This window comes from Mycobacterium sp. NGS59 (assembly GCF_059812345.1).
Genome location: NZ_JCALCN010000012.1, coordinates 1 through 114,237, shown reverse-complemented (window position 1 = coordinate 114,237; position 114,237 = coordinate 1). Strand labels below are relative to the sequence as shown.

Below are 114,237 nucleotides of genomic sequence, written 5' to 3'. Positions count from 1 at the left end.
GCTTGGCGCGGGGTGACGAGGTTGGCGCTGCTGACGCTGCGGCACAACGGGCACCGTCCACAACTGATCCCTGGTACTCCGGGGCTCATCAAAACCCCGTCTGGGGTCCGAACGGGGACTGCAATTGGCGCCACGACTCTTTCAACCCCCGTTGCCAGACATGGTGTATCGGGTCCGGCGGCGGAGGACACGGCGGTGGTGGCGGGAGACGCTGGGACGGCGGTGACGGATCGATTCTCATCACCGCTCCCGAAGGACCCACCACCGGCGCGATTCGGCGAGCAAAATAACCTGTGCCGCAACCAAGTTCGAGTACCCTTTGGATCCGACCGCGCGCCGGACGCTGCGACGAGGCAGTCCCAAATACGGGCTCGCTGGCCGAAATACGGGGGCTCGGAAAACATCTCGTAGGCCCTTGGCGAAACACCATCGGAACGCGGACCGCTCCGACGCGCAGTTTCGGTACCTGATTGCATTCAGACCTCCTTCGCCGCGGGGGCCGCCTGCAGCGCCTGCTACCGTCTACCCGTATTAGGTATATGGAATCGACTCCGCTGTTGATTATCGAAAGGAAGTCATCCTGATGGTGCAACGATCGTTGACCGCCTCTGCAGCTGCTGTCATGGCGCTACTGACCTTGACCGCATGCGGCAGCTCCGGCAACCAGGCCGGATCCAGTGCCACGACGGCCGGATCGTCGAGTGTGTCGGGTTCGCCGGCGGGTTCGCAGGCGCATAACGATCAAGACGTCATGTTCGCCCAGCACATGATTCCCCACCATCAGCAAGCCATCCAGATGAGCGACGTCATTCTTGGAAAGCAGGGCATCGATCCTCGCGTGATCGACCTGGCCAACCAGATCAAGGCGGCGCAGGGACCGGAAATTCAACAGCTGCAGACGTGGCTCAACCAGTGGGGACAGCCGGCGACCCCGGGTGGCATGTCGCCCTCGTCGACGATGCCCGGCATGCCCGGGATGCCGAGTCAAAGCGGGATGCCCGGCATGCCGAGTCAAAGCGGGATGCCCGGCATGCCGAGCCACAGCGGCATGCCCGGCATGCCCGGGATGGGCGGAATGGACGGAATGATGTCCGAGCAAGACATGCAGGCTCTGCGAGACGCGCAAGGTGTCGACGCCAGCAAGTTGTTCCTTAACCAAATGATTCAGCATCATCAGGGCGCAATCAGCATGGCTCAGCACGAAATCCAGTCCGGTCAGTATTCTGCTGCTACTGCGATGGCGCAGTCGATCGTCAACACGCAGCAGAAGGAGATCACGACAATGCAGACGATTCTGGGCTCGCTGTAGCGAGCGTTGTTGTGATTGCGGCGTTCACCTCGTGGTGCCGGCTCAGGGATTCGGCAAGGGTCGTTTCCATCGGATCAGTTCGCACCGGACCGGCGAACGTCCGTTAGGCGATCTTGCAGCGGATTGCAGGAACTCCGGCTAACCCGTTGCCAGCTGCACCACTCTGCCGTTGCCGTTGTCGGCGACGAACACCTTCTTGTGGGAGGCGTCGACCGCCACGCCCACGGGATGGCCGCCGGTGAACGGCAGTGTCGTCGGGGTGCTCGATCCGGTATCCAGCTTGACGACCTTGCCCGTCTCGTGGTCGGTGACGTAGACGGCGCCGGCGGTGTCTACCGCGATACCCGAGGGCACGGCAAGTCCGGTGAAGGGCAATTCCGTCGGAGTGCTCGACCCGGAGTTGAGCTTCAGCACTCTGTCATTGTCCGAGTCGGTGACATAAACGGTGCCCGAGGGGTCTACGGCAACACCATCTGGATGGTTTAGGCCGGTGAACGGCAGGTCAGCCTGAGTGTTGGATTTGGCGTCCAGTTTCACCACCCGGTTGTTGCCGCGGTCTGCGACATAGATGTTGCCGGCGGCATCGACCCCCACGCCCTGCGGGTATGTGAGGCCGGTAAACGGCAGCACCGTCTGGGTATTGGATCCGGCCGCCAGCTTGACCACCCTGTTGTTGAAGTCGGCGACGTACACGGTGCCGTTGGCGTCTACCGCCAGCCCCTGCGGTTGGTAGAGGCCGGTGAATGGCAGCACGGTCGGGGTGGACGATCCTTCAGCCAATTTCACCACCCGCCCGTACATGCCTTGGCTGGTGACATACACGCTGCCGGTATTGTCCAGCGCCACCCCGCCTGGCGAGAGAGAAAAGCCGATCCCGGTGAACGGCAACACTGTCTGTCCGGGCGCCGATGCCGCTGGTTGCGGTTTCGGCCTGAGCAGATGTCCGGCGATGATGACGGCGACAAGCACCACTAGTGCGGCGGCGCCGATCAGGACCCGCATGCGTCTGCGTCGAGGCTTCGCCCGTGCCCCGGATGTCAAGGCCGGCTCCGGTGGGCCCGTAGGGCTGAGTAAGGGTGGGACATTGGGTCGGCCGCGCCAGCTGGCGGTGTCGGCCGGTGGCGGTGTCCACCCGCTCTGGGTAGCGGGCGAACTTGACATTGCTGACCACGGCCTGGCCTGGGTGACGGAGTCGGCGGTGGCTGGGCCGGTACCGCTCGACAGGATATTTCGCTCGCCGCGCTGCGCAATCGCGGCCGCCTGGTTCTGCTCGCCTGTGGTCAGTGCGTCGTGGGCAGCGGCGGCCAGTTCACCGGCGCTGCGAAAACGTTCCGCGGGGTTTTTGGCCATTCCTCTGGCGATCACGTGGTCGAGACCCGCCGGAACTAGGCCCGGCCGCAGTTGGCTGGGCCGCGGGGCGGGCTCCATCAGATGCGCGCTGATCACCCTCTCGATGCTGCTGCCGGGGTAAGGAGGTGACCCGGTCAAGCACTCGGCCAACACACAAGCCAGCGAATAGATGTCGGCCCGGAAGTCAACCTTGTCGCCGGCGAATCGCTCCGGAGCCATGTAGTTGTAGGTTCCCAGCGCCATCCCGGTGTGGGTCAGCCCCGGATCGGTTGCGGCACGGGCGATGCCGAAGTCGACCAAATAGGCGAAGTCGTCGACGCCGATGATGATGTTCTCCGGTTTGACGTCGCGGTGCGTGACCCTGCTGGCGTGTGCGGCGTCCAGCGCGGCGGCGACCTGTCGCACGATGGCCACCGCTCGGGCCGGTGTCAGCGGACCGTAGGCCGTCAACATGCGGCGCAAAGAGATACCGTCTATCAGCCGCATGTCCAGGTACAGGTGCCCGTCGATCTCGCCGTAATCGTGGATCGGCACCACATGCGGTTCGGTCAGCCGTCCTGCGGCGTCCGCCTCGCGCTGCATCCGCTCGCGAAACACCGGGTCGGCGGAGAATTGCTCTGAGATCAACTTCAGCGCCACCACCCGGTGTTTGCGGGTGTCCTCGGCCTCATAGACCTCGCCCATTCCGCCGCGGCCGAGTAGCCGTATCAGCCGATACGGCCCGACAAGCGAGCCTGTCCTCGGCCCGGGCTCACTGACGCCTGCCATCAAACTCCTTCATGTGATCAAGAGATAGCGTTCACCGCTGTTGCCAGCCGCGCCTGGAGCCCGCTCGGCGGTGTGATGGATCCATACTGCGCCAAGCCCTCTTGCCCCGGACCTATAATCGCCTGCATAAACGCCCTGACGGCTCTGCCCGTGGCGGACTCCGGATACTTCGAACAGACGATTTCATACGTTGGCTCTACGATCGGGTACGCGCCGGGCTGCGACGGCTTGGCGAACGATGACGTATCCAACACCAAATCATTGCCCTGACCCACGATTCTGGCTCCCGCGATCGTCTTGGCGACTGACTCGGGCGTGATCGATACGGGATCCGATCCTGCTGAGGTGATGATCTGGGCGATGTTCAGTTGTTTGCCCAGCGCGAATGACCAGGCAGTATAGGTGATCGATCCGTCGGTGGTCTGCAGGGCCGCCGTCACCCCATTGTCCCCGTCGGCGCCGGTACCGACGCCCGTTTCAAACGTCGCGCCGTCGCCTCTGCCCCAGGCGCCGTTGGAGGCGGCATTGAGGTATTGCTGGAAGTTGGCCGAGTTACCGGACTCGTCACTGCGGAAGATGACCCGGATGGGCGACGAGGGCAGGCTGGTGCCTGCATTGAGCGCCCTGATCGCCGGGTCATCCCACCTGTTGATGGTGCCGTTGAAGATCTTCGCCATCGTAGGCGCGTCCAGCTTCAGCGAACTCACGCCGCCGACGTGGTAAGTGATCGCGATCGGTTGAAACAGTGCCGGCAGCTGCCAGGCGGGGGACCCGCACCGTGCCGCCGCCTTGTTGGTTTCACCTTTGGCCGGGTCCAATGGTATGCCGGACCCGGCCAGATCCGTTTCGCCCTTGATGAACTGCGCGACGCCGGCGCCAGAGCCGTTCGCCTCGTAGTCCAGCGTGTAACCAGGGCACGCGTGGGCGAAGGCATTGACAAATTGTTGTATCGCGTTTGCTTGTGCGGTCGCGCCGCTGGCGTTGAGTTCCGCCTTCCCACCACAGTCGACTTTCGCCGATGGCCCTGACGAGGGAGCGGAGGTATTCGTGTTGCTGCCGCATCCCGACAACACCAGTGCACCAACCACCAGCAGGCCGATGGCGTCGGTTCGGGGGAATCTCACAGAACTCCTATGGACGGATGAAGGGATCAACACATCTACTTTGCCACCGTTTGCGAGCAACGCGGGCTTGGTCAACTTGAAGCCGCGGCGGCGGGCACCTACAACCTGCTCGTCGAGAGCCGGCGTCGTCCCGGCCGGTGCTTCCCACGCTCTCGATGCCGGCCCTGCTACCGGGTTGATGATCTATCTCGAGCCCACCAGCGGTTCCGGTCGCCGGCTGGCTACGCTGTTGGCTCCCGGTGCCCGTGGCGATGCGCGATCATGGTTGGCGGCCGCCAGGCGCGTTGCCAATCCGATTGAGCAACAGAACCTTTCCCCAGCGGCCAGCACGGTACTGGGACAACTATGGGGTACCGGTTCGGTATCATCGCATGCCGGCGCACCGCACTCCTGCCTTCGCGCGGCGATTGATCTTCTGCCCGACCTGCTGTGCGGGCCGTTACGACTCACCGAGGTGGCGCGTGCGGTGAACATATCGGCTGACCGGCTTGGCCGTCTGTTCGCCCGCGACGTCGGCCTGTCATTTCCTGCCTATGTGCGATGGGCGCGGCCCATCCGGACGATGGAGGTGGCCCGCAGCGGGGGCACCCTGACCACCGCGGCCCACGCCGCCGGATTCACTGACAGCTCACACGCCAACCGAGTGTTTCACGAGATGTTCGGCATCGCCCCGTCCGCCGCGTATAACGGCGTGCGCCTGCAGTGATCGAGACGCACTCGGTATGTACGTGGCCCAAACTGACGACCCCGCGCCGATGACCCTGATGCTCGCTGTCGCCGACTCAGCAGGACCTGAATCGACAGGCGATGGGCCCACCTGCGTCTGATGTTTCACAGATCAGTCAACGATGGTGGTCGTTGGCGGTGAGCAACCGCTGCGGGAGATCTCATCCGCTGTCGGCGTCACTGGCGCCGGCGGCGAGTCCCCCGTCATTGAATCACCCGGTGCTGATGTCCGAATCAGTCTGATCCGGACCCGGTGGGTCTCGCGAGTCACCGACGCGGGTGTCGTTATGCCGCAACGCATTCGCCGAGGTCGCAGGAGCACTTGGGCGGTCGGCGAGAATCGGCGCACATCACGCTCGCTGGCGTTGCGGGTGAGCCGGACCAACCGGATCATCGACAGCAGCTGCGCCAGATTAGACTGGGCGCAAGCGGTTTCTCGCTCAGCGCGGGTGCCCCGCAGCGACAAGCGGCGACGTGCCCCTGAACGAGAGTGGGAAATAGGTTGCCGACGCAAACCACCACGCCGGTCTCCCTTGGCGACCGGGTCATTCGTACACGTGTCCTTGGTCGGGGGCCCACGGTGGTCCTTGAAGCCGGCGGGGCAGGTGAAGCAACGACGGACGCGTTCGGGGGTTGGTTGGAACTGTGGGTTGCCTCCTTTGCCACCGTCTTGACCTACGACCGCGCTGGTAGTGGCGGCTCGGAAGGTCCGCCCCGACGCAGCGTTGCTGAAATGGCTGATGATCTCCATGGCGTAATCCAGCAATTACATTGCGCCACACCGGTGGTCGTGGTGGGGTGGTCGTCGGGCGGTTTGGTTGCTCAGATGTTCGCCTTACGCCATCCAGACGAAGTGGCCGGGTTGGTCTTGCTCGATCCCTCTGCGCCGGTCACTGAATCACGACTGATCGAGTTGCTGGGGATGGCCATGGCGGCCGGAGGGCTTTTCCTCGTGGGGACTGCCCAGCTGCTGAGGCTTCCCCGCACAAGCATGGGCCGACGTGTGGTGCGACATATGGCTCCCAACGATGTCACGAAGTCGAACTTGCGCTGGTTTTACCGCTATCTCGACAATCATCCTTGGGCGGGATTGCAGACGGCACGGCTTGTGCCGCGTCATGCTGGTTATCTGCGGGAAATGAAGCGAGCACTCGAACGTGTGCCGTTGCCGGACGTGCCGACGCGGATAATTGTGCCGCGGTCGCCGACCCGTCGGCGCGCTGCATACGCGAAAATGGACGCCGCCAATCGTGCTCTGGTCAAACGGTTTCCTCGAGGCGAACTAGTATTCGCCGACGGCACAAGCCACTCGTGGCTCCCAGTCGAACGCCCCGATGTCATTGTTAAGGCGATCCGTGACGTGTTGCGAGCCGGTTCACATTAGGGTCTGCCTGCGGGAAGCCGCGCGTCCCGCTTCTGCTGGCCAGGTTGTCGAGGTGCGGCAGCCGTGGATGCTGGACAATCGACTTCATCGGTAGCAGCTGACCACAGCGATGAGCGACAACATGTTCCGCACCGTCGAAGTGTGGCTGAGAAGCCGAGCTCAGGTCGACGAGAATCTGCACATGAACTGCCTCATGCTTGGCGAAGTGCGCGACGTCGAGCGGCTGACCATCGCCAACTGGGGGCGGCCCGTCTTGTTGCGTCGTGTCGCCACCCACTCCGTCCAAATCGCTGCAAGTTACCGGGGTGCTGGCTGAGACCGTTCCTTAGCATGCGCGATCAGTTATCGGTCCGCTCGGTGAGCCCACCCAGCTACGCCCAGAAATCGTTCATTGGTGCCGCATACATGTCATTGAACGTCAAAGGCGGCAATGGGACTCCCGCCGCCGGCCCCAACGCATACTCGATCGTCGACATCAGGCTGTACTGGTCGTAATTCGAGTAGGTGGTGAACTGACCGGACAGCATTCCGCCCGATGTGATGGCGCCCTGGTTGGGGATGACGATCATCGGGACGTGGTTGCCCTCGTTGCCGATGCCCAGTCCGATGTTGTTGTAGTCCTCGTCCCAGGTGATGATGATCGCGTCGCGCTGGCCGGCGGTGTTCCATGCCGTGGAGTTCTGGATCAGGGAGACCTGTTGTTGGAGGAACTGGTCGCCGGCGGCGACGTTGTACTGGTGGTTGGTGAGTTGGCTGCCGACGAAGTTGAGGACGCCCAGGGGCGAATCGACCGGGCCTTCCATGTCGTTGGCGTTGTTGGCGACGATCCAGCTGAACCGTGGGGTGGTGTTCGCGTTTTGGAGATCGATGCTCAACTGCGTCAGTGGGAGCAGGTGCTGTTGCTGGTAGGCGACGGTGTTGTTGTAGACGTAGCTGTACTGGGCAGCGGGTATCTGGAAGGTGCTGTAGTCACCCGAGGACACCAGCGCGCCCGGGTAGGGCATGCTCTGCGCGTAGTTGGCCCACGTAACACCGGCGCCGTCCATCTCTTGCATGAGGCTGGGTGCGTTGATGGAGGGTGGGTTGGGGTTGTAGGTGATGCCGAAGTCCGAGCCGCCCAGGATCCGGAAATAGGTGGGGGCGCTGGGGTGGCTGTTGGCGTAGAAGCTACCCGCCGACCCGTAGGTGCCTAGCAGGCTGTTGGTGTAGGGGGCGTTGACGCTGCCGACGATGTCGCTGAAGCCGTGGTTTTCCATGTAGATCAGGAACACATGGTCGAGTTGGCCGACGTTGGAGCTTGGCACGGTCAATGCTGCCGGGGTGAGGCCCGGAGCGCCGACGGTGAACGACAGGTTGTCGGCGTAGGCGTTGTTGTAGTGGTTCAGGACCGGGTTGCCGTCGTTGAACGTGGCGGTGACGACCGCGGAGGTGGTGCCCGCCGGGACCGTCCCAGAGACCGATCGAGGCTGTAATCCGGTGAGTCCCAGGCGATCGATGGCGCTGACCGTGGTGGTCGAGCCGGTGCCGAGGACTGCGCCACTCGAGTTCAGGAAGGTGACCTGCAGGGCGGTCGAGGATGGGTCGATGAGGGCACCGCCGAGCAGCCCGCTGAGTGTGTAGGGCGTCGTGCCGGTGTTGATCCTGGCAGCCGCGGCGCTGAGGTCGACGGTTTGTCTGATGCTGGTGGTGGCCACGGGTCCGCCGCCGGCGAAGTTGGCGCCCGCACCCGGAGGTGAGGTTTGCGGGTAGCTCAGGAAACCCGGCAGGTCCGGGAACGGGGCGGAAACTCCCAATACGTAGAGGGGTCGGAGCGTGCCGTAGGCGATGATGGTGGGGGTGCCGCTTACCGACCAGCCTGGGTAGGTTACCGAGCTGGTGCCCGACGGTGACGGGGTGGCGATTTCGAAGTTCCCGTTGACCAACAGGTTCGGGCTCATCGGCAACCCGGGAATCCCGTTGAGGCCCAGCAGTATTCCACCGGAACCGATGGTGCCGGGGCCGCCCAGCAAAGCGACAGTCGCCGCGTTGCCGCCGTTGCCGCCGTTGCCGCCGTCGCCGATCAGCCGGGCGCTGCCCCCGATTCCGCCGTTCCCGCCACCCAAACTCGGGCCACCTTCGGCGCCGGTCCCACCGGGACCGCCGTCACCGAGCAGCGCGCCGCCGACTCCGCCGTTGCCTCCGGTCCCGCCGATGCCGGAGGCGGAGAAGCCGCCGGTCCCACCGGCACCGCCGGTCCCCAGCAGGCCCGCGGTGCCGCCGAGGCCCCCCTGACCGCCAGGGATCTGCGTGAGGAGGGACGCTCCCGCCGCGCCGCCCGCACCGCCGGAACCGCCGGAACCGAGCAAGCCGGCGTTGCCTCCGCCTCCACCTTGACCCCCACCGCCGCTAGTGGCCACGGGCTGCAGCACCGACCCACCGGCCCCGCCGGAGCCGCCGGCACCGGCGAATTGTCCACCCGCGCCGCCATTTCCGCCGGGACCACCGACACCGGACAGGCTGGCACCGCCATCACCGCCGCCGCCGCCGGCACCGATCACCGAGCCGCCGAGAGTGCCGGCTCCGCCGCCGAACAGCGAACCGGCGATCCCGGACGGCCCGCCGGCTCCGCCCGCACCGCCGATGGCACCGGCTCCGCCGACCCCGCCGGTACCACCGCCGGCACCGACCAGCCCGCTCAACGCTCCACTGGCCCCGCCGGACCCGCCGGACCCGCCACGTACCCCGGGGATCGCCGAGTTGGCCATGCCGCCGGTGCCGCCGGCCCCGCCGCCGCCGAAGATCCCTCCGGTTCCGCCGGCTCCACCGCCGCCGCCGTTGCCGTCGGCGCCGACCGCACCGGCTCCGCCGCCGCCCGCGTTGCCGAAGAACAAGCCGCCGTTGCCGCCCTGGCCGCCGGACCGGCCCACACTGGTCGCGCCGAGCCCGCCGGCCCCACCGGTGCCGCCGCTGCCCAACAACGCGGCGGCGCCGCCCGGACCACCGGGTATGCCGTTGGCGCCGGATCCGCCGGCCCCGCCGTCACCGAGCAGCCATCCGCCGGGGGCGCCCGCAGCTCCTGTGCCGGCGCCGCCCGGGGCGCCGTTGCCGATCAGCGGCCGTCCGGTCAGCAACACGCTGGGCACGTTGATCACGTTGAGCGCCGCCGCCGGCAGCAACAGCCCGTTGTCGCCGGTAGCGCCGTTGGCACCCGCAGGAGTTCCGAGTCCGCCTACGCCACCCATTCCGCCGAGTCCGAGCAGCGTGGCCCTGCCGCCGGCGCCACCGGCACCACCGGCGAAGGCCGGGGCGCCCTGGGCGCCGGCCCCACCGGCTCCGCCGCTGCCCAACAGCAGGGCACCCGCGCCGCCGCTCCCGCCGGCCCCGCCGGCCCCGGCCAAGGCGAAGCCGCCGACGCCACCGGTGCCACCGAACCCGATCAGGCCCGCGTCGCCGCCGGCGCCGCCGTGGCCGCCGACCCCCGCGCCGGAGTTGCTGCCGCCGGCGCCACCGGCACCGCCCGATCCCAGCAACCAGCCGGCGTGCCCGCCGCTGCCGCCGGCCCCGCCATCTCCGGCGAAGCTGCTGCCGCCGGTTCCGCCGACGCCGCCGTTGCCGAACAGCGGACCGGCCGCACCGCCGGCACCACCGGTACCGCCACCCCCGGTGCCGCCCAGTCCGCCGGTGCCACCGCCGCCGCCTTCACCGAACAGCAGGCCGCCGACACCGCCGGCTCCGCCGGTACCCCCGGTGACCCCGGCCCCGCCGGCCCCACCGACCCCGCCGCCGGCGCCGACCAGGCCACTGAGCGGCCCTCCGGACCCGCCCGCACCGCCGACCCCGCCCGCCCCGGTCGCCGCGAAACCGCCCACACCGCCGGCACCGCCGCCGCCGAACAACCCGCCGGCCCCGCCGGCCCCGCCCGCTCCGGCGGTCCCGATGGCCGCGTAACCACCGGCTCCACCGACACCGCCGGTGCCCAACAGCCACCCACCGCGCCCGCCCGGACCGCCGGCCCCGCCGGTACCTCCGGCCCCGCCGGCACCCCCGGTACCGATCAGCCCCGCATCGCCGCCGGCGCCGCCGCCGTGACCGAAGGGAGGTCCCGCCGCACCCGATCCACCGGCGCCGCCGTCACCGATCAACCAACCGCCGGGCGCGCCGTTCGCCCCGGTCCCGGGAGCCCCGTTGGCGCCGTTGCCGATCAGCGGGCGCCCGGTCAACGCCGTGACCGGCACGTTCACCGTGTCCACCACTTCCAGCAGCGTCTGCTCCAACGTCTGCTCGAAGCCTTGCAGCGACAACACGTTGACGGCTTCAGCGGCCGCGTAGGTACCGGCGCCCGTTACCAATGCCTGCTGAAACTGCTTCTGGTACAACGCAATCTGAGTGCCCACCGACTGATACGACTGGGCGTAGCCGCCGAAAATCCGGGCAATCACCGCGGACACCTCATCGGCGGCAGCGGCCGCGATCTGCGTGGTCGACGGCGCCGCCGACGCCGTCGCTCGCCTTATCGCCTCGGCGATCCCGTTCAGATCCGCTGACGCCGCGGCCAAAGCCTCAGGTGCTGCGATAAGAAAGGTCGACATCTGCGGCTCCCATCAATCAACGGGACGACTCGAACGGGCTAACTCTATTCACACGGAATGAAGAAGTGAATAAGCACAGCGCTGTCGTGTCGCGTCCATTACAGCCCGCCGAATTTGCGTTGACACGTGGCGTTTTCCCGGTAGACCGGTCGAGCTCGTTTTAGGGTCCTGTGACCCGAGGTCGGGCTGGAAGGGGGCGACAAACCACCTGGCCCGAGCAAACGGCATTCTGCGGAGGCCATCGTGCAGCACGTTGCGCCGCGCGGATCAGTTGTCTGCTGAAGGCAAGACCAGTGAGGAAATCGCCACAGCGTTTGCAGTCGCAGCGGCCACGCTGTGCAACTCGGCGCCGCACCTACGGGCAGGGACATTGACGCCGCCAAAGAGCTGCGTGAGATTGGGGAGCAGAGCACGCGCTTGCAAGGCTGTCGGCCGAGGCCGAGCAGGAGAAGGGTTCACCGGGCGTGGCGGCGCGATGCGGTGCCCGAAACGCCTCAAACCCACCAGGGAATCGAGCACCACTACAGCACGGCCGTGACCATGGCATTGCTCACAGCTGCCCGAGCGCTGGACGGCGCTTGTGCGACTAAGCTTCAGATGTTGGTCAGGCCTCGCCCGGCACTCTTGAGCGCAGCGGCGAGATGACTCTGCGCAGGCGCGACAGTGATCGTTGTCGTGCTTGTCGCACTCGGCCGCGCACGCCTCACAAATCTCTGCGCACAACTGGCACAACTGAGCCGCCCAACGAGACCCGCGGGACACCAGCGTCACACACGCCCCGCATATCGCTGCCAGTCCAGGCATAAGCGGACGAAGTCGGCCATCTTCGTATCGTTGATGCAACAGTTCGCACATGTCGCTTGCCATGAGGAGGGGACCAGTGTGACCTGATTTTTGCCGGGGTGATGGGACCACCTGGATTGCCAGTGGGTACACCTGCGGGCTTTTCCACTGAGCCCCGAATCCGAAACAACGACCACCCTTGTGGACTCAAATCCGGGAACTCGTCTAACCGACTTTGGTCAGTGTAAATAATTGATGGTGGTCAACGATGTAGCAGTTCGGTGGGACGTGTGGGATGTCCACTTTACTGTAGGGAGTGAAGTGCACTTCCCCGTGGAGCGTAACAGGGTCCCACCACTGGACTATGCTCACCGGATGGTATCCGCCATCGAATAAAAAGTCGCCCATCACATATAAGGGACAATTCAGACCATCGGGGATAGTCCGCGAATTGACGTATTGGCCATCTATCAGTGGGGCGTCGAAACTCCCCCCTTGCGCGGTCGTCACGTGGGCGACACAGGACGGGCTGCAGGTCGTGCTGATAGTCCACGTCCCCTTACCGCCGTCGTCGTCGGCGTAGAGATAGACGCCGTCCATCGCTGGAGGTTCCGTCTTCGCCTGCGGTGCGGCTGCGCCGAGACCCACTCCGAACAGCAGCACAACAGCTGCGGCGGAGGCCTTCATTCTCATGCGTATTTCCGTTCTCTTGTTTTGCGGCTGACAATGGCTAGGTTCATGTCCCTGCTGGTCATCAGTGGTGACCCCCACTCGGCCACCAGTGGGACTTCTGACCACGTGCGCCTGCCGCGGGTCACACCGGATGAGCACATGCTGTCGAATTGCGTACAACGTCAAATCGAGGAGACGGTGAATTTGAGCAAGCTTCTGAATAATGGCGCCGTCCCGAGTAGGTTATCACGATAATGTAAGAGAGCAACCATATTTCGAGGTGCCGATTTCATGAGTGGATTTGTGAACAACGGTTTGTCCGGCACACCTAATATTTAGAACTCGTACACCGGCAATTAACTGTCAGGGGAGGCACTTACAGCGTCACGGCCTTTCCAGGTGTGTCAGGTCGAGTAAGCGGTGTAGTTGAGCATGGTCATCATGCCGGCTTCTAGGTGATAGCCATGATGACAGTGGATCATCCAGGTGCCTGGGTTATCGGCAATCAGCACAGCGTTGAGTTTCTGGTGGGGCAACACGATGACGGTGTCTTTGCGGGCGCCCAGCTGGCCGTCGGGTTTGATCACCTGGAAAGTGTGGCCGTGCAGGTGCATGGGGTGGTACATCATCGTCGAGTTGGTGAAGGCCAGGGTAGCTCGCTGGCCCTGTTTGACGGTCACCGGCGTGCTGTCCGGGTAAGGCTTCCCGTTGATCGCCCAGTCGTACTTCGCCATGGAGCCGGTGAGTTCTAGGGCCAGGTTCGCATCCGATTGCACTGACCCCAAGCTGGCGGGCGGTGGGGCGGTGAACGTGTCGACGGTACCGATTCGGCCATTGAGCTCGGGCGGCCGGAAGTTGACATCTGGTGGGCTGCCGTCCGCGGTCTTCAGCAGCGCGCGCCCGGGTGTCGCCGGTTTGCCTTCAGGCATTGCTACCAGCGGGAAGACCCCGTCGCCGGCGGTGACGACGACGTCATAGCGTTCCGCCATACCAACCAGCAAAGCGTCGGTATCGGTTGGCGCAACCGGGAAACCATCGGTGTGGGTGACCGTCATGACGTGGCCTGCCAAAGCCACGCGGAAGGCGGTGTCGGCGCCGGCGTTGATGATGCGGATGCGAATGCGCTGGCCCGGCTTAGCGTCAAAGGTGGTTGCCGCTGCCGCAACCCGTCCGTTGACCAGATAGAAGGGGTAATCGATGTCGCCGGAATCACCACCAAGTAATGCACTGCTACCCACGGCGGACATTCCGGGCATCTGCTGCTGGCTGGGCCCGTGGGCCGGCATCTGGGAGCCCTTGAGCTCATCGAAAATCTGTTGAGGATTTTTCCCGACGCCGTCGGTCCAGTCGTCGAGGACCACGATCCATTCGGCGTCGTAGCGGCCGGGGTCCGCGGGGTCGTCGATGATCACCGGCAGGTAGAGCCCGTAGTCGGTCTGCATTCCGACGTGTGGGTGGGCCCAGTAGGTGCCGGGGTGCGGTGAGGAGAACCGGTAGGTGAAGTCACTGTTGGCGCCGATATTGGGGGTGGAAGGGAAGACACCGTCCATGTCGTTACGCAGCGCGATGCCGTGCCAGTGCACCGAAGTGGCGTCGCCGAGCCGGTTTCTGACCGTGACGGCCAGTTCGTCGCCGACGTTGGCGCGGATCAGCGGGCCGGGCAAGGCGTCGCCATAGGCCAGTGTTCTCGCGACCGGACCGCCGAGGTCTAGGGACGCCGGTTGGGCGGTAAGGGTGGCGGTGACGGTCCGTCCCGTGTGTGGTCGGGCTTTTTCCGCGGCGTCAATGGCCTGCTGCAGGTTGGGTGCACGATCGCTTCGCCCGCATGACCCGAGCGCAAGCCCGGCCGCGCCGGCGATTGAAGCGGTGACGAACGTGCGCCGATTGAGTGAGATGTGATTCCGCACTGCCTGCACTACCATCCTTCGTCAGTCGGTTGCCGCGGGCGCTGCCGCGGGTTAATTCGTGGCTACTGACCCCGCGGTGTGGCGAGGCGTCGTGCTCTCAGGATCGTCCCCGCTGAACTTCAGGGGATTGCCCAGCGCCGGTTGATCCGGTGGGGCAGTGTTGAGTAGCGCGCGGCTGCAGGTGCTGGTGGCGGTCAAGGACGCGCAGAGCCAAAGCCGCGAAGACACCGATGATGAACAGCCCGGCCCATACCAATTCGTCGGCTCCGGCCTGCCGCGCTGCGCCCATTGCCCAACCGGTAGCCAGGTTGCCGGCGAGGATTCCCACTCCGACGATCGTGTTGTAAAAGCCGTAATGCGTAGCCACGAGCCGGCCTCCGGCCAGAGCCATGACAGTGTCCATTTCGAACGGGAAGACCGCGGCCGAGCCGACGGCCAGCATGGCGGCTGTCGCCAGCAGCGCGGCGGCAGCCGCGACGATCCCGAGTCGAGAGCCGTCGGGGACGGCTATCAGCGGCAAGAACGAGGCCGCCAGGACACCCAACCCGATGGCCAGGCTGCGCCCCGGGCCCCACCGCGCGGCGAACCAACGGGTGATGCGCAGCTGTCCGGCGACCGCCACCAGACCTGAAACAACGAAGATCGCCGCCACCAGTAGCGTTTGGTAGCGCTTGGTCAACTGCGCCGCCTGCAGCGGCAGGGCGAGGTAGACCTGGAAGGACAACACGTAGGAGCCGATCATCGCCGCCGCGAACAGCAGGAAGGAACGGTTCCCGAGGACCACTCGCCAGTCATCGAGTATCGATGTTTTCTCCGGCGCCGGATCGGCGCTGTGCTGCGGCAGCGCCAGCAACTGCGCGACCGTCAGTACCGCAAAGACCACCGCCGCGCCTGCTGCGGTGATGCGGAAGTCGATGGCTACCAGCATGACTCCGACCAGCGGGCCCAGCAGAATCCCAGCCTGATAGAAGATGTTGAACACCGCGAATGCTTCCACACGGCGCTCACGTGAATCGGCGGCCAGGTACGCGCGCACCGCGGGGTTGAACAACGCTCCGGCGAAGCCGGTGGCAGCGGAGGCGATCAACACGACCGGTAATGAGTGAGCGAAGATCAGCAACGCGAAGCCGCCCGTTCGAAGCAGGCAGCCGGCCACGATCAACGGTTTGTAGCCGATCCGGTCTGCCAGCGTGCCGCCGACAATGAACATGCCCTGTTGGGAGAAGTTGCGGACACCCAAAACCAGCCCAACAGCCCACCCCGCCAGCCCGAGTGGGCCGGCGAGGTAGGCAGCCAGGTACGGCATCAACATGTAGAAACCGAGGTTGATGCCGAACTGGTTGATCATCAGCATCCGGCTGGGCCGGTCGAAGCTGCGAAATTGCGTCAGCAATTCCATTACTGCATCGCTCCGGTGGGATCCACGACGGTGGCGCACCGGGTCCAGGACTGCACGACCAGCTCGTCGGGGTGGGCGATGACGGCTGGCCCTTCGGGGGGAAGGTGGTCGAGCAGGCCGTGCTCGCGGCAGTAGTCGTCGTTGTAGATGGTGTCGAAATAGCGTTGCGGACCGTCGGGAAAGACCGCGGCGATGGTGGTCCCGGCGGGCATGGTCCGCGCGGCCCACCCGGCCACCAGGCCGACGGCACCCACGCTCCAGCCGCCGCTGGCGTGGTGGGTGGCCGCCAGCGCGCGCGCGGCCCAGACCGCCTCGGCGGGTGCCACCCAGTGCACCTCGTCAAACGCCGCATAGTCGACGTTGCGAGGGTAGATGCTCGATCCCAGACCGCGCATCAACCGGGTGGCCGCGGGTTGACCGAAGATCGTCGAGCCCACGGTGTCCACCCCGATCACCTTCAGATCCGAGTTCGCCTCGCGCAGCACCCGTGCCACTCCCGCCGAGTGCCCGCCGGTGCCCACCGAGCACACCAACACATCGATGCGACCAAGCTGGTCGAGCAGCTCCAGGGCCAGCGGACGGTAGGCGTCCACGTTCTCGGGGTTGTTGTACTGGTTGGGGCACCACGCGTCGGGGTCAGCGGCCAGCAGCTGTGCAATGCGGTCCTTGCGGGCCTGTTGCCATCCGCCGACCGGGTGGGGCTCGGTGACCAGGTCGACCTCGGCGCCGTAGGCGCGCAACATGTTCTGCACGATGGGCTCCATGCCTGGGTCGGTGACCACCGTGACCGGGTGCCGGTACACCATGCCGGCCAGCGCCAGCCCCAGGCCCAGGGATCCGCTGGTGGATTCCACGATGCGGGCCCCCGGACGCAGTTCACCGCGGGCCCGGGCGCGTTCAACCATGTGCACTGCGGGCCGGTCCTTCATGCTGCCGCCGGGATTGAAGCCTTCCAATTTGGCCCAGAAGCCGCGGTCTGCGGCAGTTAGCGGTTCTGAGATCAGCAGTACCGGGGTGTTGCCCACCAGCCCGGCCGGCTGACGGTGGCTTCCCGGCACGGGCGGGCATTGTGCGGGGCTGAGAGGCCGGTCCACCAACGTCAGCGACCGGGAACTGCAGGGCAGACGGGATTCCAGAGAGTTCGAGGAACGAGCAGAGTTGTTGTTCATGCGATCGTCGCTTTCTAGCAAGAGGCCGCTGGCGCAGCCAGTGACAAGGGAAGCGGCCACCGGCCGTCGTGACAGTGCACAGACGACCTGGCGCTACCCAGTCAGCGACGAGAAGAGCACAACCGCGTCAGAAGTTCTTGACCGGTCAAAATGCGAGCGATACCACGCGGCGGACCACGACCGCCCAAGATCACGTGCCGCCCGAACAACCCCACCGCGCCGATCACCGCTACCACCACGCTCAGAGCAGCCACGGTGGTGACCGGCGCGTTAGGCAGCACGGCGGACATGAACGCCTCGTGATGGACAACCGATGGAGTTCCGATGTGCGCGTGATTGCTGCTGATTGTGAATTCGCTACCCAGCGAACTCACCAGAACATGAGCGGGATGGGGTGCAGCAGGCTCATGCCGCACCTCGGCGTGTCCGAGAAGAAGGATCCACACCGCGACCGCGGCAACTGCAGCAGCCAATGCCGCGGTGAATTGCCACCACGGCCGCGGGCATGCGTTTGATCCGCTCACAGTACTTACAGCGTACCAACGGGATCGGGGTTGCGTCGACGACAGGCGGCCATGCTGGGACATCACGTCCGCCCCCACCGTTTCGTACCCCATACCCCCTGAGGGTACAGGTGAGTGGGGTGGGCGGCAAGGGGCGACAAGGTCACAAAAAGGTTGTCGAACATCGTCTGGCGCATCGACAGGCCCAGGTGTATTACTAATGATTATCATTGTCATTAACGTGCGGGGCGGTGCCCTCAGCAGTTAGAGGAGCGATGCCGATGGCGCTGCAGTTGCCGCTACAGTCAGTGATCACGGCCGTCGGCGCTGGCAGGGAGCCCACCCCGGTGCGGGACTGCGAGGTGCAATCGGCGGGGACCCGTGTTGGTGAGCTCAAAGACTCGTTTCACCTCCAAATGGGTGAACATGTCGTGATTCCGGCCGCTGTATCGTGTACCCTCGGTGGGTATGAGAAGCATCCGATTGTGGTCGGATGATCGACGTGTAGAAACAAGCAGAGCGCCCCGATTGCGCTTTGCCGTAGTCGTCGCGGCTGCAGTCGCAGCATTGGCCATCATCGGTCACTGCGTGCCGGCGCGCGCCGCTGCTCTGCCATCTTCGCCGCCGGAACAACTTTCAGTGGCCTCGCTTCCTCTTGCGGTCCATGCCAGCGCTGATCAGCCGCAGCTTGCGCAGGAGCGGCCAATCTGTAAAGCCTCGAAGGTGTTAGCAATTGATGGGATACCCGCCGCGGTGATGACCGCGCTGGTCGTCCTCGGCCTGGGCTTGGCGGCGCTGGCGGGTATGGGCTGGCTGACGCAGCTTGTGGCACCGGCCGGACGGAGCCCTCCGCAACCACGCGTTGCCATCTTGTCCGGTCGAGATCTTCTGACTCGGTTCTGCTTAGCTCGTCGCTGACTGGTCAGCGTCAAGCCCTGGTGCTGTGCTGCACCCGGCTGGTGACGTCTGTTCCTGTCGATTTTCGCGCGGTAGTCGCGCCCTGATCTAAAGCCGACTGATGTGATGCATTCACTATTTGATGAATTATACAAATACTCTGCCGCGCCCGGGTTGCTGAGTTGCTCGCGGCCGAGGGAAGCACGGCGCCGTGAGCCTGCCCGCCGAGGCCGATTCGTTCGTACGTTAGCCGAGGCTCGCGGACGGCGGTCGCTGTCCACAGGGATGTTGCAGGTCCCCGATCGCCGGGAAACGAACTTCGGCGGCACCGCCGATCTTTCCAAGGCGCCGACATGGTCCCTCCGCCGCCTTGGCACGGGAACACATTTCGGTAGCGGAGCCGCATTCTTTCAAGGAGAGCAAACATGTCGTATCTGACAACGCATCCGGAATCACTGGCGTCGGCGGCCGGTGATCTGCAAACGATCGGCGCGGCGATGGATGACCGAACGGCGGCGGTCGCGGTCCCGACGGCCGCAGTGGTGCCGGCCGCCGCTGACGAAGTGTCTGCGTTGACCGCGGCCCAGTTCGCCGCGCACGCGCAGTTGTACCAAGCAGTGGCTGCCCAGGCCACAGCAATTCACGACCAGTTCGTTGCCGCCTTGGCGACTAGCGCTGGGTCCTATGCCGTCACCGAGGCCGCCAATGCGGCCGCGACCGGCTAACGCGCGTCATAGCTGAAGGGGTATGCGAATGGATTTCGGGGCACTTCCACCGGAGATCAATTCGGCCAGGATGTATTTGGGTCCCGGTTCCGGACCGATGCTGGCCGCCGCGGCCGGCTGGGATGAGCTGGCCGTTGAAATGAGTTCAGCCGCAACGTCTTACGCCGCGGTAATCGCCCGGATGACGGCCTTGTCCTGGTACGGCCCGGCGGCGACCTGGATGGCGTCGGCAGCTGCGCCGTATGTGATGTGGATGACAACGACCGCAACCGCAGCGGAGCAGGCGGCCGACCAGGCCCGCGCCGCAGCCGCCGCATTTGAGGCGGCGTTCGTGCAGACCGTGCCACCACCGGTGATCGTGGCCAATCGCAGCTTGTTGATGAGCCTGATCGCGACGAACATCTTCGGGCAGAACACGCCGGCGATCGCGGCCACCGAGGCCCAGTACGCGCAGATGTGGGCCCAAGATGCGATGGCCATGTACGGATACGCCGGCTCGTCAGCGGCCGCGTCGACGTTGACGCCTTTCGCGCCGCCCCAGCAAGTCGCCAATCCGAGCGGGTTGGCTGCGCAGGGCGCCGCTGTCGCCCAGGCCACGGGCGGTTCGGTGGCAACCGACACCCAGGCCGTCCTCACACAGCTGACATCGTCCGTACCCACCGCGTTGCAGCAACTTGCTTCGCCCCTGTCGTCGGGTTCGGTGTCCTCGATGCTGAGTGCGATAAACCCGGAGCTGTCAACGATAAGTTCAACCGCGTGGATCGCCAGTGCCGGCCTGTCGACCGGGGAGAAGCTCAAGGGCCTGCTGCCGGCGGCCACCAGCGCACTCGCACCAGCCGTTGCCGAAGGGTTGGCCACCGGGCCGCTCGGATCCGGGTTGGCCGGTCTGGCAGGCTTCGGCGGTGCCGGCACGGTATCGGCGGGTATGGGGCAAGCCGGATTGGTCGGGTCGTTGTCGGCACCGCAGAGTTGGACAGCTTCTGTGCCGGCCAAGGCGGCTGCTGCGCTGACTGGCACCAACCTCGGCGCCGCTCCGGCCGCCAACTCCGGTGTCCCGAGCAGCATGTTAGGTGGACTCCCGTTGGCGGCGGCAGGAGAGCGCGGCGCAGCCGGGATGGTCCCCGATCCCCGGTTCCTGGAGCGCCCACCAATGGTGCCTCGGTGGTCAAACCTGGTTTAGGGAGAGTAGGCCACCACGAAGGGCCGCCAGAAACCACGGTTGCGTAGGCCTGGGGCGCCGTACAACGGCGCCCACGCAGACCTGTGTCCAACGCCCGATGAATCGGCGAAACGTTATCGCGCCCGGTTGCTGGAACAACATCCGACGCCTACCCTCTAGGGGTATGAGGTCTGTGCGAGAACGGACGGCTTCGTCTCCACGCACCTCGCCGCTGACACGGCGGTCGACGACCGCGGTCGCCACAGCCGCGTTCTTGCTTGTGCTGCTAGGGCATTCGGCACTGCTGCATTCGGAGACCGGCCACCCCCACCGCTCCCACGCGCTGTTATCCAGCGTGGGCGCGGAATTCGCGATCAATGTCGATCACCCCCATCTTGTCAACGGAGCGTTGACCGCTTGTCATGACGTCTCGGTGTCCGCGGTGTTGCCGCGAACCCCAACCATTTTGGTGGAAATCGGCGTGGCCGCAGCAATGGTCGCGATTGTCGCCGGAGTGTCCTGTGACGCCGCGACGTCGGGGCGGAGCCCACCGAATGCAGCACCGCCCGCCCTCACCGGTCGAGATCTCTTGACGCGGTTCTGCCTGATTCGTAGCTGATCGATCAGCTTCAGGTCGTGGTGTCATTGCGCACGGCGGCCGGTGCTCGCTGACCGGTGTTCGATGTCGCAATTCTGCGGCGCATTTGCGAAAGCGACGATCAATGAAGGATTCTTTGTCCCTAGCACACTCTGAGCGCTGCAGTACGCTCACTGAAACTGCCGAACTGCACTGCACTTGTGACGCGGCCGATCCGGGCATCGGAGGCCATCTTAATTCTGCGGCTGCCTCGGCCTGTTCAGCTGGTAGGTATCGCGAAGCCGCTAGTTTAGTGGGCAATACCCCGGTGCTGTGGATCTCGGACGCACTTGCGGCCGAGGGACGAGGGTTCTGGGCCAAGCTTGAGGGCACCAATCCCGGCGGAATGAAAGATCGGCCCGCCTTGCACATGGTTCAACGCGCTCGGGCTCGCGGCGAACTACAACCAAACGCACAGATTGTCGAATCCACCAGCGGCACGCTTGGATTGGGTCTGGCATTGGCCGGGCAGGTATACGGCCATCCCGTGACTTTGGTTACTGATCCCGGCATGGAGCCCATCGTGCAACAGATGCTGGCCGCGTACGGGGTGCGCATCGAGATCGTCGCCGAGCCGCATCCGCGCGGGGGATGGCAGCAGACCCGCGAAGCCCGCGTGGCGCAACTGCTGGCCGCAGATCCGCGCGCGTGGAATCCCGATCATTACAACAATCCTGACAACGTAGGCAGCTACGAGTCGCTGGCGCTTGAACTGCTGAATCAGGTTGGAAGCGTTGATGTCCTGGTGTGTTCGGTGGGCACCGGAGGCCACTCGGCCGGTGTGACGCGTGTGCTGCGCGAAGCTAACCCCGACCTGAAGTTGATCGGGGTTGACACCATCGGCTCGACGATCTTCGGGCAGCCGGCCGCCGCCACACGGTTGATGCGCGGTTTAGGGTCGAGTATCTATCCCCGCAACGTCGACTATGCCGCGTTCGCCGAGGCGCATTGGGTAGCCCCGGCTGAAGCCGTGTGGGCATGTCGGACGCTGGCAAGTACGTACTTCATCAGCGGAGGGTGGAGTGTCGGTGCGGTGGCGTTGGTCGCCGGTTGGGCTGCTCGCGCCTACCGTCCCGGTACGACGATAGTCGCCATCTTTCCCGATGGTCCCTTGCGCTACTTCGACACCATCTATAGCGACGATTTTTGCCGCGGCCACGATTTGCTCCTCGCAGCCCGCCCGCGTGAGCCCGCAGTCATCACTGACCCAACCGACCAGGTTGTGCAGTCGTGGACGCGGTGCACGACCGTACGCGATCCAACCCTGTCAAGGCAGTGAGCATTTTCCGGTGTGCACGTCTTCACCCCGGAGGGTCGGTGTCAGCGGAAACCTCAAGGTCGCAGCTACGTTGCGGCAGTTCCGTTGTCCCCCAAGTCCGCAGGGACAAACGGTATGGCGCGATGCTGGCCGTGGACACCGCAGCATCCTCGATCTGCTATGCGACCTTCGACGTTGATCAACGAGCCGCAACGACCACGGAAGGGGAGGCTCGATGCCGCCTTTGGAACGCCCGCAGAGACCGGACCCGCGCACAATCCTGCTCCTCTACAGCGGACTGCTGGCCGCAGTCGCCGGTTGGGTCAACTCGGTGGCCCTCCTGGTGTGGGTATATCCGGTGGGCAACCTCACGGCGCTGACCACCAAAATCGGCCAGCACACTACTAATTCACTACTGCATCCGGGTGGCATGATCGCGGCGATCGTCGCCGGATTTCTGATCGGCGTTCTGGGAGCCGGTTCTCTGCTTGCTCCCGCGCAAAGCCCTACTGGCCCGCGCCACGCCGCGGTGCTTCTGGGAGAAGCAGCTCTGCTGTTGGCTGCCGCCGGTATCGAACACCCGTTGATCAGAGCGCCGCTGGCCGCCGCGGCGTGCGGATTGCAGAATGGAATGACTTCCAGTTTCCCGGGGATGCCCATCCGCACCACTCACTTCACCGGCACGATCACCGACCTCGGCCTGCTGGTGGCGCGTAGTCACCGCCACGGAATCGACCGCTGGAAAGCCGCGCTGCTGAGTTCGACGGTCCTGCTATTCATCGGTGGCGCCGCCGGCGGCGTGATCCTCGGCGGCCGGATCGGCGACCACGCACTAATCCCGGCGGCCATCACGTGCGGGGGTCTCGCTATCGCACACGTGTTGCGTTTTCGCTGGCATCGCTCGCTCGCTGTCGACACGGCACCCGCGCTCGAACCCGGCCAAAACGGGGACGCACCGTCATAAGCCGACGTCATCAACGCGCTTGCCCGCGGGTCGAATGCAGTGACTCCTGGTGACTACCAAAGTGCTGCAGGCATTCTCAGCGACCTCAACGTTGCAGATCCAAGCGGCCCCGGTGCAGCGGCCGCCGACCCCGCAGGACTGACGAGGATAGCGACAGCTCAAGTCAAGCACGCCTCGCCGCTCAACGCCGTCGTGGAAGCTATCGACGACCCTGCTGACACACCCGGACGCAACCGTCAATCTGACGCCGCCGTTACCGCACCATCTTCCCGGGATTGCGTACGTGTAGCCATCAGCGATTTACGCGGCGGCTTCGCTTGTGGGCGAAAGCTGTGCGCGTTTGGCGGCACGCCGTTGCCCGCTCGGCGAACCGGCGATCGGTTTGTGGCTGCGGTGCACGTAGGCCGACAAGGCCTTCCTTGATTCCTTCGGTGACCTCGGGAATATCAAAGCGATGCCCCGAATCCTGGGAAGGGCACGAGCAACTGAGTCCGCTGTAGGGGTCTCCCGGATCAGCCGTAACCGCCGAGGCGGTACCGCCGATTACCACGCCCGTCGCGGCCACAACGGCCATCAAGTGCTGCAGGCGCCTGCCATGGAGCGTCATCGCGTCCTACCGGCTCTCGACACTGAGACCAGCGAACCCGAATCCGACGTCAGCCCAGCCATCGGCGGCAGGGCTCGGAAATATCCCTAACAGGTGCAGCACCGTCGGCGAACACATAACTCTATATACGGTAGCCCTGTACGGTATGGCGATCAACCGCCTGGCGCCTGCGCTCGCATGGCCGGATGCTCTACCCCGCGGAACGTTGGCGCCCAATCCTCAGCGCGCTCAGTTGCATACCCAGCTGACGACCGTCCCACCGCCAAGCCTGTTCAAAGCATCGGTTTCGGCCGCGGCACGCGAAAAACCCGTTCCACCACGGTAGTTCACGCCGTCGGAAGCCACCGCGCCACACAGATTGAAGCTGATCACGACGCGGCAGTCCTTATCGTTGCAGCGATCGACTGCGACCTGTTCGGCTTGTGCCTTGGCGGGGTAACCCTGCGCTGTACCCCAAGCGCCGCTCGGGGCATAGGCGATCGCGCCGTAGCGCATCACGTGCGGCACGGGCATCTCCGGCCGCATGCCCATCTCAGACATCGCAGCTTTGTCCAGATTGGCGCTCACCTGCGGAACCAGCGGAAGCGCTATGGCCATCAGCCCGGCTGTGGCACCGACGCTTGCGACTGCTACTGCGATTTTATGCCGTCTCTTAGTTGTCATTGTCTTGATTCCTCTCTTGTACATTCCCGTGTGTGATGATTTGGCCCTGTTGTGCTGTGGGCGAGAGACTTTCGACCGAGGCCAAACACGCTCTGCTCCAGACTCTTAGGCGGATTAGGGATGGTGCGGTATTGAAGGCGGTGTCGGCACCGTGGTCTGCCGTGGCTCGTTCTCCTTCCCGGGTTCCATACCTTTGCCTGCCCCCATCATTGGGCAGCTGCTGCGTTCGCCGCCGCTTGATGGTGGGTGCCCGGCGCTCGGGCCATTCGTGGCGCGGGACAAGAAGAAACCGGCAAAAAACAGCAGGGCTACGACGAAAACGACACCGGCGGTAGTGCCGACGAGCACCCACGCCTGGTCTAGTGGACTCGGCGGATTGGATTGGTGCGCGCGGCTGGCATGCTCTGCTGCCGTGCGAGGCTCCTGCGATCCTGATGTCTGCGTCATGTAATAGATTTTTCGGCAAAATACCCCCTGGGGGTAGGGACTAAAGTCACCAAAAGACTAGTTTTGTTCGGCGCATTCGCAACAGCGGGGATCTCTTTTTTTCGAGCAGAGCGAGAAATTGGTCGTCTTGGTCTGGGTGGGCCGCTGCTGCGCCGCCGCGCAGAATGGCGGTGCCGGTGATGACCGCGAGGGTGGTGACGAGCGCGCCGACGTGGATGGTGATTCTGGTGGACATGCCCTGTGGTCTTTCTGCCATGTAGGCGTTCGCCTGGTGGGGCCGTGCGCCTACTTTCTACTTGCCTGCGCTGGTTTCAGGCGCGGCGACGTCGTTGCGGCGCTTATTCGTTCGCGATTCGCCCAGGGGCAGGAGCGACTATGATTCGCATGTAAAGGAACAATTCCTGCCGGCAGATTGCACCAGGAGTTCTGGTCGCCTCGGGCATAAAACCGTGGCCGTTTTCGCCGCGGCTGGTCGCCCCTATCAGTCCGGCAAGGCCAAACTGAGCTACCCCGGGTTTTGTACACACTCGGTTACTGGTGTGCCTCCGTTTTGGCGGCGGCGTCTTGAGCGTAGTAGTTCGCTTCGAATTCGGTGGGGGGTATGCGGCCCAGACGGTGCATGAGCCGGCTGGTGTTGTACCAGCTGACCCACTCGGCGGTGAGTAGTTCCACGTCGGCTAACCGGTGCAGCGGGCCGCGGCGAAACGGTGAGTCGTTGCGTACCGCTTCGGTCTTGTAGAGCCCTATCGTCGTCTCTGCGAGGGCGTTGTCGAAGGCGTCGCCCACTGATCCGACTGATGGTCGTAGTCCGGCCAGCATCAGGGTTTCCCCGAACCTCACCGATGTATATTGAGACCCCGCATCTGAGTGGTGAATTGTGCTGCCCGTCAATGGAATACCTTCCATTGACCTCAGGTTGGCGGCTTGGCGGATCGCTGACTCGACGAATGCGGTGCGCTTGTTGGCACTGCACTGCCAGCCCACGATGCGCCCGGCGAAGGCGTCGATGACAAACGCGGTGTAGACGAACACCCCGGTGCACAGCCGTAGGTAGGTGAAGTCGGCTACCACCAGCACGTTGGGGGCTGGCACCGTGAACCGGCGGTCCACCAGGTCTGGTGGTCGGATCGCGCACGGATCGGCCACGGTAGTGCGCACTTTCTTGGTCCGTGTCACCCCCTGCCAGCCGTTGGCCCGCATGAGGCGCTCCACGGTGCATCGGGCCACCTCGATGCCCTGCCGGCGCAGGTGAGCCGACATCTTCCTCGCCCCATACAGTGACTCCGGCTTGCGGCGGCCCTTCTCGTCGGGCTCGTAGTAGCCGGCCAGAATTTCGGTGATCGCCATGTCCCACAGGGCCCGCTTGCAGGGCTGCCTGCTGCGCCAGGCGTAGAACGTTCTCGGGGCGATCTGACAGCCATGCTCGGTGAGCACCCTACAGATCGGAACGACCCCAAACCGAGCGCGATGCTCGGCGATGAACGCACAGATCAACGGTGTCGCGGGTCGCTCGCCCGCGCAAAGAAACTTGTTGCCGCCTTCAGGATCTCGACGGTTTCTTCCAGCTCGCGGTTCTTCCTTCGCAGCTCCCGCAACTCCTGGGACTCCCGGGTGCTCATCCCCGCCGCTTGACCGTCATCGACTTCGGCCTGACGCACCCACTTACGCAGCGTTTCGGTACTCATCCCCAACCGTGTGGAGATGGCCCGCATCGCCGCCCACTCCGTCTCGTAGTCCTCGCGATGCTCCCGGAGCAACCGGACCGCCTTGGCCTTGACCGCCGGGTCGTATTTGCTTGGCATCGTGCCATCCTTCCCTCGAAAGAAGGTGCGCACGAAACCCGGGCTGGTTCAACCCGGCTTGCCTGGCGACGCCTCGACCAGAGCGCAGCCAGGAATAAACGGACCCGAGTCCGGTTGTACTGGGTATCACCGACTCAGGAGGTACCTATGCCCGCGATCACCGCAGACACGTTGACGTTGCCGAGGGTGGCACCGGCCGGACCCGCCGACGCCGAGCGTCCGGTCCGATCCGTCACCACCGGGCCTCGGGGGTATGAGGGCCTGGGATTCCCGGTGGTCCGGGCTTTCGCCGGAGTCAGCCCCGCCGCGCTGGACCCGTTCGTGCACATGGACCAGCTGGGCGAGGTGGACTATCAGCCGGGCGAGCCGCGCGGCACCGACTGGCACCCGCACCGCGGCTTCGAAACCGTGACATACCTGATCGACGGCAAATTCGCCCACCAGGATTCGCACGGTGGCGGCGGATTGATCGGCGACGGCGCCACCCAGTGGATGACGGCCGGGTCGGGAATCCTGCACATCGAGACCCCACCCGCCGAGATGGTGGACAGCGGCGGGGTCTTCCACGGCATCCAGCTGTGGGTGAATCTGCCCAAGCGGGACAAGTTCGCTCCGCCGCGTTACCAGGCCATCGAGGGCGGCGACGTCAAGCTGCTGGCATCCGAGGACGGCGGCTCGCTGCTGCGCATCATCGCCGGCGACGTGTCGGGCCACCACGGTCCCGGAGTCACCCACACACCGATCACCTTGGCGCACGCGACCATCGAAAGCGGTGCGCGACTGAACATCCCGTGGCGCCCCGACTTCAACGCGCTGGTCTACGTGCTGTCCGGGGAGGGGACGGTCGGTGCGGCGGGCCGCCCGATCAGGCAGGGTCAGCTGGCGGTCCTCGGTCCGGGTGATCGCATCACCGTGGCCGCCCGGCTGGGCCGGAACCCCATGGACGTGTTGCTGCTGGGCGGGCAACCGCTTCGGGAGCCGGTATTCCACTACGGCCCGTTCGTGATGAACTCCAAGGCCGAGGTGATCGAGGCCCTGGAGGACTACCAATCGGGCAAGTTCGGAAGTATCCCGGCGAACGCGCTAACGCCGCGGCGAGGCGGTGGCACACTCTAGTAATGCCGCATGTGGCAAGTCGCGGGCCCGGGCGCCCCCCCGCTGCAAAAGCCGACGAGACGCGTAAACGCATCGTGCGGGCGGCCCGTCAAGTGTTCAGCGAACGTGGCTACGACGGCGCGACGTTCCAGGCCATCGCGATCCGCGCCGACCTGACCCGTCCCGCGATCAACCATTACTTCGCCAGCAAGCGGGTGCTGTACACCGAAGTCTCCGATCGGACTACCGACCTGGTGGTCAACGCCGGCATCGAACGGGCGCGGGGCGAGCAGACGCTGTTGGGCCGGGTGGGAGCCTTCGTCACCACAGCGATCGAGGCTGACACCGAAAACCCTTGTACCGCAGCATTTTTAGCTACTGCCGTGCTGGAGTCGCAGCGGCATCCGGAGCTGCGACGGACCGAGAACGACACGGTGCGGATCACCCGAGAATTCCTGATCTGGGCCGTCGACGAGGCCCGCGAGGGCGGGGAACTCGCCCCCGGCATCGACGGCGACCGACTGGCGGAGGCTTTGCTGCTGATGCTGTGCGGGGTGGGTTTCTACGCGGGCTTCGTCGGCAGCTTCCAGGAGGTGGAGAACATCCTCGGGACGCTGGGCCAGCTGATCGGGGGGAATTTGTGGAGCCCCGCCGCCAGCCGGCAGTGACCTGACCCACGAAGCGTATAGTTTACCTAAGTTATTAGGTAGCATGGATGGTCATGACGGATCTCCACACGCCCTCGTTGCGTACCGCCGGCGACAGCTGGCTCATCACCGAAAGCGTCGGCGCCACCGCGTTGGCAGTAGCCGCATCGCGCGCGGTGGAGACGGCCGGGCCGGACCCGCTGATCCGCGACGAGTTCGCACAGGTGCTGGTCGCCACGGCCGGACCGGCGTGGGCCAGGCTCGCCGACCCGAGCATCGCCTGGCTCGACGGCGACGAACACGGCAGACGCCTGCACCGGGTGGGTTGCGACTACCAGGCGGTGCGCACCCGCTACTTCGACGAGTACTTCGGCAGCGCCGTGCGGGACGGTATCGGGCAGGTGGTGATCCTGGCCGCCGGCCTGGACTCGCGGGCATACCGGTTGCAGTGGCCGACCGGGACCCAGCTATACGAGATCGACCAGCCCAAGGTGCTGGAGTACAAATCCGAGGTGCTCGGTTCCCACGGTGCGGTCCCGTCGGCAACCCGGCATGCCGTCGCGGTGGACCTGCGTGAGGACTGGCCGGCGGCGCTGATCGAGGCCGGGTTCGACCCGTCGCGCCCCACCGCCTGGCTGGCCGAGGGGTTGCTGGCGTATCTGCCCAGCGACGCCCAGGACCGGCTGTTCCAGCTGTGCACCGCACTGAGCGCGCCGGGCAGTCGTCTCGCCGTCGAGGCATTCACCATGGTCGTCGACGGCAACCGGCAGCGCTGGGACCGGATGCGGGACCGGCTCGGTCTGGACGTCAACATCGGCGCGCTCACCTACCACGAGCCGGAGCGTTCGGATCCAGCACAATGGCTCACCGACCACGGCTGGCAGGTCCACAGCGTGGACAATCACCAGGAAATGGCCCGGCTGGGCCGTCCGGTACCCGAAGATCTGGTCGACGAGGCCATCACCGCCACGCTGATGTGGGGCCACCTGGCAGGAGTGCAGAAATGAGCGGATTACGCAGCCACGACGACACCTGGGACATCAGGACCAGCGTCGGCACCACGGCCGTGATGGTCGCCGCGGCGCGGGCGGTGGAAACCGAACAACCCGACGCCCTGATCCGGGACCCCTACGCAAAACTCCTGGTGACCAACGCCAACGCCGGAGTGCTGTGGGAGGCCATGCTCGACCCCGCCGTCGCGGCCAAGGTGGAAGCGATGGACGCCGAAGCCGCGGCCATGGTCCGGCACATGCGCGGTTACCAGGCGGTGCGGACCCACTTCTTCGACACCTTCTTCCGCGACGCCGTCGCCACCGGGATCCGGCAGGTCGTCATCCTGGCGTCGGGCCTGGATTCACGGGCGTATCGACTGGACTGGCCGGCCGGGACCACCGTCTTCGAGATCGACCAGCCGCAGGTCCTGGAGTACAAGTCGACGACCCTGTCCGAGAACGAGGTGACGCCGTCGGCCGACCGCCGGGCGGTGGCGATCGACCTGCGCCAGGACTGGCCGGGCGCGCTGCGCGACGCCGGCTTCGACCCCACCGCACCGACGGCGTGGCTGGCCGAAGGGCTGCTGATGTACCTGCCCGCCGAGGCGCAGGACAAGCTGTTCACCCAGGTCAGCGAGTTGAGCGCGCCAGGCAGCCGCATCGCTGCCGAAACCGCACCCGCGCACGCCGACGACCGCCGCCAGCAGATGCGCGAACGGTTCAAGAAGGTCGCCGAGGAGATCGGGCTGGAAGAGACCATCGACGTCGGCGAGCTGATGTATCGCGACGAGCACCGGGCACCGGTCGACGAGTGGTTGAACAGTCACGGCTGGCGGGCTGTCGCCGTGAGCTCCCCCGACGAGATGCAGCGACTGGACCGCTGGGTGGTCGACGTGCCCATGGCCGACGACAAGGACGCGTTCTCCGACTTCGTGATGGGCGAGCGGCTGTAGCGGCGCCTTCTGTCCATTCCTTCCGGGTGACTAGGATCGGGAGTTATCACCCACGAGCGACCGCTGGCCGACGGCTGCGGGCACCTCGGGAAGGAAGGACAACGATGACCACCGAATCCCCGCCCGCCCCCCCGCAGTCGCAAGCTGCCGAAGACGTCGACATCGCCGGAACCGTCGACCGCCTGCGCCGGACGTTCGCTTCCGGACGCACCCGCAGTTACGAGTGGCGCAAGCACCAGTTGCTGCAGCTGGCCAAGCTGGTCGAGGACAACGAACCGGCCATCGCCGCCGCGCTGGCCGAGGACCTGGACCGCAATCAGGTCGAAGCGTTCATCGCCGACATCGCCACCACCGCCGGTGAAGCCAAGTACGCGGCCAAGAAGCTGAAGAGATGGATGCGCCGCAAGTACCTGCTGCTGGAGGCGCCGCAGCTGCCCGGCCGCGGTTGGGTGGAGTACGAGCCGTACGGCACCGTGCTGATCATCGGCGCGTGGAACTACCCGTTCTATTTGACCCTCGGTCCCGCGGTCGGCGCGCTGGCCGCCGGCAACGCCGTCATCCTCAAACCCTCCGAGATCGCCCCGGCGTCGTCGCGCCTGATGGCCGAGCTGGTGCCCAAGTACCTGGACACCGACGCGGTCGCGGTGATCGAGGGTGACGGGTCCGTCACGCAGGAGCTGATCGGGCAGGGCCTGGACCGCGTGCTGTTCACCGGCGGCACCGAGATCGGCCGCAAGGTCTACGAGGGCGCCGCCAAGCACCTGACCCCGGTCACCCTCGAACTGGGCGGCAAGAGCCCGGTGATCGTGGCCGCGGACGCCGACGTGGACGTCGCGGCCAAGCGGATCGCCTGGATCAAGATCATGAACTCCGGGCAGACCTGCGTCGCGCCCGACTACGTGCTGGCCGACGCCACGATCCGCGACGAGCTCGTCGACAAGATCGGTTCCGCGCTGACCAAGTTCCGGGCCAACGACAACCAGGCCGGTATGCGCATCGTCAACGAGCGCCAGTTCGACCGGTTGACCGGGTACATCGACGCGGCTGAAGCGGACGGCAAGGGGAAGGTCGCGGTCGGCGGCAAGTCCGACGCGTCCAGCCTGCGCATCCAGCCGACCGTCGTCGTGGACCCGGATGTGGACGGACCGTTGATGCAGAACGAGATCTTCGGCCCGATCCTGCCGGTCATCACGGTCACGTCGCTGGACGAGGCGATCAATTTCGTCAATGCCCGGCCCAAGCCGCTGTCGGCCTACCTGTTCACCAAGACGAAGGGAACCCGCGAGCGGGTGATCAAGGAGGTGACGGCCGGCGGCATGCTGATCAACCACCTCGCCTTCCAGGTGTCGACGGCCAAGCTGCCGTTCGGTGGCGTCGGCTCCTCCGGCATGGGCGCCTACCACGGGAAGTGGGGTTTCGACGAGTTCAGCCACCGCAAGTCGGTGCTGACGAAGCCGACCCGCCCCGACTTCTCCAAGATGATCTACCCGCCGTACACCGATCGGGCTTTCAAGCTGGCCCGCAGGCTGTTCTAGCCTGAGCCGTCCACTTATTGCGTTGCAGAGAGGAAACTGATGCCCGGAGTGCAGGATCGTGTCGTCGTAGTAACCGGCGCCGGCGGGGGATTGGGTCGTGAATACGCCCTGAACCTCGCCCGGGAGGGCGCCAGCGTCGTGGTCAACGACCTCGGTGGTGCCCGCGACGGCACCGGTGGCGGGTCGGCGATGGCCGATCAGGTCGTCACCGAGATTCGGGACGCCGGGGGCCGCGCGGTCGCCAACTACGACAGCGTCGCCGAAGCCGACGGTGCGGCCAACATCATCAAGACCGCGCTCGACGAGTTCGGCGCCGTGCATGGTGTGGTGAGCAACGCCGGGATCCTGCGCGACGGCACCTTCCACAAGATGACGTCGGAGAACTGGGACGCCGTGCTCAAGGTGCACCTGTACGGCGGCTACAACGTGATCCGCGCGGCCTGGCCGCACTTCCGCGAGCAGAGCTACGGACGCGTCGTGGTGGCCACCTCGACCAGCGGGTTGTTCGGCAACTTCGGCCAGACCAATTACGGCGCAGCGAAATTGGGCCTGGTGGGTCTGATCAACACGCTGGCACTCGAGGGCGCCAAGTACAACATCCACGCCAACGCGGTCGCCCCGATCGCGGCCACCCGGATGACCGAGGACATCATGCCCAAGGAGGTGCTGGAGAAGCTGACCCCGGAGTTCGTCGCGCCGGTGGTGGCCTACCTGTGCACCGAGGAGAACCCGGACAACGGCTCGGTGTTCGTCGTCGGGGGCGGCAAGGTGCAGCGGGTTGCGCTGTTCCAGAACGACGGGGTGAACTTCGACAAGCCGCCGACGGTGCAGGATGTGGCGGACGAGTGGGGCCAGATCACCGATCTGTCGGCCGCGCAAAAAGCTGGATTCAAGCTCTGACCGATCCGGCGAAAGCACCTCGCGCTTCATGAAAGCTTCGGTAGTACAAGAGCTTTCCGGTCCGTCCGGCCTTGTCTACACCGATGTCGAGGACGTATCCGATGGCGGTGGCAACATCGTCATCGAGGTACGCGCCGCCGGGGTGTGCTTCCCCGACCTGCTGCTGACCAAGGGCAAGTACCAGCTGAAGTTGCCGCCCCCGTTCGTGCCCGGGATGGAGACGGCCGGTGTGGTGCGGTCGGCGCCGGTGGACTCGGGTTTCCGTGTGGGCGAACGGGTTTCGGCATTCGGTGTGCTCGGCTGTTATGCCGAGCAGGTGGCCGTCCCGGTGTCGCACGTGATTCGCAGCCCGGCCGAACTCGACGACGCCGAATCGGTGTCGTTGTTGGTCAACTACAACACCATGTATTTCGCGCTGTCCCGGCGCGCGGTGATGCGGCCCGGTCAGACGGTGCTGGTGCTGGGCGCGGCCGGCGGGGTGGGCACCGCCGCCGTCCAGATCGCCAAGGCGATGGGCGCCAGCCAGGTGATCGGCGTGGTGCACCGCGAAGCGGCCATGGCCTACGTCAAGGCCCTGGGTGCCGACCAGGTGCTGCACCTGAGCGAAGGCTGGGTCGAGCGGGTGCTCGCGCACACCAACGGCCAGGGGGTGGACATCGTCGTCGACCCGATCGGTGGCAAGACTTTCGACGACGCGATCCGCGCGCTGGCGATCGACGGCAAACTGCTGGTGATCGGGTTCGCCGCGGGCAGCATCCCCACCCTGACGGTCAACCGGTTGTTGCTGCGCAACGTCGGCGTGCTGGGCGTGGCCTGGGGCGAATACCTCAACAAGGTTCCGGGCTCGGCGGTGCTGTTCTCGTCGGGGCTCAACCAACTGGTTTCGTTGGGCCTGAAACCGCCTCCACCACAACGCTATCCGCTGTCCGAAGCGCGAGCCGCGCTGCAGAGCCTGGACGACGGCGGCGTGCTCGGCAAGGTCGTGCTGGAGCCTTAGGCGAACAGGCTGTTGATCTCGGCGACGATGTCACTGGCCGCGTGCTGGAAGACCCGCACTTCGAACCCGGCCATCAGGACTCCCAACCCCACGGTCGCGGCGGCCGGCTTGCCGAACGCGTTGATCAGTCCGTTGACCGGATCTCCGTTGAGCGCCTGCAGTATTCCGTCGCCGAACAGGCTGATGTTGTAGGCCGGGAGGGCGGTCACGGCGGCATTGAGGATGTCGGTGGTGGGCAGCACAGTCGAGTAAGCCGACGCGGCAACGGCCGATGCGGTGTAACCGATCTTGAGGTTCGCGTTCAGTGCCGACTGGACGAAGTTCTGCGGCGACGACAGTGAGTACTGCGCGCCGGCCAGGATCTTGTTGCTGAGTCCCGCCGTGTCGACCGTCGGGATCAGCTCGACGAAGTCCGACGGGCCGATCAGCGAGACTTCGTGGCCGAAGTCGGCGATCCCCTGCTGGACTCCGGCGGCCAGCGCGGAGATGATCTCGCCGGGCGGCACCGGTGGGATCACGCCGAACCCGGTGGCGACGTTCGGCGGATCCGGTGACCAGCCGTTGGTGGTGCTGCCATACCCCAGGTTCACGATGACTTCGGTGCAGGGCTCGACGAGCGCGGCGAGCGGGTGACCGATGATCGGGATGGCCCGCAGCGGGGACAGGATCGGCAGGTTCTCGGTGGGAACCATGAAGTACTCGGTCAGGGTTGGGTGGGTGGTGTTCGTCAGCTGGATCGCGTTGGCCAGCGTTATGTCCGACAGGAACGGATAGCGGCCGTGTAGCTCGATGATGCCCAGGAATGCGTTGATGTCGGACACCACGTTGAGCGGGTATTGCGGGAAGCCGCCGAATCCGTCGTACTCGATGGTGTAGATGCGCGACGGGAACGAGTTGTCCGGGGTCGCCACGCCGAACACGTCCAGACCCAGGCTCGGTAATGCGAGCCCCGGAAAGCGCGCCAGCAGACCGCCGTTCGGATTGCTCGGATTGCCGACCAACGTGAAGTTCAGATGCTCGAACGGGCCGCCCGCCGGCACCGGCGTGTTGGTGGGGTTGAGCGCGATCATCTCCATCGAGGCGATGACCGCGCTCTGGGAGTAGCCGAACACGTTGACCTGAGTAGCGGTGAGTTTGCCGAAGGCGTCCCGAATCGCGTTGTCCAAGATGGTCAAGCCGCGCGCCGCCGACACGTCGAACGTCAGGTCCTTGATGCCGGTAAGGGGATACAAACCCTCGGGGGTGTTGATGCCGAGGTTGATTCCGCCGCCCCAGATCGGGTCGATATAGGCAAGGGGAATGCCCTGGATGTAGTCCTCGATCGGGATCGGATATCCGCTGGCGCCCATCACCAGCGTGAAGACACCGGCGGCAGGGGCTGCGGCGACATTACCGAGCAGCGACCGGATCGGCGACAGAACCGGATTGAGTGCGTTGCCGACGGCGTTGGCCAATTCGGTTTGTACGTAAGCCAATCCGCCGCCGGTCAGGATGCGGGCGAACTGCTCCTGGAACGCGGTCGCCTGCCGCGCGGCACCCTGGTACTCCGCGGCGAAGTCGTTCATCAGTTGCGCGAACGCGACCGAAACCTCGTCGGCGGCCGCGGCCAACACACCCGTCGCCGGGGTCGCTGCGCCGATCGCGGTGCGAAGTTGTTCCAGATCGGCTGCGGCAGTTGCGATCAAGTCCGGCTGAACGGCCAGGTACGACATGAGCCCATCCTTCGAATGACGAGGCCCCCCTGCCAGAGATCAGCTTAGGCCGACTGACGGTGCCGCATACGACTTTCTGAGAAAGCCTCCGCTACGAGATCACGTCGGTCGGAATCAGTGCACCGGTGAGGTTGTCGATGATCGAGGTGACCGTGTCGATCGTCACGATCAGCTGGAACCCTCCCGACAGGGTGAACAACGCGACGTCCGCGGCGATCGGGTTGCCGAACGCGTTCACCAGCCCCATCGGGTCGCCGTTGAGGGCCTGCTGGATGCCGTCCAGGAACAGGTTGAGGTTGTAGGACGGCAGGGTGGTGAGCAGGCTGTTCGCGATGTCGGCGGTCGGTAGCAGCGCCGCGTAGCCGTCGGCGGCGGACGCGGTGATGGCGGTGGTGATGTTTGTGTTCGCCGCCTTGAGCGCGTCGAAGACGCCGTTGACGGAGAAGCCGGTCAGCGACGGCACCTCGAACGGCAACCCGCCGCCTCCGCCGCCGCCCCCGCCGGTCGGCACCAGGTCGGTCAGCGACGGCAGCGTCGTCGGGACCATGCCCTGGATGTCGCCCACGAAGGCATTCCAGCCCTGGTTGGCCAGGACGATCTGGTCGCCGATGAAGTTCGCCGGGATTGGCGGGATCAGGCCAAACGGGGTGTGCACGTCGGCATAGCCGGTCGAGTAGCCGTAGTGCGGGTCGCCGTAGCCCCAGTTGACCAGGTAGGTCAGGTTCGGTTCGATCAGGTCCGCGATTGCATTGCCGAACACCGGGATCGAGCGGAACGGCTGGACGAGTGGCAGGCCGTCGTAGGTGATCACGTAGTAGTGGTCGGTGAGATTGCCCGGGGACACCGGCAATTCGACCATGCTGTAGCCGGGGGCCAGTGCGCCGTTCGCTCCGATGATGCTCGGATAATCGCCGTGCACGGTCTGGATACCGAGGAATGCGTTGAGGTCGGCCAGGAAGTTGATCGGATACCTCGGGAACTGCGTGTACCCGTCGTACTGCAACGAGAACATGTTGAGCGGATAGCCCGTGTTCGACGGCGTCGGGCCGAAGAAGTCCAGACCCAGCGCCGGCAGGGACAGGCCGGGGAATCGCGACAGCAGACCGCCGTTGGGCGCCATCGGGTTGCCCAGCAGCGTGAAGGTCAGTGGATTCAGCGGGTCGTAGGTTATTCCCGAGGCGACCAGATTGCGCAACTCGATCGAGGAGAGGACCGCACTCTGCGAGTAGCCCAGTACCGAAACGCTCTGTGGGTTCGGTCCTGCCATCAATCCGGTCGGCGAGAAGAGCGCATTGTGCAACATTTCGACGCCCCGCTGGACCGAGACGTTGAGCGTCAGATCCTTGATGGCGGTGAGCGGATACAGCCCTTCGGGAGTGTTCAGCGGGATCGACAGCGGATCGGTCACATGGAACTGGATCCACGGCCGCACCGCAGCCATGTAGGCCAGCGACGGTATCGGCGTGCCGCTGCCGGTCATGATCAATGCCACGTCGGTGGTCGGCAAGATCGTCGGAAGCGGCGTATTGACCGGTGTGCCGCCGGATATGGCGGGCGGCGCGAACAACGCCTGGATCGGTGCCAGCAGCGGCTGCAGCGGCGCCAGTAGCGCGTCGAGTGGCGATGCCGCGGCCAGCGCTGCCGCCCCGGCGATTTCGGCTTCGGCGTAGGCGAGGCTGGCCGTCGTCAATGCCCGGGTGAATTCCGCGTGAAACGCCGCCGTTTGACCGACGACCTGCTGGTACTCCAGGCCGAACACACCGAACAGGCGGGCCGCGGCTTCGGACACCTCGTCGGCGGCAGCGGCCGCCAAACCTGTGGTGGGGCCGGCCACCGCTGAGTTGATCTCGGCCAGGGCCGTCTGGAGGCCGGCCAGATTCTCGGCGGCGGCGGCCATCAGCTGCGGTTGCGTCGCTAGATATGACATCGGCGAATTCCCTTCACGGCCAAGGTATTTCGATACTCGACGGAGCTCGCTGACCCGGCGCTGAGGGTCATCATCGAGCCCGGCACCTGTCAGACTAGAACGGCCGCGTCGACCGCATAGTGCTTTTGCCGACTAAATATCTACGGGATCAGCGACTGGATGTCTTTGATGGTTGCGGCGAGGGCCTCGGTGATCACGAGGAATTCGACCCCGCCGGCCACCGACGCCAACCCGATGTCGGCGGCGATCGGGTAGCCGATCGCGTTGATCAGGTTGCCTTGCGCGAGCTGTTCGGTGAACAGCTGCACGTTGTAGGCGGGTAGCGACGTGAAGATCGACAGGCCGATGTCCGCGGTGGGAAGTAGCACGGCGTAGTTGGTCGAGATGATCGAGGCGACCGTGTTGACGATCTTGGTCGGGGACGGGAAGGCGGCCGCCTTCAGGGCGATATCGGACGGCGACGGCAGCGTCAGCGTCGGGGCGGTGACCGGTTGCGCGGCGATCGCCTGCAGGTCGGTGGCGAAGTTCTGGACACCCTGCTGGGTGCCGGTCGCGAGTGCGTTGAACACGTTGACCGGGGAAGCCGCACCCGTCAGGTCGGGGAACAGTCCGAACGGCGTCGGGATATCCGGGGGACTGGTGGAGTAGCCGTAGGCCGGGTCACCGTAGCCGAGGTTGACGAGCACCCTCGTGCTCGGCTCGAGCAGGTTGGCCAGCGGATTGCCGATGACCGGTATCGCCCGCAGCGGCTGCAGCAGCGGCAGGTGCTCGGTCGGGATGATGTAGTACTCGGTGTTGCCGGTGTAGCCCGGCGACGGTGTCAGCGGGATGGCGTTGTCGATCTGCGCTGGGGTCAGCGACAGGTATGTCGGATGAACGTAGATGATGCCCGCGATCGCGTTCAGGTCGGAGATGATGTTGAGCGGATACTTCGGGAAGTCGGCGAAGCCGTCGTATTCCAGCGTGTAGATCTTCGTCGGGTAGATGATGTCCGACGGTGTGGAGCCGTAGAAGTCCAGCCCCAGCGACGGCATCGACAGACCCGGAAACCGCGACAGCAGACCGCCGTTGGGGTTCATCTCGTTGCCGGTCAACACGAAGCTGAGTTGGTTGGCGAGCGGTGGGGCCGCACCGAAACTCGACAGACCGGCCGCGAGGTTGCGCATGTACAGCGAGGAGATGACCGCGCTCTGCGAAATCCCGAACACCGTCACGGTTTCGCCGAGGTTGTTGATCTGGTTGTAGACGGCGGTGTCGAGGATACTCAGCCCGACGCCGACCGATCTGTTGAAATACATGCTGCGCACGCCGGTGAGCGGGTAGAGCTCCTCGGGGGTGTTCAGGCCGATCTTGGCCAGGCCCGTACGGACGTACAGGTCGTTGGCCTTCTCGATGAACGTGGGCGTGACGATGGGCACTCCGGTGCCGCTCAAGAACAGCGATACCGAAGCCGCGCTGGCGGCCTGAGTCGGCGCCAGCAGCCCGCCCAGCGCGGCGGCGGCGGCCGATTCGGCGTTGGCGTAGGCGTTCGCCGCCGCGGCCAGCGACTGCTGGAACTGCCCCTGGAAGCCCGCCACCCGACCAAGCACATCCTGGTACTCCAGGCCCAACGCGCCGAAGAAATTCGCGACCGCTGCCGACACCTCGTCGCCGGCCGCCGCCAGCACAGACGAGGTGGGTGCGGCCGCCGCCGCGCTGGCCGCTCTGATCGCCGCCCCGATCCCTTCGAGATCCACCGCCGCCGCCGTCAGTGTGTGCGGCTCAGTCAACAAGAACGACATTCCCGATGTCCCTTCCCCGCGGCCCGGCGCGGCGTTGACGCAAGCGTAAGGGGACCGGGCGGGGCTGTCTGGCGTTTAGCGACAAGCGTTTTCGCTACCGAAACAGGAGCCGTCGCTCCGATCAGAAGGAAAGGCTCTGCAAGTCCTGAGCTATTTCCGCGGCTGCTTCCACGACCGCGATGAATTCGATCATGCCGCCCAGCGCTGCCAAACCGGCGGTGGCGGCGAGGGGGAGTTCGATCGCCCCCCTGATGTCGCCCTGAGCAAGCTGGCTCAAGAACAAGGTCGTGTTGTAGGCGGGCAGCGTGGTGGCGAAAGCCGTCGCCAGGTCGGCCGTCGGCAGTAGCACCGAATAGCCGGTGGACACGACCGACGCCAACGTGTTGGCGATGTTGACCGGGGTCGCCGGCACCGGGGGCGGCGACGCAGGCAGATATGCCTGGATCAGCGGCGGGAACGCGGGCGTGGGAATCACCGGCGGGGTCGTCAGCGCGCTCGGCGCCACCGCCAGGAAATCGTTGATGCCCTGATTGGTTCCGGCGATCAGGGCGTTGACGACGACGTCGGGCGGAATCTCCGGGAACAGCCCGAACGGGGTGGGCACGTTGGCCGGGCCGGTGGAGTAGCCGAAGTTGGGGTCGCCGTAGCCGAGGTTGACGAGCACCTTCAGATTCGGTTGCACCAGCGCCGCGATGGGTTCGCCGATGACCGGTATGGCCCGCACCGGATCCAGCAGCGGTAGGTCCGGGTGCGGGATGAGGTAGTACTTGTTGCTGGTGGTGCCGTCCGTCGGCAACTCGATGGCCGACGCGATCTGCGCGGGAGTCAGGTCGGCGTAGGTGGTGTGCACCGTGATGATGCCGAAAACCGCGTTGAGGTCGGACAGGATGTTGAGCGGATAGCGCGGGAAGTCGGCGAACCCGTCGTATTCGAGCGTGTAAGTGGTGGTCGGGTACGGCCCGTCCGGGGTGGCCCCGTAGAACGGCAGACCCAGCGTGGAGATGTTCAGTCCGGGGATGCGCGCCAGGATGCCGCCGTTGGGGTTCATCTCGTTGCCGGTCAAGATGAAGCTGAGCTGCGACGGGTCCGGAGCCAGCGGGCCCAGCGAGATGTAGTGCTGCATCAACAGCGAGGAAATGATGGCGCTCTGCGAGTAGCCGAAAACGGTGACGTTGTTACCGCCGTTGATTTGCTCCCACACCGCGGTGTTGAGGATTTGCAGTCCCTGCTGCACCGAGGTGGCCAACGGCAGGGATCGCACCCCGGTGATCGGATACAGCTGCTCGGGGGTGTTCAGCGCCGACACGATCGCGCCCGGCGCAAGTGGTTGGACGAACAGGGTGTTGATGGCGTTGAGGTACGCCGCGCCCGGTATGGGTGTTCCGGTGCCGCCCATGATGATTGCCACGCCAGTGGGACTGAACGGCGCCGCCGATGTCGGTATGGTGAGCCCGGCCGTCGCGGCCTGGATCAATTGAGCGGTGTTGATCGCTTCGGCGTTGGCGTAGTACTCCACGGTGGCGGTCAGCCGCTGCACCAACCCGTCGTAGAGCAACCCGAGATTGCTACTGACAGCTTGGAATTCGGAGCCGAAGCCGCCGAAGAAGTTCGCGATCGCAACCGACACCTCGTCCGCGGCGGCCATCGCGATACCGGTCGTCGGCACGGCCGCGGCGGTGGCCGCCGCACCGATGACCGAACCGATACCCGCCAACTCGGTTGCCGCCGCTGCCAATACGGGCGGCTGCGCGAAAACATACGACAAGCTCTATCCCTCCTGCGTCGAGGGTAGAGCGATCACACCGGGCTGTCTGGCCTTTGGCCGAGCTCATAGTGAGACTCAGTCGAGCAGTGCCCTGCGCAGCCGCGTCACGTGGTCGTCGGAGATGCCCGCGTCGCGCAGGTAGCCCTGCAGCGATCCGTGCGTCTCGTCGATCGATTGCCAGGCGGCGGTCAGATATTCGGCGCGCACACCCAGCACCCCGTCGGACAGCCGCGCTTTGGTGAACGTCTCGACCTCGGGAGTCAGTTCGACGTCGGCGCGCTGCTGGATCATCTCGGTGATGCGGTCGCGCAGTTGGGCTACCGCGTGGTTGCTGCGCAGGTAGTCGGTGACGATGAGGTCGCGGTCCAGCCCGACGGCCTCGAGCACCGTGGCGACCACGAAACCGGTGCGATCCTTGCCGGCGAAGCAGTGCGTCAGCACGGGTCGTCCGTCGGCCAACAGGGTGAACACCCGGTGCACCGCCCGTTGCGCCCCGTTACGCGTTGGGAATTGGCGGTATTCGTCGGTCATGTACTTGACCGCTTTGGCCTCGATGGCTTCGTCTGTTTCGTCCGCTTCGCCGTTGGCACCTTCGATCATCAGGCGCTTGAACGCGGACTCGTGCGGCGCCTCGTCGTCGGTGCCGCCGTCGGACTTGTCGTCGTCGGCGAGATCCGGGAACGGCAGCAGGTGGACGTCGATCCCGTCGGGAACGCGCCCCGGACCGCGGCGGGCCACCTCACGGGCCGCGCGCAGGTCGGCGACATCGGTGATGCGCAACTGCCGCAGCACCGCGCGGCCGTCGTCGTCCAGGCTGCTCAGCTCACTGGACCGGAACAGCCGGCCCGGACGCAGACCCGGCACGATGTCCGCGACATCACGAAAGTTCCACGCGCCCGGCAGATTTCGCAGACCGTCAGGCATGGCCGGTGACCGCCGCGGCGAGCGCGGACTGCTCCCCGCCGAGCTCTTTGCGCGCGATGGTGCGCATGTGGACCTCGTCGGGGCCGTCGAAGATCCGCATCGCCCGGTGCCACCCGTACAGCCGGGCCAGCGGGGTGTCGTCGCAGATGCCGGCGGCGCCGTGCACCTGGATCGCGCGGTCGATGACGTCGCAGGCGACCTGCGGGGCCACCGCCTTGATCTGGGACACCAACAGGTGCGCCGCTTTGTTGCCGTGCTGGTCGATGGTCCATGCCGCCTTCTCGCACAACAGCCGGGCCTGGTCGATCTCGTTGCGCGACTTGGCAATTGCGTGCTGCACCAGCCCCTGGTCGGCCAGCGGCTTGCCGAAGGCGATGCGGCTGTTGGCCCGGTGCACCATGAGCGCCAACGCCCGTTCGGCACCGCCGAGCGCACGCATGCAGTGATGGATGCGGCCCGGTCCCAGCCGCGCCTGGGCGATCGCGAACCCGGAGCCCTCCTCGCCCAGCAGATTGCTGGCCGGGACCCGCACGTTGTCGTAGACGACCTCGCAGTGCCCGTGCTGGTCCTGCCAGCCGAACACACCGGTCGAGCGGACCACGGTCACACCGGGGGTGTCGATCGGGACCAGCACCATGGACTGCTGCTGGTGGCTGGCCGCCTCGGGGTTGGTGCGGCCCATCACGATCAGGATCTTGCAGCGCGGGTCCGCCGCGCCCGAGGTCCACCACTTGCGGCCGTTGATCACGTAGTCGGCGCCGTCGCGCACGATCGAGGTCTCGATGTTGCGGGCGTCGCTGCTGGCGACCGCCGGTTCGGTCATGGAGAAGGCACTGCGGATCTCGCCGTTGAGCAGCGGCTCCAGCCAGTCCTTGCGCTGCTGCTCGGTGGCGAACAGGTGCAGCGTCTCCATGTTGCCGGTGTCGGGTGCCGCGCAGTTGAGCGCTTCGGGGGCTATCTCCAAACTCCAGCCGGACAGCTCGGCCAGCGGCGCGTAGTCCAGGTTGGTCAGTCCCGACTCGGCCGGCAGGAACAGGTTCCACAGACCGCGCTCCCGGGCCTTGATCTTGAGGTCCTCGACGATCGGCGGCACGGTGTGGTCGTCGGGCCCGGCCTCGTGCCGGTACTTCTCGTATTCGGCTTCGGCTGGGAAAACGAACTCCGTCATGAAGTCGGTCAATTTCTTGTGGTAGTCGCTGGCTTTGGCCGACATCGCGAAGTCCATGACCGCCACGATATAGCCGGGCGCGAGCAGACACAGAATCGCATCCGGGAGGCCGAATTAGTGCGATTCTGTGTCTTCTCGCGGGAGGTGCCCGCAGCGCGAGGTGACCCAGCTCGCGGGTAGAAATGGAGCCCATGCGCCCGTTCACTCTCGAGACCGCGCTGCAGAAGGTGCAAGCCGCCGAGGACGCCTGGAACACCTGCGACCCGGAACGGGTCAGCCTGGCCTACACCGTCGACTCGGTCTGGCGGAACCGCGACGAGCACCTGACCGGCCGCGCGCAGATCGTCGAATTCCTGACCCGGAAATGGCGGCGCGAACTCGACTATGCGCTACGCAAGAGCCTCTGGAGCTTCCATGACAACCGCATCGCGGTGCGATTCCAGTACGAATGCCGCGACCGCACCGGCCAGTGGTTCCGCAGTTACGGCAACGAGCTCTGGGAGTTCGACGACGAGGGTCTGATGGCCCGGCGCGAAGCCAGCATCAACGACGTCCCGATCGCCGAATCGCAGCGGCGAATCTTCGGCCCGCGGCCACAAAACGAGCGCAGCCAGGAAATACCGCTCTGGTAGTCGCGTTATTTGAGCAGGCCGATAGTCCCGTAGGGTGTCTGAGCAATCAGATCGGGGCCGGGTCCACAGACCGCTCCCAAAGCCAGTGAGACAGTGAGAAAGTTGATGCACGCGCCATGACAGAAGCGCAGACAGGGCTCGTAAAGGTCGGGGTTGTCGCCGAATCCGGAGCCGACGAGCGGCGCGTCGCGCTGGTACCCAAGGCGGTCGCGGGGCTGGTGAACAGTGGCGTGGCCGTGGTGGTCGAGTCCGGCGCGGGCGAGCGGGCGCTGCTGCCCGACGACCTCTACACCCAGGCCGGGGCCACCATCGGCGACGCCTGGGGAGCCGACATCGTGGTCAAGGTGGCTCCCCCGACCGCCGACGAGGTAGGCAAGCTGCGCAGCGGCCAGACGCTCATCGGATTCCTGGCTCCCCGCAACGCCGACAACTCGATCGGCGCACTCAAGCAGGCCGGCGTGCAAGCGTTCGCGCTCGAAGCCATTCCGCGTATTTCGCGGGCACAGGTGATGGACGCCCTGTCGTCGCAGGCCAACGTCGCCGGGTACAAGGCCGTGCTACTGGCCGCGTCCGAGTCGACCCGGTTCTTCCCGATGCTCACCACCGCGGCGGGCACCGTGAAGCCGGCCACCGTGCTGGTGCTCGGTGTCGGCGTGGCCGGCCTGCAGGCTTTGGCCACGGCCAAGCGCCTGGGTGCCCGGACGACGGGGTACGACGTGCGCCCCGAGGTCGCCGACCAGGTGCGTTCGGTGGGCGCGCAATGGCTCGACATCGGTATCGACGCGGCCGGTGAGGGCGGGTACGCCCGAGAGCTGACCGACGAGGAACGCGCCCAGCAGCAGAAGGCCCTGGAAAAGGCGATCAGCGGCTTCGACGTCGTGATCACGACCGCGCTGGTGCCGGGCCGTCCGGCGCCGCGCCTGGTCACCGCCGCCGCGGTGGAGGCGATGAAGCCGGGCAGCGTGGTGGTGGACCTGGCCGGGGAGACCGGCGGCAACTGCGAGCTCACCGAGCCCGGCCAGGTCGTCGTCAAGCACGACGTGACCATCGCGTCGCCGCTCAACCTGCCCGCCACCATGCCCGAGCACGCCAGCGAGCTGTACAGCAAGAACATCACCGCGCTGCTGGACCTGTTGATCAAGGACGGCCAACTCGCGCCGGACTTCGACGACGAGGTCATCGCGGACTCGTGTGTGACCCGCGAACGACAGAAGGACTCCTAGATGTACGACGAACTATTGGCCAACCTGGCGATCCTGGTGCTGTCCGGGTTCGTCGGGTTCGCGGTGATCTCCAAGGTGCCCAACACCCTGCACACCCCGCTGATGTCGGGCACCAACGCCATCCACGGCATCGTCGTGCTCGGCGCGCTGGTGGTGTTCGGCAGGGTGGAGAACCCGTCGATCGCGGTGCAGATCATCCTGTTCGTGGCGGTGGTGTTCGGCACGCTCAACGTGATCGGCGGCTTCATCGTCACCGACCGGATGCTGGGCATGTTCAAGGGCAAGAAGAAGGCGCTTCCCGCTGCCAAGTCGGAGGAGGCCGCCAAATGAACTACCTCGTGATCGTCCTCTACATCATCTCGTTCTCGCTGTTCATCTACGGCTTGATGGGCCTGACCGGCCCTAAGACCGCGGTGCGCGGCAACCTGATCGCCGCTGTCGGCATGACGCTGGCGGTGGCGGCGACATTGGTGATGATCCGGCACACCAGCCAGTGGCCGCTGATCATCGCCGGGCTGGTCGTGGGCGTGGTGCTCGGCGTGCCGCCGGCACGGTTGACCAAGATGACCGCGATGCCGCAGCTGGTGGCGTTCTTCAACGGCGTGGGCGGCGGCACTGTCGCTCTCATCGCGCTCTCGGAGTTCATTCAGACGTCCGGTTTCTCCGACTTCAAGCACGGTGAGTCGCCGACCGTCCACATCGTGGTGGCTTCGCTGTTCGCCGCGATCATCGGCTCGATCTCGTTCTGGGGCTCGATCATCGCGTTCGGCAAGCTGCAGGAGATCATTTCGGGCGCACCGATCGGCTTCGGCAGAGCGCAGCAACCGATCAACCTGTTGCTGCTGCTCGGGGCCGTCGGCGCCGCGGTGGTCATCGGTCTGAACGCGCATCCCGACCTCCCCGGAGCGTCGTTGTGGTGGATGATCGGCCTGCTGGCCGCGGCCGGTGTGCTGGGTCTGATGGTGGTGCTGCCGATCGGCGGCGCCGACATGCCGGTGGTGATCTCCCTGCTCAACGCCATGACCGGGCTGTCGGCCGCGGCGGCGGGACTGGCGCTGAACAACACCGCGATGATCGTCGCCGGCATGATCGTCGGCGCGTCCGGATCCATCCTGACCAACCTGATGGCCAAGGCGATGAACCGGTCGATCCCGGCCATCGTCGCGGGTGGCTTCGGCGGCGGCGGTATCGCGCCCAGCGGTGGTGACGGCGGCGAGAAGACCGTCAAGGCCACCTCGGCCGCGGATGCTGCCATCCAGATGGCCTACGCCAACCAGGTGATCGTGGTGCCGGGCTATGGGCTGGCCGTGGCGCAGGCACAGCACGCCGTCAAGGACATGGCGGCGCTGCTGGAGGGCAAGGGCGTCGAGGTCAAGTACGCGATCCACCCGGTCGCCGGCCGGATGCCGGGGCACATGAACGTGTTGCTTGCCGAGGCCGAAGTCGACTACGACGCGATGAAGGACATGGACGACATCAACGACGAATTCGGCCGTACCGACGTCGCGATCGTCATCGGCGCCAACGACGTCACCAATCCGGCGGCGCGCAACGACTCGTCCAGCCCGATCTTCGGCATGCCGATCCTCAACGTCGACAAGGCCAAGTCGGTGATCGTGCTGAAGCGGTCGATGAATTCGGGATTCGCCGGTATCGACAACCCGCTGTTCTACGGCGAGGGCACCAGCATGCTGTTCGGGGACGCCAAGAAGTCGGTGACCGCGGTCGCCGAGGAGTTAAAGGCTCTCTAAACCGGTGGGTAGGCCGGCGGCGGATAGCCGTTGCCGGACTCCACACCGCGCAGACCCCAGGTGAGATAGCTGAAGAAGAACTCGATCTCGTCGCTTCCGTCGTAGTCAGGACTCGGGTCCATTACTCCGCCTTTCTGATCGCGACTGAGGTTCTCCGGCGAGTCTAGTCCCATCCACGTCGCGGCAACAGGTGGCACCGGTCGTAAACTGTCCAACCAGTTGATTGGTAAATGCCGCGTCCGGAGCCGTCGGCCCAGCTCGGCAGCGACGAAGAGTGAGTATCGATGCCGTCCGAAAATGGACTTTCGCGCCGCGAGGAATTGCTTGCCGTCGCGACCAAGTTGTTCGCGGCCCGCGGCTATCACGGCACCCGGATGGACGACGTCGCCGACGTGATCGGGCTGAACAAGGCGACGGTCTACCACTACTACGCCAGTAAGTCGCTGATCCTGTTCGACATCTATCGCCAGGCCGCCGAGGGCACGCTGGCCGCGGTGCACGATGACCCGGACTGGACCGCCCGCGAAGCCCTGTACCAGTACACCGTTCGGTTGCTGACCGGGATCGCCGCCAACCCGGAACGGGCCGCGGTGTACTTCCAGGAGCAGCCCTACATCACCGAATGGTTCACCAGTGAACAGGTGGCCGAGGTTCGCGCCAAGGAAGTGCAGGTCTACGAGCACGTGCACGGCCTGATCGACCGGGGCATCGCCAGCGGCGAGTTCTACCCGTGCGACTCGCACGTGCTGGCGCTCGGCTACATCGGGATGACGCTGGGCGCCTACCGGTGGTTGCGGCCCAGCGGACGACGCACGGCCAAGGAGATCGCGGCCGAGTTCAGCACGGCGCTGCTGCGCGGGTTGATCCGGGACGAGGCGATCCGTACCCAGACACCGCTGGGTGCTGGATCAGTTGAAAATCGGCGGAATGACGTGCAGCACGTCCCCGAGAGCGCCGCTCAGCAGTGATATCGCCGTCACCGGAGGCTGGCTGAGCGTCGGGCCCAGGTAGAGGTTCAGCCCCGGATTGGTCGACGGGACCCACGGGTAGGCGTCCGGGAAGTGCTCGGGTCCCCATAGGCCCGCCTGCACGCCGATCTCCACCGCCGCGCCATACGGTCCCTGCCACAGGCTCTGGCCCAGGTAGTAGGCGACGTTGATCGGGTTGGGGATGTTGATCAGGCCGGCCGGGGTGGGCAGGTCTGCGTACCCGTAATCCGAGTAGCCCAGGTCGACCATCACGCGCAGGGCCGGTTGGAAGATGTCGGCGATGACCGGTCCGGCGTAGGGGATGTCGCGGATCGGCTGCAGCAGCGGCAGATCCTGCGTCAAGAACATGTAGTACTCAGTGGCGCCGTTGTAGCCGGGCGACGTCGGCAGTGGGATGGCATCCAGCGCTGACAACGTCGGGTAGTTACCGTGCACGTAGAAGTAGCCCATGAGCGCGTTGACGTCCGCCAGGATGTTCAGCGGGTACTGCGGAGCGTGGGCCACGCCGTCGTACTGGGCGGTGAAGATCTGCGTCGGGTACGGGTTGCTGGCCGGGGTGGCACCGTTGAACGGCACGTCCAGGATCGGAATGTAGAGACCCGGGAAGCGTGACAACAAGCCGCCGTTGGGGTTGTTGCCGGCGGCAGCCATGATGAAGGACAGGTCGCCGCCTTGGTAGGGCGATCCGGCCGCCATCAGAGCCACGATCTCGTTGTGGATGATCGAGGCGCTCTGCGAATAACCGAAGGCGACCACCTTGTTGCCAGCGGCGATCTGGTTGTGAATTGCGCTGTTCAGCGCTGCCACGCCCTTGGTGACGGACTGGTTGTAGGTCATGTCGCCGAGGTCGGGAGTGATCGGCCAGAACTGTTCGGGTGTGGTCAGACCCGTGGGGATATAGCCGGGGAAGAGCTTCTGGATCCAGTTCGTGTTGATGTCCGCGATGTACTTGGCGAAGGGCAGCGGGTTGCCGGTGCCGCCCATGATCAGCGCGATGTTGGCGGCCGCCGGTGCCGCCGGGCCGGGTGCGAGCAGGGATGTCAGCGTCGCAGCGGCCGCGGATTCGGCCTGGGTGTAGGCCGCGGCCGCGTTGGAAAGCGTTTGGGTGAACTGGGATTGGAACGCCGCCGCCTGCCGCACCACCGCCTGGTATTCCTGACCGTAGGCGTTGAACAGTGCGGTGATGGCCTCCGACACCTCGTCACCGGCCGCCGCCAGCACACTCGACGTCGGGACGACCGCAGCGGCGTTGGCCGCTCGGACGGCCGCGGCAATGCCGTCGACGTCGACAGCCGCCGCCACGAGCGTCTCTGGAACCGTTATTACGTGCGACATCTCCCCGTCCTTCCCCGCCAATTCGTAACCGCGGGTATGAGGTAATGAACAGAGGGTAGAGCGGCGTCGCCCCGAATTCCGGCGTTTCGCGCGCGAAAAATTATGGACTACTGTCTAGAAAAGTTCGGATCTTGCTCAGTTCCACGGAAGGACGCTCATGGCGATTCGTGTCGCCCACGTCGGCACCGGAAATGTCGGCGGGCTGGCGCTGGCCGAACTCATCACCGATCCGCGCTTCGAACTCACCGGGGTATGTGTGTCCACGCCGGAGAAGGTGGGCAGGGATGCCGGCGAACTGTGTGGTCTCGGTCTGGACGCCCCGACGCAGACCGGCATCCGAGCCGTGAACGACCTCGACGCGTTGTTGGCCACCGGTCCCGACTGCGTCGTCTACTGCGCCATGGGTGACACCCGGCTGCCCGACGCGATGGGCGACGTGATGCGCATACTCGTCGCCGGCATCGACGTCGTCGGATCGTCGCCCGGGCTGTTGCAGTACCCGTGGGGTGTCATGCCCGACAAGTACATCGATCGGGTGGAAGCCGCTGCGCAGCAAGGGAAGTCGAGCATCTTCATCACCGGAGTCGACCCCGGCTTCGCCAATGACCTGATTCCGTTCGCGCTGGCCGGAACCTGCCAGCGCATCGAACAGGTGCGGTGCATGGAGATCCACGACTACGCCAGCTACGACGGCGCCGAGGTGATGCACTACATGGGGTTCGCCCAGCCCATGGACCACATTCCGATGCTGCTGCAGCCGGGTGTGCTGAGCATCGCCTGGGGTACCGCGATCAGGCAGCTGGCGGCCGGCCTGGGCATCGAGGTCGACGAGATCACCGAGTCCTACCAACGTGAGCCGGCGCCCGAAGACTTCGACATCGCCGTCGGACACGTGGCCAAGGGCACGGTGGCGGTGCTGCAGTTCGAAATTCGGGGCATGGTCAACGGTCACCCCGCCATCGTCATCGAACACATCACCCGGTTGCGTCCCGACCTGCGGCCCGATCTGCGTCAGCCCGCCGCCGGCACCGGCTCCTACCGCGTCGAGATCACCGGCGAGCCTTCCTACGCCGTAGACATCGTGCCGACCAGCCGCAAGGGCGACCACAACCACGCGGCGATCGCCGGTGCCGCGGGCCGCATCGTCAACGCCATCCCGGACGTGATCGCGGCCCCGCCCGGCATCCGGAGCACGCTGGACCTGCCGCTGGTCACCGGCAAAGGACTCTTCGCACCGAACGATCTGATCCCTAGAACCGAAAGGAGTTCCCGCTGATGGGACGAGAAGGACGGGTAGCGGGCAAGGTCGCCCTGATCAGCGGCGGTGCCCGCGGGATGGGCGCCGAAGACGCGCGGCTACTGGTCGAGGAGGGCGCCAAAGTGGTGATCGGCGACGTCCGCGACGACGAGGGCAAAGCGCTGGCCGCCGAGATCGGCGACTCGGCGCGCTACGTCCACCTCGACGTCACCCAGCAGGACCAGTGGGAAGCCGCGGTGCAGACGGCAATCGGGGAATTCGGCAAGCTGAACGTGCTGGTGAACAACGCCGGCATCGTCGCGGCCGGTCCGCTGCGGGAATTCCGGATGGACAAGTGGCAGCAGGTGATCGACGTCAACCTGACCGGCACCTTCCTGGGCATGCGGTCGGTGGTGGATCCGATGACCGAGGCCGGTGGCGGCTCCATCATCAACGTGTCCTCGATCGAGGGGATCCGCGGGGCGCCGTTCGTGCATCCGTATGTCGCGTCCAAGTGGGCGGTGCGCGGGGTCACCAAATCGGCGGCACTGGAACTGGCGCCGCTGAACATCCGGGTGAACTCACTGCACCCCGGGTTCATCCGGACCCCGATGACCGCGCACCTGCCCGAGGACATGGTCACCATCCCGCTCGGCCGTCCCGCCGAATCACGCGAAGTCGCAACGTTTGTCGTGTTCCTGGCCAGCGACGAAGCCTCTTATGCCACCGGCAGTGAGTTCATCATGGACGGCGGGCTGGTCACCGATGTGAACCACAAAGATTTCAGCGCTGGATGATGCTCGCGGGCCTGGCCGCCTCCCTGGGTGGGGTCGTCGGCTCGAATCACGTCGTCACCGACCCCGACGTCCTGGCCGGTCGCAGCGTCGACCACACCGGGCGGTACCGCGGGCAGGCCAGTGTGCTGGTACGCCCGGGCTGCGGGGACGAGGTAGCCGAGGTGCTGCGGATCTGCCGCGACGCCGGCGCCTTCGTGACCGTGCAGGGCGGCCGCACCTCGTTGGTGGCCGGCACCGTTCCCGAGCACGACGATGTGCTGCTGTCCACCGAAAGACTTTCGGCGATAAGCGATGTCGACACGTTGGAGCGCCGCGTGGTGGCCGGGGCCGGCGCGACCCTGGCGGCCGTGCAACGGGCCGCCTCCGCGGCCGGCCTGGTGTTCGGGGTGGACCTGGCGGCGCGTGACACCGCGACCGTCGGCGGCATGGCTTCGACCAATGCCGGCGGCCTGCGCACCGTCCGCTATGGCAACATGGGCGAGCAGGTGATCGGCCTGGACGTAGCGCTGCCCGACGGTTCGGTGCTGCACCGGCACAGCCGGGTGCGACGCGACAACACCGGCTACGACCTGCCGTCGCTGTTCGTCGGCGCCGAAGGCACCCTCGGCGTGATCACCGCGCTGGACCTGCGCCTGCACCTCACCCCGTCACACCGCGTGACCGCGGTGTGCGGGTTCGACGACCTCGAGGAATTGGTCGCGGCGGGTCGGATCTTCGCCGAGGTGGACGGGATCGCCGCGCTGGAATTGGTCGACGGGCGCGGAGCCGCGTTGATCGAGGCCGAGCTGGGTTTCCGCCCGCCGGTGGACGGTGACTGGTTGCTGCTGGTGGAGCTGGCCGCCGACCACGACCAGACCGAGCGGCTGGCCGAGCTGCTCGACGGTGTCGGGGCGGAGCCGGCGGTCGGCGTGGATGTGGTTGCGCAGCAACGGTTGTGGCGTGTTCGGGAGGCGCTGGCCGAGGTGTTGGGTGTGTACGGGGCGCCGTTGAAGTTCGACGTGTCGCTGCCCCTGCCGGCGATCCCCTTGTTCGCCCGCGACGCGGTGGATTTGGTGCACCGGCACGTCGATGATGCGCTGCCGGTGCTGTTCGGGCACATCGGCGAGGGCAACCTGCATCTGAACGTGCTGCGCTTCCCGGTCGAACGCGAGCCGGCGTTGTACGCGGAGATGATGGACCTGATCGCCGGTAGCGGCGGCAACGTCAGCTCTGAGCACGGCGTCGGCAGTCGCAAGCGGCCCTACCTTGGCATGTCCCGCGAGGCGGCCGACATCGCGACGATGCGGGCGCTCAAGACGGCGTTGGACCCCACGGGCTACCTGAATGCCGCGGTGCTGTTCTCGCGCGAGCAGACGTAAAAGCCCCCAAAAGGCGTCCTTTTGGGGGGCTTTTGCGTCTGCTCGCGGCGGTTAGTCGCTGTTTTTGATGCCGACCGCGTGCCGTAGCTGCGCGAGGAACTCGTCGGCGTCGTCACTGCGAACCACGTAGTGCGAGATCGCAATTCGGATCACCGTCGCCGCCTTCACCGCGGCGTTGGGTCCCGGCAGCAAGCGTTGCAAACCGGCGCGCATCTCCGGGATCACCCCCGACATCTGCGCGATGACATGCTCGGGCTCGATGTCGACCATGCGCACCCCCGAGTAGGAATACTGATAGTCGACGATGAATCTCAGTGCGGCATCGAGCCTTTCGGCGCCCTTCAACCCGGCGGTGGCCTTGGCCAGGCCGATTTCGAAGACTTCGCGTTCGTATCGCGAGAACGCCGACATCAGTTCCTCTTTGGAGGCGAACCACCGATAAAGGGTAGGCCGCGACACCCCGGCCTGGGTGGCGACCTCGGAAAGGCTGAGCTTGGTCTTGCCGCTGCGTGCCAAGACCTCCGCGGTGGCGGCCAGGATGCGTTGGCGGGTGGAGCTGTCGGATTCGAAAGTGTCTACCGCAGCTTCACTCATGACTTCACCTTCGGTGGTCGGGGCCGCACCAAGACCGATTGCTGGATGGCGCCGACGGCGCCGTGTTCGTCGAACAGCGTCCCGATCGTCGTGCCGATACCGTCGGGCCCGTAACTGGTTTCGGCGCGTATGCCGATCCAATCCCCGTCGGGCACCCGGAAGACGTGCACCGCCAGGTCGGTGTTGAGGAAAGTCCACTTGCTGATGTCCAGCGTGCTGCCGATGCCGTTGGCGCAGTCGGCCACCGCGAACAACCGCTCCAGCGGTGTCATCGTTTCGCCCGCGACCAGATCGGTGATTGGTTTGATCCAGGATTCGCCGCCACCGGGGGACAGCGGTTCGGTCAACCACAGCCACTCCAAGCTGTGCACGTAGTTGCGGTCCCAGCCCAGGGCCTTCATGTTGCGTTCGCGCGCTTCGGAGCGCGGGCGGGGCAGCGGCGTCGACGCGTGCGCGACGGCTTGCGTGTCGAGTTGTTGCAGCCGCCAGCCGCTGGCACGGGCGACCGGCCGGGGCTGCCCGTCGGGACCCGGCGCAAGCATTTCGGCGGTCACCAGCTCGATCTGCTTGCCGCCGCGTTCGATTCGCGACCGCATCCACAAATCGCCATCAGCGGGCACCGGGCCGAGCAGGTCGATGACGACCCGGCTCAGGCGGGTGTCGTCGCGCACCTCGCAGCGCTCCAGCCCGCGCACCAGCAGCCCCGACACCGGACCACCGTGCTGGATGGCGGCCGACCACGTGCCTCGGGCCAGGTCGGTGGCCCGGAACTTCTCGCCGGGCCCGTCGGCCGGGTCGATCAGCTCGTAGTACGAGTCGGACATGCATCCACCTTTTCGTGTCAGGGCAGACCTTACGTTCAGGGCAGGCCGGGGACCTCGACCCGCACGGCGTCCAGCCGCGACAGCCGGGTGCCCACCAGACGCTTGGGATAAGCATCGGTGCTCGACAGCAGAAACAGCGTGCGCCGCTCCGGGCCGCCCAGCGCGCAGGCGATTGCCACCCGGTCGCCCATGTCGATGCGGTCGGTCACCTCCCCGCCGTCGGTGATCCGCTCGAACTGGTGCGCCAGCGTCATGGCCGCCCACACCCCGCCTTGGGCGTCGAGCGCGATGCCGTCCGGCGGCCCGTCCAGATTGTCGGCGAAGATCCGCCGGTCGTGCAGCGCGCCGTCGTCGTCGATGCTGAACGCGGTCAGTCGCCGGCCGACGGACTCGGCGACGATCATCGTCCTCCCGTCTGCGGTGATGACCATGCCGTTGGGGAAGTCGAGATCCTCGGCGACGACGGCGGCGCGGCCATCGGGGTCGAGGCGGATGATGTTTCCGCCTTCGAATGCCTGTGATCCGATGTAAGCGCGGCCGGCCCGGTCGACGACCATGTCGCCGAGGCTGGCCGTGGCGAGCTCGGACAGGTCGGCGATCGGGTCGGTGGTTTCCCCGTCATAGCCCAGCACGAGTCGAGCCTCGGTCGACACGATCAACAGGGTGCCGTCGGGCCGGAACCCCAGGCCGGCAGGGGAGTGCCCCGGCAACGGCAGCGTGGTCAGGGAGCCGCGGAGGTCCGAGGTGTGGACGGCTTCGCCGAGCATGTCGGAGAACCACAGCAGTCCCTCGAACCAGCGCGGGCCCTCGCCAAAGCAAAAGCCGTGGGCCAGCGGGGTCGGCACCATCGAGCCTTTACAAATCACTGCAGAAGTGTCATGCACCGCGGGTATCGCTGTCAACGCATCGCATCGGCGGTGCCGATTGCCTAGCTTTACAAACAATACGCAAAGTGTCACGCTGAGCCGTGAGCTGCCGGAGCAAGGAGTGAGCGCGTGACGACAGAATCTGAACAGGTCCAGTGGTCGGTGGAGAGCCTGCTGGAACTCTTCGAAGTGCAAGCCGCCGACGCACCCGACCGGTACACCGCCGAGACCGGCTTACCTGGACAGGACGGCCGGCAGGTGGTGGAAGGCACCCAGGTGGTGGCCCAGGCCATCGTGGCCGTGGCCCAGCGATTTGCGGGCAAGTCGGTGCGGTCGGTACACGCGGTGTTCGCGCGTGCGATCGCGGTAGGTCCCCCGATCGAACTCGCCCTCGACGTATTGAACGAGGGCAGGTCCACGGCGACCGCCGTCGTTTCCGTGGTGCAGAACGGCAAACGCTGCGTGACCCTGACGGTGTTGACCGACGTCCCGACCGAGGACGTCATCCGCCACCACCTGCCGCGACCCGAGGTGGCCGCGCCCGCGGACGCCAACGTCTCGGAAATGCCGATGACCGGACGGGAGTTGCGGCTCGTCGACGTGGTCGACGTCAACAGTCCCGACGAGGTGGGCCCGCCGGAGTTGTATGCCTGGCTGCACTACGACCCCATCCCTTCCCGGGACGACCTGGCCAAGGCGCTGCTCGCGTATTTCACCGGCCACCTTGGCATTTCGACGACCATGCGCGCCCACGAAGGCATCGGCACCGCCCAAGCGCACCTGACGGTGTCCACCGCGCCGATGTCGATCTTCGTCTCGTTCCACGAGCCGGTGCGCTGGGACGGCTGGCTGCTCTACACCCACGAGAGCACCCAAGTCGGCGCCGGAATGTCCTACGTGCGTGGCACCGTGCACACCGAAGCCGGTGAGCTGCTGTGTTCGTTCGCCCAGGAGGCGCTGATCCGGCCGCTGCGCACCAGCGACACCTCGATCGACGCCCGGGCGCGGTTCTGAATCCCATGCGTTTCACCGTCACCCACCCGATGCACAGCCATCCCTACAACCCTGAGCTGATCTCGGGGGCAGGTATCGCCACGGTGGCGGCGGCGGTCGAACAGGCGGGCCTGCACGGGTTCGGCTTCACCGACCACCCGGCCCCGTCGCAGCGATGGCTGGAAGCGGGCGGTCATGACGCGCTGGATCCCTTTGTGGCGCTGGGGTATGCGGCGGCACGGACCACGACACTGCGGCTGATTCCCAACATCGTGGTGCTGCCCTACCGGAATCCGTTCGTGGTGGCCAAGTCCGGGGCCACGTTGGACGTGCTGTCCGAAGGTCGCTTCACGCTGGCCGTGGGTGTGGGCTACCTGCGCAAGGAGTTCGCCGCGGTGGGGGTGGACTACGACGAGCGCACCGAGTTGTTCGAGGAGGCGCTGGAAGTCATCCGGTTGATCTGGACCTCCGACGACATCGCCTATGAGGGTAAGCATTTCACCGCCCGCGGCATCACCGCGCATCCGCGTCCGGTAAGCCCGCCGCCGATCTGGGTAGGCGGCAACACGACTACGGCCCGGCAACGGGTGGCGCAGTACGGCGACGGGTGGTGCCCGTTCCCCGCGCCGGCAGGCTTGGCGCGCACCGCAGGAACCGCGTCCATCGACTCGCTGGACAAACTCGCGGCCGGCATCGACGATCTGCGACGCCGGTGTGACTCCCTGGGACGTGACTGGTCAGCTCTCGACGTGACGTTCACCAACTTCGACGGCGGCAGCCCGGCGACCGACGACTTCAACGCCGACGCCTACCTTGATGGCTTGGAAAAGCTCGCGGCACTGGGGGTTACCTGGGTGTCGGTGCACCTGCCCGGTGACAGCCTGACGCACATCCTGGAAACCGTCGACCGGTTCCGCACCTCGGTGATCGACGCGATCTGACATGGACTTTTCGCGGGTGGAACTCTGCGCCGAGGACCAGGCTTACCAGGATCTGATGCGCGCATTCGTAGCCGAACACGTCACCGAGGAGGTGCGGGCGCGCAATCGCGAGTTCGGCGAGAACTTCGACGAGAAGGTGCATTTGGCGCTCGGCGAGGCGGGCTATCTGGCGGCGGACTGGAACGTCGAGTCCGACGGTGGGTTCAGCCCGGTGCGCCGTCGGATCTTCAATCTGGAGATCGCGCGGGCGCACACGCCCTGGTATCACTGGGGCACCACGTCGGTGGTCGCGCGGCTGGTGCAGCAGTTCGGCGCGCCGGAACTCGCCGAAAAGGTGCTGCCCGGTGTGCTTTCCGGGCACATCCGGCTGTGCCTGGGTTACACCGAGCCCGAAGGCGGCTCGGACGTCGCCACCTGTAAGACCCGCTCGGTACGTGACGGGGACGGCTGGATCATCAACGGCTCCAAGATGTTCACGTCGAATGCGCAGAACGCCAAGTACGTCTTCCTGCTCACCAACAGCGATCCGCAACGGCCGAAACACAGGAACCTGACCATGTTTCTGGTGCCGCTGGATTCACCGGGTATCGAGATTCAGGGCATTCGCACCCTGGACGGTGATCGCACCAACATCGTCTACTACACCGACGTGCGGGTCGACGACCTCTACCGCATCGGTGAGGTCAACGGCGGCTGGACGGTGATGCGGGCGGCGCTGGACTCCGAGCACGGGCTGGATGAGCGGGACGATCCGGGCTTGCATGATGTTGCCGCGATGGTGATGCAGGGCATGCTGATGGCCGAAGCGCTGGACGGGGTTGCCGGTCTGGCGGACGGCGACGACGACTACTCGATGTACCGGCTCGGGCGCAGTTGCGCGCGGATGGAGGCGGCGCTGTCCACGCCGGGCATGTACGGGCGCGTCGCCATCGCTCAGACGATGCGGGACATCTCCGGGGACTTGATGGACATCCTGGGTCCGGCCTCGGTGCTGCCGGCTGAGACGACAGGCTCGCCCGATGATGGTGCGACGGAACATGTCTCCCGCCTGGCGGTGCCGTTGGGTATCTACGGCGGCTCGCTGGAGGTGTTCCGCAATATGATCGCTCAGCACGAATTGCGGCTGGGGCGACCGGCTTACGGAAGCTGAAGCGAGTTTCCGGTAGCGGACCCGGCTGTCGATCCATTTCCCGTTAAGCTGCCGGTGTGGCGGAGCTGGTACAGCGATATCTCGATCAGATCGTTGCTGAACACGCAGGCGTCACCGAAGGAGCGGTAGCCGATTACATTCCCGAACTTGCCCGTGTCGATACTTCGAAATGCGGACTGACACTCGAGTTGATCGACGGTTATCTCTATAAATCCGGGGATTCGGCCACCGCATTCACAATTCAATCGATCTCGAAACCGTTCACCTATGCTCTTGCGCTTGAATTGATCGGCCATCATGCGGTAGATGCGAAAATCGGTCTAGAGCCATCGGGTGAGCCGTACAACATGATCAGCGTCGACGACCGTACCAAGACGCCGAAAAACCCGATGATCAATGCCGGCGCCATTGCCGCAGTGTCGCTGTTACCTGCCGGGACTCCGCAACAGCGATTTACGCAGATCTTGGATTTCTACTCAGCATGCGCCGGTCACCGCCTCGGTGTCGACGAAAACGTCTACCGCTCCGAAAAGACGAGCGGCAGTCGAAACCGTGCGATCGCCTATATGTTGCAAAGTTTCGGCGTCCTCGATGACGATCCCGATGAGGTCCTCGACGTCTACCTTCGACAATGCTCGATCAAGGTCAGCAGCACTGATCTAGCCCACATGGCCTCTACGCTCGCCCATGGCGGGGTGAATCCGCGGAGTCGGACACGGATAATGTCCGCGGCAGTCGTCCAGCGCACGCTCAGTGTGATGATGACGTGCGGAATGTATGACTCCGCAGGCGACTGGGTAAGTGCCGTGGGGATGCCGGCAAAAAGCGGGGTGGCCGGCGGCATCCTCGCGGTACTGCCGAGCCAACTAGGCATCGGCGTTTATTCTCCGCTGCTCGACGGGCATGGCAACAGTGTGCGCGGCAGCCGTATCTGTCGCAGTCTGTCGGCGCAGCTCGGTCTGCACTTTTTGTCGGTGACCCGAGAAAGCCGATCGATCATTCGGGACACCCACGACGTCGTCGCAGGAATTCGCGTTTTCGAGTTGCACGGGGATCTCCTGTTCGTCGGGGCCGAACAGGTCATGCGCACCGTGGAAAATGAGTGCGACCTATTCGATGTCGCGATTCTGGAGTTGTCGCGGGTCGGTGACATCAGTGAGATCGCCCGCACCATGCTGGCCAGGATGCGTGAGTCATTGACGAAAGCAGGCAAGTCGATCGTCCTGGTCGACCCCGATCGCCGGGTGATGTTGACCGGCCGCAGTAGCGAGGGCGCCGTCGTTTATCCCACGATCGACGAGGCGGTCCGCGAAGCGGAGAAGGAGCGCGGCAACTAGTTCAGCGCAACGCAGGTTGCCGCTGGGACGGCTTATGGCTCGGGCAGTTCGGCAATCACGTCGGCGTGAGCGGCATCGAAGCTGAAATAGCCTCTGATGGGCAGTGTTTCGGGCAGCGGGTCCTCGTAGGTCCACGCGACGTCTGCCTCGGCGGCGGCCCAATACGTCGCGTAGCCCTTGTAGTTGCAGTAGCTCGTGGTGTCGGTCTTGTGTAGCAGATCGGTGCGCACATGCTCGGGTTTGACGTAAAGCCTTGGCGGCAAGGCAGTCTCGAAGACGATGACGGTGTCGTCGGTGTCGACCAGCGTGGTGCCGTCGACGCTGACGCTGAGACGTCGTCTGGTCGGTCGGCAGTCGACGCGGTGATACGGGTTCGGCGGGTAATGGACCAGTTTGCGGCCCTCCTCGAACCACGCATCGACGGCGTCCCACGGCACGGACAGGTAGCCGGGTGCCTCTGGTTCAGCTTCGTTCGGCAGCTCGGATGCCTCGTCGGTGGGAAATGCGTAGCTGAGCGTCCGGTCCGGCCGGTGGATCAAGAGTGCCTTCTCGGTGTCGATGACGAGCCGCCCGTCCTTGTATGCCTGGATGCGGCGCGGATGCGGCTCGATGTAGACGACTTTCCCCGTCAGGTCGCGCGGTATCGGGGGAACGAAGCGCCCGGCAGGATGACTGCTCAACGGACCGCGGCCGGTTACCAGGCTCATGGTGTTCCTCCGATGTCGGGCTCTACTTGTCGGCATCTTGACATGAGGCAACATGGATCCAGCCGCGCTGGTTGGGCATCGGCTCGATTTAAGGCGTCCTCGACGGTCGCTTGGTACTTGGGAGGCCGTAGCTTACCGAGGTAGAGCGAGACGATCGGTGTCGGTGCTGCGTCGAGGACTGCTGCGAGCTGGGAGTTGAACTCGGTCCCTGGGACAGCATCCTCTTCGAGAACCACAAGCCAGCGGGCGTCAGTGCCGTCGAGCAGTGTGCGTCAGACGATCTTGTGATTGCAGTGCGCTCCGAGGTGGCCGCCGCCGGCGCGGATCTGTTCCCCCCGCTCGGCACGGCGTGCGTGGCGTTAAACCTCAAGCGGCGCAACCGATCCAAACAGCGGGCCGGCCAGATCAACCGGGCCCGCAAACATAACCGGGAGACCGGGCCCGTCAACGATGAACGACGCTGGCTCGCCGAGGCCCGCAAGAAGGGGATCGCCGATCGCAAGTGGCGAAACCACCAGCGCGACATGCTGTTCATCTTCAAAGGCGCTCCGAGTACCAGCCCGTTCTGTACTTGGATCAACGACCCGCGCGAACCTGAAGAACTTCCCCGAGACTGGAGACCCGACCAGCCTCCCTTCGAACCCCTGCCCGACGACCCACCGTTCTAGCCCGGCTGGTTAGTGTTCCACCCATGGCGGGACCGGTGGAAGGCATCAAGGTCGTCGAACTCGGGGTGTGGGTCGCGGGGCCGGCGACCGGAGGCATCCTGGCGGACTGGGGTGCCGACGTCGTCAAGATCGAACCGCCGACCGGTGATCCCGGGCGGTTGTTCGGCCGGATGTTGGGTTGCGACCTCGGCGTGAACCCGCCCTTCGAGATGGACAACCGGTCCAAGCGCAGCGTCGTGCTGGACCTCACCACCGAAGCCGGACGCGGGACCGCGCTCGAATTGCTCGATGACGCAGACGTTTTCGTCACGAATGTGCGGCCCGGGGCGCTGCAACGGTTGGGGCTGGACTACGAGCAAGTCGCCGCACGCAATCCGAGATTGGTCTACGGCCTGATCACCGGCTACGGCGAATCCGGCCCCGACGCCGACCGCGCCGCCTACGACGTCGCCGCGTTCTGGTCGCGCGGCGGCATCGCCCACCTGCTCACCCGGCCCGGCGACACGCCGCCGTTCCAGCGCGGCGGGATGGGTGATCACTCGGCCGGCATGACGCTGGCGGCCGCCGTGTGCGCGGCGCTGTTGGCCCGCGAACGTACCGGGGAGGGCCAACTGGTGAGCACGTCGCTGTACCGGCAGGGCGCCTACACGGTCAGCTTCGACCTGAACACCTACCTGCTCACCGGCCAGCCGATCGCGATCGGGCAACGCGCCACGATGGGCAACCCGTGCATGAACAACTACGCCGCGGGCGACGGACGCCGATTCTGGATCGTCGGCCTGGAGGTCGACCGGCACTGGCCGGCACTGTGCCGGGTGGTCGACCGACCCGAGTGGCTGACGCAATATCCCGACGCCCGGGCCCGCGCCGTCAACGCGGTGCCGCTGATCGCCGCGCTGGACGAGATCTTCGCGACCCGCTCGCTCGACGAATGGGCGGAGCTGTTCGCCGCCGAACCGGACTTCTTCTGGTCGCCGATCAACACCCTCGAGGACATCGTGGCCGACGAACAGTTCCACGCGTCCGGCGGCCTCGTGGACGTGCCGAACCCCGACGGCGACGTACCGATGGTGGCCACGCCCGCGGATTTCCACGGAACGCCCTGGTCACCTCGTTCAACAGCCCCTGAACTGGGCCAGCACACCGAGGAAGTACTCGCCGAATTGGCAGCCCGTCGCCAGTTATAGGCAACGACGGAGCTTTACAAAACTACGCAAAAGTGTCACGCTGTCCCACAGCCCATGACAAGCGCGACAGGCACGGATTGATGGTCACTTCGACGTTCCATATGACGGGCGCGGCGCGACGGAGCCGCGAAGACGGTCAAGCGTTGCAGCATCGGCTCGACGTCCTCGCCACCGACACCGGCGACGTTGTCCTGACGGCCGGCGGTTGGCTGTTCGACCGGGTGATGGCGGGTTGGGCGGTCAACGTCCTGCTGCCGCGCGGTTGCGCCGCCCGGCCGCTGCGGATCCTGGGTGCCCAGGTGCTGGAACTCGACGAGCTGGACATGTCGGCCCCGATGAGTGACGCCCTGGCGGTCAGCGTCGAAGCCCTCACCGCCCACGACTGCGTCCGCGAATGGGTACGCAGGGCCGTCGACGATCGGTTGACCGAAGTCGCGCTGTGGGGCCGGCAGTGGCCGCTGGGGATGGCGCGCGGGATGACCAGGACCGACTACACCCTCAGCGCCGCCGCCCGAGCCTTCAAGGGGCAGGCGCTGCGCGCAGCCGAAATCCCCTATCGGTCAATCGATCCCACCGAAACGCTGTTCACCGACTCGGCTCGGCTCGGGTGACCGGGACACGATGAAGAAGTACTACCGCCACACGCTGCTGTACCTGCACGAAACCATCGACCTTGGCTCCGGGCGCAGCGACCGCTTCACCGAAGTCTTCACCGCCACCTACCAACCGATGATGGAAGACCTCGGCGCCCGGCTCTTCGCGATCTGGGAGTCCACCCCCTACAACGGCCACTGGCCCCAGGTCACCGTCATCTGGGAGATCGACGCCTTCGCCGACTACGCCCGAATCGGTGCCGCGCAGGCTGCCGGCGGCAGCCACGAGACCGCGGCCGCCCAGTGGCAGGAATTCCTGGCCGGTATCGGCGCCTCCGGGGAGGGCCGGATCATGTACCCGGGCCCCAGCAACAGAACGCTGGCTCAACTGCGGGAAGCCAATTTCGCTGCCCCGCTGGTGATTCAGGAGATCATGCAGACCAAGCCCGGCCGGCAGGACGACTACATCCGCGAACTGGAGCGGCTCTACGTGCCGTGGTCGGAAAGCACCGGAAAATACTGGCTTGGCTCGTTCACCACCACCTTCCGATTCAACGAGGTGATCCACTACTGGGCGCTCGAAGGTGGCTGGGAGTGCTTCGCGAATCACTACCCGTCCTGGAAGGACAGCCCGCCGGCCGAGATCGTCACCTGGATGAGCGTTGCGCCGGCACTGCGCGACGGCTGGGAGGACTCCATCCTGCAGGCGTTACCGCCGTCGCCGTTGCAATGAGCGAATTCTCCTACGATCCATTCGATCCGGAGGTGATGGCGAACCCGCCGGCGTACTACCGCATCCTGCGCGACGAACATCCGGTGTATTACCTGCCGCAGTGGGATACGTTCGCGCTTTCCCGATTCGAGGACATCTGGCGGGTGCTGGAGGTCAACGACGGAACCTTTGTGGCATCCGAAGGCACGTTGCCGCCGGCGTCGGTGCTGGCCAAGCACAACGACGGCCCGGTCGCCGATCCGCCGTTGCACCCCTTGCCTTTTCACGCGGTGTTCGACGCGGACCTGTACGGCGAGATCCGCCGCGCGCACTCCCAACCGTTCCGGCCACGCTCGGTCACCGCATTGGAAGCCAGAATCCGCGAGCTGGCCAACGAACGCCTGGACCTGCTGTTGCCGCGCGGCGAATTCGACCTGACCCAGGAGTACGGCGGCATCGTCGCGGCATCCATGGTGTGCGAACTGCTCGGCATATCAGTCGATCTCGCGCCGCAGGTGCTGGCCGCCGTCAACGCCGGTAGTCTTGCCCAGCCCGGTGAAGGCGTCGACACCGCCGAGTCCCGGCCCAACTATCTGCAATTCCTGATTCCGGTGGTGGAACGGCACCGGGCCGGTCAGGGCGATGCGCTTCCGATAGTCGACGGGCTGCTCGGTTACCACCTGCCGGACGGCAGCGCGCTCAGCGACACCGAGGTCGCCACCCAGATGCTGTGCGTCTTCATCGGCGGCACCGAGACCGTACCCAAGATCGTGGCGACGGGACTGTGGGAGCTCAGCCAACGCCCCGACCAGATGACGGCGGTACGAGCCGATCTCGACCGAAACGTGCAAATCGCCCGCGAGGAGATACTGCGGTATTGCGCGCCGGCGCAATGGTTTGCCCGGACCGCCCGCAAACCCTTCACCATTCACGGCCAGACGATCCAACCGGGACAGCGCGTCATCACGCTGCTCGCCTCGGCCAACCGGGACGAGCGCGAATACCCCGATCCCGACGAGTTCATCTGGGACAGGCCGATAAAGCGTTCCCTGGTCTTCGGCCGCGGCCAGCATTTCTGCCTCGGCTTCCACCTCGCCCGACTGGAAGTCGCTGTGCTGCTTCAGGAATGGCTGAAAAGAGTACCGGACTTCGCGATCCGCGGCGACCGGGCAACCCGGCTGCCGTCGAGCTTCCAGTGGGGCTGGAACAACATCCCGGTGGAGGTCTGACGTGTGGTCCTACCGGATCATCGCCCCCTTTCTGTTCGAACGGACCGACATCGCGGAAAAGACGTCCGAGGGCCTCACGGATGGGCAAGTGCTGCTCGGCTTTTCGGCCGCGGGAGTCTGCGGCAGCGACCTGCCTGCGTTCCGCGGGTCCCGGGGCCGCCTGCCCGGTGACGACGGGCGCAGCGGGCCGGAAAAGGACGGCTTTCCGATCCACGAGGTCGCCGGTGAGGTGATCGCCAGCCGGCACCCCGAGCACCGTCCGGGTGACCTGGTGGTGGGTTGGGCCTCCGGCTTCGACGGCATGATGGAGCGTGTGGTCAGCATTGGCGACGGACTGGCACGCTACGACCCGGTGCTCACCCCCGCACAGGCGGTCGGGCTGCAACCGCTGGCCTGCGTCCTGTACGCCTGCGAGCAGCTGCCGGATCTGGCCGGACGGCACGTGGCGATCATCGGACAGGGATCGATCGGCCTGCTGTTCTCCTACGTCGCCAAGGCATTCGGGGCCCGGCGCGTCACCGGCGTCGATCCCGTCGACCGCGAAAGCCTCAGCGGCACATTCGGAGTCGACGAGGCAGTCCGCGCCACCAGCGACAGGTGGGTCAGCCAACTGGTTCCCGCCGACCGGGCCGACGTGGTCATCGAGGCGGTCGGCCATCAGGTCGCCACCTTGGGCCACGCCATCGACGCTGCCGCTCCCGGCGGTACCGTGTTCTACTTCGGTGTCGCCGATGACGACGCCTATCCGATCAACATGCGCGCCATGCTGCGCAACAACCTGACGCTGAAATCCGGTGTGACACTGGACCGGCGGCGGATGCTGAAACAAGCCGCCGAGTTCGCGGCCGAGCACCCCGAACTGCTCGAGGCGTATCTGACGCACACCTTCGCCGTCGACGACGTCCAGGCCGCGTTCGACCTCGCCTGCCGACCGGTCCCCGAGCGGGTCAAGATCGCGATCTGCCGATGAGCATCTTCCAAAGCGACCTGCGGCAGATCATCTGGGGTGGCTGGGTCACCGGCCCGACGCTGATCGGCCCCGAAGAGTTCGCCAAGGCCGGCTACGACTACGTCGGATTCGACACCCAGCACGGCTATCTGGACGACGCCGACGTCGCCGGGATGCTGAGGCGGCTGGAACACGTGCCGATCACCACCGCCGTCCGGCTCCCGAATGCCGACCCGGCGCCGATCGGCCGGGTCCTCGACGCCGGCGCGGACGCCGTCATCATCGCGATGATCGAGTCGGCGGACCAGGCCGCCGCGGCGGTCGCGGCCACCCGCTTCCCGCCCGCCGGGGTGCGCAGCTTCGGCCCGTTGCGGGCCAGCCTCGGACACGACCCGGCAGCGCTGGAATCGAGGGTGAGCGTCTTCGCCATGATCGAGACCGCGGCCGCGGTCTCCGGCATCGAGGAGATCTGCGCCGTAGCCGGCCTGGCCGGAATCTATGTCGGCCCAGCCGATCTGGCGCTGTCGATGGGTGTCGGCGTGGTGGGCGCGTTGGCCAATCAGCAGGTCCTGGCAGCGATCTCCCGTATTCACCGGACGGCCACCGACGCGGGCCTCATCACCGGAATCCACGGCAGCGACGGGAAGACCGGAAACACATTGGCCAAGATGGGGTTCCAGATGATCACCCTGGCGGCCGAATCGCAGGCGCTGCGCCGCGGGGCCACCGAACACCTGCGTGAGGCGACCGCGCAATGAGCGACGAGATCCGCGACCTGTTGGCCCGCTACGCGCTGGCCCTCGACACCCACGACGTCGCCGAGGGATTGGCGGTGTTCACCGAGGACGCCGAATTCGTCGCCTACGGGAAGACATACTCCGGCCACACCGGTATCGGCGCGATGTTCGACCAGGCGCCACGCGGCTTACACCTGTTGGGCGCCATCAGCGTCGACGTCGCCAACGACACTGCGACCGCGCGATCGCAGGTGTTGTTCGTCAACGACACGGAGCTGCGACCCGGGCACTACGAAGACGAGCTGGTGCGCAGCGAGGGCACATGGCTGATCCGCCGCCGTCAGTTCCACAGGGCCGCAACATGACCCGCGTGGCATTGGTCACCGGTGCCGCCGGCGGGCAGGGCCGGGTGATCGTCACCAAGCTGCGCGCCAACGGCTACTCGGTGGCCGCCGCTGACTTGAGCCCGCTGCCAAACGAATTGGACGGCGACGACGAGGTGCTGGACGTCCGGCTGGACATCACCGACCCGGCCCAGTGGGATGCCGCCGTCGCTGCCACGGTCGAGCGATTCGGGTCGCTGACCACCCTGGTCAACAATGCCGGGATGCTGCATCGCGCCGCGCTGGCCGAGGAGACCGTCGACGATTTCGAAAACTCCTGGAGGGTCAACTGTCTAGGTGCGTTCCTGGGCATGCGGGCGGCCTTGCCGCAACTGCGGAAAGCTCAGAACGCCGCGATCGTCAACATCTGCAGCACCGGCGCGATCCGGCCGTTCCCGCAGCACTGTGCCTACGGCTCGGCGAAATGGGCGCTGCGCGGCCTGACTCAGACCGCCGCCGCCGAACTCGCCCCGGACGGCATCCGCGTCAACGCCGTCTTCCCAGGTCCGATTGCCACACCGATGCTTGACGAGAACATCCAGCAGCGGTTGGCCGCGGTGGCGATGTTCGGTCGGCTCGGCCAACCGACCGAGATCGCCGACGCGGTCGCCTTTCTGGTGTCCGAGGCGGCGTCCTTCATCACCGGCTCGGAACTGGTCGTCGACGGTGGGCAATGCCTGCAGATCCGATGATCCAGGCCGTCGACCGGTTGCATCCGGCGCTGCGTGCCGTAGCCGTCACCCGGACGATCTTCACCGCCGAAGCGATCCCGCTGATCCGTGAATCGATGAACCAGCGTCGCGCCGACAGCGTCGGGGACGCCGCGGGCTTGGACATCGAGGACACGCACGCCGACACGGTGCCGGTGCGGATCTACCGGGGCTGCGCGCCGCCGGCACCGGCGGTTATCTACTGTCACGCAGGCGGTTTCGCGATGGGCAACCTCGACACCGACCACCGGCAGTGCATCGAACTCGCCCGTCGCGCCCGGTGTTCGGTGGTTTCGGTGGACTACCGACTGGCGCCGGAGCACCCTTTCCCGGCCGCGCTGGAAGACGCTGTCACCGTGCTCAATTGGGTGGTCGCCAACGCAGCGGAACTCGATGTGGATCCGGCCCGGCTGGCCGTCGCCGGCAGCAGCGCCGGCGCCGCGCTGGCCGCTTGCCTGGCACACGGTTCCGCCGACAAAGCGTTGCCGCCGTTGCTCTTTCAGCTGCTGCACCAACCGGTGCTGGACGACCGCCGTACCCAATCCATGACCGAATTCCGTGCCACCCCGGCCTTCGACGGTGAGGGCGCGCAGCTGATGTGGCATCACTACCTGGGCGGGCAGGCCCCGTCGCACGCCTCCGTTCCCGCCCGGCGAGGCGAATTGACCGGCCTGCCAGCCACATTGATCACCTGCGCGGAAATCGACCCGTTCCGCGACGAAGCGGTCGAATATGCGTTGCGCTTGCTGCGCGCCGGGGTCGGCACCGGACTGCACGTATTCCCCGGTGCCTGCCACGGATTCGATTCGCTGCTACCCGAATGGTCGGCCAGCCAACGGCTGTTCGCGCTGCAGGGCGAGGCGCTGGCGAAAGCGTTTTACGGCGATCAGTAGTTGTCGCTGGGCGGTCGCGGACCCGGCAGATCCAGCAACAACCGCGCGCCACCGAGCGGGCTCGCCTGCAAAGACGCGGTGCCGCCGTGCAATTCGGCCTGCTGTGCCACCAGCGCCAGGCCGAGACCCGACCCGGAATGCGACGCGGTGGATCCGCGGGAGAACCGGTCGAAGACCGACTCGCGCTCATGTTCGGGCACGCCGGTTCCGTCGTCGTCGACGGCGATCTGCACCCCCGCGCGCGAACTCACCGCCGAGAGCTGCACTTGGTCGGCGTGACCGTGCTTGACCGCGTTGGCGATCGCGTTGTCCACCGCGAGCCGCAGCCCGGTCGGCAGGCCGAGCATCAACAACGTCGGCGATGGCAGCAACGACACCGTCAGCTCGGGATAGATGCGCTCGGCGTCGTGTGCCGCGCGATCCAGCAGTTCGGTGATGTCCACCGGCACGAAATCGTCGGTGGTGATGGTCTGGCCTTGGGCCAGCCGTTCCAGCGCGGACAGGGTGGCTTCGATACGACTTTGGGTGCGCATCACGTCGGCCATCACCTCTTCGCGCTGCTTGGCGGGCAGCTCCAGGGTGGCCAGCACCTCCAGGTTGGTCCGCATCGCCGTCAACGGCGTGCGCAACTCGTGGGAGGCGACGGAAGCGAAGTCGCGGGCCGAGTCCAGCGCGTCCTTGGTGCGCTGCTGCTCGTCGCCGATCCGGGCCAGCATGCCTTCGACGGCCTCGGCGATCTCCACCGCTTCCCAGACCCCGCGGACCTGCACCTCGTCCGGGTTGGACTGCGCGTTGATGGCGCGGGCCTGCTGGGCCAGCAACCGGAACGGGTTGATCATGATCAGCCACATGACGCTGCCGACCAGGAAAGTGCCGACGATGACGCTGCCGCAGATCAGCAGGACCCGCAGGTGCAGCTGGTCGATGCGGTCTTCGGCTTCGGACAGCGGCGCACCGAGCGCGACGGTGGCGTCTCCCGCGGTGAACGTGCGCACCCGATAGGGGACCCCGTTGATCGCGGTGGAGGCGTAGCCCACCGGCAACGCGGGCAGCACGACGCCGCTCGGCACGGACATGGTGTTGGCGCCCACCCGCACGGTGCGAACCAGGCTGTCGTCCGGCGCAACCTGATCGGTGGGCGAACGCTGCGGGCTGGTCAGCAGGGTGGCGACGTCACCCAGGCTGCTCACCGAGTCGAGCCGCCGGTCCAGTTGGCTGTACTGGTCGTTGGTGACGCCGACCCACACCCAGGTGCCCAGGATGATGACCAGCGCGATCACCGACAGCGCGGCCACGATCACGATCGTGCGCAACGAGACCAGCGGCAACGGCAGCCGCAGCAGGCGGTACACCCGGTCGTTGATCGTCATATGTCGGTCCTCGATCAGAAAGTGATCAGCTGACGGACGGCGGTGCCGTCGGCCAGATGGTCCATCGCCTCGTTGATGTCGTCCAACCGAACGGTCGCCGAGACCAGCTTTTCCACCGGCAGCCGGCCTGACTGCCACAACGCAACGAAGCGGGGAATGTCGCGGCTGGGCACCGCCGAACCCAGGTAGCTCCCGATCAGCGAGCGGCCTTCGGCGACAAAGCCCAACGGAGACAGACTGATTCGCGCATCGGGCCGGGGCAGCCCGACCGTGACGGTCCGCCCCCCGGGCGCGGTCAGCGCGATCGCCGTCTCCAGCGCGACGGGATGACCGACGGCCTCGATCACCACGTCGGCCTTGATACCCGCGGCCTGCTCCGGGGTGTAGGTCTCGTGAGCGCCCAAAGCGGTTGCCGCAGAAAGCTTTTGCGGTAGCTGATCGATGCCGATCACCCGGACCCCGGGATAGGTCAACGCGGTGAGCACCGCGGCCATGCCGACGCCTCCGAGGCCGACGACGGCGACCGATTGGCCCGGCCGCGGGTCGCCCACGTTGAGCACCGCGCCGCCGCCGGTGAGTACCGCGCAGCCCAGCAGGGCGGCGACCCCCGGCGGCACGTCGGGCGGTACCGCGACCGCGCTGGCCGCGTTGACCACCGCGTGGGAAGCGAAACCCGAAACGCCCAGGTGGTGATACACCGGATGGCCGGCGCGGTTCAGGCGGATCCCGCCGCCGAGCAGAGTGCCGGCGTTGTTGGCCGCGCTGCCCGGCTCACACGGCGTCAACCCCTGCGTCGCGCACGCCGGACACTGCCCGCAGCGCGGCAGGAACACCAGCACCACCCGTTGCCCGACCCGCAATTCCGTCACCCCGTCGCCGAGCGCTTCGACGATGCCCGCGGCTTCGTGACCCAGCAACATCGGCGTCGGCCGGACCCGGTTGCCGTCCACGACCGACAGGTCGGAGTGGCACACCCCGGCGGCTTCCACGCGGACCAGCACCTCGCCCGCGCCCGGTCCGGCCAGCTCCAGGTCGGTGACGCTGATCGGCCGGGATTGGGCGTACGGCCGTGGCGCACCGATCCGCTCCAGCACCGCGCCCCGGATCGCCAGCATGCTGGAATACAACCATGAGTTCAGTGCCTGCTGCGCCGGACGGCCTGACCAGCAGCGACTTCCCGGTGCTGTGGCCGGTGCTCACGCGCTGGGCCGACAACGACATGTTCGGTCACCTCAACAACGCCGTCTACTACCAGCTCTTCGACACCGCGATCAACGGCTGGATCGCCACCGAGACCGGCGTCGACCCGCTCACCATCCCCGAGCTGGGCATCGTCGCGGAGTCGGGCTGCCGGTACCTCTCCTCGCTGGGCTTCCCGGACCGCCTGACCGTGGGCCTGGCGGTCAGCCGGCTCGGCCGCAGCAGCGTCACCTACCGCCTGGGCATTTTCAAGACCTCGGAAAACGCGCAACCAATCGCCGCGCTCGGGCACTGGGTGCACGTCTACGTCGACCGGGACACCCGCCGACCGGTCCCGATTCCCGACGCCATCCGGTCGCTGCTGGCAACCGCCTGCACCGACTAGCCGCCCCAGTATGCTTCGCCAATGCCAGTTTTGAGTAAGACGGTCGAGGTCAGCGCCGATGCCGCGGCAATCATGGGCATCGTCTCCGACATCGAGCGGTACCCGGAATGGAACGAAGGGGTCAAGGGCGCCTGGGTACTGGCCCGCTACGACGACGGCCGCGCCAGCCAGGTGCGCCTGGACACCTCCGTGCAAGGCCTCGACGGCGTCTACATCCACGCCGTGTACTACCCCGGCGAGAACCAGATCCAGACCGTGATGCAGCAGGGCGACCTGTTCACCAAGCAGGAACAGTTGTTCAGCGTGGTACCGGTAGGCGCCAACAGCCTGCTGACCGTGGACATCGACGTCGAGCCCAGCATGCCGGTGCCGCCGCCGATGGTGAAGATGCTGCTGAACAACGTGCTGGAGCAGCTGGCGGCCAACGTCAAGCAGCGCGCCGAGCAGTTGGGCGCGGGCTAGCCGCCGGATGGCCGGACTCAGCATCCGTCAGGCTTCTGGCGTGAATCCTGGGCTTTGCGCGTGAAGCCTGGGCTTTGCGCGTGAAACCTGGGCTTTGCGAGTGAAACCTGGGCGGGATCCCGACGATTTTCCCGCCCAGGTTTCACACCGGACGCCGTCACTTCACACTCAAAGCCAAGGCTTCACAACCGAAGTCACGCAGCAACCGAAACGGCATATCCTGCCGGCGCGGACCCTCGTGCACTCAGCGGCCGCAACGCCTCAAGAGTTGAAGATCCCGCTTCGGTCCAGCGCTTCGGTCAGCCGTTCGGCCGCGTCGGTGAACTGCCAGACCGTGTGTTTGATCGCGGCCTTGGCGTCGCGGCGGCGCAACGCCGCGATCAGCTGACGGTGATTGCCGACCGCTGCCTCACCCCATCGCGGATCGGCGGCATACATCTGCGCAGGCATGTAGCGCGCCGCGTTGAGCAGGAACCAGGCCAGCTTGATCCGTCCGCTGGCGTGGTTGAACACGCGATGGAAGGAGAACTCATAGGTCGCGATGGCCTCGGCGTCGCCGGCCACGACGGCCTTGGACAACAGCTCGTTGAGGCGCTCCAGCTCGACGATCTCGATCTCGGTGATGCGGTCCGTCGCGGTGACCGCCAGCTCGCGGGCGATGGTGGCCTGCAGCCAAAAGATGTCCTTGATGTCCTCGCGGGTCAACGGCAGCACCACGTGGCCGCGGTGCGGCTCGAGCTGCACCATGCCTTCGCCGCGCAGCTTCAACAGCGCCTCGCGCACCGGGGTGATGCTCACCCCGAGTTCGGCGGCGGTGTCGTCGAGCCGGATGAACGTCCCCGGGCGGAGCTTGCCGGACATGATCGCGGCGCGCAGGTGACCGGCGACCTCGTCGGACAACTGTGAGCGCCGCAGCGGACGAGCGCGCCGGGGTTTGGACGACGCTGCCGACAAAGGTGCGTTCACGTGCCCTGCCAGGTCTTTCAGCCGCTTATCGGGTCTCTACCGTGTCGTTTCGAGGCCTTGTTAACGGCTGCCGTGCCCGTTAATGTGACCCAGACAACACATGTTTTATCAAATATCAGTCTGACGCAAGCGGTGCGCAAGTGAAGGGACGGAACTGGTTGACCGCGCAACTCGCCGGCCACGTGACACAGGCCGAAGCCCACGAGCAGCCTTACCTCGCTCGGCGGCAGAACTGGGTCAACCAGCTCGAGCGGCACGCCATGATGCAGCCGCAGGCGCCCGCGCTGCGGTTCCTGGGCGACACCCTGACGTGGGCCGGACTGCGGGACCGCGTCGCCGCGCTCGCCGGAGCGCTCAACCGGCGCGGAGTCGGCTTCGGGGACCGGGTGATGGTCCTGATGCTCAACCGCACCGAGTTCGTCGAGTCGGTACTGGCGGCCAACATGCTCGGCGCGATCGCGGTACCGCTGAACTTCCGGCTGACCCCCGCCGAGATCGCCTTCCTGGTCGAGGACAGCGGCGCGCGGGTGATCATCACCGAAGCGGTCCTGGCCAAAGTGGCCACCGGCGTGCGTGACATCGCGGCGCTGCTGGAGACGGTGGTGGTCGCGGGTTCGGCGGCGGACACGACGCCGGACAACGATGTCCTCTTCTATGAAGACCTTATGAATGAGGTCGGCGACAGGCCGGCACCGGTCGACATCCCGAACGAATCGCCGGCCCTGATCATGTACACCTCGGGGACTACCGGGCGGCCCAAGGGTGCGGTGCTCACCCACACCAACCTGACCGGGCAGACCATGACGATGCTCTACACCAACGGGGTGGATCTCAACAACGACGTCGGCTTCGTCGGCGTCCCGCTGTTCCACATCGCCGGGGTCGGCAACCTGCTCAGCGGGTTGCTGCTCGGCGTCCCGACGGTGATCTATCCGCTCGGCGCTTTCGATCCCGGACAACTGCTCGACGTGCTGGAGGCCGAGAAGGTGACCGGACTGTTCCTGGTCCCCGCACAGTGGCAGGCGGTGTGCGCCGAGCAGCAGGCCAGGCCGCGCGACCTCCGGTTGCGCACGATGTCGTGGGGTGCCGCGCCGGCACCAGATGTGTTGCTGCGGCAGATGTCTGAGATGTTCCCGGGCACCCAGATACTCGCCGCTTTCGGGCAGACCGAGATGTCGCCGGTGACGTGCATGTTGCTGGGCGACGACGCGATCCGTAAGCGCGGATCGGTGGGCAAGGTGATCCCGACCGTCGCCGCCCGGGTGGTCGACGACGGCATGAACGACGTGCCGGTCGGCGAGATCGGGGAAATCGTCTATCGCGCACCGACGTTGATGAGCGGCTACTGGAACAACCCGGAAGCCACCGCCGAAGCGTTCGCCGGCGGGTGGTTCCACTCCGGGGACCTGGTACGGATGGACGCCGACGGCTACGTCTGGGTGGTGGACCGCAAGAAGGACATGATCATCTCCGGCGGCGAGAACATCTACTGCGCCGAGGTGGAGAACGTGCTGGCCGGTCACCCTCGTGTCGTCGAGGTCGCGGTGATCGGGCGCACCGACGAGAAGTGGGGCGAGGTGCCGATCGCGGTGGCCGCTGTAACGGAAGGCCACCTGCGTATCGAAGAGTTGGATGAGTACCTGACTGAGCGGCTTGCGAGGTACAAGCATCCCAAGGCGCTCGAGATCGTGGACGCCTTGCCGCGCAACCCCGCCGGGAAGGTGCTCAAGACTGAACTGCGGGTGCGGTACGGGATGCGAAAAGATATCGAAAGGCGTTCTGCGACAACAGAATCAACAACAGGAGAGGTAAGCTGACGGGGCTCAAAATGTTTGCCAGGTGCTGACAAAGTGTCAAATGTCGAGTTGCAGTACACACGCGGACGACCATCGGGTACATTCCTGTAGTCTCCGTTACTACCTGCCGGTAGGGAGCGCTGGGTCACATCCGTAGGGTCGGGCAAGGAGGAGGCGTGCAACACCATTCGCCGCAGCATTGCCTCGACGCGGGCGGCCCGTAGGTGAGGGGGCAATCGTGACGACATCTTCTCGTCCGCAGCTGCTGGGCTACGTTCGCGACCAGCTGGAGACACCGCTGACGATGATCGGCGGGTTCTTCCGGATGTGCGTGCTGATCGGCCGCGCGTTGTTCCGCCGACCGTTCCAGTGGCGCGAGCTGATTCAGCAGTGCTGGTTCATCATGCGGGTCGCGCTGCTGCCAACGATCATGGTCTCGATCCCGCTGACCGTGCTGCTGATCTTCACCCTCAACGTGCTGCTCGCTCAGTTCGGCGCCGCGGACCTGTCCGGCGCGGGCGCGGCGATCGGCGCGGTCACCCAGCTCGGTCCGCTGACCACGGTGCTGGTGGTGGCCGGTGCCGGCTCGACAGCTATCTGCGCCGACCTGGGCGCCCGCACCATCCGCGAGGAGATCGACGCGATGGAGGTGTTGGGCATCGACCCGATCCACCGTCTCGTGGTCCCCCGGGTGATCGCCGCGACCGTCGTCGCCACCCTGCTCAACGCCCTGGTGATCACCGTGGGACTGGTCGGTGGCTACCTGTTCGGTGTCTACCTGCAGAACGTGTCGGGTGGCGCTTATCTGGCCACGCTGACCACCATCACCGGCCTACCCGAGGTGATCATCGCGATGGTCAAGGCGGCGACCTTCGGGCTGATCGCCGGCCTGGTCGGCTGCTACCGCGGCTTGACGGTCAGCGGCGGTTCCAAGGGTCTGGGCACCGCCGTGAACGAGACCGTGGTGCTGTGCGTGGTCGCGCTGTACGCGGTCAACGTCATCCTGACCACCATCGGGGTGCGATTCGGGACGGGGCGCTGATGTCGACAGCTGTGGTAGTTCGGTCCCGGTTCCCCCGTGCGGTCGCCAATGTCAACAAGTACGCGGGCAGCGTCGGGCGGGGCATGGACACCACAGGTCAGATGGCCTGGTTCATCCTGCGCAGCATCGGGCTGATCCCGCAGACAATCGCGTCGTACCGCAAGGAGACGTTGCGCCTGATCGCCCAGATCGGTATGGGCACCGGTGCGATGGCCGTGGTCGGCGGCACCGCCGCGATCGTCGGTTTCGTGACCCTGTCGGGTAGCTCGCTGGTGGCCATTCAGGGTTTCGCGTCGCTGGGCAACATCGGCGTCGAGGTGTTCACCGGATTCTTCTCGGCGCTGATCAACGTCCGTATCGCCGGGCCCGTCGTCACCGGCATCGCGCTGGCGGCCACGGTCGGCGCCGGTGCCACCGCGGAGCTGGGCGCGATGCGGATCGCCGAAGAGATCGACGCCCTCGAGGTGATGGGCATCAACTCGATCTCGTACCTCACCTCCACCCGGGTGATCGCCGGCCTGGTGGTCATCATCCCGCTGTACGCGCTGGCGATGATCATGTCCTTCTTGTCCCCGCAGATCGTGACGACCGCGCTGTACGGGCAGTCGACAGGTACCTACGAGCATTACTTCCGAACGTTCCTCCGCCCCGACGACGTGTTCTGGTCGTTCCTGGAGGCGATCATCATCGCGTTGATCGTGATGGTGACGCACTGCTACTACGGCTACAACGCCGGCGGCGGGCCGGTCGGCGTCGGCGAAGCCGTGGGCCGATCCATGCGGTTCTCACTGGTATCGGTGCAGATAGTCGTCCTGTCCGCCGCGTTGGCGCTGTACGGCGTCAACCCTAACTTCGCACTGACGGTGTAGCGCCATGACTGGTCCAGGCAGACAGAACAAGATGCCGAGCACGCCCTACAAGACCATCGGCATCACCGCGCTGGTCGTCCTGCTGCTCGTGCTTTCGCTGGTGTACGTACAGTTCCGCGGCGGATTCACGTCCAAGGACAAGGTGACGATGTTCTCCGAGCGGGCCGGGTTGGTCATCGACCCCGGCTCGAAGGTCACCTACAACGGTGTCCAGATCGGCCGGGTCGGTGACATCACGGAGGTCTCCCGCAACGGGAAGCCGGCCGCGAAGTTCACGCTGGAGATCTACCCCCAGTACCTCGGGCCCAACGGCGTGGTGCCGGAGAACGTGGACACCCAGATCAAGGCCACCACTGTGTTCGGTGGCAAGTACGTGTCGCTGACGACGCCCAAGGACGACAAGGGCAACATCGTCTCGCGCGGGCACCTGTCGTCGAACAGCACCATCAACGCCACGGCGGTGACCACCGAGATCAACACGGTGTTCCAGACGCTGACCGACATCTCCCAGAAGGTCGACCCGGTCAAGCTGAACCTGACGCTGAGCGCGGCGGCGCAGGCGCTGACCGGGCTGGGCGACCGGTTCGGCCAGTCGATCGTCAACGGCAACGCGATCCTCGACGACATCAACCCGCAGATGCCCCAGGCCCGCCGCGACATCCAGGCGCTGGCCTCCCTTGGTGACGTCTACGCGGACGCGGCACCGGAACTGCTGGACTTCCTGAACAATTCGACGACCACCGCGCGCAGCATCAACGCGCAGCAGCGGGACCTGGACCAGGCGCTGCTGGCCGCCGCCGGCTTCGGCAACACCGGTGCCGACATCTTCGAGCGCGGCGGACCCTACCTGGCCCGCGGTGCCGCCGACCTGGTGCCGACGGCTCAACTACTGGACACGTACAGCCCGGAGCTGTACTGCACGCTGCGCAACTACCACGACGTCGAACCGACGGTCCGGACGTTCCTCGGCGGCAACGGCTACTCGCTGAACACCCACTCCGAGATCCTGTCCGCGCTGGGTGCGATGCTCAACCCGGTTTCGCTGGTGCCGCTGTTGCTCTCCCAGGTCGGCGGGCTGGCCGCGGGCCTGGTCGGCGGCGCACCGAACCCCTACATGTATCCGGAGAATCTGCCGCGGGTTGCCGCGCACGGTGGCCCGGGTGGTGCCCCCGGCTGTTGGCAGCAGATCACCCGCCAACTGTGGCCGGCACCGGAATTGGTGATGGACACCGGCAACAGCATCGCGCCGTACAACCACTTGGATACCGGTTCGCCCTACGTGCTCGAGTACGTCTGGGGCCGTCAAGTAGGGGACAACACGATCAACCCATGAAAATCACCGGGACTCTCGTCAAGCTCAGCATCTTCGCATTCGTGCTGTTGCTGTTCAGCGTCATGATCATCGTGGTGTTCGGTCAGATCCGCTTCGACCGGACCACCAGCTACTCCGCGGAGTTCAGCAACGTCAGTGGGCTGCGGGCGGGTCAGTTCGTGCGGGCCTCCGGGGTGGAGATCGGCAAGGTGAAGAACCTCGAGCTGCTCGACGGCGGCCGGCGGGTCAAGGTGGACTTCGACGTCGACCGCGCAATCCCGCTGTACCAGTCGACGACCGCCCAGATCCGCTACCTGGACCTGATCGGCAACCGCTACCTCGAGCTGCGGCGCGGCGAGGGCGACGGCGCGGACAAGGTGATGTCGGCGGGCGGACTCATCCCGCTGTCGCGCACGTCCCCGGCACTGGACCTGGACGCGCTGATCGGTGGATTCAAACCGGTGTTCCGGGCACTGAACCCGGAGAAGGTCAACACCATCGCGTCGTCGTTGATCACGGTCTTCCAGGGCCAGGGCGGCACGATCAACGACATCTTGAACCAGACCGCGTCGCTCACCAATCAACTCGCCGAGCGGGACCAGGCGATCGGCGAAGTGATCAAGAACCTGAACACCGTGCTGGACACCACTGTCCGGCACCGCAAGGACTTCGACCAGACCGTCAACAATCTCGAGGTGCTGATCACCGGGCTGAAGGACCACAGTGACGGCCTCGCCGGCGGCACCGCGAACATCAGCAACGCCGCTGGGACGGTGGCCGATCTGCTGGCCGAGGACCGTGCACTCCTGCACAAGACCATCAACTACCTGGACGCCGTGCAGCAGCCGCTGGTCGATCAGCGGCAGCAGCTCAACGACTTCCTACAGCGCGTGCCGTCCGCGTTGAACCTGATTGGCCGGTCCATCGGCTCCTACGGTGACTTCGTCAACTTCTACTCCTGCGACATCAGCCTCCGGATCAACGGTCTGCAACCCGGTGGACCGGTCCGCACCGTCCGGCTCTTCCACCAGCCGACAGGAAGGTGCTCGCCGCAATGAGAACGTTGGAGCCGCCCAACCGGCTGAAGATCGGGTTGATGGGCATCCTGGTGACGCTGTTGGTGATCGGCGTCGGCCAGAGCTTCACCAGCGTGCCGATGCTGATGGCAAAGCCCAGTTACTACGGGCAGTTCACTGACACCGGCGGCATGAACAAGGGCGACAAGGTGCGCATCGCCGGCATGGACGTCGGCAAAATCGAGGCGATCAAGATCGACGGCGATCACATCGTGATGAAGTTCTCGATCGGCACTCAGAGCATCGGTACCGAGAGCCGGCTGCAGATCCGCACCGACACGCTGCTGGGCAAGAAGGTCCTGGAGATCGAGGCGAAGGGTAACCAGCCGCTGCGACCCAACGGCGTGCTGCCGCTGGGTCAGAGCACCACGCCCTACCAGATCTACGACGCCTTCCTGGACGTCACCACCGCGGCCAGAGGCTGGAACATCGACACCGTCAAGCAGTCGTTGCACGTGCTGTCGGAAACCATCGACCAGACCTACCCGCAGCTCAGCCCCGCGCTGGAAGGTGTGTCCAAGTTCTCCGACACCCTGGGCAAGCGTGACGACGAACTCAAGCATCTGCTCGCTCAGGCCAACCAGGTGGCGAGCGTGCTCGGCGATCGCAGCCAGCAGGTGGACCGGTTGCTGGTCAACGCCAAGACGCTGCTCGCCGCCTTCAATGACCGCGGCCGTGCCATCGACGCCCTGCTGGGCAACATCGCCTACTTCTCAACGCAGGTTCAAGGCTTCATCAACGACAACCCGAACCTCAACCACGTGCTGGAGCAGTTGCGCACCGTCAGTGATGTGCTGGTCGCGCGCAAACAGGACCTGGCCGACGGCCTGCAGATGGTCGGCGGGTTCCTGCCGTCGTTGAACGAGTCGATCGCGTCCGGACCGTTCTTCAAGGTCGTGATTCACAACCTGGTCCCGGGTCAGATCATCCAGCCGTTCATCGACGCCGCGTTCAAGAAGCGCGGGCTGGACCCGGAGAACTTCTGGCGCGGAGCCGGCCTGCCGGCCTACCGGTTCCCCGACCCCAACGGGACCCGGTTCCCCAACGGCGCCCCGCCGCCGGGACCGCTGGTGCTGGAAGGCACCCCGGAACACCCGGGACCGGCCGTGCCGCCGGGAACGCCGTGCTCGTACACGCCGCCCGCAGACGGCATCCCGACGCCCGGGAACCCGTTGCCCTGCATCGGGCTCAACAACGGTCCGTTCGGTGGGGTCGGGTTCCCTGGACCCAACGTCGCGGCTTCGCCGCCCAACCCGAACGGCGTCCCGTACATTCCGGGCATCCCGATCGCCGGACGCCCGGGCGAGCCGGCGCCGGACGTGCAGGGCACCCCCGTTCCGCTGCCGCCGAACACCCCACCGGGCTCGCGCACCGAGCCGCTGGGACCGGCGGGACCGGTGGGGCCACCGTCGACCTTCGCCCCTGGCCTGCCTCCGGGTCCGGCAGCGCCGCCTGGGCCGGGGAACCAGCTGCCGGCGCCATTCATCAATCCCGGTGGGACCGGTGGCAGTGGCGTAGTGGGAGGTAGCCAGAATTGAGCACCATCTTTGACGTCCGCAACATCCGGTTGCCGCGCCTGAACCGGGTGACGGTGATCGTCGGGATCCTGGTGGTGATCCTCGCGCTGGTCGCCGTGTTCGTCGGGTTCAAGCTGTACATGAAGCTGACGACGAACACCGTGACGGCCTATTTCTCCCAGGCCAACGCGCTGTACGCCGGCGACAAGGTCCAGATCATGGGCATGAAGGTCGGCACGATCGACAAGATCGAGCCGGCCGGCGACAAGATGAAAGTGACGTTCCACTACGAGAACAAGTACAAGGTTCCGCTGGACGCCCACGCGATCATCCTCAACCCGACGCTGGTGGCGTCCCGCGCGATCCAATTGGAGCCGGTCTACAAAGGCGGACCCGTGCTGCCCAACCGCGCCGAGATCAAGATCGACCACACTCAGGTGCCGGTGGAGTGGGACGAGCTGCGCAACAGCATCACCAACATCATCTCCAAGCTGGGCCCCACAAAAGAGCAGCCGCAGGGGCCGTTCGGTGAGGTGATCAACTCATTCGCCAACGGGTTGTCGGGCAAGGGCCGACAACTGAATTCGACACTTGACAATCTGTCCAAGGCTCTGACGGCGCTGAATGAGGGGCGCGGGGACTTCTTCGCCGTGGTCAAGAGCCTGGCCCAGTTCGTCAACGCATTGCACCAGGACGACAAGCAGTTCGTGGCGCTCAACCAGAACCTGGCCGATGTCACCGGGCGGCTGGCCAGCACCGACGGTGCGCTGGCGGCGGCGATCCGCCAGTTCGACGAGCTCCTGACCACGATCCGGCCGTTCCTGGACAAGAACCGCGAGGTGTTGACTCACGACGTCAACAATCTGGCCGAGGCGACCACCGCATTGTTGCAACCGGAGTCCTACAACGGACTGGAGACCGCGTTGCACGTGTTGCCGACGGCTGCGGCCAACGTGAACCAGATCTATCACCCGTCGCATGGTTCGTTGGTCGCCGTTCCGGAGATCACCAGCTTCGCCAACCCGATGCAGTTCATCTGCAGTTCGGTGCAGGCCGGTAGCCGGTTGGGGTATCAGGAGTCCGCGGAGTTGTGCGCGCAGTACCTCGCGCCGATCCTCGACTCGATCAAGTTCAACTACTTCCCGTTCGGGTTGAACACGTTCAGCACCGCCGAAGTGCTGCCCAAGATGGTGGCCTATTCCGAGGAGCGGCTGCGCCCGCCCAACGGCTACAAGGACACCACCGTGCCCGGCATCTGGGTGCCCGACACCCCGCTGTCGCACCGCAACACCCAGCAGGGTTGGGTGGTGGCCCCCGGCATGCAGGGGGTCAAGGTCGGGCCGATCACCGCGGGTCTGATGACCCCGGAGTCGCTGGCCGAGCTGATGGGCGGGCCGGACATCGGGCCGATCCAGTCCACCTTGCAGACCCCGCCGGGACCGCCCAACGCCTATGACGAGTACCCGGTGGTGCCGCCGGTGGCGCTCAACGCGCCAGTACCGGTGCAGCCGCCGCCGCCCGGACCGGGCGTGGTCCCGGGTCCGGTGGCTCCGACCCCGGCGGCCCCCGGGCCGGCACTGAACGCACCGGTGGGCGCACCGTTGCCGGCTGAGGCAGGAGGCCGGTGATGCGGGTGCTGCGCAAGATGCGCTATCGCAGCTGGCAGGTGCTGGTGCTGCTGCTGGCGGCGCTGATGCTGAGTTCCTGCGGTTGGAAGGGCATCTCCCAGGTGGCCATTCCCGGCGCACCGGGCAGCGGGGACGGCGCCTACGTCGTCTACGCCCAGGTACCCGACACGCTGGCGATCAACGGCAACAGCAAGGTGATGGTCGCCGACGTCGAGGTGGGTTCGATCCGCAAGATCGAACTGAAGAACTGGATCGCCACCCTGACGCTGGGCCTGAAGAAGGACACCAAGCTCCCCAGGAACGCGCTGCTCAAGATCGGCCAGACCAGCTTGCTGGGGTCGCAGCACGTGGAGCTGATATCCCCGGAAAAGCCGGAGGGTCAGCTGAAGAACGGCGACGTGATCGCGCTGAAGAACTCGTCGGTCTATCCGAACATCGAGCAGACGCTGGCAGTGATCTCGCTGATCCTGCGCGGCGGCGGCATCCCCAACCTGGAGGTGCTGCAGAACGAGATCTACACGATCTTCAAAGGCCGGGGCGAGCAGATCCGCGACTTCCTGGGCAAGCTCGACACCTTCACCAGGCAGCTCAACGAGCAACGCGACGACATCACCCACGCGATCGACTCGACGAACCGGCTGCTGGGCTACGTCGGCAACCGCAACGACGTGCTGGAACGGGTGCTGACCGACTTCCCGCCGCTGATCAAGCACTTCGCCGACACGAAGAACCTGCTGATCAACGCGGTGGACTCGGTCGGGCGACTGAGCCAGGTCGCCGACCAGTACCTGTCGGAGACGCGTGCCAACCTGCACACCGATCTGCAGCTGCTGCAATGCCCGCTGCGGGAGCTGGGCCGCGGGTCGCCATACCTGATCGGCGCGCTGAAGCTGATCCTGACGCAGCCGTTCGACATCGACACGGTGCCGAAGATGTTCCGTGGCGACTACCAGAACGTGAACGCCACGATCGATGTGACGCTCAGTTCGGTGGACAACGCGGTGCTGACCGGTACCGGGTTCTCCGGACTGCTGCGGGCGATCGAGCAGTCGTTCGGACGTGATCCCGAGTCGATGATCCCGGACGTCCGCTACACGTCGAACCCGAACAACGCACCGGGCGGACCGCTGGTGGAGAGGGCGGAGCGAGGCCAATGCTGACTCCTTTCATCAGACGCCAGTTGCTGCTGTTCCTGGCTTTGACGGTGGTGGCGCTGTCGGTGCTGGGCATCTACTACCTGCAGATTCCCACCCTGGTCGGGATCGGACGCTACGAACTCTCGGCGAACCTGCCGGCGTCGGGCGGTCTGTACCCGACGGCCAACGTGACCTACCGGGGCATCACCATCGGCAAGGTCACAGAGGTCGAGCCGACCGCCTGGGGAGCCAAGGCGAAGCTGAGCATCGACAGCCGCTACAAGATCCCCGTCGACGCCACCGCCAACGTGCACTCGGTGTCGGCGGTCGGTGAGCAGTACCTGGACCTGGTCTCGGAAGGGAACCCGGGAAAGTTCTTCGCCGAGGGCCAGACCATCACGAAAGGTACCGTGCCCAGCGAGATCGGGCCGGCGCTGGACACCGCCAACCGCGGCCTCGCGGTGCTGCCCAAGGAGAAGATCCCGCAGCTGCTCGACGAGACTGCCCTGGCGGTGGGTGGACTGGGCCCGGCGCTGCAGCGGTTGGTGGACGCCACGCAGGCGATCGTCGGTGATTTCCGCACCCAGATCCAGGACGTCGACGACCTCATCCAGCACTCGGGACCGGTCCTGCAGAGCCAGGTGGACTCGGGCGACGCGATCCGGCGCTGGTCGCACAACCTCAATGTGCTGGCCGCGCAGAGCGCCGCGGAGGATCAGCACCTGCGTAGCGTGCTGACCCAGGCCGCGCCGACGGCCGATCAGGTGAACGAGGTGTTCACCGACGTGCGGGATTCGTTACCGCAGACGCTGGCGAACCTGGAGGTCGTGTTCGACCTGCTCAAGCGCTATCACAAAGGCCTCGAACAGGTGGTGGTGTTCCTGCCGCAGGGTGCCTCGATCGCCCAGACGGTGGCCGCGCCCTTCCCCAACCAGGCCGCCCTCGACCTGGCGCTGGCCATCAACCAACCGCCGCCGTGCCTGACCGGGTTCATTCCGGCCGAGCAGTGGCGCTCGTTCGCCGACACCAGCGTGCAGCCGTTGCCGGTCGGGACGTACTGCAAGATCCCGATGGACACGCCGGCGAACAGCGTGCGTGGATCGCGCAACATCCCGTGTGTCGACGTGCCGGGCAAGCGGGCCGCCACACCCAAGGAGTGCCGCAGCACCAAGCCCTACGAGCCGGCCGGTACCAACCCCTGGTACGGCGACCCGAACCAGCTGCTGTCCTGCCCGGCGCCGGCGGCACGCTGCGACCAGCCGGTGAAGCCCGGATTGGTGGTGCCGGCGCCGTCGGTGAACAACGGCATGAACCCCATGCCAGCGGACAGGCTGCCTCCGGGCGGGCAGACGCCGCCACCGGTCAGCGACCCGCTGACGCGACCCGGCACGGGTGCCGTGCAGTGCAACGGCCAACAGCCCAATCCCTGCGTTTACACTCCGGGCGGGCCCCCGTCAGCCGTGTACAGCCCGCAGAGCGGTGAGCTGGTAGGGCCCGACGGGGTGAGATACTCCGTCGAGAACTCAACCAAAACAGGAGACGACGGATGGATGGAGATGCTGGCACCGGCCGGCTGAACCCCATCGACGAGGACGACTCGACTAGTTCTGCAGCGGCGACCCCGGACACCGAAGTGTCCGAGGCCCCGCCTGGTTCTGAGGTGACGGATGCGGACTCGGCTGAGACCGAGACCGCTGCGACGGGGGAGTCCGAGGCCGGGGAAATAGCCGAGGAAGAGGTTCCTGCGGGTGTCGACAGGCGCCCGTCGCGGGTCAACCGCGCCTGGCTGGCGACGATCGCTGCACTAATGATCCTGTTCAGTGGCGCCCTGGCGGCTGGCGGCTACGTGGCGCTGCGCTATCACCAGGACTTTCAGGCAAGCGCGCGCAACGCCGCGACGGCACTGCAGATCGCCAAGGATTGCGTGGTGGCGACCCAGGCGCCGGACACCAACACCATGGCCGCCAGCGAACAGAAGATCATCGACTGCGGCACCGACCAGTACCGCACCCAGGCCCTGCTCTACAGCAGCATGCTGGTGCAGGCATATCAGGCCGCCAACGTGCACCTCAAGGTGTCGGACATGCGCGCGGCGGTGGAACGCAACCACCCGGACGGTTCGATCGACATACTCGTCGCGCTGCGGGTCAAGCTGTCCAACGATCAGGCGGAGGATCAGGAGGCGGGTTACCGCCTGCGGGTCAGGATGGCGCCCGTCGACGGCACCTACAAGATCTCGAAGCTCGAACAGGTGATGAAGTGACGGTGGTGGTCGAGGACATCCAGACCACGGAGATCACCCAGGACTTACCCGAAAAAGCCTTGGCGTCATGGCGATTGCGCGCCGCCGCATTCTGTGTGGACGTCCTGCCGGGCTTCGCCGCGGCCGCGTCGGCGGCGGTGGTGTCGTTCGCGCTGCCGGCGCGCGACGCGTGGTGGTGGGTTTGCGTGTCGGTGCTGGGCGCGGTCGTGCTGGCCGTCCTGGTCAATCGGTTGTTGCTGCCGACGATCACCGGCTGGAGTCTGGGCCGGGCGCTGTTCGGGATTGCGGTGTCGCGGAATGACGGCGCGCCGATCAGCCCGTGGCGGTTGCTGCTGCGAGACCTGGCGCACCTGCTCGATACCGCGGCGCTGTTCATCGGCTGGTTCTGGCCGCTGTGGGATTCCGAGCGCCGCACCTTCGCCGACATGCTCGCCCGCACTGAAGTGCTGCGCGTCGTCCCCCACGAACACCCCGACAAGGTACGGCAGTGGACGGTGGTCGCCCTGCTCGCCGCTGCGACGGTGTGCCTGGATGCCTTCGGCCTCGGCTACCAGCTGGGATACGCGCCGGCCCGGGCGACCGACCAGGCGCGCGCCGAGATCTCCACCCAGGGGCCCAGGATCGTCGCGCAGATGCTGACTTACGATCCGGCGACCCTGCATGACGACTTCGCCCGCGCCCTTTCGCTGACCACCGACCGCTACCGGCACGAGATGGCCGCGCAGCAGCAGACGGTGGAGAAGGGCCATCCGGTGATCAACGAGTATTGGGCCACGGCGAGCTCGATCCTCTCGGCGGCACCGGACCGCGTGACGATGCTGCTGTTCATGCATGGCCGACGTGGGGCCGGGCCCGAGACGCGCTACATCACCGCCAGCCTGCGGGTGAAGTTCGCCAAAGACCGCGACGGCCATTGGCGCGTCGACGATCTCAACGTCCTGGCCAAGCCGAAACCGCCGGGAGGCGGGAAGTGAGTCCCCGCCGCAAGTTCACCCCCGGTGAGGATTCGCTGCTGATCGCGCAGCCCGTGCCGCCGCGGCACTGGGAACTGCGGATCGTCACCGTCGCCGCGACCTTGGTGATGGTCGCCGCGCTCACGCTCTGCACCCTGATGACGATCCGTCACGAGATCCGGGCGCGGACCGCGGAACGGGAGACCTCGGCACTGAACTACGTGAAGTGGTTCATGACCGGGTTCACCTCGATCGACCCGTTCCATGCCAACGACTACATCGACCGGATCCTGGGCCAGGCGACGGGCGACTTCCACAAGCAGTACGAAGAGCAGGCCAACCAGATCCTGTTGCAGGTCGCTCGTGCGGAACGGGCCACCGGCACGGTGCTGGAAGCCGGGGTGGAGCGGTGGAACGACGACGGGAGTGTGACGGTGTTGGTCGCCACCGACGTCACCTCCAAGTCGCCGGACGGCAAACAGGTCTTCGAGAGCACCAACCGTTGGTCGGCAACGGCTAAGCAGGAAGGGAATCAGTGGAAGATAAGCAACCTGCTGCAGGTGATCTGACCGTCGCGGACGCCGAAGAGGAAACCCAGGTCGACGTCGGGGTGGACGAGAGCGACGCGGTAGACGAGACCGACTCGGCCCCGGACGAAAGCGACTCGGCCCCGGACGATTCCGATTCGGCGGACGAGACCGACTCGGCCGCAGACGATTCCGACTCGGACGAGTCGGCGTCCCCGGCGCCGGTCAAGAAGAAACGGACCGGCCGCTGGGTCGCGGCGGTGGTCGCGCTGTTGACCGTGCTGTTCGTCGGTTCCGCGGCATTCGCCGGCGCGACCGTCCAGCCGTACCTCGCCGAGCGTGCCGACGTCGCGGTCAAGTTCGAGGTGGCGCAGGCCGCGGCGAAAGCGGTCACCACCCTGTGGAGCTACACACCAGAGAACATGGATACTCTCTCCGATCGGGCGGACAACTACCTGACCGGCGACTTCCGCGCTCGGTACCGCAAGATCATTGAGCAAATAGCGGGGCCCAACAAGCAGGCCAAGGTCACCAATTCCACCGAGGTCACCGGCGTCGCCGTGGAATCACTGAACGGGCCGAATGCCACCGCCATCGTCTACACCAACACCTCCACCACCAGCCCGCTGAGGAAGAACATCCCGACGCTGCAGTACCTCGCCTACCGGCTCATGATGAAGCTCGATGACGGCCGCTGGAAGGTGACCACCATGAACACCATCACCTCGCTGGACGTCACGCCCCACCTGTAGCGGACCGGCGCGATGGTCGCGACGTCCCCGGTCTCCAACCGGTCAACCGTTACAGCGTTGCTGCTGTTGACCTTCTCGACCGGTTTGGCCGATGCGATCAGCGTCCTGGTGCTCGGTCACGTGTTCGTGGCCAACATGACCGGCAACGTGATCTTCCTCGGCTTCTGGTTCGCCCGGAATACCAACGTGGACCTGACCGCAGCCGTCGTGGTCTTCCCGGCCTTCGTCGCCGGAGCCATTCTCGGGGGCAGGCTGATGCGCCACTACGGGGACCGCACCCGGTCCTGGCTGACCAGCGCACTGGGCATCGAGACGGGGTTGTTGACGGCGTTGTCGGCCGGGGCGGGCGCCGGTGTGCTGGGCTACCAGGACAACACCAAACTGTTCCTGATCGCCGGGATGGCGACCGCCTACGGCCTGCAGCACGCCACCGCACGCCAATTCGGCATCCAGGAACTCACCACGACGGTGCTCACGTCGACGATCGTGGGACTGGGGGTCGACAGCAGGCTGGCCGGCGGCACCGGCAACCGCGAAAAGCTGCGCTACAGCGTGGTTTTGACGATGTGCGCCGGCGCGGCGCTGGGTGCGACGATATCGCGGTTCGCGGTCGCGCCGGTGTTGGGGCTGGCGGCGGCCGTCGTCGGCGTCAGCCTGCTGATCTTTCGGTTCGGGCCGGCGGCGGGCTCAGTTGAAAGCGAGCCAGCTGGGTAGCGCCCGCTCGCGCGAATCGCACAGCACCTGGCGGGTGTCGCAGGATCCCTTGGGTGCGCCCGCGCCGGCCCACATGCCCCCGGTGTCGCGGCGCAGCACGATCGCCGACGAGCCACCCCCGTCGAGCAGTACCGCGGTGTCGCTGCCCAGGCCGCGGAACAGGTCCTGGATGTTGTCGGGGGTGTAGTTGCCGCCCTCGAAGATGTACATCTCGTCCTTTTGCCTGTTGTAAGCCAGCGCCGTGCGGGCCGCGCTGGGCCCGCCGTCGTGCAACTGGGCGGTGTTGCCGGGCGACAACAGGCCGATGCCGGCCACCGCGACGAACTTCGCGTTCTTGTCGAGCAGCTCCTGGATCGCCGGCGTCGCCAGGTCGTAGTCCTCTCTGCCCTTGGGCCGCAACACATATGGCGCACCACCGACCGGCAGAATCATCGTCGTCAGCGAGGTCCAGGACTCGTTGCCTCCGGATAGACCCTGCTTGCCCGGATAGGCCACGGTGCCGGTGACGGCCTGATTGGCCCGGCCCTGACCGCGGGTGTTGTCCACAAATGCACCCAGCGGTGAACTGCAGCCGGTATCGCGCCACGAGCCGCCCTTCTGGCCGCGCACGTCGAAGAAGTTGGCGTTGATCGCGATCGTCGGCTGTCCCATCCGCGCCCAGGCCTGCAGCGGCGCGTAGACCTCGGATGCCTGCCAGAGTCCTTCGCCGGTGCGGGCGCCGGCGTTGTTCTCACACCGGGCCTGGTCACCTCGATGGGTGTCCACCAGCAGATGCGGCTGCAACCGGCCGGAGGCCTGCTTGAGGATCATCAGGTGACCGCCGTTGCCCATCTCGTACCAGTGGCCGGCGCCGTCGAGGAGCGGCATGGGGTGGCCGCCGCCGAAGTTGTAGACCAGGTAGCTGCCCTTGGTGGTGGTGATGGCCTGCTCGAGCAGTTCACGGGCATCGGCAGCGCGTGCCAGCGGCTGGCCCGTGGTGCTGCTCAGGGCGACGAAGGCGGCGAAGGCGGCGCAACTTGCCGTCAGTCTGCGCAACACGGCAGATGGCGTCAGCACGAGAAGCCCTTTCGGCCTGATTGGGGGAAGCAACCCTCTCAGGATTAGTCACATCCGTCACACTGTCAACATAAGTCACAGGCGCGTGACGGTTCGGCCGCGCTGGAATTACGTTTGCCCGCTTGGGGTTTCGGCCTCGGGTTCGGCTTCGGTCTCGGGTTCGGCTTCGGCTTCGGTCTCGGTCGTGTCTTCGGCTTCGGTTTCGGTTTCGCGCGTTGTCTCTCTGGCCCTTTCCCGGGCCTGGTGCTGGGCCTGGTGTTCGGCGGCGATCGCGAGCGCGGCCGCACCCTGGATTCGGTGAAATCCCTTGCGGTCGTAGAGGTGCGTAACGATCCCACCCAGCAACAGTCCGATCACCAGGCCGATCGACGTCTTCAGCAACGCCTGGGACAAGCCGGCATCCGCGTGGCCGTCGAAGTAGAGCAGCGAACGCACGCCGAGAAATACCTGATGCATCGGCTCGAACTCGGCAAGCCATCGGAAGAACGGCGGAACGGCTTCCAGCGGTACCGTCGCACCGGCCGAGGGCAACCCGAGGATGACGAAGATCAGCATGCTGACCAGCAGACCCATCGAACCCAGCACCGCGATCAGCGAACTCGACGTGATGCCCACCGCGCTGATGGCGAACACCCCGTAGAGCCACAGTTTCCAGCCCAGCGTGATGGGCATGCCCAACTTGTCGGCGATGGCCATGTACACACCCGATGTGAGCAACGCCAGCACCACCATCAGTCCCCACTTGACCAGCAAGGTGCTGAACCGGGAGATCCTGACCTGCCCGGCGAATCGATACACCGGACCGAATTCGGCAGGCACATAACCGAGCATCGAATCCACCAGAGTGCTGACCACGATGCTGCCGGTGAAGCCGGCCAGCAACAGCAACAGCGCATAGTAGAAGGCCGACAGGCCGTTTCCGGTGCCCGCAGGCAGTGGGTTGTGTACGGTCGACTTGATCTCGATCGGGTTGGCCACGGCCAGCAGGGCTGCGCCGGCCACCGGCGCCCCGCCGGCGCGGGCTACCACATCAGCCGAAAGTCCTTCGCCCAACTTGGTATTCGCCGTCGTCGCGACCTGAGTCAAGGTCTGGTTGGCGATGCTCGAGCCGAGCGTGCCCGCGCGGGGATTGGTCGAGATCGTGATCGTGGCGCGTTCCCCGCGGCTGGCTGTCAACGCGCTTTCGCCGAGCTCGTGCAGCGTCGACGAAAACGACACGGGGATAACCATTTCGCCGTATACCTGGGCACTGTCGAGGAGTTGTCTGCCTTCGGCCAGCGAGACCACCCGAACGTCGAACTTCTCCTTGTCCAGCTTGGCCACCATGGCATCGACGACCTGTTTGCCATACGGCCCGGCATCCTGGTTGACGACGGCGATCGGAAAATGCCGCAGATTGGTGGTCGGATTCAGGATGCCGCCGAGATACAGCGCGGACAGTGCGGATAACAGCGCCAGTGTGATGACGATCGGCGCCAGCCAGAACCGCACCTTCCGAAGCGACCCTGTGTTCCGATCGGGTTTGGGCATGGCGTGCCGAGGCTGCTTCTGAGACATGGGGACTCCTGTCGGTCGTGCCCACTCTAATGTGATCAGCCGCCGAGCTCGGCGTGCATCTCCCACACCAGGACCTCGCAGTCGTGCCGCGCGGTGATCCGCCGCGCACCGGCGTCGGTGCCGCGGACGGCATCGCCGGCGCCGAGTTCGCCGACGTCCTCGACAGTCAGTGCGCCCCGGGCGACGAACACATGCAGATACGGTGCCGACGGCAGCTCCACCGTGCCGCCCGGCCCCAGCCGGGCGACGTGCAGAGCGGCGTCCCGATTGTGCAGGGTGAGTGCGGCATCGCGTCCGGGGATGCCCGAAGCGACGGTGACCAGCTTCCCGTCGTGTAGCCGGTCGCCGATGTCGAGTTGCTGGTAGCTCGGCGCGATGGCGGACTGGTCGGGCGACACCCACATCTGGACGAAATGTACTGGCGTGCTTTCGGATTCGTTGGTCTCTGAGTGCAGGATGCCGCTGCCGGCCGACATGCGTTGCGCGAGGCCGGGATAGACGATGCCGTGGTTGCCGGACGAATCCCGATGGGTGAGTTCGCCGTCCAGCACCCAGGTGACGATCTCCATGTCCCGGTGCGGGTGCGAGTCGAACCCGGTGCCGGGTGCGACGACGTCGTCGTTGTTGACCAGTAGCAGTCCGTGATGGGTGTTGTCGGGGTCGTAGTAGTCGCCGAACGAGAAGGAATGCCGGGATTCCAGCCAGGGAGTGGTAGTGATCGCCCGGTCGGCTGCTCGCCGGATGTCCACGGTGGCAGGCATGGGTTCTACAGTAGTGCGGCGGGCGGGCGCGGTAGCGGCGGAGCCTCGGTTGTGAACCGTTGGCTTCTATTGTGAACATACGGTTTTCGGGGTGAAGCCAGGGCGGGATAATCGCAGAAAGTCCGCCCTGGGTTCACCCGCAACGCCATAACTTCACCCGCAAAGCCGTAGCTTCACCCGCAACGCCGTAGCTTCACGCGCAAAGCCGTACACACGTCCGCGTGACAACAGCGCGAGCGGCCGGCGCAGGCCGTGCACCTAGGCGTGCGGGTATGTCGCCGCGGCGAGTTGCAGGATCTCGTCGCGATCGGCCGCCAGGAGAAAACCGGCGTCGATCGCCTCGTCGAGCGAGAGTGTGAAGCCGGCCAGGTATTCCTCCGCGCCGCCCGGGTACAGCCGGCGCAACGTGTCCTCGTCGAAGGGTTCGCCGGATCCGAAGATCGCCGCCATGATGTTCTCCTCGGCGCTGACCCCCGACGTTCGGGCGATCGGGATGTCCACCCACGGGGTCCGGACGCCTCCCGCGGCGATGCCGTGGGTGTCCAGGACCGGCTCCGGGAGTTCGCCCTCGCGCACCTCCAGCAGCGGCCCACTGGGCGGTGCCGCGCCGGTGCGGACCCAGTTGTGCAACCCGGCCAGGGCCGCCTGCACCACGTAGTGATGCTGCGGCCCGAAGTTGATGTAGTGGTCGAGTTGCTGGCCCATCAGGCTCTTGGTGGGTGTGTAGCCGGCCGCGAGGTCCTCGATCGGCGCCGAACCCGAATCGATGGCGGCGACCTGGATCGTGTAGTTGTCGGCGTGCGCGGCGCCGGCGATCTCCCAGACCCGCAGCAGGTCGTTGTCGGGTTGCCTGGCGAAGTAATAACCCTGCGGCGTCGTCCCGAACAGGTCGGTTTCGGTGATGACCGTGAGCAGCGGGACGCGCTGATCCGGCCGGAACTTGACCGATCCGGACGGGCCGTTGAGCAGCTCGAAGATGGATCGGTTGTCCACGGGCGCGGCGGGCCCGAAGCGCGAATGCACCAGGAACCCGTCGTACACCTCGGCGAGCGGATCGACGGCGTTGACGTAACTGGTCAAGAACATCGCCGACTGCGATTCGCCAAGGGCCACAACGTGTTCGGCGCTCAGCCCGCCCAGAAGCTCCGGACCCGCGTCTCGGACCAGCCGGCCGGCCTGGGAGAAGATGTCGTAGGCGAACGCGTCGCCGGGGTGGTTCAGGCCGGCGTAGCGTTCGGGACCCTGGCTCTTCAGGGACATGTCCATGTCCAGCAGGTTCATCCCGCCGTCGACGCCGACCTTCTGGACCGAGACCATGACATAGGCGTAGCCCGCCCGGATCACCTCGCGGTGCGCCATCATCCAGACCGCCGGAGCGTCGATGCCGCCACTGACGTTGAGCCATTCCACCAGCGCCGTGCCGTTGAACTTCGCGTGGTCGGTGGGCGTCAGCACCACGAGGCGAGTGGTGTAATCGGCTGTAGCCGAAGGCTTTACGTCCCAGCGGCCATCAGGACCCAGCTCACCGTCCGGGACGTAGGACACCGCCGTCCCCGAGACGAAGAACTCGTTAACCTCATAACCCACCGCGCCGATGTCGAAGGCTCCCAACAGAAGTAGCGGCTTACCGGGCATCGGTGCGACGGTGGGCGTATCTGTCATAGCGACTCCGGTAATCCGAACTTGGCGAACAACGACTCGTCGAGGAACGCGACGACGTGTGACACGCCGTCGCTGCGGACATCCAGCACGTGCAGTTGGAACGGCACATGCCGGTCGCCCGCGCGCATGTACAGCGCGGCAGCCGGCTGCCCATTGGCCACCAGCGGGACCATGCGCATATCACCCGGCACCTCGGCGGGGCACTTCTGGTGGATGAGGGTGACGATGTCCCGAGCCCCGCGATACCAACCCGTGTAGGGCGGCATCTCCCAGATCGCCTCGGCCGTGAACAGTTCCACCAGCCGGTCGATGTCGTAGGCCTCGAATGCCGAGATGTAGCGGGCCAGCAGGTCCTGGGCCTCGGCCGATTCCGGGGCGGCCAACCGGTCCTCAGAACTGGGTCCGACGGCGTCGAGCTGGGTGCGGGCCCGCTGCAGCAGGCTGTTGACGGCGACGGTGGTGGTGCCGATCGCCTCGGCTACCTCGGCGGCCTTCCACTGCAGCACGTCGCGCAGCAACAACACGGCTCGCTGCCGGGGCGAGAGGTGCTGCAGCGCGGCCACGAACGCCAGCCGTACCGATTCCCGCTGGCCGACAACCTGCGACGGGTCGGTCGGGTCGTCCCCTTGCGGCAGGGGCTCCAGCCAGGGCACTTCGGCCCGCTCGACCAGCTCCGCCGTCGGGTCCGAGCTGGTCGTGCCCAGCCCGGTGGGCAGCGGGCGGCGCTGCCGTCCCTCCAGCGCGGTCAGGCAGGTGTTGGTGGCGATGCGGTGCAACCAGGTGCGTACCGAGGATTTGCCCTCGAACCGGTCATAGGATTTCCACGCCCGCAGCAGCGTCTCCTGCACCAGATCCTCGGCGTCGTGCAGCGAGCCCGTCATCCGGTAGCAGTGCGCCAGCAGTTCCCGCCGGTAGGGCTCGGCGTGGGCGGAGAAATCCCCGGTGGGGCCGGACGCGGTGTCTTCGGTGAGAACACTCACCCGGTCGAGACTACGCAGAGTCTGCGACAACTCCACGCGAGGAGTGGGCCTCATTCGCCTAAGCTGCCCTCAATGACTACCACCCGCACGGAACGGACCTTCGACGGTGTCGGCGGAGTGCGCATCGTCTACGACGTCTGGACGCCGGACGTCGCGCCGCGCGCGGTGGTGGTGCTGGCCCACGGATTCGGCGAGCATGCCCGGCGCTACGACCACGTCACGCAACGATTGGGGGCGGCCGGGTTGGTCACCTACGCCCTCGACCACCGCGGCCACGGACGATCCGGCGGCAAGCGGGTGCAGGTCAGAGACGTCTCGGAGTTCACCGCCGACCTGGACACCCTGGTCGGCATCGCGACCCGGGAGAACCCGGGTTGCAAACGCATCGTGCTGGGCCACAGCATGGGCGGCGCGATCGTGTTCGCCTACGGCGTGGAACGTCCGGACAACTACGACTTGATGGTGCTGTCGGCGCCGGCGATCGCCGCGCAGGAGCTGGTGCCGAAGGTGGTGTCGGTGGCAGCCAAGGTGCTGGGGGTGCTGGCACCCGGACTGCCGGTGCAGGCGCTGGACACCGACGCCATCTCCCGCGACGCGGACGTGGTCAAGGCGTACTACGACGACCCGCTGGTCTACCACGGCAAGGTCCCGGCCGGTATGGGGCGGGCCCTGCTTTCGGTGGGCGAGACGATGTCGGCGCGGGCACCGGCGATCACCGTGCCGTTGCTGGTGGTGCACGGCACCGGCGATCGGCTGATCCCGATCAGCGGCAGCCGCCAACTCATCCTCTGTGTGGGCTCCGACGACGTCCAGCTCAAGGAATACCCCGAGCTCTACCACGAGGTCTTCAACGAGCCCGAGCAGGACCAGGTGCTCGACGACGTCGTGTCGTGGATCAACTTACGGTTGTGAGGCCTGTCGGACCCCTCGGTTAGTTTGACTCCCATGACCGACGACAAGATGCTGTCCCGTATCGCGGCACTGCTGCGTCAGGCTGAAGGCACCGACAACCCGCACGAATCCGATGCGTTCCTGAGCGCCGCGCAGCGGCTGGCGACGGCGGCGTCCATCGACCTGGCGGTGGCGCGTTCCCATTCGGCTAACCGCTCTGCAGCCCAGGCCCCCACCCAGCGCACCATCACCATCGGCACCGCGGGCACCCGCGGATTGCGCACCTATGTGCAACTTTTCGTGCTGATCGCCTCGGCCAACGACGTGCGTTGTGACATCGCGTCCAACTCCACGTTCCTCTACGCCTACGGGTTCGCCGAGGACATCGACGCCGCGCACGCGTTGTACGCCAGCCTGGTGGTCCAGATGGTTCGCGCCTCGGACGCCTACCTGGCATCCGGCGCGCACCGACCGACACCCACCATCACCGCGCGGCTGAACTTCCAGCTCGCGTTCGGGGTGCGGGTCGGTCAGCGGCTGCTCGAGGCCCGCGAACAGGCCCGCCAGGAGGTGAGCAAGGACCGTGCCCGCGCCCCTGGAACGGCGATTGCGTTGCGGGACAAGGAAGTCGAGCTGCGCGACCACTACCGCAGCACGTCGCAGGCGCGCGGCACCTGGCAGGCCAGCCGGGCCACCGCCGGGTACTCCTCGGCGGCCCGGCGCGCGGGTGACCGGGCCGGTCGGCGGGCGCGGCTGGGTAACAGCCCGGAGTTGCCGGGTGCGCGGACCGCACTGGGCCGGTGACGCGGGATTCCCAGCGCGCCAAGGTCTATGCGGCCGAGGTCTTCGTCCGCACCATGTTCGACCGTGCCGCCGAGCACGGGTCGTCCAGCGTGGAGTTCTTCGGCACGCAGTTGACGCTGCCGCCGGAGGGACGGTTCGCGTCGGTGGCGTCGGTGCAGCGCTACGTCGACGACGTGCTCGCGCTGCCGGCGGTCCGTGGCCAGTGGCCGGACGTGTCACCGCTGCGGGTGCGCGCGCGCCGTGCGGCCACCGCGGCGCACTACGAAAACCGCGACGGCGCAGGCACTGTCGCCGTTCCGGATCGGGATACCGCCGACTGGGCGATGCGGGAGTTGGTGGTGCTGCACGAGGTTGCACACCACCTGTGCCAGGTGGCACCTGCGCACGGACCGGAGTTCGTGGCCACGATGTGTGAGTTGACGGAGTTGGTGATGGGTCCCGAAGTCGGCTACGTGCTCAGGGTCGTGTACGCGAAAGAGGGTGTGTCGTGACCGATCCGGACGTGCGCGCCCGCGAGGTCGAGGCGCAGCTCACCGACGACGAGCGTTTCGCCCTGCTGGTCGGCGTGATGGGCGCCGGGGACATGTGGCCGCTGCGCGACGAGCGCATTCCGCCCGACGTCCCGATGAGCGCCGGCTACGTGCCCGGTATCGACCGGCTGGGCGTGCCGGCGTTGCTGATGAGCGATGCCGGGCTCGGCGTCACGAATCCCGGATTCCGCCCGGGCGACACCGCCACCGCCCTCCCGGCCGGCCTGGCGCTGGCGGCGAGTTTCAACCCGGGGCTGGCCCGCGCCGCGGGCTCGGTGATCGGCGCGGAAGCACGGGCCCGCGGGTTCAACGTCCAGCTGGCCGGCGCGATGAACCTGGCCCGCGACCCGCGCAACGGCCGAAATTTCGAATACTTCTCCGAGGACCCGTTTTTGACCGCGGTCATGGCCGGCGAGCAGGTCGTCGGCATCCAAGCGCAGGGCGTCATCTCGACCGTGAAGCACTTCTCGCTGAACTGCAACGAGACCAACCGGCACTGGCTGGACGCGCTGATCGACCCCGACGCGCACCGCGAGTCCGACCTGCTTGCGTTCGAGATCGCGATCGAGCGCGGCCGGCCCGGTGCGGTGATGGCCGCCTACAACAAGGTCAACGGCACGTACTGCGCGGCCAACGACGTGCTGCTGAACGACGTGCTCAAGGGTGCGTGGGGATTCCGCGGCTGGGTGATGTCGGACTGGGGCGGGACGCCGAGCTGGGAGTGCGCACTGGGCGGGCTCGACCAGGAATGCGGCGCGCAGATCGACGCATTGCTGTGGCAGGCCGAGACGTTCGGCGAGCCACTGCGCGCCGCCGTTGCCGACGGACGGCTGCCCCGCGAGCGGTTGTCGGACATGGTGCGACGCATCCTGCGCTCCGTGTTCGCGGTCGGGGTGGACCGCCGGGAGTCGGTGCCCACCCCGGACATGAACGCACACAACGACATTGCCGCCGACATCGCCCGTCAGGGCATCGTGCTGCTGCAGAACCGGGGCGTGTTGCCTTTGCCGTCCGCGTCCCCGATCGCCGTCATCGGCGGTCATGCGCATCTGGGCGTGCCGGCCGGGTACGGATCCAGCACCGTGCTGCCGCCCGGCGGCTACGCGGGTGTGGTCCCGATCGGCGGGACGGGTTTGGAAGCAGGCATGCGCCAGTTGTATCTGTTGCCGTCGAGCCCGCTCGAAGAACTGCGAAAGCTCCTGCCGCAAGCACAGTTCGACTTCGATCCCGGCATCAACCCCGCCGAGGCGGTCCCGGTGGCGCGGCGCGCCGACATCGCGATCGTGTTCGCGATCCGTGCCGAAGGCGAGGGATCCGACGGTGCGGACCTGTCGTTGCCGTGGGGCCAGGACGCGTTGATCGCGGCCGTGGCGGCCGCCAACCCGAACACGGTGGTGGTGCTCGAGACCGGCAATCCGGTGACGATGCCGTGGCGTGATTCGGTAGACGCCATCGTGCAGGCCTGGTATCCCGGTCAGCAGGGCGGCCGGGCCATCGCGGAAGTACTTGCCGGACAGGTGAACCCGTCGGGGCGGCTACCGGTGACCTTCCCGGCCGACCTGGGTCAGACGCCCCGGCCGGACCTGGGGACGCCGAGCACCATTGACTACTCCGAGGGCGCCGAGGTCGGCTATCGATGGTTCGCGGCCACCGGGCAGGAGCCCATGTTCGCGTTCGGACATGGCCTGTCCTACACCACCTTCGACTACCGCGACCTGACCGTGTCCGGACCGGACGCGGTGACGGCCACCTGCACCGTTGTCAACACCGGCGAGCGGGCCGGAGCCGAGGTGGCGCAGCTGTACCTGATCGGCGCTCCGGACGGAAAGTGCTGCCGGCTGCTGGGTTTCGAGCGGATCGAACTCGAGCCCGGCGAGTCGCGCCAGGTGCACATCGAAGCCGAACCGCGGCTGCTGGCCCGGTACCGCGACGGCCAGTGGCGGATCAGGCCCGGCCGGCACACGGTTGCCGTCGCAGCCTCGGCGACGGATCTGAAATTGACCGCGGAGATCGAGTTGGCCGGGCGTACGTTCGGAAGCTGAAGGGCCGCCGAACGCACGACCTGCCCGCCCTACTGGACCGGGACCAGTGCCTCCCCGCAGGTGCAGCGGTACGGCTCGGTGGCTCCGGAGCAGTGACAGGGGACCTCGACGCGAACGCGGCAGCCGCAGCCTTCGTGGCCGCAGGTCAACACGGTGTCAGCTTCGTGAGTTGCCATTGGTATCACCTTCATCTGTTGGGAATAGTCGGAGGTGTTGCCTCCGACTCCACTATATACCCCATAGGGGTACCCGGTAAAGGGGTCACGGCGATCCGGCGGCCGGGACGTCGACCCTGGCCTGTCTGACCCACCCGGTGGAGTCGCCGCCCAGGAAGCCCTCGTGGGTCGTCCGGTCGACCACCAGGTAGAGCGTGCGTCCGTCCTCCCCGCCCAGGGCGGGTGCGACCGCCCATGCGTCGACCCCGATACGGTGGGTGACGGTTCCGCCCTGCACCACCCGCAGAAACTCGGCGGTGTCGTAGCAACCGACCCACACCCCTCCTTCGACGTCGACGCAGAGCCCGTCGGGGTGACGCCGCGGACCCAGATCGGCGAAAACGTCTGGCGGGCCGAGGCTTCCGTCCGGATGGATGGGGAAGGTGAGGATCCGGGCGCCCTTGGTGTCACTGACGACGAGCGTGGTCCCGTCGGGCAGCAACGCCATGCCGTTGGGCAGCGCGAGTCGTTCGGCGACTACCCGGACCGTTCCGTCGGAGCCGACCAGACCGATGTTGCCGGCCACGCCGTTCGGGTTGAGCTGGTACAGGTCGACGTAGATGCGGCCGTCGGGGGTGACCAGCAGATCGTTCGTGGATTAGGCGAGATGGCTCAGATCGTGGGTGGTGGTCAGGTTTCCCTGCGGATCGACGAAGTACATCGTCGGAGCTCCGAGGGCAGAGACCACGAGGGTTCCGTCAGGCAGCCAGCCGAGCCCGGACGGCTTCTCGACCTCGGCCTCGACGACGAGTTCGCCACCGGGACCCGCCGAGTACACCCGCCCCGCCGGCCCGTCGGTGAACCACAGTCGGCCGTCGCGCCACCGGGGTCCTTCGCCGTAGACGATGCCGTCGAGGAACGGCAGTGCTTCGATCGGTGCAATTGCGGTCATCGCCCGGACACCTCCGGTCAACGCAAGTTCAGCGGATATTTCAACGTCGTCCCGCGGCCCGAAATTGTCAATAAAATTGTGAAAGACCGCAAAGTGGCTAGCGTTGGTCTATGCCCGCAGATGCAACCCCGCAAGCCGTCGATGCGTTCTTGGACAGCACGCTGATCGGCCTTGATCCGGCGTTGGCCGCGGCCGTCGAGGCCAGCGACGACGCCGGGCTGCCGCACATCGCGGTGTCGGCGCAGCAGGGCAAGTTCCTGTGTCTGCTGGCTTCGGCCATGCAGGCGCACCGCATTCTCGAACTCGGCACGCTGGGCGGGTACAGCACCATCTGGCTGGCCCGCGGTGCCGGACCGCAGGGTCGGGTGGTCACCCTCGAATACGATCCGCAGCGCGCGCAGGTGGCCCGGTCCAACCTGGAGCGGGCCGGGCTCGGCGATCGGGTGCAGGTCGTGACCGGTGCGGCGCTGGACACCTTGCCGACCGTGACCGGCGGTCCGTTCGACCTGGTGTTCATCGACGCGGACAAGGAAAACAATGCCGCCTACCTGGAATGGGCGATCAAGTTGGGGCGCCCGGGCACGGTGATCGTGGTGGACAACGTGATCCGCAGCGGCCGGATCCTGACCGAATCCGACGGCGGCCGGGTCGCCGCGACCCGCGGCACGCTGCAGATGATGGGGGAGCACCCGCGGCTGGACACCGCGGTGCTGCAGACCGTCGGCGGGAAGGGCTGGGACGGTTTCGCGCTGGCGCTGGTGCGTTGAGACGTACATTGAACCGGTCATCGAATGTCGTCGCGAGGGGCTTCGCCGATGGGCTTGAACGGCAGGAGTAGGCCGACGACGGCCGATGTGGCGCGGCTGGCCAACGTCTCGACCGCGACGGTCAGCTACGTGCTCAACAACTCTGCCGGACGGATGATTTCGGCGCAGACACGCGCCGCAGTACGTGACGCGGCCGCCGAACTGGGCTACCGGCCGAACCTGGCGGCGCGCAATCTCGCCCGCGGTCGCAGCGGCGTGGTGTTGTACATCGTGCCGCGGCTCGCCGGCGGCGAGATGCCCATGCAGGTCGGAACTCACATGACCACGGAGTTGACCCGGCGGGGAATCATGCAGGTGCAGCTCTTCGAGACCGAGCAGGACGACACCGTCGCCGACGCGATCAACCAGTTGCAGCCGATCGCAGTGACGAGCCTGTTTCCGTTGAGCCGCAAGGCATCCGATGCCGTGCGGGCCGCGACCATTCCCTACATCTGTTTCCACACCCTGCCCGGGCTCGGCGATCCGCAGTATTCGATCGGACAGCTGCGCGTCGACCATCTCGTCTCGCGGGGTCACCGCAACCTCGCGTTCGCCTACACCGGTGAGGTTCGGTGGCGGGCGCTCGGTGACTACTGGATCGACGGCATCCGGCGCGCGGCACACGGGCATCGGCTGCCTGACGTCGTGGTGGGCGAACTGATGCCGAACAACAGCGCCGACGTGGTACGCGACTGGCACGCCCGCGGCGTCACCGCGGTCTGCGCACAAAGTGACGAGGTGGCCTTCGTGGTGCTCGACGGCGTGCGACGCGCGGGACTGCGTTGCCCCGAGGATCTGGCCGTGATCGGTGTCGACGCCACCGCCCTGTCCCCGTTCAGCGTGCCGGCCCTGACCACGGTGGCCTTCGACCGGACGGCGATCGCCGAAGTGGCTTTGCGGGCGGTGCTGCAGCAACTGAACTTTCCCGACGAATCACCTCCGCCGGCACCGGGCATCGCGACGCTGATCGTGCGCGAGTCCACCTAGGCACAGACGCTGGACTCCCTTCGGTTAAGCGCGTAACCTCGCGGGCAACCGGCCGCTGCCCAACGAGGGGACAACAGGACATTGAGTAACGCCATAGACATGGACCCGGCGGTCGAAAGCCGCAGCTCCGGGATGATTCCGGTGTTCAACCCGTCCACCGAGGAACAGATCTTCGAGGTCGTCGATTCCGACCAGGCGGTTGTCGACGCGGCGGTGGCGCGGGCGCGGGAGACGTTCGAGTCGGGGGTCTGGCGCAAGCTGCCCGCCGCCCGCCGCGCCGAGGTGCTGTTCCGGGCCGCGGAGATCGTCAAGCAACGCACCGACGAACTCGCCGACCTGGAGTCCAAGGACAACGGGATGAACCCGGTGGCCGCGCAGCAGATCATCAAGGTGTCGATGGACATGCTGCTCTACTACGCCGGCTGGGTCGGCAAGATCCACGGCGAGTCGAGCAACGTCGTATCCGACGGCCTGCTGGGCCATTACGAGAACTTCCACAACTTCACCCAGCTCGAACCGGTCGGCGTCGCGGGCCTGATCATCCCGTGGAACGGGCCGTTCTTCGTTGCGATGCTCAAGGCCGCACCCGCGCTGGCCGCGGGGTGCAGCTGCGTGCTCAAGCCTGCCGAGGAGACACCGCTCACCGCGCTGAAGCTGGAGGAGATCTTCCGCGAGGCGGGACTGCCCGACGGCGTCTTCAATGTCATCACCGGCTACGGCGAGACCGCCGGCGCGGCTCTGGCCGCGCATCCCGACGTCGACAAGATCGCGTTCACCGGGTCGACGGAAGTGGGACGGCTGATCGTCAAGGCGGCCGCGGGCAACCTCAAGCGCCTCACCCTCGAACTCGGCGGCAAGTCACCGCTGATCATGTTCGACGACGCCAACCTGGACAAGGCGATCATGAACGCGGGTCTGGGCCTGCTGGCGGGGTCCGGGCAGAACTGCTCGTGCACCTCGCGCATCTACGTCCAGCGCGGCATCTACGACCGGGTCGTGGAGGGTCTGGCCGACTTCGCCAAGATGCTGCCGATGGGCGGCAGTGACGACCCCGGGTCAGTCCTGGGGCCGCTGATCAGTGAGAAGCAGCGCCAGCGCGTGCACGGCATCGTGCAGGAGGGCGTCACGCGCGGTGCGGAGGTGATCCTCGGCGGCAAGCCGATGGACCGACGCGGCTACTTCTACGAGGCGACGATCATCACCAACACCACGCCCGACATGCGGCTCATCCGCGAGGAGATCTTCGGGCCGGTCGGTTGTGTCATCCCCTTCGACGAGGAGGAAGAGGCACTGGCCGCCGCCAACGACACGGAGTACGGGCTGGCCGGCGCCATCTGGACCGAGAACCTCGGCCGTGCTCACCGCGTGGCGAATGAGCTTCGCGCGGGCCAGGTTTGGGTGAACTGCGCGTTGGGGGCCGATCCGTCGATGCCGATCTGCGGCCACAAGCAGTCGGGTTGGGGCGGCGAACGCGGCCGCAAGGGCATCGAAGCCTATTTCAACACCAAAGCGGTCTACATCAGCCACTGACCGGCTAGCCGCAGACCGCACCCGTCGCGGCCGAGCCGACCAGCTTCACGTACTTGGCCAGCACACCGGTCTTGTAGCGCGGCGCCGGGGGCGTGAAGTCCTGCTGGCGCGCGGCGAACTCGTCGTCGTCGGCCAGCACGTCCAGCGTCTGGTTGGCCACGTCGAGCCGGATCCGGTCGCCGTCACGCAGGAACGCGATGGGACCGGCGTCGACGGCCTCCGGCGCGATGTGTCCGACGCACAACCCCGTCGTCCCGCCGGAGAACCGTCCGTCGGTCAGCAGCAGCACATCCTTGCCCAGTCCGGCGCCCTTGATGGCGCCGGTGATCGCGAGCATCTCGCGCATGCCGGGACCACCCTTGGGGCCCTCGTAGCGGATCACCACCGCGTCACCGTTGGTGATGGTGCCGTCCTCCAGCGCGTCCAGGGCGGCCCGCTCCCCGTCGAAAACCCTTGCGGTGCCTTCGAACACGTCGGAGTCGAAGCCCGCGGACTTGACCACCGCACCTTCGGGCGCCAGCGACCCGCGCAGGATGGTGATGCCGCCGGTGGGGTGGATCGGGTTGCTCAGCGCGCGCAGCACCTTGCCGTCCGGGTCGGGCGGGGCGATGTCGGCCAGGTTCTCGGCCACCGTCCGGCCCGTCACGGTCAGGCAGTCCCCGTGCAGAAGACCGGCGTCCAACAGGGCTTTCATCATCACAGGCACGCCGCCGATGTGGTCGACATGCGACATCACGTGCCGCCCGAACGGCTTGACGTCGGCCAGGTGCGGCACCTTCGAGCCGATCCGGCTGAAGTCGTCCAGCGTCAGCTCGACCTCGGCCTCATAGGCGATGGCCAGCAGGTGCAGCACCGCGTTGGTGGAGCCACCGAAGGCCATCACCACGGCGATCGCGTTCTCGAACGCTTCCCGGGTCAGGATGTCGCGGGCGGTGATGCCGTGGCGCAGCAGTTCGACGACGGCCTGACCGCTGCGGCGGGCGAACCCGTCGCGGCGGCGGTCGGTGGCCGGCGGCGCCGCGCTGCCCGGCAGCGACATGCCCAGCGCCTCGGCGGCGCTGGCCATGGTGTTGGCGGTGTACATGCCGCCGCACGCGCCCTCGCCGGGGCAGATGGCGCGTTCGATGGCGTCGACGTCGGCGCGGCTCATCAACCCGCGCGAACAGGCCCCGACCGCCTCGAACGCGTCGATGATGGTGACCTCGCGCTCGCTGCCGTCCGACAGCTTGGCCACCCCCGGCAGGATCGAGCCGGCGTAGAGGAATACCGAGGCCAGGTCCAGGCGCGCCGCGGCCATCAGCATCCCGGGCAGCGACTTGTCGCAGCCGGCCAGCAGCACCGAGCCGTCCAGTCGCTCGGCCTGCATCACGGTCTCGACGCTGTCGGCGATCACCTCCCGCGACACCAGCGAGAAGTGCATCCCTTCGTGACCCATGGAGATGCCGTCGGAGACCGAGATGGTGCCGAATTCCAGCGGGTAGCCGCCGGCCTGGAAGACGCCCTCCTTCACCGCCTTGGCCAGGCGGTCCAGCGAGAGGTTGCACGGGGTGATCTCGTTCCAGGACGACGCCACCCCGATCTGCGCCTTGGCGAAGTCCTCGTCGCCCATGCCTACCGCGCGCAACATGCCACGGGCGGCGGCCTTCTCCAGACCGTCGGTGACGTCGCGGCTGCGGGGCTTGATGTCGATCTGGTCAGTGGGAAGGGCCATGGGAGCAAGTATGCGGTGCGCCGCGAGCGCACCAAAATCGATTAACCGCCCGGTCTGATACCCTAGCGGGGTATCTAACGGTATTCGTTTGGAGGGGTGATGAGCGCGCCACACGGATACGCGCAAGAGAAGGACAACTACGCCAAGCGGTTGCGCCGCATCGAAGGGCAGGTGCGTGGCATCGCGCGGATGATCGACGAGGACAAATACTGCATCGACGTCCTCACCCAGATCAGCGCGGTCAACAGCGCTTTGAAGTCGGTGGCGCTGAACCTGCTCGACGAGCACCTGAGTCACTGCGTCACCCGCGCCGTGGCCGACGGCGGCCCCGACTCCGACGGCAAGCTGGCCGAAGCCTCCGCGGCGATAGCGCGCCTCGTTCGTTCCTGAGCCGTGCGGTGCGTACGGTAAGAGTGCGCGATCGCGCCGGAGAGCTCCGGTGACGTCGCGCCTCACACCATGACTGCTCAAGCCGCCGCTGCCGCGCGAACGTGGACGCCACGGATCGCGGTTCAACTGTCAGTGTTGGCCGCCGCGGCCTTCATCTACGTCACCGCCGAACTGCTGCCGGTCGGCGCCCTGTCGGCGATCTCGCGGGACATGCACGTCAGCGTGTTCTGGGTGGGCACGCTGCTGTCCTGGTATGCCCTGGTCGCCGCGCTCACCACGGTCCCGCTGGTGCGCTGGACCGCGCACTGGCCCCGTCGTTCGACGTTGCTGCTCAGCCTCGCGTGCCTGACCGTCTCCCAGCTCATCTCGGCGGTGGCACCGAACTTCGCCGTGCTGGCCGCCGGCCGGGTGCTCTGCGCGGTCACGCACGGGTTGCTGTGGTCGGTGATCGCACCGATCGCCACCCGCCTGGTGCCGTCCAGCCACGCCGGACGCGCGACCATGTCGATCTACATCGGAACCAGCCTGGCGCTGGTGGTCGGCAGCCCGCTGACCGCTGGGCTGAGCCTGATGTGGGGCTGGCGGGTGGCGGCCGACTGCGTCACCGTCGCCGCGGCGCTGATCACCGTGGCGGCCCGTGTGGTACTGCCCGAAATGACGTTGACGGCCGATCAGCTGCAATTCGTGGGCCGGCGGGCGCGGCATCACCGAAATAGGGGACTGATCCTGGTCAGCCTCGTCACCATGATCGGCGTCACCGGCCATTTCGTCTCCTACACCTACATCGTGCGGATCCTGTCGCAGGTCGTCGGGGTGCGCGGACCGAATCAGGTTTGGCTGCTGGCCGCCTACGGCATCGCCGGCGTGCTGGCGGTCGCGTTGGTGGCCCGGCCGCTGGACCGTCGCCCCCGCGGTGCCGTCCTGTTCTGCATCGCCGGGCTGACGACGGCTCTGGCGCTGTTGAGCGTGTTGGCCTACCGCTGGCACGACTCCGCGTTGACGGCGCTGATCGTGGGTACCGCGGCGATCGTGCTGTGGGGTGCGATGGCCACCGCGGTGTCGCCGATGCTGCAGGCCGCCGCCATGCGGGCCGGGGCCGACGACCCCGACGGCGCCTCCGGCCTGTACGTGACGGCGTTCCAGGTGGGCATTATGGCCGGGTCGCTGGCGGGGGGCCTGCTGCTGGAACACAGTGTGGCGATGATGCTGACGGTGTCGGCCGCGCTGACGGGCGTCGCACTGGTCGCGATGGCGGCCATCGGACGGGCGATCGAGGTCCCCGCTGCGACCGCTGCTGAGGACCTAGGTACGGCAAGCTCACAGAACGACTGATGTTGCAGGTCAGCGACCTGAACTGGGTTTGGTAACGGTCCCTGAAGGTTCGCCGAATGGCTATTCGGTGGCTCTGCTGTGCCACACTGGGGCGGAAGATTTGACCGGAGGGAATGATATGTCGCGCTGGACGAGGGGACGTCTCGTCACCGCTCTCAACGCATTCGGAGTGGTCGCCGTGCTGATGCTGGGCAGTGGTCCAGCCGCTGCGGACCCGGACGAGGCACCCGGCGATCCCGGGCCGGTCGTCGTCGCACCTGCCGAGCCGCCGGCACCGGAACCGGTGGCTCTGCCGCCTTTTCCGGACCCGCTGGCTCCGGTCCCGGGCGCGCCTGCCGCGGTACCCGTTGCCGACGGACCTGCCCCCGCAGGCCAGGACAACACGCCGTTCGTGGGTGAGCCGCCGTTCCGGCCGCCGACGTTCAACCCCGTCAACGGCGCGATGGTGGGGGTGGCCAAGCCGATCATCATCAACTTCGCCGTCCCGATCGCCGATCAGGCGATGGCCGAACGTGCCGTGCACATCTCGTCGATCCCGCCGGTGCCCGGCAAGTTCTACTGGATGACGCCGTCGCAGCTGCGGTGGCGTCCGCTGTCGTTCTGGCCGCCGAATACCGCGGTGAACATCGACGCGGCCGGCACCAAGTCGAGCTTCCGCACCGGCGACGCGCTGGTGGCCACCGCAGACGACGCCACCCACCAGATGACCATCACCCGCAACGGGACCGTGGTGCAGACCTTCCCGATGTCGATGGGCATGGCATCCGGAGGTCACCAGACTCCGAACGGCACGTACTACGTGCTGGAGAAGATGCCGACGGTGGTGATGGACTCGTCGACCTACGGGGTGCCGGTGAACTCCGCCAACGGCTACAAAGTGACCGTGTCCGATGCCGTGCGGATCGACAACAGCGGCAACTTCGTGCACAGCGCACCGTGGTCGGTCGGTGACCAGGGCAGACGCAATGTCAGCCACGGCTGCATCAATCTCAGCCCGACCAACGCCAAATGGTTCTTCGACAACTTCGGTAGCGGTGATCCGGTGGTCGTGAAGAACTCCGTCGGCATTTATAACAAGCCCGACGGCGCCTCGGACTGGCAGCTCTGACGCGCTGCGAGTTCACGCAGAGTCGAGCCGTTCCCGCGCCGCGCTGAACAGGGTGGCGCAGACCTCGGCGAGGTCGTCGGGAAGTTGCACGCTGCCCGTCATCAGCCAGTCGACAAGAAGGTGGTTCACCCCGCCGACCAGTGCCACAGCCGTCGACTGCTGCATCTGGGTCAGTGGTTCGGCGCGGGCGGCGGCCCAGGTGCTGGCGACGATGTCGGCGAACTCGCGCAGGACGCCGTGGCGCCGTTCCTCCATGGCCGGTGAGACGCCGACCACCTCGACCAGTACGACCCGCGCGCGCCGCGGATCATCGGTCAAATAGCCCACGAAAGCGTGCAGACCGTCCCGCGTCTGGGCATCGACGTCGGCACCGGCGGATTCGATGGCGGCCAGCGTCGCCGCCCGCATCTGGTCAACCAGTTGTGAGTAGAGCGTGGCAAGGCAGCTTTCGCGGTCGGTGAACGACTCGTAAAAATATCGCTCGGTCAGACCGGCCGCGCCGCAGATCTGCTTCACCGAACTGCTCGCATAGCCCTGTTCGGCGAATATCTGCAGTGCCGCCGTCAGCAGCGCGGCACGGCGCTGACGTGCGCGTTCTTGTGGAAGCAGCCCGTGGTACATGCGCCCCGCCGCTGGGGTGTCGGTCTTCTTGGCCATCACCGTTGTCCATGGCTGTCGTCCTGTGGCACACTGAGAGCATACTTCTGACATGCGGTCATGTCAGAAAGGGGGCGGTATGGCGGTAACGAAATCACCCATCGCGGGTCAGGTCGTAGCGGTAACCGGAGGCGCGCGCGGCATCGGGCGAGAGATCGCGCGGCAGCTCGCCGCCGCCGGGGCGCGCGTGGCCATCGGCGATCGTGACGGCGAGGCCGCGCGAAGTACTGCCGTTGAGCTGTCCGGCACAGTCGAAGGCTTCGATCTCGACGTCACCGACACCGAGTCGTTCGGCGAGTTTCTTGCCGCGACCGAAAAGCTTTGGGGCCCAATTGATGTGCTGGTGTGCAACGCCGGTGTGATGTGGGTGGGCCCCTTCGACCAGGAACCCGAATCGCATACCCGACGTATGATCGACGTCAACCTGCACGGCGTGATCCGCGGTGTGCGGCTCGCGGCTCCGGTGATGCGGACCCGCGGTCGGGGGCACATCGTCACCATCGCGTCGGCCGCAGCACGGCTCTCACCGCCGGGCGAGTCGACGTATGCGGCGACCAAGCACGCGGTGCGCGGGTATCTGGTCGGCGTGCGGGAAGAGTTGCGCGGCACCGGAGTTCAACTGTCGATCATCATGCCGGGCGTGGTGGAGACCGACTTGGCCGTGGGCACCGCGACCGGTGCCGCCAAGCTGCTGAGCCCCGCCGATGTCGCGCGGACGGTCGTTCACACCATCCGACGGCCCCGTTTCGAAGTCACCGTCCCGCGGCACATCGGTCCGCTCACCCGGATCGTCGACCTGTTGCCACAGCGCCTGCGCGACAGCGCATTACGGCGCATGGTGCCCGATCAGGTAGCGGCGACCAAAGGCTCGACCGTGCGCCACAACTACGAATCCCACACCACACGCGAATCCGTCGACACAGGAGACCATTCATGACGACCACCCAGCCCGCCACAGTGCGTCCGATCCCCGAATTCGACGGGGTGCACGACGTGTGGCCCCGTGGCGACCGGCTCGAGGCGGTGCGCGACGCCGCGAAGCGCTACCACGAACGCTTTCGGTCGCAAGGACAGGTCAAGGCGATCAAGAGCGTCGACATCGTCGCCGCCCCGTATCCGGCGCGGTTTGCGTTCCAGGGCTACTCGGTGAATCTCAACCCGTTCATCACGATCATCAACCGGATGATGGTGATCCAATTCGAGGGATTCGACGGCAAGTTGAAGACTCTGGTCTGGGAGCCCACGGTCGCCGCGGGTTCGGCAGAGGCGCCGTTCTACAACAAGATCCGCAAGTTCGGCGACACCCTGCACGCCGGCCGATTCTTCACCAAGTACTTCAATGACCCCGACAGCGTGCTGCCGAGCCTCGGGCTTTCCAACGAAGACGTGGACTACGTCAGCTTCGACCACCTCCACGTCCAGGACGTGCGCATGATCATGGGCAGCTCCGAACCCATCGAGGGCGAGACCGCGCCGCGCGATCCCGTCTTCCCCAACGCCAAGCTCCTGGTGCACCGCAAAGAACTCGCCACGTTCGAGGCGCTGCATCCCATGCAATGGGCCTGGTACGTCGAACGGGGGATGTCCGGAGTGCCCGCTGAGCGGCTCGAAATCTTCGACGGTGACGTGGAACTCGGCGTTGGCGTGAGCCTGCTGTGGACGCCCGGACATACCGACGGCAACCACTCGCTGTGTGTCAACACCCCCGACGGAGTGTGGGTTTGCTCCGAAAACGGGATGGCACCCGACAACTGGCAACCGGAACTCTCGACAATCCCCGGCATCAAACAGCAAGCCGCGTTCTACGGCCGCGAGGTGGTGCTCAACGCCAACACCCTGGAAGACACCCTCGATCAATACGACTCGATGGTCAAAGAGAAGACGATGGCGTCGTTTTCGCCGCGGGATCCGCGCTGGGTGCAGGTCATCCCGTCCTCGCAATGCTCATCCTGGAAGCGACAGTGGCCGCTCATCCCGACCTACTCCCACTCCCCACTCAATTACGGCACCATCGTCAAGCCCGCAGCCGGATGACAAGTTCGGAAGCCCTCGCCGCCGCAACCGACCGCGTTCCCCACGAAGTCGACTCCGGTCGACCCGTGCATCCCTGTGACGACGCGTTCTGTGTGCCGCCCGAAGGTTTTCAAACCTGCGCTCCGGGAACGGTGTTGCGCACTCGCGAAGTCCAGGTGGCGTTTCTGGGTGTCGTCCCCCAGGCGGTACGCGCTTATCAATTGCTCTACCGCACAACGGACTTCAACGGAGCCGCCCAGACCACGCTGACCACCGTCATCCGGCCACGTGGCGCCCAAGGGGACCCGTCGAGTCCGGTTCTGTCGTATCAGTGTGCGATCGACGCCATGCCTTCCAGTGCCTTCCCGTCGTACGTGTTGCGCAGGGGCGCAAAGACATTCGGTGGCTGCGCGCCCTTCGAATATCTATTGATCGCGTGTGCGGTGAGCATGGGCTGGACGGTGCTGGTGCCCGATCACGAAGGTGCCCGCGGAAGTTGGGGAGTGCCGCGGGAGCCCGGTTATTGCGTCCTCGACGGTGTCCGCGCCGCCAAGAGCTTCGAACCGGCGGGGATCGGGCATTCGGCGCCGGTGGCACTCTGGGGATACTCCGGTGGCGGGCTGGCCACGAGTTGGGCGGCCGAGCTGTGGCAGAGCTATGCACCCGAGCTCAATGTGGTTGGGGCAGTGTTGGGTTCACCCGTCGCCAATCCCGGAGAGGTGTTCCACGATCTCAACGGGTCGCTGTTCGCCGGCGAGCCGGCATTGGTGCTGGCTTCGCTGGTGCGTGAGTATCCAGACCTGCAACGCATCGTGCGCAAGCACGTGAATGCGCGCGGCCAGGAAGTGCTGGCCCGCCTGCAACACGCGACGTTGTTCGGGGCGTTGCTCCGGTACAGCTTCCGCGACTTCGGCCGCTACATGGACCGGCCGGTGGACGAGATCTTCGCTATGCCAGAGGTGGTCGAGGTGATCGACGACCTCAGTCTCGGCAGGCAGCCGCCGGCGATGCCCCTGTTGATTGTGCAGGCGGTCCACGACCCGATCATCAGTGTGCGTCATATCGACGCGCTGGTGGACAACTATCGACAGCACGGCGCGCAGGTGACCTACGTCCGTGACAAGCTCAGCGAACACGCGGTACTGCATCCGATCTCCACGCCCATGGCGTTGCAATGGGTTTCGGCTCGATTCAACGACGAGCCCCTAGAGCTCCCGGGTACCCGCAGTACCTTCCTGCTGCTGTCGCCGCGCGCTTTGGCCGGGCTGATGTGGATGGGATGGGTCACGTTGCGGGTGGCGTTCGGACGTACCCTGCATGCACCTCAGGGACGCCGGCATCTCTTTCGCCGCAGCGGACGTGCAAGGTCGGCCTGACCGAAGATCTTTCGGGCGCCGGACGTTGGGGGCGATCATCCGGCCGCCGGACCGGGAGGGCTTTTGCTTGGCCCGCTGTTATGTATAACATCATACATATGGCGAGTCCCCGCGAGCGGATGGTGGTGTCGGCGGCCCTGCTGATCCGGGAGCGCGGGGCGAAGGCCACCGCGATCGCCGACGTGCTCGCGCACAGCGGAGCCCCGCGTGGGTCGGCGTACCACTACTTTCCCGGCGGACGTACCCAGCTGTTGTGCGAGGCCGTCGACTTCGCCGGAGAGCACGTGGCCGCGTTCATCGACCGTGCCGGTACCAGCCTGGATCTGCTGGACGCGCTCGCCGACAAGTACCGCCGGCAGCTGCTGGACACCGACTTCCGCGCCGGCTGCCCGATCGCGGCCGTCTCGGTGGAGGCGGGGGAGGCCGAAGACCGTGAGCGGATGGCCCCCGTGGTGCAGCGCGCCGCCGCGGTCTTCGACCGGTGGTCCGATCTGATCGCGCAGCGCTTCGTGGCCGACGGCATCGATGCCGAGCGTGCCCGTGACCTCGCGGTGCTGGCGACGTCCGCGCTGCAGGGCGCGCTGCTGCTGGCCCGCGCCCAGCGCGACCTGAAACCACTCGACCTGGTCCACCGCCAGCTCCGCGACCTGCTGCTGGCAGCACTGCCCGAAGGGACTCGACGCGATGAATGATTGGCAGCCCACCGCCTGCATCCTGTGCGAGTGCAACTGCGGCATCGTGGTGCAGACCGAAGGCCGCAAACTGGCCCGGATCCGTGGCGACAAAGCGCATCCCGCTTCGCAGGGTTACACCTGCAACAAGGCGTTGCGGTTGGACCATTATCAGAACGGCCGAGGCCGGTTGACCTCACCGCTGCGCCGTCGACCCGACGGCACGTACGAGGAAATCGACTGGGACACCGCGATTGTCGAGATCGCCGAGGGTTTCAAGCACATCCGGGACGCCTACGGGGGCGACAAGATCTTCTACTATGGCGGCGGCGGACAGGGCAACCACCTCGGCGGCGCCTACAGCGGCGCCTTCCTGAAAGCCCTTGGCGCGAAGTACCGCTCGAATGCGTTGGCGCAGGAGAAGACCGGCGAGGCCTGGGTGGATGCGAAGCTCTACGGCGGTCACACCCGCGGCGAGTTCGAGCACGCCGAGGTGTCGGTGTTCGTCGGCAAGAACCCGTGGATGTCGCAGAGCTTCCCGCGGGCGCGGGTGGTGCTCAACGAGATCGCCAAGGACCCGGACCGATCGATGGTGGTGATCGATCCCGTCGTCACCGACACCGCCAAGATGGCCGACTTCCACCTGCGGGTCCGGCCCGGTTCCGACGCGTGGTGCCTGGCGGCGCTGGCCGGCATCCTGGTGCAGGAAAACCTGTGCGACGAAACATTTCTGGACCAGCACGTGCACGGCGTGGACGCGGTACGTGCGGTGCTGCGCGACGTGCCGGTCGGCGAATACGCGCAGCGGTGCGGGGTGGACGAGGAGTTGCTGCGCGCGGCGGCCCGGCGGATCGGCAGTGCCTCGAGTGTGTCGGTGTTCGAGGATCTCGGCGTGCAACAGGGGCCCAACAGCACGGTGTGCTCGTACCTGAACAAGCTTCTGTGGATCCTGACCGGGAACTTCGCGAAAAGAGGTGGCCAGCACCTGCATTCGTCGTTCGCGCCGTTGTTCAGCACGGTCTCCGGACGCACGCCGGTCACCGGCGCCCCGATCATCGCCGGGCTGGTGCCCAGCAACGTGATACCCGAGGAGATCCTCACCGACCACCCCGACCGGTTCCGCGCGATGATCGTGGAGAGCAGCAACCCGGCACACTCGCTGGCCGACTCGACCGCGTGCCGGGAGGCGTTCCGGTCGCTGGAGTTGATGGTCGTCATCGACGTCGCGATGACCGAGACCGCGCGACTGGCGCACTACGTGCTGCCCGCGGCGTCGCAATTCGAGAAGTGCGAAGCCACCTTCTTCAACCTCGAATTCCCGCACAACGCAATGCAATTGCGGCACCCGCTGCTCGACCCGCTGCCCGGGACGCTGCCCGAACCGGAGATCTGGTCGCGGCTGGTGCGGGCGCTGGGTGTGGTGTCCGACGCCGATCTGCGGCCCCTGCGCGAGGCCGCCGCGGTGAGCCGGGAGGCGTACGCGCAGGCGTTCTTCGGCGCGGTGGCGGGCAATCCGACACTGGCCCGGGTGCTGCCCTACGTGCTCTACGAGACGCTCGGGCCGACGCTGCCTCCCGGGCTGGCCGGGGCGGCCGCGCTGTGGGGTCAGGCGCAGAAGACGGCGATGACCTATCCCGATGCCGTGCGCCGCGCCGGGCATGCCGACGGCAACGCGCTGTTCGACGCGATCATCGGTAGCCCGTCCGGGCTGACATTCACCGTGCACAACTACGAGGACGACTTCGCGCTGATCAACCATTCCGACCGCAAGATCGCGCTGGAGATCCCCGAAATGCTGGACGAGATAACACGATTGGCTGGGGCACCGGCGCGACTGACCACCGATGAGCTGCCGATCGTGCTGTCGGTGGGGGAGCGGCGCGCCTATACCGCCAACGACATCTTCCGCGACCCGTCCTGGCGCAAGCGCGATGCGGACGGTGCGTTGCGGGTCAGCGTCGAGGACGCTGTGGCGCTTGGGCTTTCCGATGGCGGCCGGGCGCGGATCACCACCGCGGCGGGCAGCGCCGAAGCGACCGTCGAGATCACCGAGACCATGCTGGCCGGGCATGCCTCGCTGCCCAACGGTTTCGGGCTGGACTACGTCGGCGAGGACGGCCGGACCGTCGTCCCCGGGGTCGCGCCCAATGCGCTGACGTCCACCAAGTGGCGTGACCCCTATGCGGGTACACCGTGGCACAAGCACGTCCCGGCCCGCATCGAAGCCTGCCGAGCAGACGCAAAAGCCCCCAATTTCGGCACGAAATAGGGGCTTTTGCGTCTGCA

General features: G+C 66.3%; 102 protein-coding genes and 7 pseudogenes. 70 read left to right on the top strand and 39 right to left on the bottom strand.

What is annotated here, in order from left to right:
- The first annotated feature begins 583 nt into the window (after nt 1-583).
- On the top strand, nt 584-1,309 hold the full coding sequence (locus AC5Y46_RS15455) for a DUF305 domain-containing protein (RefSeq protein ID WP_065165862.1): 726 nt from the start codon (nt 584-586) through the stop codon (nt 1,307-1,309).
- Nucleotides 1,310-1,447: 138 nt separating this feature from the next.
- On the opposite strand, the gene AC5Y46_RS15450 is transcribed toward AC5Y46_RS15455, so the two are convergent.
- The gene (locus AC5Y46_RS15450) at nt 1,448-3,427 is read right to left on the bottom strand and encodes a serine/threonine-protein kinase PknD (protein WP_065165861.1); all 1,980 of its coding nucleotides are present in this window, start codon (nt 3,425-3,427) and stop codon (nt 1,448-1,450) included.
- A gap of 17 nt (nt 3,428-3,444) precedes the next feature.
- Nucleotides 3,445-4,551, bottom strand: a complete 1,107-nt coding sequence (pstS, locus tag AC5Y46_RS15445) for a phosphate ABC transporter substrate-binding protein PstS (RefSeq protein WP_065165860.1) — start codon at nt 4,549-4,551, stop codon at nt 3,445-3,447.
- A gap of 109 nt (nt 4,552-4,660) precedes the next feature.
- On the opposite strand from pstS, the pseudogene AC5Y46_RS15440 reads away from it, so the two are divergent.
- From AC5Y46_RS15440 to AC5Y46_RS15430, 3 genes and pseudogenes are all read left to right on the top strand, one after another.
- Nucleotides 4,661-5,257, top strand: a pseudogene (locus tag AC5Y46_RS15440) (helix-turn-helix transcriptional regulator); the annotation flags it as partial.
- A 510-nt stretch (nt 5,258-5,767) separates the two neighbouring features.
- The gene (locus tag AC5Y46_RS15435; protein ID WP_082994461.1) at nt 5,768-6,661 is read left to right on the top strand and encodes an alpha/beta fold hydrolase; all 894 of its coding nucleotides are present in this window, start codon (nt 5,768-5,770) and stop codon (nt 6,659-6,661) included.
- Nucleotides 6,662-6,770: 109 nt separating this feature from the next.
- On the top strand, nt 6,771-6,977 hold the full coding sequence (locus AC5Y46_RS15430; protein WP_065165858.1) for a hypothetical protein: 207 nt from the start codon (nt 6,771-6,773) through the stop codon (nt 6,975-6,977).
- Nucleotides 6,978-7,032: 55 nt separating this feature from the next.
- Here AC5Y46_RS15430 and AC5Y46_RS15425 read toward each other — a convergent pair.
- The 9 genes and pseudogenes from AC5Y46_RS15425 to lpqS (AC5Y46_RS15385) all read right to left on the bottom strand — a co-directional run.
- Nucleotides 7,033-7,818 (bottom strand): annotated as a pseudogene (locus AC5Y46_RS15425) (alkaline phosphatase family protein); the annotation flags it as partial.
- Nucleotides 7,819-8,607: 789 nt separating this feature from the next.
- Nucleotides 8,608-10,989 (bottom strand): annotated as a pseudogene (locus AC5Y46_RS15420) (PGRS repeat-containing protein); the annotation flags it as partial.
- A 15-nt stretch (nt 10,990-11,004) separates the two neighbouring features.
- Nucleotides 11,005-11,229: pseudogene (locus tag AC5Y46_RS15415) on the bottom strand (PE family protein); the annotation flags it as partial.
- A 267-nt stretch (nt 11,230-11,496) separates the two neighbouring features.
- The gene (locus tag AC5Y46_RS15410) at nt 11,497-12,033 is read right to left on the bottom strand and encodes a four-helix bundle copper-binding protein (protein WP_499992070.1); all 537 of its coding nucleotides are present in this window, start codon (nt 12,031-12,033) and stop codon (nt 11,497-11,499) included.
- 204 nt (nt 12,034-12,237) lie between these two features.
- Nucleotides 12,238-12,705: a hypothetical protein gene (locus AC5Y46_RS15405; RefSeq protein ID WP_065163266.1), complete on the bottom strand. Its 468-nt coding sequence runs from the start codon at nt 12,703-12,705 to the stop codon at nt 12,238-12,240.
- 383 nt (nt 12,706-13,088) lie between these two features.
- Nucleotides 13,089-14,600 (bottom strand): multicopper oxidase family protein, encoded by a 1,512-nt coding sequence (locus AC5Y46_RS15400; protein ID WP_499992045.1) that lies wholly within the window; start codon nt 14,598-14,600, stop codon nt 13,089-13,091.
- An 88-nt stretch (nt 14,601-14,688) separates the two neighbouring features.
- Nucleotides 14,689-15,990 (bottom strand): MFS transporter, encoded by a 1,302-nt coding sequence (locus AC5Y46_RS15395; protein WP_085087449.1) that lies wholly within the window; start codon nt 15,988-15,990, stop codon nt 14,689-14,691.
- On the bottom strand, nt 15,990-17,159 hold the full coding sequence (locus tag AC5Y46_RS15390) for a PLP-dependent cysteine synthase family protein (protein WP_133449266.1): 1,170 nt from the start codon (nt 17,157-17,159) through the stop codon (nt 15,990-15,992). The genes AC5Y46_RS15395 and AC5Y46_RS15390 overlap by 1 nt, the downstream gene beginning before the upstream one ends.
- Before the next feature lie 101 nt (nt 17,160-17,260).
- Nucleotides 17,261-17,776, bottom strand: a complete 516-nt coding sequence (lpqS, locus tag AC5Y46_RS15385) for a putative copper homeostasis (lipo)protein LpqS (protein WP_253872811.1) — start codon at nt 17,774-17,776, stop codon at nt 17,261-17,263.
- A 354-nt stretch (nt 17,777-18,130) separates the two neighbouring features.
- On the opposite strand from lpqS (AC5Y46_RS15385), the gene lpqS (AC5Y46_RS15380) reads away from it, so the two are divergent.
- The 6 genes from lpqS (AC5Y46_RS15380) (at nt 18,131) to AC5Y46_RS15355 (ending at nt 23,302) form a co-directional block, all read left to right on the top strand.
- A complete protein-coding gene (gene lpqS, locus AC5Y46_RS15380; protein WP_483310453.1) occupies nt 18,131-18,580 on the top strand; it encodes a putative copper homeostasis (lipo)protein LpqS in 450 nt (149 codons plus the stop codon).
- A gap of 404 nt (nt 18,581-18,984) precedes the next feature.
- Entirely contained in the window at nt 18,985-19,284 is a 300-nt protein-coding gene (locus AC5Y46_RS15375) for a PE family protein (RefSeq protein WP_065139390.1), read from the top strand.
- 28 nt (nt 19,285-19,312) lie between these two features.
- Nucleotides 19,313-20,464: a PPE family protein gene (locus AC5Y46_RS15370; RefSeq protein ID WP_155769012.1), complete on the top strand. Its 1,152-nt coding sequence runs from the start codon at nt 19,313-19,315 to the stop codon at nt 20,462-20,464.
- A gap of 97 nt (nt 20,465-20,561) precedes the next feature.
- Nucleotides 20,562-21,062: a putative copper homeostasis (lipo)protein LpqS gene (gene lpqS / locus AC5Y46_RS15365; RefSeq protein WP_499992041.1), complete on the top strand. Its 501-nt coding sequence runs from the start codon at nt 20,562-20,564 to the stop codon at nt 21,060-21,062.
- 199 nt (nt 21,063-21,261) lie between these two features.
- Nucleotides 21,262-22,359, top strand: coding sequence for a PLP-dependent cysteine synthase family protein (locus AC5Y46_RS15360; RefSeq protein ID WP_065139422.1), 1,098 nt, complete (start codon nt 21,262-21,264; stop codon nt 22,357-22,359).
- A gap of 214 nt (nt 22,360-22,573) precedes the next feature.
- Nucleotides 22,574-23,302, top strand: coding sequence for a YoaK family protein (locus AC5Y46_RS15355; protein ID WP_081283275.1), 729 nt, complete (start codon nt 22,574-22,576; stop codon nt 23,300-23,302).
- Between the two features lie 835 nt (nt 23,303-24,137).
- On the opposite strand, the gene AC5Y46_RS15350 is transcribed toward AC5Y46_RS15355, so the two are convergent.
- The 3 genes and pseudogenes from AC5Y46_RS15350 to AC5Y46_RS15340 form a co-directional block, all read right to left on the bottom strand.
- Nucleotides 24,138-24,476, bottom strand: coding sequence for a DUF4189 domain-containing protein (locus AC5Y46_RS15350; protein WP_232004375.1), 339 nt, complete (start codon nt 24,474-24,476; stop codon nt 24,138-24,140).
- A gap of 611 nt (nt 24,477-25,087) precedes the next feature.
- Nucleotides 25,088-25,254, bottom strand: a pseudogene (locus tag AC5Y46_RS15345) (DUF732 domain-containing protein); the annotation flags it as partial.
- Between the two features lie 296 nt (nt 25,255-25,550).
- Nucleotides 25,551-26,821 (bottom strand): IS3 family transposase gene (locus AC5Y46_RS15340; RefSeq protein WP_499992037.1). Its coding sequence is split into 2 segments (ribosomal slippage): nt 25,551-26,548 and nt 26,548-26,821, totalling 1,272 coding nucleotides; the frame shifts between segments, so codons are not numbered across the junction.
- Between the two features lie 147 nt (nt 26,822-26,968).
- On the opposite strand from AC5Y46_RS15340, the gene AC5Y46_RS15335 reads away from it, so the two are divergent.
- The 7 genes from AC5Y46_RS15335 (at nt 26,969) to AC5Y46_RS15305 (ending at nt 33,940) form a co-directional block, all read left to right on the top strand.
- Complete coding sequence (locus AC5Y46_RS15335; RefSeq protein WP_499946343.1) at nt 26,969-27,937, top strand: pirin family protein; 969 nt, start codon at nt 26,969-26,971, stop codon at nt 27,935-27,937.
- A gap of 2 nt (nt 27,938-27,939) precedes the next feature.
- Nucleotides 27,940-28,584 carry a TetR/AcrR family transcriptional regulator gene (locus AC5Y46_RS15330; protein WP_499946342.1) on the top strand — a complete coding sequence of 215 codons (645 nt, stop codon included), beginning with the start codon at nt 27,940-27,942 and terminating at the stop codon, nt 28,582-28,584.
- A 53-nt stretch (nt 28,585-28,637) separates the two neighbouring features.
- Complete coding sequence (locus tag AC5Y46_RS15325) at nt 28,638-29,570, top strand: class I SAM-dependent methyltransferase (protein WP_499946341.1); 933 nt, start codon at nt 28,638-28,640, stop codon at nt 29,568-29,570.
- The gene (locus AC5Y46_RS15320; RefSeq protein WP_499946340.1) at nt 29,567-30,508 is read left to right on the top strand and encodes a class I SAM-dependent methyltransferase; all 942 of its coding nucleotides are present in this window, start codon (nt 29,567-29,569) and stop codon (nt 30,506-30,508) included. The genes AC5Y46_RS15325 and AC5Y46_RS15320 overlap by 4 nt, the downstream gene beginning before the upstream one ends.
- Nucleotides 30,509-30,612: 104 nt before the next feature.
- On the top strand, nt 30,613-32,043 hold the full coding sequence (locus AC5Y46_RS15315) for an aldehyde dehydrogenase family protein (protein WP_499946339.1): 1,431 nt from the start codon (nt 30,613-30,615) through the stop codon (nt 32,041-32,043).
- Nucleotides 32,044-32,082: 39 nt separating this feature from the next.
- A complete protein-coding gene (locus tag AC5Y46_RS15310; RefSeq protein WP_499946338.1) occupies nt 32,083-32,943 on the top strand; it encodes an SDR family NAD(P)-dependent oxidoreductase in 861 nt (286 codons plus the stop codon).
- Between the two features lie 28 nt (nt 32,944-32,971).
- Entirely contained in the window at nt 32,972-33,940 is a 969-nt protein-coding gene (locus AC5Y46_RS15305; RefSeq protein WP_499946337.1) for an NADPH:quinone oxidoreductase family protein, read from the top strand.
- On the opposite strand, the gene AC5Y46_RS15300 is transcribed toward AC5Y46_RS15305, so the two are convergent.
- The 6 genes from AC5Y46_RS15300 to AC5Y46_RS15275 all read right to left on the bottom strand — a co-directional run bounded on the left by AC5Y46_RS15300 (nt 33,937) and on the right by AC5Y46_RS15275 (nt 43,262).
- Complete coding sequence (locus AC5Y46_RS15300) at nt 33,937-35,652, bottom strand: PE family protein (RefSeq protein ID WP_499946336.1); 1,716 nt, start codon at nt 35,650-35,652, stop codon at nt 33,937-33,939. The two genes, AC5Y46_RS15305 and AC5Y46_RS15300, sit on opposite strands and share 4 nt — an antisense overlap.
- A gap of 91 nt (nt 35,653-35,743) precedes the next feature.
- Entirely contained in the window at nt 35,744-37,579 is a 1,836-nt protein-coding gene (locus AC5Y46_RS15295) for a PE-PPE domain-containing protein (protein ID WP_499946335.1), read from the bottom strand.
- Between the two features lie 140 nt (nt 37,580-37,719).
- Nucleotides 37,720-39,360 carry a PE family protein gene (locus tag AC5Y46_RS15290; protein ID WP_499946334.1) on the bottom strand — a complete coding sequence of 547 codons (1,641 nt, stop codon included), beginning with the start codon at nt 39,358-39,360 and terminating at the stop codon, nt 37,720-37,722.
- A 121-nt stretch (nt 39,361-39,481) separates the two neighbouring features.
- Nucleotides 39,482-41,125, bottom strand: a complete 1,644-nt coding sequence (locus AC5Y46_RS15285; RefSeq protein WP_499946333.1) for a PE family protein — start codon at nt 41,123-41,125, stop codon at nt 39,482-39,484.
- A gap of 75 nt (nt 41,126-41,200) precedes the next feature.
- Nucleotides 41,201-42,049 (bottom strand): tyrosine-protein phosphatase, encoded by an 849-nt coding sequence (locus AC5Y46_RS15280; protein WP_499946332.1) that lies wholly within the window; start codon nt 42,047-42,049, stop codon nt 41,201-41,203.
- Nucleotides 42,042-43,262, bottom strand: a complete 1,221-nt coding sequence (locus AC5Y46_RS15275) for an acyl-CoA dehydrogenase family protein (protein ID WP_499946349.1) — start codon at nt 43,260-43,262, stop codon at nt 42,042-42,044. Before AC5Y46_RS15275 ends, AC5Y46_RS15280 begins: the two co-directional genes overlap by 8 nt.
- 137 nt (nt 43,263-43,399) lie before the next feature.
- Here AC5Y46_RS15275 and AC5Y46_RS15270 point away from each other — a divergent pair, with 137 nt between their 5' ends.
- The 4 genes from AC5Y46_RS15270 (at nt 43,400) to AC5Y46_RS15255 (ending at nt 46,823) form a co-directional block, all read left to right on the top strand.
- Entirely contained in the window at nt 43,400-43,849 is a 450-nt protein-coding gene (locus AC5Y46_RS15270) for a nuclear transport factor 2 family protein (protein WP_499946331.1), read from the top strand.
- Nucleotides 43,850-43,965: 116 nt separating this feature from the next.
- Entirely contained in the window at nt 43,966-45,072 is a 1,107-nt protein-coding gene (locus AC5Y46_RS15265) for a Re/Si-specific NAD(P)(+) transhydrogenase subunit alpha (protein WP_499946330.1), read from the top strand.
- Nucleotides 45,073-45,402: an NAD(P) transhydrogenase subunit alpha part 2 gene (locus AC5Y46_RS15260; RefSeq protein ID WP_499946329.1), complete on the top strand. Its 330-nt coding sequence runs from the start codon at nt 45,073-45,075 to the stop codon at nt 45,400-45,402. It begins immediately after the preceding gene.
- Nucleotides 45,399-46,823 (top strand): NAD(P)(+) transhydrogenase (Re/Si-specific) subunit beta, encoded by a 1,425-nt coding sequence (locus AC5Y46_RS15255; protein WP_499946328.1) that lies wholly within the window; start codon nt 45,399-45,401, stop codon nt 46,821-46,823. Before AC5Y46_RS15260 ends, AC5Y46_RS15255 begins: the two co-directional genes overlap by 4 nt.
- Here the strand turns inward: AC5Y46_RS15255 and AC5Y46_RS15250 are convergent.
- Nucleotides 46,820-46,945 (bottom strand): hypothetical protein, encoded by a 126-nt coding sequence (locus AC5Y46_RS15250; RefSeq protein WP_499946327.1) that lies wholly within the window; start codon nt 46,943-46,945, stop codon nt 46,820-46,822. The genes AC5Y46_RS15255 and AC5Y46_RS15250 overlap by 4 nt on opposite strands.
- Nucleotides 46,946-47,107: 162 nt before the next feature.
- On the opposite strand from AC5Y46_RS15250, the gene AC5Y46_RS15245 reads away from it, so the two are divergent.
- Complete coding sequence (locus AC5Y46_RS15245; protein ID WP_499946326.1) at nt 47,108-47,791, top strand: TetR/AcrR family transcriptional regulator; 684 nt, start codon at nt 47,108-47,110, stop codon at nt 47,789-47,791.
- Here AC5Y46_RS15245 and AC5Y46_RS15240 read toward each other — a convergent pair.
- Nucleotides 47,732-49,147 (bottom strand): PE family protein, encoded by a 1,416-nt coding sequence (locus tag AC5Y46_RS15240; protein ID WP_499946325.1) that lies wholly within the window; start codon nt 49,145-49,147, stop codon nt 47,732-47,734. The two genes, AC5Y46_RS15245 and AC5Y46_RS15240, sit on opposite strands and share 60 nt — an antisense overlap.
- 157 nt (nt 49,148-49,304) lie before the next feature.
- Here AC5Y46_RS15240 and AC5Y46_RS15235 point away from each other — a divergent pair, with 157 nt between their 5' ends.
- Genes AC5Y46_RS15235 through AC5Y46_RS15225 form a run of 3 tightly spaced genes read left to right on the top strand, consistent with a single transcriptional unit; the run spans nt 49,305 to nt 52,539 of the window.
- Entirely contained in the window at nt 49,305-50,423 is a 1,119-nt protein-coding gene (locus AC5Y46_RS15235; protein WP_499946324.1) for an NAD(P)H-dependent amine dehydrogenase family protein, read from the top strand.
- The gene (locus AC5Y46_RS15230) at nt 50,423-51,181 is read left to right on the top strand and encodes a glucose 1-dehydrogenase (RefSeq protein ID WP_499946323.1); all 759 of its coding nucleotides are present in this window, start codon (nt 50,423-50,425) and stop codon (nt 51,179-51,181) included. Before AC5Y46_RS15235 ends, AC5Y46_RS15230 begins: the two co-directional genes overlap by 1 nt.
- Nucleotides 51,181-52,539: an FAD-binding oxidoreductase gene (locus AC5Y46_RS15225; RefSeq protein ID WP_499946348.1), complete on the top strand. Its 1,359-nt coding sequence runs from the start codon at nt 51,181-51,183 to the stop codon at nt 52,537-52,539. The genes AC5Y46_RS15230 and AC5Y46_RS15225 overlap by 1 nt, the downstream gene beginning before the upstream one ends.
- A gap of 51 nt (nt 52,540-52,590) precedes the next feature.
- Here the strand turns inward: AC5Y46_RS15225 and AC5Y46_RS15220 are convergent, their stop codons facing one another.
- The 3 genes from AC5Y46_RS15220 to AC5Y46_RS15210 are packed head-to-tail and all read right to left on the bottom strand — an operon-like array spanning nt 52,591 to nt 54,805.
- Complete coding sequence (locus tag AC5Y46_RS15220) at nt 52,591-53,133, bottom strand: TetR/AcrR family transcriptional regulator (RefSeq protein ID WP_499946322.1); 543 nt, start codon at nt 53,131-53,133, stop codon at nt 52,591-52,593.
- Entirely contained in the window at nt 53,130-53,957 is an 828-nt protein-coding gene (locus AC5Y46_RS15215) for a thioesterase family protein (RefSeq protein WP_499946321.1), read from the bottom strand. The genes AC5Y46_RS15220 and AC5Y46_RS15215 overlap by 4 nt, the downstream gene beginning before the upstream one ends.
- Nucleotides 53,958-53,992: 35 nt before the next feature.
- The gene (locus tag AC5Y46_RS15210) at nt 53,993-54,805 is read right to left on the bottom strand and encodes an SMP-30/gluconolactonase/LRE family protein (protein ID WP_499946347.1); all 813 of its coding nucleotides are present in this window, start codon (nt 54,803-54,805) and stop codon (nt 53,993-53,995) included.
- 147 nt (nt 54,806-54,952) lie between these two features.
- On the opposite strand from AC5Y46_RS15210, the gene AC5Y46_RS15205 reads away from it, so the two are divergent.
- Genes AC5Y46_RS15205 through glsA form a run of 4 tightly spaced genes read left to right on the top strand, consistent with a single transcriptional unit; the run spans nt 54,953 to nt 59,244 of the window.
- Entirely contained in the window at nt 54,953-55,837 is an 885-nt protein-coding gene (locus AC5Y46_RS15205) for an acyl-CoA thioesterase (protein ID WP_499946320.1), read from the top strand.
- A gap of 5 nt (nt 55,838-55,842) precedes the next feature.
- Complete coding sequence (locus tag AC5Y46_RS15200; protein ID WP_499946319.1) at nt 55,843-56,757, top strand: LLM class F420-dependent oxidoreductase; 915 nt, start codon at nt 55,843-55,845, stop codon at nt 56,755-56,757.
- Nucleotide 56,758: 1 nt separating this feature from the next.
- Entirely contained in the window at nt 56,759-57,907 is a 1,149-nt protein-coding gene (locus tag AC5Y46_RS15195; RefSeq protein WP_499946318.1) for an acyl-CoA dehydrogenase family protein, read from the top strand.
- 56 nt (nt 57,908-57,963) lie between these two features.
- Nucleotides 57,964-59,244 carry a glutaminase A gene (gene glsA, locus AC5Y46_RS15190; protein WP_499946317.1) on the top strand — a complete coding sequence of 427 codons (1,281 nt, stop codon included), beginning with the start codon at nt 57,964-57,966 and terminating at the stop codon, nt 59,242-59,244.
- A 32-nt stretch (nt 59,245-59,276) separates the two neighbouring features.
- On the opposite strand, the gene AC5Y46_RS15185 is transcribed toward glsA, so the two are convergent.
- Nucleotides 59,277-59,951, bottom strand: a complete 675-nt coding sequence (locus AC5Y46_RS15185; RefSeq protein ID WP_499946316.1) for a DUF427 domain-containing protein — start codon at nt 59,949-59,951, stop codon at nt 59,277-59,279.
- 314 nt (nt 59,952-60,265) lie between these two features.
- On the opposite strand from AC5Y46_RS15185, the pseudogene AC5Y46_RS15180 reads away from it, so the two are divergent.
- The 10 genes and pseudogenes from AC5Y46_RS15180 to AC5Y46_RS15135 form a co-directional block, all read left to right on the top strand.
- Nucleotides 60,266-60,619: pseudogene (locus tag AC5Y46_RS15180) on the top strand (HNH endonuclease signature motif containing protein); the annotation flags it as partial.
- Nucleotides 60,620-60,642: 23 nt separating this feature from the next.
- Nucleotides 60,643-61,806, top strand: coding sequence for a CaiB/BaiF CoA transferase family protein (locus tag AC5Y46_RS15175; RefSeq protein ID WP_499946315.1), 1,164 nt, complete (start codon nt 60,643-60,645; stop codon nt 61,804-61,806).
- 80 nt (nt 61,807-61,886) lie between these two features.
- On the top strand, nt 61,887-62,417 hold the full coding sequence (locus AC5Y46_RS15170; protein ID WP_499946314.1) for a hypothetical protein: 531 nt from the start codon (nt 61,887-61,889) through the stop codon (nt 62,415-62,417).
- A gap of 10 nt (nt 62,418-62,427) precedes the next feature.
- On the top strand, nt 62,428-63,132 hold the full coding sequence (locus AC5Y46_RS15165) for an NIPSNAP family protein (RefSeq protein WP_499946313.1): 705 nt from the start codon (nt 62,428-62,430) through the stop codon (nt 63,130-63,132).
- Nucleotides 63,129-64,340 carry a cytochrome P450 gene (locus AC5Y46_RS15160; protein ID WP_499946312.1) on the top strand — a complete coding sequence of 404 codons (1,212 nt, stop codon included), beginning with the start codon at nt 63,129-63,131 and terminating at the stop codon, nt 64,338-64,340. Before AC5Y46_RS15165 ends, AC5Y46_RS15160 begins: the two co-directional genes overlap by 4 nt.
- 1 nt (nt 64,341) lies before the next feature.
- Nucleotides 64,342-65,310, top strand: a complete 969-nt coding sequence (locus AC5Y46_RS15155; protein WP_499946311.1) for a zinc-binding dehydrogenase — start codon at nt 64,342-64,344, stop codon at nt 65,308-65,310.
- Entirely contained in the window at nt 65,307-66,047 is a 741-nt protein-coding gene (locus AC5Y46_RS15150) for an HpcH/HpaI aldolase family protein (RefSeq protein WP_499946310.1), read from the top strand. The genes AC5Y46_RS15155 and AC5Y46_RS15150 overlap by 4 nt, the downstream gene beginning before the upstream one ends.
- Entirely contained in the window at nt 66,044-66,391 is a 348-nt protein-coding gene (locus AC5Y46_RS15145) for a nuclear transport factor 2 family protein (RefSeq protein ID WP_499946309.1), read from the top strand. Before AC5Y46_RS15150 ends, AC5Y46_RS15145 begins: the two co-directional genes overlap by 4 nt.
- Nucleotides 66,388-67,101, top strand: a complete 714-nt coding sequence (locus AC5Y46_RS15140) for an SDR family NAD(P)-dependent oxidoreductase (RefSeq protein ID WP_499946308.1) — start codon at nt 66,388-66,390, stop codon at nt 67,099-67,101. The genes AC5Y46_RS15145 and AC5Y46_RS15140 overlap by 4 nt, the downstream gene beginning before the upstream one ends.
- Complete coding sequence (locus AC5Y46_RS15135) at nt 67,083-68,012, top strand: alpha/beta hydrolase (protein WP_499946307.1); 930 nt, start codon at nt 67,083-67,085, stop codon at nt 68,010-68,012. Before AC5Y46_RS15140 ends, AC5Y46_RS15135 begins: the two co-directional genes overlap by 19 nt.
- On the opposite strand, the gene AC5Y46_RS15130 is transcribed toward AC5Y46_RS15135, so the two are convergent.
- Nucleotides 68,006-69,340: a sensor histidine kinase gene (locus AC5Y46_RS15130; RefSeq protein WP_499946346.1), complete on the bottom strand. Its 1,335-nt coding sequence runs from the start codon at nt 69,338-69,340 to the stop codon at nt 68,006-68,008. The two genes, AC5Y46_RS15135 and AC5Y46_RS15130, sit on opposite strands and share 7 nt — an antisense overlap.
- A gap of 56 nt (nt 69,341-69,396) precedes the next feature.
- Nucleotides 69,397-70,497, bottom strand: a complete 1,101-nt coding sequence (locus AC5Y46_RS15125; RefSeq protein ID WP_499946306.1) for an alcohol dehydrogenase catalytic domain-containing protein — start codon at nt 70,495-70,497, stop codon at nt 69,397-69,399.
- A gap of 14 nt (nt 70,498-70,511) precedes the next feature.
- Here AC5Y46_RS15125 and AC5Y46_RS15120 point away from each other — a divergent pair, with 14 nt between their 5' ends.
- Both AC5Y46_RS15120 and AC5Y46_RS15115 read left to right on the top strand, forming a co-directional pair.
- Nucleotides 70,512-70,967, top strand: coding sequence for an acyl-CoA thioesterase (locus AC5Y46_RS15120; RefSeq protein WP_499946305.1), 456 nt, complete (start codon nt 70,512-70,514; stop codon nt 70,965-70,967).
- 21 nt (nt 70,968-70,988) lie between these two features.
- Nucleotides 70,989-71,429, top strand: coding sequence for an SRPBCC family protein (locus AC5Y46_RS15115; RefSeq protein WP_499946304.1), 441 nt, complete (start codon nt 70,989-70,991; stop codon nt 71,427-71,429).
- A gap of 261 nt (nt 71,430-71,690) precedes the next feature.
- Here AC5Y46_RS15115 and AC5Y46_RS15110 read toward each other — a convergent pair whose 3' ends face one another.
- The gene (locus AC5Y46_RS15110; protein ID WP_499946303.1) at nt 71,691-72,395 is read right to left on the bottom strand and encodes a GntR family transcriptional regulator; all 705 of its coding nucleotides are present in this window, start codon (nt 72,393-72,395) and stop codon (nt 71,691-71,693) included.
- Between the two features lie 158 nt (nt 72,396-72,553).
- On the opposite strand from AC5Y46_RS15110, the gene fadD5 reads away from it, so the two are divergent.
- From fadD5 to AC5Y46_RS15040, 14 genes are all read left to right on the top strand, one after another.
- Nucleotides 72,554-74,212 (top strand): fatty-acid--CoA ligase FadD5, encoded by a 1,659-nt coding sequence (gene fadD5 / locus AC5Y46_RS15105; protein WP_499946345.1) that lies wholly within the window; start codon nt 72,554-72,556, stop codon nt 74,210-74,212.
- A 283-nt stretch (nt 74,213-74,495) separates the two neighbouring features.
- A complete protein-coding gene (locus tag AC5Y46_RS15100) occupies nt 74,496-75,233 on the top strand; it encodes an MlaE family ABC transporter permease (protein ID WP_499946344.1) in 738 nt (245 codons plus the stop codon).
- Nucleotides 75,233-76,102 carry an MlaE family ABC transporter permease gene (locus AC5Y46_RS15095; RefSeq protein WP_499946302.1) on the top strand — a complete coding sequence of 290 codons (870 nt, stop codon included), beginning with the start codon at nt 75,233-75,235 and terminating at the stop codon, nt 76,100-76,102. The genes AC5Y46_RS15100 and AC5Y46_RS15095 overlap by 1 nt, the downstream gene beginning before the upstream one ends.
- A gap of 4 nt (nt 76,103-76,106) precedes the next feature.
- Nucleotides 76,107-77,435, top strand: a complete 1,329-nt coding sequence (locus AC5Y46_RS15090) for an MCE family protein (protein ID WP_499992018.1) — start codon at nt 76,107-76,109, stop codon at nt 77,433-77,435.
- Nucleotides 77,432-78,472, top strand: a complete 1,041-nt coding sequence (locus tag AC5Y46_RS15085; protein WP_499947028.1) for a virulence factor Mce family protein — start codon at nt 77,432-77,434, stop codon at nt 78,470-78,472. The genes AC5Y46_RS15090 and AC5Y46_RS15085 overlap by 4 nt, the downstream gene beginning before the upstream one ends.
- Nucleotides 78,469-80,028: a virulence factor Mce family protein gene (locus tag AC5Y46_RS15080; protein WP_499947027.1), complete on the top strand. Its 1,560-nt coding sequence runs from the start codon at nt 78,469-78,471 to the stop codon at nt 80,026-80,028. The genes AC5Y46_RS15085 and AC5Y46_RS15080 overlap by 4 nt, the downstream gene beginning before the upstream one ends.
- Nucleotides 80,025-81,635 (top strand): virulence factor Mce family protein, encoded by a 1,611-nt coding sequence (locus tag AC5Y46_RS15075; RefSeq protein ID WP_499947026.1) that lies wholly within the window; start codon nt 80,025-80,027, stop codon nt 81,633-81,635. Before AC5Y46_RS15080 ends, AC5Y46_RS15075 begins: the two co-directional genes overlap by 4 nt.
- Nucleotides 81,635-82,795, top strand: a complete 1,161-nt coding sequence (locus AC5Y46_RS15070) for a virulence factor Mce family protein (protein ID WP_499947025.1) — start codon at nt 81,635-81,637, stop codon at nt 82,793-82,795. Before AC5Y46_RS15075 ends, AC5Y46_RS15070 begins: the two co-directional genes overlap by 1 nt.
- Nucleotides 82,789-84,348: an MCE family protein gene (locus AC5Y46_RS15065; protein ID WP_499947024.1), complete on the top strand. Its 1,560-nt coding sequence runs from the start codon at nt 82,789-82,791 to the stop codon at nt 84,346-84,348. Before AC5Y46_RS15070 ends, AC5Y46_RS15065 begins: the two co-directional genes overlap by 7 nt.
- Entirely contained in the window at nt 84,318-85,034 is a 717-nt protein-coding gene (locus AC5Y46_RS15060) for an Rv1363c family protein (RefSeq protein ID WP_499947023.1), read from the top strand. Before AC5Y46_RS15065 ends, AC5Y46_RS15060 begins: the two co-directional genes overlap by 31 nt.
- Entirely contained in the window at nt 85,031-86,008 is a 978-nt protein-coding gene (locus AC5Y46_RS15055) for an RDD family protein (protein ID WP_499947022.1), read from the top strand. Before AC5Y46_RS15060 ends, AC5Y46_RS15055 begins: the two co-directional genes overlap by 4 nt.
- Complete coding sequence (locus tag AC5Y46_RS15050; RefSeq protein WP_499947021.1) at nt 86,005-86,556, top strand: Rv1363c family protein; 552 nt, start codon at nt 86,005-86,007, stop codon at nt 86,554-86,556. Before AC5Y46_RS15055 ends, AC5Y46_RS15050 begins: the two co-directional genes overlap by 4 nt.
- Nucleotides 86,523-87,266 carry a mammalian cell entry protein gene (locus tag AC5Y46_RS15045; RefSeq protein ID WP_499947020.1) on the top strand — a complete coding sequence of 248 codons (744 nt, stop codon included), beginning with the start codon at nt 86,523-86,525 and terminating at the stop codon, nt 87,264-87,266. Before AC5Y46_RS15050 ends, AC5Y46_RS15045 begins: the two co-directional genes overlap by 34 nt.
- 12 nt (nt 87,267-87,278) lie before the next feature.
- On the top strand, nt 87,279-87,980 hold the full coding sequence (locus AC5Y46_RS15040; protein WP_499947019.1) for a YoaK family protein: 702 nt from the start codon (nt 87,279-87,281) through the stop codon (nt 87,978-87,980).
- Here AC5Y46_RS15040 and AC5Y46_RS15035 read toward each other — a convergent pair.
- From AC5Y46_RS15035 to AC5Y46_RS15015, 5 genes and pseudogenes are all read right to left on the bottom strand, one after another.
- Nucleotides 87,954-89,057: a phosphodiester glycosidase family protein gene (locus AC5Y46_RS15035; RefSeq protein ID WP_499947030.1), complete on the bottom strand. Its 1,104-nt coding sequence runs from the start codon at nt 89,055-89,057 to the stop codon at nt 87,954-87,956. The two genes, AC5Y46_RS15040 and AC5Y46_RS15035, sit on opposite strands and share 27 nt — an antisense overlap.
- A gap of 87 nt (nt 89,058-89,144) precedes the next feature.
- On the bottom strand, nt 89,145-90,593 hold the full coding sequence (locus AC5Y46_RS15030) for a YhgE/Pip domain-containing protein (RefSeq protein ID WP_499992012.1): 1,449 nt from the start codon (nt 90,591-90,593) through the stop codon (nt 89,145-89,147).
- Between the two features lie 35 nt (nt 90,594-90,628).
- Nucleotides 90,629-91,354 (bottom strand): pirin family protein, encoded by a 726-nt coding sequence (locus AC5Y46_RS15025; protein WP_499944085.1) that lies wholly within the window; start codon nt 91,352-91,354, stop codon nt 90,629-90,631.
- 258 nt (nt 91,355-91,612) lie between these two features.
- Complete coding sequence (locus tag AC5Y46_RS15020; protein WP_499992011.1) at nt 91,613-93,016, bottom strand: alpha/beta hydrolase domain-containing protein; 1,404 nt, start codon at nt 93,014-93,016, stop codon at nt 91,613-91,615.
- Nucleotides 93,013-94,121: pseudogene (locus AC5Y46_RS15015) on the bottom strand (sigma-70 family RNA polymerase sigma factor). The gene AC5Y46_RS15020 and the pseudogene AC5Y46_RS15015 overlap by 4 nt, the downstream one beginning before the upstream one ends.
- Here AC5Y46_RS15015 and AC5Y46_RS15010 point away from each other — a divergent pair.
- Genes AC5Y46_RS15010 through AC5Y46_RS14995 form a run of 4 tightly spaced genes read left to right on the top strand, consistent with a single transcriptional unit; the run spans nt 94,069 to nt 98,263 of the window.
- Nucleotides 94,069-94,908 carry an alpha/beta hydrolase gene (locus tag AC5Y46_RS15010; RefSeq protein WP_499992008.1) on the top strand — a complete coding sequence of 280 codons (840 nt, stop codon included), beginning with the start codon at nt 94,069-94,071 and terminating at the stop codon, nt 94,906-94,908. The pseudogene AC5Y46_RS15015 and the gene AC5Y46_RS15010 overlap by 53 nt on opposite strands.
- 33 nt (nt 94,909-94,941) lie before the next feature.
- Complete coding sequence (locus tag AC5Y46_RS15005) at nt 94,942-95,691, top strand: DUF2786 domain-containing protein (protein ID WP_499944082.1); 750 nt, start codon at nt 94,942-94,944, stop codon at nt 95,689-95,691.
- Nucleotides 95,688-96,182, top strand: coding sequence for a TIGR04338 family metallohydrolase (locus tag AC5Y46_RS15000; RefSeq protein WP_499992004.1), 495 nt, complete (start codon nt 95,688-95,690; stop codon nt 96,180-96,182). The genes AC5Y46_RS15005 and AC5Y46_RS15000 overlap by 4 nt, the downstream gene beginning before the upstream one ends.
- Nucleotides 96,179-98,263 (top strand): glycoside hydrolase family 3 C-terminal domain-containing protein, encoded by a 2,085-nt coding sequence (locus AC5Y46_RS14995; protein WP_499992002.1) that lies wholly within the window; start codon nt 96,179-96,181, stop codon nt 98,261-98,263. Before AC5Y46_RS15000 ends, AC5Y46_RS14995 begins: the two co-directional genes overlap by 4 nt.
- A gap of 29 nt (nt 98,264-98,292) precedes the next feature.
- Here the strand turns inward: AC5Y46_RS14995 and mymT are convergent, their stop codons facing one another.
- The 3 genes from mymT to AC5Y46_RS14980 form a co-directional block, all read right to left on the bottom strand.
- Nucleotides 98,293-98,448, bottom strand: a complete 156-nt coding sequence (gene mymT, locus AC5Y46_RS14990; RefSeq protein WP_499992068.1) for a copper-binding metallothionein MymT — start codon at nt 98,446-98,448, stop codon at nt 98,293-98,295.
- A gap of 76 nt (nt 98,449-98,524) precedes the next feature.
- A complete protein-coding gene (locus AC5Y46_RS14985; protein WP_499992067.1) occupies nt 98,525-99,061 on the bottom strand; it encodes an SMP-30/gluconolactonase/LRE family protein in 537 nt (178 codons plus the stop codon).
- A 15-nt stretch (nt 99,062-99,076) separates the two neighbouring features.
- Nucleotides 99,077-99,370: a hypothetical protein gene (locus AC5Y46_RS14980; protein ID WP_499992001.1), complete on the bottom strand. Its 294-nt coding sequence runs from the start codon at nt 99,368-99,370 to the stop codon at nt 99,077-99,079.
- Nucleotides 99,371-99,480: 110 nt separating this feature from the next.
- Between AC5Y46_RS14980 and AC5Y46_RS14975 the strand changes: the two genes are divergently transcribed.
- From AC5Y46_RS14975 to AC5Y46_RS14965, 3 genes are all read left to right on the top strand, one after another.
- Nucleotides 99,481-100,137 (top strand): O-methyltransferase, encoded by a 657-nt coding sequence (locus AC5Y46_RS14975; RefSeq protein WP_499944079.1) that lies wholly within the window; start codon nt 99,481-99,483, stop codon nt 100,135-100,137.
- A gap of 48 nt (nt 100,138-100,185) precedes the next feature.
- Nucleotides 100,186-101,163: a LacI family DNA-binding transcriptional regulator gene (locus AC5Y46_RS14970; RefSeq protein ID WP_499991998.1), complete on the top strand. Its 978-nt coding sequence runs from the start codon at nt 100,186-100,188 to the stop codon at nt 101,161-101,163.
- Between the two features lie 99 nt (nt 101,164-101,262).
- Nucleotides 101,263-102,693, top strand: coding sequence for an aldehyde dehydrogenase family protein (locus AC5Y46_RS14965; protein ID WP_499991996.1), 1,431 nt, complete (start codon nt 101,263-101,265; stop codon nt 102,691-102,693).
- A gap of 4 nt (nt 102,694-102,697) precedes the next feature.
- Here the strand turns inward: AC5Y46_RS14965 and ilvD are convergent, their stop codons facing one another.
- The gene (ilvD, locus tag AC5Y46_RS14960) at nt 102,698-104,404 is read right to left on the bottom strand and encodes a dihydroxy-acid dehydratase (RefSeq protein ID WP_499944073.1); all 1,707 of its coding nucleotides are present in this window, start codon (nt 104,402-104,404) and stop codon (nt 102,698-102,700) included.
- Nucleotides 104,405-104,503: 99 nt separating this feature from the next.
- On the opposite strand from ilvD, the gene ricR reads away from it, so the two are divergent.
- The 3 genes from ricR (at nt 104,504) to AC5Y46_RS14945 (ending at nt 107,234) form a co-directional block, all read left to right on the top strand.
- Nucleotides 104,504-104,794: a copper-sensing transcriptional repressor RicR gene (ricR, locus tag AC5Y46_RS14955; protein WP_499944072.1), complete on the top strand. Its 291-nt coding sequence runs from the start codon at nt 104,504-104,506 to the stop codon at nt 104,792-104,794.
- Between the two features lie 69 nt (nt 104,795-104,863).
- Nucleotides 104,864-106,126 (top strand): MFS transporter, encoded by a 1,263-nt coding sequence (locus AC5Y46_RS14950; RefSeq protein ID WP_499991994.1) that lies wholly within the window; start codon nt 104,864-104,866, stop codon nt 106,124-106,126.
- Nucleotides 106,127-106,244: 118 nt separating this feature from the next.
- Nucleotides 106,245-107,234, top strand: a complete 990-nt coding sequence (locus AC5Y46_RS14945) for a L,D-transpeptidase (protein WP_499944070.1) — start codon at nt 106,245-106,247, stop codon at nt 107,232-107,234.
- Between the two features lie 12 nt (nt 107,235-107,246).
- Here the strand turns inward: AC5Y46_RS14945 and AC5Y46_RS14940 are convergent, their stop codons facing one another.
- On the bottom strand, nt 107,247-107,891 hold the full coding sequence (locus tag AC5Y46_RS14940) for a TetR/AcrR family transcriptional regulator (RefSeq protein WP_499991991.1): 645 nt from the start codon (nt 107,889-107,891) through the stop codon (nt 107,247-107,249).
- 79 nt (nt 107,892-107,970) lie between these two features.
- On the opposite strand from AC5Y46_RS14940, the gene AC5Y46_RS14935 reads away from it, so the two are divergent.
- The 5 genes from AC5Y46_RS14935 to AC5Y46_RS14915 all read left to right on the top strand — a co-directional run bounded on the left by AC5Y46_RS14935 (nt 107,971) and on the right by AC5Y46_RS14915 (nt 114,220).
- Nucleotides 107,971-108,828, top strand: coding sequence for an SDR family oxidoreductase (locus AC5Y46_RS14935; protein ID WP_499991990.1), 858 nt, complete (start codon nt 107,971-107,973; stop codon nt 108,826-108,828).
- A complete protein-coding gene (locus AC5Y46_RS14930; protein ID WP_499991988.1) occupies nt 108,825-109,925 on the top strand; it encodes an MBL fold metallo-hydrolase in 1,101 nt (366 codons plus the stop codon). Before AC5Y46_RS14935 ends, AC5Y46_RS14930 begins: the two co-directional genes overlap by 4 nt.
- Nucleotides 109,922-111,280, top strand: a complete 1,359-nt coding sequence (locus tag AC5Y46_RS14925; protein ID WP_499991987.1) for a lipase family protein — start codon at nt 109,922-109,924, stop codon at nt 111,278-111,280. The genes AC5Y46_RS14930 and AC5Y46_RS14925 overlap by 4 nt, the downstream gene beginning before the upstream one ends.
- 98 nt (nt 111,281-111,378) lie before the next feature.
- Nucleotides 111,379-111,972 (top strand): LmrA/YxaF family transcription factor, encoded by a 594-nt coding sequence (locus AC5Y46_RS14920; protein WP_499991985.1) that lies wholly within the window; start codon nt 111,379-111,381, stop codon nt 111,970-111,972.
- The gene (locus AC5Y46_RS14915; protein ID WP_499991982.1) at nt 111,965-114,220 is read left to right on the top strand and encodes a molybdopterin-dependent oxidoreductase; all 2,256 of its coding nucleotides are present in this window, start codon (nt 111,965-111,967) and stop codon (nt 114,218-114,220) included. The genes AC5Y46_RS14920 and AC5Y46_RS14915 overlap by 8 nt, the downstream gene beginning before the upstream one ends.
- Nucleotides 114,221-114,237: the final 17 nt, after the last annotated feature.

Coding starts and splice junctions, on each gene's coding strand:
- AC5Y46_RS14975 (WP_499944079.1), top strand. CDS start 99,481: ATGCCCGCAGATGCAACCCCGCAAGCCGTCGATGCGTTCTTGGACAGC.
- AC5Y46_RS15335 (WP_499946343.1), top strand. CDS start 26,969: ATGCCCGCGATCACCGCAGACACGTTGACGTTGCCGAGGGTGGCACCG.
- AC5Y46_RS15390 (WP_133449266.1), bottom strand. CDS start 17,159: ATGAACAACAACTCTGCTCGTTCCTCGAACTCTCTGGAATCCCGTCTG.
- AC5Y46_RS15185 (WP_499946316.1), bottom strand. CDS start 59,951: ATGAGCCTGGTAACCGGCCGCGGTCCGTTGAGCAGTCATCCTGCCGGG.
- AC5Y46_RS15020 (WP_499992011.1), bottom strand. CDS start 93,016: ATGACAGATACGCCCACCGTCGCACCGATGCCCGGTAAGCCGCTACTT.
- AC5Y46_RS14935 (WP_499991990.1), top strand. CDS start 107,971: ATGGCGGTAACGAAATCACCCATCGCGGGTCAGGTCGTAGCGGTAACC.
- AC5Y46_RS15430 (WP_065165858.1), top strand. CDS start 6,771: ATGAGCGACAACATGTTCCGCACCGTCGAAGTGTGGCTGAGAAGCCGA.
- AC5Y46_RS15290 (WP_499946334.1), bottom strand. CDS start 39,360: ATGTCGTTCTTGTTGACTGAGCCGCACACACTGACGGCGGCGGCGGTG.
- AC5Y46_RS15275 (WP_499946349.1), bottom strand. CDS start 43,262: ATGTCGGCCAAAGCCAGCGACTACCACAAGAAATTGACCGACTTCATG.
- AC5Y46_RS15270 (WP_499946331.1), top strand. CDS start 43,400: ATGGAGCCCATGCGCCCGTTCACTCTCGAGACCGCGCTGCAGAAGGTG.
- AC5Y46_RS15235 (WP_499946324.1), top strand. CDS start 49,305: ATGGCGATTCGTGTCGCCCACGTCGGCACCGGAAATGTCGGCGGGCTG.
- AC5Y46_RS14920 (WP_499991985.1), top strand. CDS start 111,379: ATGGCGAGTCCCCGCGAGCGGATGGTGGTGTCGGCGGCCCTGCTGATC.
- AC5Y46_RS15115 (WP_499946304.1), top strand. CDS start 70,989: ATGCCAGTTTTGAGTAAGACGGTCGAGGTCAGCGCCGATGCCGCGGCA.
- AC5Y46_RS14945 (WP_499944070.1), top strand. CDS start 106,245: ATGTCGCGCTGGACGAGGGGACGTCTCGTCACCGCTCTCAACGCATTC.
- AC5Y46_RS15220 (WP_499946322.1), bottom strand. CDS start 53,133: ATGAGTGAAGCTGCGGTAGACACTTTCGAATCCGACAGCTCCACCCGC.
- AC5Y46_RS15095 (WP_499946302.1), top strand. CDS start 75,233: ATGTCGACAGCTGTGGTAGTTCGGTCCCGGTTCCCCCGTGCGGTCGCC.
- AC5Y46_RS14970 (WP_499991998.1), top strand. CDS start 100,186: ATGGGCTTGAACGGCAGGAGTAGGCCGACGACGGCCGATGTGGCGCGG.
- AC5Y46_RS15250 (WP_499946327.1), bottom strand. CDS start 46,945: ATGGACCCGAGTCCTGACTACGACGGAAGCGACGAGATCGAGTTCTTC.
- AC5Y46_RS15140 (WP_499946308.1), top strand. CDS start 66,388: ATGACCCGCGTGGCATTGGTCACCGGTGCCGCCGGCGGGCAGGGCCGG.
- AC5Y46_RS15090 (WP_499992018.1), top strand. CDS start 76,107: ATGACTGGTCCAGGCAGACAGAACAAGATGCCGAGCACGCCCTACAAG.
- AC5Y46_RS15255 (WP_499946328.1), top strand. CDS start 45,399: ATGAACTACCTCGTGATCGTCCTCTACATCATCTCGTTCTCGCTGTTC.
- AC5Y46_RS15145 (WP_499946309.1), top strand. CDS start 66,044: ATGAGCGACGAGATCCGCGACCTGTTGGCCCGCTACGCGCTGGCCCTC.
- AC5Y46_RS14940 (WP_499991991.1), bottom strand. CDS start 107,891: ATGGCCAAGAAGACCGACACCCCAGCGGCGGGGCGCATGTACCACGGG.
- AC5Y46_RS15265 (WP_499946330.1), top strand. CDS start 43,966: ATGACAGAAGCGCAGACAGGGCTCGTAAAGGTCGGGGTTGTCGCCGAA.
- AC5Y46_RS15160 (WP_499946312.1), top strand. CDS start 63,129: ATGAGCGAATTCTCCTACGATCCATTCGATCCGGAGGTGATGGCGAAC.
- lpqS (WP_483310453.1), top strand. CDS start 18,131: ATGAGAAGCATCCGATTGTGGTCGGATGATCGACGTGTAGAAACAAGC.
- ilvD (WP_499944073.1), bottom strand. CDS start 104,404: ATGGCCCTTCCCACTGACCAGATCGACATCAAGCCCCGCAGCCGCGAC.
- AC5Y46_RS14980 (WP_499992001.1), bottom strand. CDS start 99,370: ATGACCGCAATTGCACCGATCGAAGCACTGCCGTTCCTCGACGGCATC.
- AC5Y46_RS15005 (WP_499944082.1), top strand. CDS start 94,942: ATGACCGACGACAAGATGCTGTCCCGTATCGCGGCACTGCTGCGTCAG.
- AC5Y46_RS14925 (WP_499991987.1), top strand. CDS start 109,922: ATGACAAGTTCGGAAGCCCTCGCCGCCGCAACCGACCGCGTTCCCCAC.
- AC5Y46_RS15040 (WP_499947019.1), top strand. CDS start 87,279: ATGGTCGCGACGTCCCCGGTCTCCAACCGGTCAACCGTTACAGCGTTG.
- AC5Y46_RS15215 (WP_499946321.1), bottom strand. CDS start 53,957: ATGTCCGACTCGTACTACGAGCTGATCGACCCGGCCGACGGGCCCGGC.
- AC5Y46_RS15455 (WP_065165862.1), top strand. CDS start 584: ATGGTGCAACGATCGTTGACCGCCTCTGCAGCTGCTGTCATGGCGCTA.
- AC5Y46_RS15195 (WP_499946318.1), top strand. CDS start 56,759: ATGGACTTTTCGCGGGTGGAACTCTGCGCCGAGGACCAGGCTTACCAG.
- AC5Y46_RS15200 (WP_499946319.1), top strand. CDS start 55,843: ATGCGTTTCACCGTCACCCACCCGATGCACAGCCATCCCTACAACCCT.
- AC5Y46_RS15080 (WP_499947027.1), top strand. CDS start 78,469: ATGAGAACGTTGGAGCCGCCCAACCGGCTGAAGATCGGGTTGATGGGC.
- AC5Y46_RS15405 (WP_065163266.1), bottom strand. CDS start 12,705: ATGAGAATGAAGGCCTCCGCCGCAGCTGTTGTGCTGCTGTTCGGAGTG.
- AC5Y46_RS15210 (WP_499946347.1), bottom strand. CDS start 54,805: ATGGTGCCGACCCCGCTGGCCCACGGCTTTTGCTTTGGCGAGGGCCCG.
- lpqS (WP_499992041.1), top strand. CDS start 20,562: ATGAATCGGCGAAACGTTATCGCGCCCGGTTGCTGGAACAACATCCGA.
- AC5Y46_RS15010 (WP_499992008.1), top strand. CDS start 94,069: ATGACTACCACCCGCACGGAACGGACCTTCGACGGTGTCGGCGGAGTG.
- AC5Y46_RS15175 (WP_499946315.1), top strand. CDS start 60,643: ATGGCGGGACCGGTGGAAGGCATCAAGGTCGTCGAACTCGGGGTGTGG.
- AC5Y46_RS15280 (WP_499946332.1), bottom strand. CDS start 42,049: ATGCCTGACGGTCTGCGAAATCTGCCGGGCGCGTGGAACTTTCGTGAT.
- AC5Y46_RS15305 (WP_499946337.1), top strand. CDS start 32,972: ATGAAAGCTTCGGTAGTACAAGAGCTTTCCGGTCCGTCCGGCCTTGTC.
- AC5Y46_RS15085 (WP_499947028.1), top strand. CDS start 77,432: ATGAAAATCACCGGGACTCTCGTCAAGCTCAGCATCTTCGCATTCGTG.
- AC5Y46_RS15070 (WP_499947025.1), top strand. CDS start 81,635: ATGCGGGTGCTGCGCAAGATGCGCTATCGCAGCTGGCAGGTGCTGGTG.
- AC5Y46_RS15330 (WP_499946342.1), top strand. CDS start 27,940: ATGCCGCATGTGGCAAGTCGCGGGCCCGGGCGCCCCCCCGCTGCAAAA.
- AC5Y46_RS14950 (WP_499991994.1), top strand. CDS start 104,864: ATGACTGCTCAAGCCGCCGCTGCCGCGCGAACGTGGACGCCACGGATC.
- AC5Y46_RS15450 (WP_065165861.1), bottom strand. CDS start 3,427: ATGGCAGGCGTCAGTGAGCCCGGGCCGAGGACAGGCTCGCTTGTCGGG.
- AC5Y46_RS15165 (WP_499946313.1), top strand. CDS start 62,428: ATGAAGAAGTACTACCGCCACACGCTGCTGTACCTGCACGAAACCATC.
- AC5Y46_RS15260 (WP_499946329.1), top strand. CDS start 45,073: ATGTACGACGAACTATTGGCCAACCTGGCGATCCTGGTGCTGTCCGGG.
- AC5Y46_RS15410 (WP_499992070.1), bottom strand. CDS start 12,033: ATGCCTGGACTGGCAGCGATATGCGGGGCGTGTGTGACGCTGGTGTCC.
- lpqS (WP_253872811.1), bottom strand. CDS start 17,776: ATGGGGTACGAAACGGTGGGGGCGGACGTGATGTCCCAGCATGGCCGC.
- AC5Y46_RS15135 (WP_499946307.1), top strand. CDS start 67,083: ATGCCTGCAGATCCGATGATCCAGGCCGTCGACCGGTTGCATCCGGCG.
- AC5Y46_RS15320 (WP_499946340.1), top strand. CDS start 29,567: ATGAGCGGATTACGCAGCCACGACGACACCTGGGACATCAGGACCAGC.
- ricR (WP_499944072.1), top strand. CDS start 104,504: ATGAGCGCGCCACACGGATACGCGCAAGAGAAGGACAACTACGCCAAG.
- AC5Y46_RS15240 (WP_499946325.1), bottom strand. CDS start 49,147: ATGTCGCACGTAATAACGGTTCCAGAGACGCTCGTGGCGGCGGCTGTC.
- AC5Y46_RS15315 (WP_499946339.1), top strand. CDS start 30,613: ATGACCACCGAATCCCCGCCCGCCCCCCCGCAGTCGCAAGCTGCCGAA.
- AC5Y46_RS15025 (WP_499944085.1), bottom strand. CDS start 91,354: ATGCCTGCCACCGTGGACATCCGGCGAGCAGCCGACCGGGCGATCACT.
- AC5Y46_RS15225 (WP_499946348.1), top strand. CDS start 51,181: ATGCTCGCGGGCCTGGCCGCCTCCCTGGGTGGGGTCGTCGGCTCGAAT.
- AC5Y46_RS15355 (WP_081283275.1), top strand. CDS start 22,574: ATGCCGCCTTTGGAACGCCCGCAGAGACCGGACCCGCGCACAATCCTG.
- AC5Y46_RS15395 (WP_085087449.1), bottom strand. CDS start 15,990: ATGGAATTGCTGACGCAATTTCGCAGCTTCGACCGGCCCAGCCGGATG.
- AC5Y46_RS15375 (WP_065139390.1), top strand. CDS start 18,985: ATGTCGTATCTGACAACGCATCCGGAATCACTGGCGTCGGCGGCCGGT.
- AC5Y46_RS15065 (WP_499947024.1), top strand. CDS start 82,789: ATGCTGACTCCTTTCATCAGACGCCAGTTGCTGCTGTTCCTGGCTTTG.
- AC5Y46_RS15245 (WP_499946326.1), top strand. CDS start 47,108: ATGCCGTCCGAAAATGGACTTTCGCGCCGCGAGGAATTGCTTGCCGTC.
- AC5Y46_RS15230 (WP_499946323.1), top strand. CDS start 50,423: ATGGGACGAGAAGGACGGGTAGCGGGCAAGGTCGCCCTGATCAGCGGC.
- AC5Y46_RS14915 (WP_499991982.1), top strand. CDS start 111,965: ATGAATGATTGGCAGCCCACCGCCTGCATCCTGTGCGAGTGCAACTGC.
- AC5Y46_RS15150 (WP_499946310.1), top strand. CDS start 65,307: ATGAGCATCTTCCAAAGCGACCTGCGGCAGATCATCTGGGGTGGCTGG.
- AC5Y46_RS15125 (WP_499946306.1), bottom strand. CDS start 70,497: ATGCTGGCGATCCGGGGCGCGGTGCTGGAGCGGATCGGTGCGCCACGG.
- AC5Y46_RS14965 (WP_499991996.1), top strand. CDS start 101,263: ATGGACCCGGCGGTCGAAAGCCGCAGCTCCGGGATGATTCCGGTGTTC.
- AC5Y46_RS15120 (WP_499946305.1), top strand. CDS start 70,512: ATGAGTTCAGTGCCTGCTGCGCCGGACGGCCTGACCAGCAGCGACTTC.
- AC5Y46_RS15100 (WP_499946344.1), top strand. CDS start 74,496: ATGATCGGCGGGTTCTTCCGGATGTGCGTGCTGATCGGCCGCGCGTTG.
- AC5Y46_RS15060 (WP_499947023.1), top strand. CDS start 84,318: ATGGATGGAGATGCTGGCACCGGCCGGCTGAACCCCATCGACGAGGAC.
- AC5Y46_RS15325 (WP_499946341.1), top strand. CDS start 28,638: ATGACGGATCTCCACACGCCCTCGTTGCGTACCGCCGGCGACAGCTGG.
- AC5Y46_RS15170 (WP_499946314.1), top strand. CDS start 61,887: ATGGTCACTTCGACGTTCCATATGACGGGCGCGGCGCGACGGAGCCGC.
- AC5Y46_RS15300 (WP_499946336.1), bottom strand. CDS start 35,652: ATGTCGTACCTGGCCGTTCAGCCGGACTTGATCGCAACTGCCGCAGCC.
- AC5Y46_RS15030 (WP_499992012.1), bottom strand. CDS start 90,593: ATGTCTCAGAAGCAGCCTCGGCACGCCATGCCCAAACCCGATCGGAAC.
- AC5Y46_RS15295 (WP_499946335.1), bottom strand. CDS start 37,579: ATGTCATATCTAGCGACGCAACCGCAGCTGATGGCCGCCGCCGCCGAG.
- AC5Y46_RS14930 (WP_499991988.1), top strand. CDS start 108,825: ATGACGACCACCCAGCCCGCCACAGTGCGTCCGATCCCCGAATTCGAC.
- AC5Y46_RS15310 (WP_499946338.1), top strand. CDS start 32,083: ATGCCCGGAGTGCAGGATCGTGTCGTCGTAGTAACCGGCGCCGGCGGG.
- AC5Y46_RS15370 (WP_155769012.1), top strand. CDS start 19,313: ATGGATTTCGGGGCACTTCCACCGGAGATCAATTCGGCCAGGATGTAT.